105 protein-coding genes and 1 tRNA gene (1 of these 106 cut by a window edge) are annotated in these 115343 nt (G+C 67.2%); 66 read left to right on the top strand and 40 right to left on the bottom strand.

Going from position 1 to position 115343, the window contains the following annotated elements:
- The first annotated feature begins 183 nt into the window (after positions 1–183).
- Complete coding sequence (locus BM133_RS10605) at positions 184–1179, top strand: alpha/beta hydrolase (RefSeq protein ID WP_093433537.1); 996 nt, start codon at positions 184–186, stop codon at positions 1177–1179.
- A 2-nt stretch (positions 1180–1181) separates the two neighbouring features.
- Positions 1182–2153, top strand: coding sequence for an MBL fold metallo-hydrolase (locus BM133_RS10600; protein ID WP_256219133.1), 972 nt, complete (start codon positions 1182–1184; stop codon positions 2151–2153).
- Positions 2154–2221: 68 nt separating this feature from the next.
- On the opposite strand, the gene BM133_RS10595 is transcribed toward BM133_RS10600, so the two are convergent.
- Entirely contained in the window at positions 2222–4951 is a 2730-nt protein-coding gene (locus BM133_RS10595; RefSeq protein WP_143100112.1) for a CehA/McbA family metallohydrolase, read from the bottom strand.
- A gap of 196 nt (positions 4952–5147) precedes the next feature.
- Between BM133_RS10595 and BM133_RS10590 the strand changes: the two genes are divergently transcribed.
- From BM133_RS10590 to BM133_RS10570, 5 genes are all read left to right on the top strand, one after another.
- Complete coding sequence (locus BM133_RS10590; RefSeq protein WP_093433534.1) at positions 5148–6041, top strand: LysR family transcriptional regulator; 894 nt, start codon at positions 5148–5150, stop codon at positions 6039–6041.
- A 118-nt stretch (positions 6042–6159) separates the two neighbouring features.
- A complete protein-coding gene (locus BM133_RS10585; protein WP_256219132.1) occupies positions 6160–7164 on the top strand; it encodes a Bug family tripartite tricarboxylate transporter substrate binding protein in 1005 nt (334 codons plus the stop codon).
- Between the two features lie 53 nt (positions 7165–7217).
- On the top strand, positions 7218–8018 hold the full coding sequence (locus BM133_RS10580; protein WP_093433533.1) for an SDR family NAD(P)-dependent oxidoreductase: 801 nt from the start codon (positions 7218–7220) through the stop codon (positions 8016–8018).
- A gap of 5 nt (positions 8019–8023) precedes the next feature.
- Positions 8024–8806 (top strand): SDR family NAD(P)-dependent oxidoreductase, encoded by a 783-nt coding sequence (locus tag BM133_RS10575; RefSeq protein WP_093433531.1) that lies wholly within the window; start codon positions 8024–8026, stop codon positions 8804–8806.
- A gap of 111 nt (positions 8807–8917) precedes the next feature.
- Positions 8918–9433, top strand: a complete 516-nt coding sequence (locus BM133_RS10570) for a carboxymuconolactone decarboxylase family protein (RefSeq protein ID WP_093433529.1) — start codon at positions 8918–8920, stop codon at positions 9431–9433.
- 3 nt (positions 9434–9436) lie between these two features.
- Here the strand turns inward: BM133_RS10570 and BM133_RS10565 are convergent, their stop codons facing one another.
- The gene (locus BM133_RS10565) at positions 9437–10336 is read right to left on the bottom strand and encodes a LysR family transcriptional regulator (protein ID WP_093435246.1); all 900 of its coding nucleotides are present in this window, start codon (positions 10334–10336) and stop codon (positions 9437–9439) included.
- 88 nt (positions 10337–10424) lie between these two features.
- Here BM133_RS10565 and BM133_RS10560 point away from each other — a divergent pair, with 88 nt between their 5' ends.
- Genes BM133_RS10560 through BM133_RS10545 form a run of 4 tightly spaced genes read left to right on the top strand, consistent with a single transcriptional unit; the run spans position 10425 to position 13783 of the window.
- Positions 10425–11288, top strand: a complete 864-nt coding sequence (locus BM133_RS10560) for an amidohydrolase family protein (protein ID WP_093433528.1) — start codon at positions 10425–10427, stop codon at positions 11286–11288.
- Positions 11285–12127 (top strand): SDR family NAD(P)-dependent oxidoreductase, encoded by an 843-nt coding sequence (locus BM133_RS10555; RefSeq protein WP_093433526.1) that lies wholly within the window; start codon positions 11285–11287, stop codon positions 12125–12127. The genes BM133_RS10560 and BM133_RS10555 overlap by 4 nt, the downstream gene beginning before the upstream one ends.
- A gap of 31 nt (positions 12128–12158) precedes the next feature.
- A complete protein-coding gene (locus BM133_RS10550) occupies positions 12159–13142 on the top strand; it encodes a Bug family tripartite tricarboxylate transporter substrate binding protein (protein WP_177224779.1) in 984 nt (327 codons plus the stop codon).
- A gap of 5 nt (positions 13143–13147) precedes the next feature.
- Positions 13148–13783 (top strand): hypothetical protein, encoded by a 636-nt coding sequence (locus BM133_RS10545; protein WP_093435243.1) that lies wholly within the window; start codon positions 13148–13150, stop codon positions 13781–13783.
- A gap of 66 nt (positions 13784–13849) precedes the next feature.
- On the opposite strand, the gene BM133_RS10540 is transcribed toward BM133_RS10545, so the two are convergent.
- From BM133_RS10540 to BM133_RS10495, 10 genes are all read right to left on the bottom strand, one after another.
- The gene (locus tag BM133_RS10540; RefSeq protein WP_093433524.1) at positions 13850–15640 is read right to left on the bottom strand and encodes a carboxylesterase/lipase family protein; all 1791 of its coding nucleotides are present in this window, start codon (positions 15638–15640) and stop codon (positions 13850–13852) included.
- Between the two features lie 191 nt (positions 15641–15831).
- Positions 15832–16563, bottom strand: a complete 732-nt coding sequence (locus BM133_RS10535; protein WP_256219131.1) for an ABC transporter ATP-binding protein — start codon at positions 16561–16563, stop codon at positions 15832–15834.
- A complete protein-coding gene (locus BM133_RS10530) occupies positions 16563–17324 on the bottom strand; it encodes an ABC transporter ATP-binding protein (protein WP_093433523.1) in 762 nt (253 codons plus the stop codon). Before BM133_RS10530 ends, BM133_RS10535 begins: the two co-directional genes overlap by 1 nt.
- Positions 17321–18274: a branched-chain amino acid ABC transporter permease gene (locus tag BM133_RS10525; RefSeq protein ID WP_256219130.1), complete on the bottom strand. Its 954-nt coding sequence runs from the start codon at positions 18272–18274 to the stop codon at positions 17321–17323. Before BM133_RS10525 ends, BM133_RS10530 begins: the two co-directional genes overlap by 4 nt.
- The gene (locus tag BM133_RS10520; protein ID WP_093435240.1) at positions 18274–19137 is read right to left on the bottom strand and encodes a branched-chain amino acid ABC transporter permease; all 864 of its coding nucleotides are present in this window, start codon (positions 19135–19137) and stop codon (positions 18274–18276) included. Before BM133_RS10520 ends, BM133_RS10525 begins: the two co-directional genes overlap by 1 nt.
- Positions 19138–19180: 43 nt before the next feature.
- Complete coding sequence (locus tag BM133_RS10515) at positions 19181–20443, bottom strand: ABC transporter substrate-binding protein (RefSeq protein ID WP_093433520.1); 1263 nt, start codon at positions 20441–20443, stop codon at positions 19181–19183.
- A 50-nt stretch (positions 20444–20493) separates the two neighbouring features.
- Positions 20494–22881 (bottom strand): xanthine dehydrogenase family protein molybdopterin-binding subunit, encoded by a 2388-nt coding sequence (locus tag BM133_RS10510; protein ID WP_093433518.1) that lies wholly within the window; start codon positions 22879–22881, stop codon positions 20494–20496.
- Positions 22874–23371: a (2Fe-2S)-binding protein gene (locus BM133_RS10505; RefSeq protein WP_093433517.1), complete on the bottom strand. Its 498-nt coding sequence runs from the start codon at positions 23369–23371 to the stop codon at positions 22874–22876. The genes BM133_RS10510 and BM133_RS10505 overlap by 8 nt, the downstream gene beginning before the upstream one ends.
- A complete protein-coding gene (locus BM133_RS10500) occupies positions 23368–24237 on the bottom strand; it encodes an FAD binding domain-containing protein (RefSeq protein WP_093433515.1) in 870 nt (289 codons plus the stop codon). Before BM133_RS10500 ends, BM133_RS10505 begins: the two co-directional genes overlap by 4 nt.
- 16 nt (positions 24238–24253) lie before the next feature.
- Positions 24254–24883: an SRPBCC family protein gene (locus tag BM133_RS10495; protein ID WP_093433514.1), complete on the bottom strand. Its 630-nt coding sequence runs from the start codon at positions 24881–24883 to the stop codon at positions 24254–24256.
- A gap of 105 nt (positions 24884–24988) precedes the next feature.
- Between BM133_RS10495 and BM133_RS10490 the strand changes: the two genes are divergently transcribed.
- From BM133_RS10490 to BM133_RS10450, 9 genes are all read left to right on the top strand, one after another.
- Positions 24989–25741 (top strand): TetR/AcrR family transcriptional regulator, encoded by a 753-nt coding sequence (locus tag BM133_RS10490; protein ID WP_093433512.1) that lies wholly within the window; start codon positions 24989–24991, stop codon positions 25739–25741.
- A 138-nt stretch (positions 25742–25879) separates the two neighbouring features.
- The gene (locus BM133_RS10485; RefSeq protein ID WP_093433511.1) at positions 25880–27691 is read left to right on the top strand and encodes an FAD-dependent oxidoreductase; all 1812 of its coding nucleotides are present in this window, start codon (positions 25880–25882) and stop codon (positions 27689–27691) included.
- Complete coding sequence (locus BM133_RS10480) at positions 27688–29619, top strand: 2-oxoacid:acceptor oxidoreductase subunit alpha (protein ID WP_256219129.1); 1932 nt, start codon at positions 27688–27690, stop codon at positions 29617–29619. The genes BM133_RS10485 and BM133_RS10480 overlap by 4 nt, the downstream gene beginning before the upstream one ends.
- Positions 29616–30671, top strand: coding sequence for a 2-oxoacid:ferredoxin oxidoreductase subunit beta (locus BM133_RS10475; protein ID WP_093433509.1), 1056 nt, complete (start codon positions 29616–29618; stop codon positions 30669–30671). The genes BM133_RS10480 and BM133_RS10475 overlap by 4 nt, the downstream gene beginning before the upstream one ends.
- Positions 30672–30716: 45 nt before the next feature.
- The gene (locus tag BM133_RS10470; RefSeq protein WP_042579206.1) at positions 30717–31154 is read left to right on the top strand and encodes a CBS domain-containing protein; all 438 of its coding nucleotides are present in this window, start codon (positions 30717–30719) and stop codon (positions 31152–31154) included.
- Positions 31155–31556: 402 nt separating this feature from the next.
- Positions 31557–34085: a nitrite reductase large subunit NirB gene (nirB, locus tag BM133_RS10465; RefSeq protein ID WP_093433508.1), complete on the top strand. Its 2529-nt coding sequence runs from the start codon at positions 31557–31559 to the stop codon at positions 34083–34085.
- Positions 34086–34106: 21 nt separating this feature from the next.
- Complete coding sequence (gene nirD / locus BM133_RS10460; protein WP_093433506.1) at positions 34107–34448, top strand: nitrite reductase small subunit NirD; 342 nt, start codon at positions 34107–34109, stop codon at positions 34446–34448.
- 52 nt (positions 34449–34500) lie between these two features.
- Positions 34501–35313 (top strand): formate/nitrite transporter family protein, encoded by an 813-nt coding sequence (locus tag BM133_RS10455; RefSeq protein ID WP_093433505.1) that lies wholly within the window; start codon positions 34501–34503, stop codon positions 35311–35313.
- Positions 35314–35353: 40 nt separating this feature from the next.
- A complete protein-coding gene (locus BM133_RS10450) occupies positions 35354–37120 on the top strand; it encodes a bifunctional protein-serine/threonine kinase/phosphatase (protein ID WP_093433503.1) in 1767 nt (588 codons plus the stop codon).
- A gap of 54 nt (positions 37121–37174) precedes the next feature.
- On the opposite strand, the gene BM133_RS10445 is transcribed toward BM133_RS10450, so the two are convergent.
- The 14 genes from BM133_RS10445 to BM133_RS10395 all read right to left on the bottom strand — a co-directional run bounded on the left by BM133_RS10445 (position 37175) and on the right by BM133_RS10395 (position 51076).
- A complete protein-coding gene (locus BM133_RS10445) occupies positions 37175–37474 on the bottom strand; it encodes a hypothetical protein (protein ID WP_093433502.1) in 300 nt (99 codons plus the stop codon).
- Between the two features lie 525 nt (positions 37475–37999).
- On the bottom strand, positions 38000–38632 hold the full coding sequence (locus tag BM133_RS34575) for a hypothetical protein (RefSeq protein WP_143100111.1): 633 nt from the start codon (positions 38630–38632) through the stop codon (positions 38000–38002).
- Between the two features lie 21 nt (positions 38633–38653).
- Positions 38654–39139: a hypothetical protein gene (locus tag BM133_RS34570; RefSeq protein ID WP_143100110.1), complete on the bottom strand. Its 486-nt coding sequence runs from the start codon at positions 39137–39139 to the stop codon at positions 38654–38656.
- 145 nt (positions 39140–39284) lie between these two features.
- Positions 39285–39515, bottom strand: coding sequence for a hypothetical protein (locus BM133_RS34565; RefSeq protein ID WP_143100109.1), 231 nt, complete (start codon positions 39513–39515; stop codon positions 39285–39287).
- Between the two features lie 12 nt (positions 39516–39527).
- Complete coding sequence (locus BM133_RS10440) at positions 39528–42068, bottom strand: S8 family peptidase (RefSeq protein ID WP_093433500.1); 2541 nt, start codon at positions 42066–42068, stop codon at positions 39528–39530.
- A complete protein-coding gene (locus BM133_RS10435; protein ID WP_093433499.1) occupies positions 42046–43086 on the bottom strand; it encodes an AAA family ATPase in 1041 nt (346 codons plus the stop codon). Before BM133_RS10435 ends, BM133_RS10440 begins: the two co-directional genes overlap by 23 nt.
- A gap of 480 nt (positions 43087–43566) precedes the next feature.
- The gene (locus BM133_RS10430) at positions 43567–43887 is read right to left on the bottom strand and encodes a gamma-butyrobetaine hydroxylase-like domain-containing protein (RefSeq protein ID WP_093433497.1); all 321 of its coding nucleotides are present in this window, start codon (positions 43885–43887) and stop codon (positions 43567–43569) included.
- Positions 43877–44875 (bottom strand): HEAT repeat domain-containing protein, encoded by a 999-nt coding sequence (locus tag BM133_RS10425; protein ID WP_093433496.1) that lies wholly within the window; start codon positions 44873–44875, stop codon positions 43877–43879. Before BM133_RS10425 ends, BM133_RS10430 begins: the two co-directional genes overlap by 11 nt.
- Positions 44876–44882: 7 nt before the next feature.
- Positions 44883–45731 (bottom strand): ABC transporter ATP-binding protein, encoded by an 849-nt coding sequence (locus BM133_RS10420; protein ID WP_093435237.1) that lies wholly within the window; start codon positions 45729–45731, stop codon positions 44883–44885.
- On the bottom strand, positions 45728–46534 hold the full coding sequence (locus BM133_RS10415; RefSeq protein WP_093433494.1) for an ABC transporter permease: 807 nt from the start codon (positions 46532–46534) through the stop codon (positions 45728–45730). Before BM133_RS10415 ends, BM133_RS10420 begins: the two co-directional genes overlap by 4 nt.
- Positions 46535–46847: 313 nt before the next feature.
- Positions 46848–48269 (bottom strand): ABC transporter substrate-binding protein, encoded by a 1422-nt coding sequence (locus BM133_RS10410; protein ID WP_093433493.1) that lies wholly within the window; start codon positions 48267–48269, stop codon positions 46848–46850.
- A gap of 40 nt (positions 48270–48309) precedes the next feature.
- The gene (locus BM133_RS10405) at positions 48310–48543 is read right to left on the bottom strand and encodes a 4Fe-4S dicluster domain-containing protein (protein WP_093433491.1); all 234 of its coding nucleotides are present in this window, start codon (positions 48541–48543) and stop codon (positions 48310–48312) included.
- A 29-nt stretch (positions 48544–48572) separates the two neighbouring features.
- On the bottom strand, positions 48573–50309 hold the full coding sequence (locus BM133_RS10400) for a fumarate reductase/succinate dehydrogenase flavoprotein subunit (protein ID WP_093433490.1): 1737 nt from the start codon (positions 50307–50309) through the stop codon (positions 48573–48575).
- Positions 50306–51076, bottom strand: coding sequence for a GntR family transcriptional regulator (locus tag BM133_RS10395; protein WP_093433488.1), 771 nt, complete (start codon positions 51074–51076; stop codon positions 50306–50308). The genes BM133_RS10400 and BM133_RS10395 overlap by 4 nt, the downstream gene beginning before the upstream one ends.
- A 246-nt stretch (positions 51077–51322) precedes the next feature.
- Between BM133_RS10395 and BM133_RS10390 the strand changes: the two genes are divergently transcribed.
- From BM133_RS10390 to BM133_RS10375, 4 genes are all read left to right on the top strand, one after another.
- Positions 51323–51396: transfer RNA gene (locus tag BM133_RS10390), tRNA-Gly, on the top strand.
- A gap of 772 nt (positions 51397–52168) precedes the next feature.
- Positions 52169–52510 (top strand): hypothetical protein, encoded by a 342-nt coding sequence (locus BM133_RS10385; protein WP_256219125.1) that lies wholly within the window; start codon positions 52169–52171, stop codon positions 52508–52510.
- A gap of 498 nt (positions 52511–53008) precedes the next feature.
- Positions 53009–53293 carry a hypothetical protein gene (locus tag BM133_RS10380; RefSeq protein ID WP_093433487.1) on the top strand — a complete coding sequence of 95 codons (285 nt, stop codon included), beginning with the start codon at positions 53009–53011 and terminating at the stop codon, positions 53291–53293.
- Between the two features lie 670 nt (positions 53294–53963).
- On the top strand, positions 53964–54182 hold the full coding sequence (locus BM133_RS10375; RefSeq protein WP_093433486.1) for a hypothetical protein: 219 nt from the start codon (positions 53964–53966) through the stop codon (positions 54180–54182).
- A 13-nt stretch (positions 54183–54195) separates the two neighbouring features.
- Here BM133_RS10375 and BM133_RS10370 read toward each other — a convergent pair whose 3' ends face one another.
- The 3 genes from BM133_RS10370 to BM133_RS10360 all read right to left on the bottom strand — a co-directional run bounded on the left by BM133_RS10370 (position 54196) and on the right by BM133_RS10360 (position 58248).
- The gene (locus BM133_RS10370; protein WP_256219124.1) at positions 54196–55767 is read right to left on the bottom strand and encodes a hybrid sensor histidine kinase/response regulator; all 1572 of its coding nucleotides are present in this window, start codon (positions 55765–55767) and stop codon (positions 54196–54198) included.
- Complete coding sequence (locus BM133_RS10365) at positions 55764–57266, bottom strand: ATPase domain-containing protein (RefSeq protein ID WP_093433484.1); 1503 nt, start codon at positions 57264–57266, stop codon at positions 55764–55766. Before BM133_RS10365 ends, BM133_RS10370 begins: the two co-directional genes overlap by 4 nt.
- A gap of 160 nt (positions 57267–57426) precedes the next feature.
- Positions 57427–58248: a ferritin-like domain-containing protein gene (locus tag BM133_RS10360; RefSeq protein WP_093433483.1), complete on the bottom strand. Its 822-nt coding sequence runs from the start codon at positions 58246–58248 to the stop codon at positions 57427–57429.
- Between the two features lie 253 nt (positions 58249–58501).
- On the opposite strand from BM133_RS10360, the gene alaS reads away from it, so the two are divergent.
- The 22 genes from alaS (at position 58502) to BM133_RS10250 (ending at position 84045) form a co-directional block, all read left to right on the top strand.
- Positions 58502–61126, top strand: a complete 2625-nt coding sequence (alaS, locus tag BM133_RS10355) for an alanine--tRNA ligase (RefSeq protein WP_093433481.1) — start codon at positions 58502–58504, stop codon at positions 61124–61126.
- On the top strand, positions 61126–62190 hold the full coding sequence (locus BM133_RS10350) for a 2-dehydropantoate 2-reductase (protein WP_093433480.1): 1065 nt from the start codon (positions 61126–61128) through the stop codon (positions 62188–62190). Before alaS ends, BM133_RS10350 begins: the two co-directional genes overlap by 1 nt.
- Before the next feature lie 54 nt (positions 62191–62244).
- Positions 62245–63504 (top strand): D-amino acid dehydrogenase, encoded by a 1260-nt coding sequence (locus BM133_RS10345; protein ID WP_093433478.1) that lies wholly within the window; start codon positions 62245–62247, stop codon positions 63502–63504.
- Between the two features lie 178 nt (positions 63505–63682).
- A complete protein-coding gene (locus BM133_RS10340) occupies positions 63683–64669 on the top strand; it encodes a Bug family tripartite tricarboxylate transporter substrate binding protein (protein WP_093433477.1) in 987 nt (328 codons plus the stop codon).
- Positions 64670–64676: 7 nt separating this feature from the next.
- Entirely contained in the window at positions 64677–65492 is an 816-nt protein-coding gene (locus tag BM133_RS10335; protein WP_093433475.1) for an SDR family oxidoreductase, read from the top strand.
- Positions 65493–65516: 24 nt separating this feature from the next.
- A complete protein-coding gene (locus BM133_RS10330) occupies positions 65517–66065 on the top strand; it encodes a cupin domain-containing protein (protein ID WP_093433474.1) in 549 nt (182 codons plus the stop codon).
- A 7-nt stretch (positions 66066–66072) separates the two neighbouring features.
- A complete protein-coding gene (locus BM133_RS10325; protein WP_093433472.1) occupies positions 66073–66945 on the top strand; it encodes an alpha/beta fold hydrolase in 873 nt (290 codons plus the stop codon).
- A gap of 42 nt (positions 66946–66987) precedes the next feature.
- A complete protein-coding gene (locus BM133_RS10320) occupies positions 66988–67824 on the top strand; it encodes an IclR family transcriptional regulator (RefSeq protein ID WP_093433471.1) in 837 nt (278 codons plus the stop codon).
- A gap of 5 nt (positions 67825–67829) precedes the next feature.
- Entirely contained in the window at positions 67830–68669 is an 840-nt protein-coding gene (locus BM133_RS10315; RefSeq protein WP_371286315.1) for an SDR family oxidoreductase, read from the top strand.
- Complete coding sequence (locus tag BM133_RS10310) at positions 68662–70359, top strand: thiamine pyrophosphate-binding protein (RefSeq protein ID WP_093433470.1); 1698 nt, start codon at positions 68662–68664, stop codon at positions 70357–70359. Before BM133_RS10315 ends, BM133_RS10310 begins: the two co-directional genes overlap by 8 nt.
- 20 nt (positions 70360–70379) lie before the next feature.
- A complete protein-coding gene (locus BM133_RS10305; protein ID WP_093435231.1) occupies positions 70380–71177 on the top strand; it encodes an aspartate dehydrogenase in 798 nt (265 codons plus the stop codon).
- Between the two features lie 15 nt (positions 71178–71192).
- Positions 71193–72668, top strand: coding sequence for an aldehyde dehydrogenase (locus BM133_RS10300; protein ID WP_093433468.1), 1476 nt, complete (start codon positions 71193–71195; stop codon positions 72666–72668).
- A gap of 13 nt (positions 72669–72681) precedes the next feature.
- Positions 72682–73653 (top strand): VOC family protein, encoded by a 972-nt coding sequence (locus BM133_RS10295; protein ID WP_093433467.1) that lies wholly within the window; start codon positions 72682–72684, stop codon positions 73651–73653.
- 14 nt (positions 73654–73667) lie between these two features.
- Positions 73668–74654, top strand: coding sequence for a Bug family tripartite tricarboxylate transporter substrate binding protein (locus BM133_RS10290; RefSeq protein WP_093435229.1), 987 nt, complete (start codon positions 73668–73670; stop codon positions 74652–74654).
- A gap of 31 nt (positions 74655–74685) precedes the next feature.
- A complete protein-coding gene (locus tag BM133_RS10285; RefSeq protein WP_093433465.1) occupies positions 74686–75843 on the top strand; it encodes an FAD-dependent monooxygenase in 1158 nt (385 codons plus the stop codon).
- A gap of 31 nt (positions 75844–75874) precedes the next feature.
- On the top strand, positions 75875–76096 hold the full coding sequence (locus BM133_RS10280; protein WP_093433464.1) for a recombinase-like helix-turn-helix domain-containing protein: 222 nt from the start codon (positions 75875–75877) through the stop codon (positions 76094–76096).
- 12 nt (positions 76097–76108) lie between these two features.
- Positions 76109–77155 carry an aromatic ring-hydroxylating oxygenase subunit alpha gene (locus BM133_RS10275; RefSeq protein ID WP_093433462.1) on the top strand — a complete coding sequence of 349 codons (1047 nt, stop codon included), beginning with the start codon at positions 76109–76111 and terminating at the stop codon, positions 77153–77155.
- Positions 77156–77174: 19 nt separating this feature from the next.
- Complete coding sequence (locus tag BM133_RS10270) at positions 77175–78143, top strand: PDR/VanB family oxidoreductase (RefSeq protein ID WP_093433461.1); 969 nt, start codon at positions 77175–77177, stop codon at positions 78141–78143.
- A gap of 46 nt (positions 78144–78189) precedes the next feature.
- Positions 78190–79296, top strand: a complete 1107-nt coding sequence (locus BM133_RS10265; protein ID WP_093433459.1) for a porin — start codon at positions 78190–78192, stop codon at positions 79294–79296.
- 41 nt (positions 79297–79337) lie between these two features.
- Positions 79338–80654 (top strand): MFS transporter, encoded by a 1317-nt coding sequence (locus BM133_RS10260; RefSeq protein ID WP_093433457.1) that lies wholly within the window; start codon positions 79338–79340, stop codon positions 80652–80654.
- 683 nt (positions 80655–81337) lie between these two features.
- Complete coding sequence (locus BM133_RS10255; RefSeq protein WP_093433456.1) at positions 81338–83557, top strand: M1 family metallopeptidase; 2220 nt, start codon at positions 81338–81340, stop codon at positions 83555–83557.
- Between the two features lie 80 nt (positions 83558–83637).
- The gene (locus BM133_RS10250) at positions 83638–84045 is read left to right on the top strand and encodes a hypothetical protein (RefSeq protein WP_093435228.1); all 408 of its coding nucleotides are present in this window, start codon (positions 83638–83640) and stop codon (positions 84043–84045) included.
- 4 nt (positions 84046–84049) lie between these two features.
- On the opposite strand, the gene BM133_RS10245 is transcribed toward BM133_RS10250, so the two are convergent.
- Both BM133_RS10245 and BM133_RS10240 read right to left on the bottom strand, forming a co-directional pair.
- Complete coding sequence (locus BM133_RS10245; protein ID WP_093433454.1) at positions 84050–84781, bottom strand: ABC transporter substrate-binding protein; 732 nt, start codon at positions 84779–84781, stop codon at positions 84050–84052.
- A gap of 82 nt (positions 84782–84863) precedes the next feature.
- On the bottom strand, positions 84864–85688 hold the full coding sequence (locus BM133_RS10240) for a substrate-binding domain-containing protein (RefSeq protein ID WP_177224777.1): 825 nt from the start codon (positions 85686–85688) through the stop codon (positions 84864–84866).
- Between the two features lie 264 nt (positions 85689–85952).
- Between BM133_RS10240 and BM133_RS10235 the strand changes: the two genes are divergently transcribed.
- Genes BM133_RS10235 through BM133_RS10225 form a run of 3 tightly spaced genes read left to right on the top strand, consistent with a single transcriptional unit; the run spans position 85953 to position 89159 of the window.
- Complete coding sequence (locus tag BM133_RS10235; protein ID WP_093433451.1) at positions 85953–86657, top strand: CC0125/CC1285 family lipoprotein; 705 nt, start codon at positions 85953–85955, stop codon at positions 86655–86657.
- A 37-nt stretch (positions 86658–86694) separates the two neighbouring features.
- Positions 86695–87690 (top strand): S1C family serine protease, encoded by a 996-nt coding sequence (locus tag BM133_RS10230; RefSeq protein ID WP_177224776.1) that lies wholly within the window; start codon positions 86695–86697, stop codon positions 87688–87690.
- On the top strand, positions 87687–89159 hold the full coding sequence (locus tag BM133_RS10225; protein ID WP_143100108.1) for a TonB family protein: 1473 nt from the start codon (positions 87687–87689) through the stop codon (positions 89157–89159). The genes BM133_RS10230 and BM133_RS10225 overlap by 4 nt, the downstream gene beginning before the upstream one ends.
- A gap of 65 nt (positions 89160–89224) precedes the next feature.
- On the opposite strand, the gene BM133_RS10220 is transcribed toward BM133_RS10225, so the two are convergent.
- On the bottom strand, positions 89225–90121 hold the full coding sequence (locus tag BM133_RS10220; RefSeq protein WP_093433447.1) for a LysR family transcriptional regulator: 897 nt from the start codon (positions 90119–90121) through the stop codon (positions 89225–89227).
- Between the two features lie 112 nt (positions 90122–90233).
- On the opposite strand from BM133_RS10220, the gene BM133_RS10215 reads away from it, so the two are divergent.
- Entirely contained in the window at positions 90234–90665 is a 432-nt protein-coding gene (locus BM133_RS10215) for a VOC family protein (RefSeq protein ID WP_093433445.1), read from the top strand.
- A gap of 30 nt (positions 90666–90695) precedes the next feature.
- Here the strand turns inward: BM133_RS10215 and BM133_RS10210 are convergent, their stop codons facing one another.
- The 3 genes from BM133_RS10210 to BM133_RS10200 all read right to left on the bottom strand — a co-directional run bounded on the left by BM133_RS10210 (position 90696) and on the right by BM133_RS10200 (position 95851).
- Positions 90696–91487: a TIGR04325 family methyltransferase gene (locus BM133_RS10210; protein ID WP_256219122.1), complete on the bottom strand. Its 792-nt coding sequence runs from the start codon at positions 91485–91487 to the stop codon at positions 90696–90698.
- 64 nt (positions 91488–91551) lie between these two features.
- Positions 91552–92481: a response regulator gene (locus BM133_RS10205; protein WP_093433444.1), complete on the bottom strand. Its 930-nt coding sequence runs from the start codon at positions 92479–92481 to the stop codon at positions 91552–91554.
- Positions 92444–95851, bottom strand: a complete 3408-nt coding sequence (locus BM133_RS10200; RefSeq protein WP_256219121.1) for a hybrid sensor histidine kinase/response regulator — start codon at positions 95849–95851, stop codon at positions 92444–92446. The genes BM133_RS10205 and BM133_RS10200 overlap by 38 nt, the downstream gene beginning before the upstream one ends.
- Before the next feature lie 273 nt (positions 95852–96124).
- On the opposite strand from BM133_RS10200, the gene urtA reads away from it, so the two are divergent.
- The 8 genes from urtA to BM133_RS10160 all read left to right on the top strand — a co-directional run bounded on the left by urtA (position 96125) and on the right by BM133_RS10160 (position 103209).
- Positions 96125–97399 (top strand): urea ABC transporter substrate-binding protein, encoded by a 1275-nt coding sequence (urtA, locus tag BM133_RS10195; RefSeq protein ID WP_093433441.1) that lies wholly within the window; start codon positions 96125–96127, stop codon positions 97397–97399.
- Between the two features lie 78 nt (positions 97400–97477).
- Positions 97478–98392, top strand: coding sequence for an urea ABC transporter permease subunit UrtB (gene urtB / locus BM133_RS10190; protein ID WP_093433439.1), 915 nt, complete (start codon positions 97478–97480; stop codon positions 98390–98392).
- Positions 98393–98423: 31 nt separating this feature from the next.
- Entirely contained in the window at positions 98424–99626 is a 1203-nt protein-coding gene (gene urtC, locus BM133_RS10185) for an urea ABC transporter permease subunit UrtC (protein WP_093433438.1), read from the top strand.
- A gap of 17 nt (positions 99627–99643) precedes the next feature.
- Positions 99644–100387, top strand: coding sequence for an urea ABC transporter ATP-binding protein UrtD (urtD, locus tag BM133_RS10180; protein WP_093433436.1), 744 nt, complete (start codon positions 99644–99646; stop codon positions 100385–100387).
- 15 nt (positions 100388–100402) lie between these two features.
- Entirely contained in the window at positions 100403–101092 is a 690-nt protein-coding gene (gene urtE / locus BM133_RS10175; RefSeq protein WP_093435225.1) for an urea ABC transporter ATP-binding subunit UrtE, read from the top strand.
- A 27-nt stretch (positions 101093–101119) separates the two neighbouring features.
- Positions 101120–102352 carry a formamidase gene (gene fmdA / locus BM133_RS10170; protein WP_093433435.1) on the top strand — a complete coding sequence of 411 codons (1233 nt, stop codon included), beginning with the start codon at positions 101120–101122 and terminating at the stop codon, positions 102350–102352.
- A 10-nt stretch (positions 102353–102362) separates the two neighbouring features.
- Positions 102363–102707 (top strand): zinc ribbon domain-containing protein, encoded by a 345-nt coding sequence (locus tag BM133_RS10165; RefSeq protein ID WP_093433433.1) that lies wholly within the window; start codon positions 102363–102365, stop codon positions 102705–102707.
- Between the two features lie 151 nt (positions 102708–102858).
- Positions 102859–103209, top strand: coding sequence for an alpha/beta hydrolase (locus tag BM133_RS10160; RefSeq protein WP_093433432.1), 351 nt, complete (start codon positions 102859–102861; stop codon positions 103207–103209).
- A gap of 84 nt (positions 103210–103293) precedes the next feature.
- On the opposite strand, the gene BM133_RS10155 is transcribed toward BM133_RS10160, so the two are convergent.
- On the bottom strand, positions 103294–103578 hold the full coding sequence (locus BM133_RS10155) for a hypothetical protein (protein WP_093433430.1): 285 nt from the start codon (positions 103576–103578) through the stop codon (positions 103294–103296).
- 76 nt (positions 103579–103654) lie between these two features.
- Here BM133_RS10155 and BM133_RS10150 point away from each other — a divergent pair, with 76 nt between their 5' ends.
- A complete protein-coding gene (locus tag BM133_RS10150) occupies positions 103655–104515 on the top strand; it encodes a YdcF family protein (RefSeq protein ID WP_256219120.1) in 861 nt (286 codons plus the stop codon).
- On the opposite strand, the gene BM133_RS10145 is transcribed toward BM133_RS10150, so the two are convergent.
- From BM133_RS10145 to BM133_RS10135, 3 genes are all read right to left on the bottom strand, one after another.
- A complete protein-coding gene (locus BM133_RS10145) occupies positions 104512–105303 on the bottom strand; it encodes a response regulator transcription factor (RefSeq protein ID WP_177224774.1) in 792 nt (263 codons plus the stop codon). The genes BM133_RS10150 and BM133_RS10145 overlap by 4 nt on opposite strands.
- Before the next feature lie 410 nt (positions 105304–105713).
- Positions 105714–105896, bottom strand: coding sequence for an ATP-binding protein (locus tag BM133_RS35735; protein WP_371286333.1), 183 nt, complete (start codon positions 105894–105896; stop codon positions 105714–105716).
- 97 nt (positions 105897–105993) lie between these two features.
- On the bottom strand, positions 105994–106755 hold the full coding sequence (locus BM133_RS10135; protein WP_256219119.1) for a class I SAM-dependent methyltransferase: 762 nt from the start codon (positions 106753–106755) through the stop codon (positions 105994–105996).
- A gap of 142 nt (positions 106756–106897) precedes the next feature.
- Here BM133_RS10135 and BM133_RS10130 point away from each other — a divergent pair, with 142 nt between their 5' ends.
- Entirely contained in the window at positions 106898–107827 is a 930-nt protein-coding gene (locus BM133_RS10130; protein WP_256219118.1) for a MurR/RpiR family transcriptional regulator, read from the top strand.
- Here BM133_RS10130 and BM133_RS10125 read toward each other — a convergent pair.
- Positions 107764–108618, bottom strand: coding sequence for an HAD-IIA family hydrolase (locus tag BM133_RS10125; protein WP_177224773.1), 855 nt, complete (start codon positions 108616–108618; stop codon positions 107764–107766). The genes BM133_RS10130 and BM133_RS10125 overlap by 64 nt on opposite strands.
- A 224-nt stretch (positions 108619–108842) precedes the next feature.
- Here BM133_RS10125 and BM133_RS10120 point away from each other — a divergent pair, with 224 nt between their 5' ends.
- From BM133_RS10120 to BM133_RS10095, 6 genes are all read left to right on the top strand, one after another.
- Positions 108843–109778 (top strand): phosphate/phosphite/phosphonate ABC transporter substrate-binding protein, encoded by a 936-nt coding sequence (locus BM133_RS10120; RefSeq protein ID WP_093433424.1) that lies wholly within the window; start codon positions 108843–108845, stop codon positions 109776–109778.
- Positions 109779–109786: 8 nt separating this feature from the next.
- Positions 109787–110629 carry a phosphonate ABC transporter ATP-binding protein gene (gene phnC / locus BM133_RS10115; protein WP_143100106.1) on the top strand — a complete coding sequence of 281 codons (843 nt, stop codon included), beginning with the start codon at positions 109787–109789 and terminating at the stop codon, positions 110627–110629.
- Positions 110626–111624 carry a phosphonate ABC transporter, permease protein PhnE gene (gene phnE, locus BM133_RS10110; protein ID WP_093433423.1) on the top strand — a complete coding sequence of 333 codons (999 nt, stop codon included), beginning with the start codon at positions 110626–110628 and terminating at the stop codon, positions 111622–111624. Before phnC ends, phnE begins: the two co-directional genes overlap by 4 nt.
- A 132-nt stretch (positions 111625–111756) precedes the next feature.
- A complete protein-coding gene (locus BM133_RS10105; protein WP_093433421.1) occupies positions 111757–111972 on the top strand; it encodes a hypothetical protein in 216 nt (71 codons plus the stop codon).
- Positions 111973–112026: 54 nt separating this feature from the next.
- Positions 112027–114285 (top strand): phosphocholine-specific phospholipase C, encoded by a 2259-nt coding sequence (locus BM133_RS10100; protein WP_093433420.1) that lies wholly within the window; start codon positions 112027–112029, stop codon positions 114283–114285.
- A gap of 32 nt (positions 114286–114317) precedes the next feature.
- Positions 114318–115343, top strand: the 5' portion of a protein-coding gene (locus tag BM133_RS10095; protein ID WP_093433418.1) for a YadA family autotransporter adhesin. 864 nt of this gene lie beyond the right edge of the window; the window shows 1026 of its 1890 coding nt (coding positions 1–1026); the start codon lies at positions 114318–114320; its stop codon lies beyond the right edge, outside the window.

Raw genomic sequence — 115343 nt, 5'->3', positions numbered from 1 at the left:
GTGCCGTGGGCAGCACAATTTTTCCCGGAATGCAGGGCTTATCGCTTCAGGCTGCCGTCGATATCTTTGGATCGTGCCGCATCGAGCAACAGTCGCGGCGCAACCCGAGCACCTCGACCTACTGAAAGCGAGCACGTCGTGAATCACTTTTCCAAACTGGCATTCATTGCAGGAGCCCTCACCATGACCACCCTCACGCAGCCTGTCGTCGCGGCAACCGATGCAGCGACAGACCCCCGGATCGACCCGCCGATCCGGTCCTTCCTGGCCGACGTCAACAAGGACAGCAGTCCGTTCTGGACATTGCCCGGACCGCAGGTCCGCGCGGTGCTGACAGGCCTTCAGGCCAAGACGCCGGTCGACGTTTCCGGCGTCATCATTTCGGAGAAGACGATTTCCGCGAACGGAAAGAGCGTCAAGCTCTACGTGATGAAGCCGGAGAACGCGACGGGCAAGCCGCCGGTGCTGCTCTTCATCCACGGCGGCGTCTGGATCGCCGGCGACTTCGAGAACCACAAGCGGCTGGTGCGCGACCTGGTCGTCGGATCGGGCGCGGCGGCGGTGATCGTCGAGTACACGCCGATCCCCGACGCCGTGTTTCCCACGCAGATGGAGCAGAGCTACGCGGCTGCCCAATGGGTGGCCGGGCACGGCGCGGAAATCGGCGTCGATGGCAGCCGCATCGCGGTGGCCGGCAACTCGGTGGGCGGCAACATGTCGGCCGCGCTGACCCTGATGGCCAAGGACCGGGGCGGCCCGGACATCCGGCTGCAGGTGCTGCTGATTCCGGCCACGGACACGGATTTCGAAACGCAGTCGTACCGCGACTTCGATTCGGGCCGCTTCCTCTCGCGCGCCTTCATGCAGTTCGGCTGGAACATCTACGCGCCCGACCCGAAGACGCGGCAGAACCCTTATGCCGTGCCCATGCGCGCAACGACCGAGCAACTGCGTGGCCTGCCCAAGGCGCTGGTCATCACCGCCGAGAACGACCCGCTGCGCGACGAAGGCGAGGCCTATGCCCGCAAGCTCAAGGAGGCCGGCGTCGAGGTAACGGCGACGCGCTACAACGGCACGATCCACGACTTCGTGCTGCTGAACGGCATCCGCAACCAGGCGAGCACGCAAGCGGCGATCAGGCAGGCCAGCGAGGCCATTCGCGACGCGCTGAAGCAATGACCATGGCAACGACCAAGCACAAAGTCGCGGGCCTTGTTGCCGCACTGATGGTCGCCGTCGCGCCGATGGCATCGGCCGATCCCGTGGCGGCGCCGGCCGGATGGGTTGCGCAGCAGGCGCCGGGCTATTACCGCTTTCGCCTCGGCGACTTCAAGGTCACGGTGCTGTCGGACGGCACCGCGTCGCGCGACCTGCCGACGATCATGAGCAAGCCCGCCGAGGTCCGCAAGGCGTTCGGCGCATCGCACCAGGCGCTGCCGGTGGAGCTGTCGATCAACTGCTACCTGGTCGACACGGGCGCGCACCGCATCCTGGTCGACACAGGCGCCGGGGAACTCTTCGGCACCGCCGGCGGGCAACTGGTCGCGAACATGCGCGCAGCGGGCTACCAGCCCGAGGACATCGACACGATCCTGCTCACGCACATCCATGGCGACCATTCGGGCGGGCTGAGCATCGGCGGCCGGCGCGTGTTTCCGAACGCGGTCGTGCATGTCGACCAGCGCGATTCGAACTACTGGCTGAACCCGGCCGCCGAGGCGCGCGCGCCGGCGAACCGCAAGACGACGTTCAGGCAGTCGCACCAGACGGTCGACCCCTACGTCGATGCCGGAAAGCTGCAGGCCTTCGATGGCGCCACGGAATTGCTCCCGGGCGTGCGAAGCCTGCCGCTGCCGGGCCACACGCCGGGGCTGAGCGGCTACCTGGTCGAGAGCCGGGGAGAGCGGTTGCTGCTGTGGGGCGACATCGTGCATGCCGCCGAAGTGCAGTTTCGCGATCCGACGGTCTCGGTGGAATACGACGTCGCGCCGGCCGAAGCGATCGCATCGCGCCAGAAGATCCTGCGCGATGCCGCGCGGCAGGGTTACCTGATCGGGAGCGCGCACATCTCCTTTCCCGGGCTGGGCCATGTGAAGGCCGAGCGGGTGGGCTACAGCTGGGTGCCCGCGCCGTACAGCGTGACGTTGAAGTAGCGGCGAGCGGCAAAGCCGGACGAAAAAAATCCCCGCCATGGCGGGGATTTTTCATGCGCAATGGCAGGTCACTTCGCAGACAGAAGGAACACCTGCTGCGTCTGGTCGCGCTGCAGCCGCGTCGCATTGCGCGTGCTCGCGAACGCGATCACGCCGCCCGAAGTCACGGGCCACGTGTTGATGCCCGAGCCCTTCAGCAGCGTCCCCGCATCCCAGCCGCCGGACTTCTTGTAGACCGCCGTCATCACGCGCCAGCGCCAGTCGGCCGAGCGCGAGTCGAACCAGACCACGCGCACCGAGCCGTCGGTGTCCACGCCCAGGCGCGGACGCTGGCTCATGGTGGTCGGCTCCGCGGCCAGCACGGCCGGTGCCGAGAAGGTCGCGCCGCCATCGCCCGACACCGCCGCGAGCACCGCGAGGTTCTTGCCGGCGGGCTCCTGCTCCTTGCTTTCCCAGGCGACGACGAGATCGCCGTTGCCCGCGAAGGCCACGTCGGGGTGGCGATCGGCGCGGTCCGTGGCGCCGAGGCTCACGGGCGCGGCCCATGCGCCGGCCGCCGCGCGCACCGCGACCTGGATCTGCCAATCGTCGGGGTTGGAGCCGTCGCCATAGCCGGCCGCGCCGGTCCACAGCGGGTCCTGGTCGTTGCGGTTGTCCTGCCATGCCACGGCCACGCGGCCATCGGCCGCGACCGTCACGTTCGGCAGCACCGAGGCCGGATAGCGCGGCGAGCGCGTGTCGTCGGGCGTGCCGGCGTCGACCGACTTGCCGGCGCGCGAGAGGTTGCGCGGCTGCGCATCGGTGCCCACTTCCTGCACCATGATGTCGAAGGGCTGGCCGCCCTGGATTTCCTGCCACGCCACCACCGGCTTGCCGCTGGCTGCGATGGCGAGGTCCGGATGCTCGGCGCGGCCCTCCAGCGAGCGCACCGTTTCGGTCGATGCCCAGGTCATGCCGCCATCGGCGGAATGGCGCAGGTTGATGACGGGGCGATGCGGCACCTGCACGGTGTCTTCTTCCCACGCCACCCACACGTCGTTGCCGCGCACGGCCACGCGCGGAAAGCGCGCGATGCCCTTGCCGCTCAACGTGCGGCCGGCATCGTTCCAGACGCCCTTGGCATCGCGGCGGCGGTAGACGACGGTGCTGGTCGCATCGCCGTGCATCTCGGTCACGGCATGCAGCACGCCTTCGGCGGCCACGATGTCCGGAAAGCCCGCGAAATCGCCGCGCGCACCCGCCACGCGCAGGGCCCCGTCGGCCAGGCTGTCTTCCTTGGGCACGGCGACTTCCGCCTTCGCCTCGACCGGCGCCGGCGAAACGAAGATCGGCGACACGGCCGCCTTCAGCTCCATCGCCTGCGCGGCCGGCGGAATGGGCACGTTGAGGCCGCGCACTTCGACGCGGTACCAGTCGGGCTGCGAACCGGCGGTGACGTCCACGCTGTAGGTCTCGTCGTCGCGCGTCGGCTTGAAGGTCTTGAACGGGCCGGCGCTCTTGCCGGGCATGCGGAACACCAGCACGTCCATGCCCGCGGCGCGCTGCACGTTGATGCGCAGGTGCCCGGCGGTGCCCGCGGGAACGAAGACCTCGTCGCCGCTCATGGCCGTGTAGCCGCCGCCCTTGAGGTCGGAGGTCATCGCGACGGCGGGGCCGGTCGGGTTGATCGAGAGGCTGGTGTAGCCCGCGCGCAGGGCTTCCAGGATGCCGCGCTCGTTGTAGGCCTTGGCCAGCACCTTGGTCACGGGCATGCCGGGGCTGTTGAGATACGGCGCGCCCCAGTATTCGCGGAAGTGGTTGTCGCTCGCGCCGGCCACGCCGAAGCGAAAGCCCGCGTTCCAGCGGTTCTCGGCGTAGTCCATCTGCTTGTCGGGACTCTTGGAGCGGTTCCAGACTTCGACCAGGTTCACGCCCTGCACGCTGGCGTTGATGTTGGGCGAGCCGTCGGTATTCATCTCGCCGTCGTCGGCATGCGCGATCGACCAGATGGCGCCCTGCGCATGCGCATCCCAGATCGATTGCTGCACCAGCGCGAACTGCGCGCGGTCCGGATGCATCGCGCCTTGCACGACCGAGTCCACGCCGCCCAGAGAGATGGCGTGCGGCTTGCCGTTGGCCTCTTCGCCGCGCAGGAGCAGCAGCGACGACGATTCCCACAGCGGGTCGTAGTGCTGGTCGTAGGTGCGGTGGTCGGTGAAGGGCATGAAGTCCAGGCCCGTGCGCCCGGCCTGGCCGATCTGGTCGGCCAGCGAGAGGTTGCCCTTGGCCATGTCGTGGTTCAGCTGGCGCGGCGCGCTGCCGTCGTCGGAATGGTCATCGTGCACGTGCGTGTCGCCCTTGAACCAGGTGCCCGTGGGCGCGGCCTTTTCGGCGAGCGAGAACTTCGCGACGACATTGCGTGCCTCGCCCATCGTCAGCTCGCAGACATCGGTGGTGCCTTCGCAGGCGCCTTGCCAGCCGGCGAAGACGGAGCCGCGCGCGGCGGTCGCGATGAGCTTGACGGTCGCGCCTTCGGCGTAGTCGGCGCTGCACTGCGTGTCGCAGGCGATGGCGGTGTCCAGCGATTCCACGTCGCCGCTGCCGTCGCCTTGCACGCTCACGGACGCGGCATGCTTGGCACCGGCGTCGCCGGGAGGAGGCGGGTTGTCCGGGGTGCCGGGGCCGCCGGAATTCGGACCCTGCGGGAGCAGGGGAAAGAACGAGCCGCCGCCGTTGCCCGAGCCTCCCCCGCATGACGCGAGGAAGACCGCGCAGGCCACCACCAGGAAGCGTTTTGAGAATGTTTGAGTCGCCGTCACCGTGAACCTCTGGAATGAAGGCGGCACGCCGCGAGGCGCTGATCGCCCGGGAGATGCCGCCCGAAATGGGAACCAAAGGATGCTGTTTGCGCGTTACACGATTGTGAAAATTACTCAATGAATTCTCTGTTTTCGACTAAATAATGTTCAATTCAACACTGTCACCTCCGTCCGCCCGATGACTGAAAATCGCGCGATGGACATCGCCTCACTCGAAATCCTCGTGGCCGCCATCGAGGAGAAAAGCCTTTCGCGTGCAGCCGACCGGGTGCATGTCGTCACCTCCGCTGCGAGCAAGCGCATCACCGAACTCGAACGCCAGCTGGGCACGCGCCTCTTGCGCCGCCACGGTCGGGGCGTGGAGGCCACGCCAGCGGGCGCGATGCTTTATCAACAGGCCAAGGCGATCCTGCGCACGCTCGCGCAGGTGCAGACATCGCTGGGCGCGTACTCGGCCAGCGGCGTGCCCAAGATCCGGCTGGTCGCCAATTCGTCGGCCGTGCAGCAGTTCCTGCCGTCGGAGATCAGCAGCTTCTCGCGCAAGGCGCCGGACTCGCGGGTCGACCTGATGGAGGCCTTCAGCTACGACGTGCCGCGCATCGTGGCCGACGGCGAGGCGGACATCGGCGTCTATCACGCGGCGCATCCGGCGGCCGGCGTGGTGTCGATGCCCTACCGCACCGACCGCGTCGGGCTCGTCGTGCCGGTGGGCCACGCGCTTGCCCGGCGGGAAACGCTGCGGCTCGAAGACGCGCTCGACTACGACTTCCTCGGCTACTTCCCGCGCCACAGCGTGGAGGAGTTCATGCAGCTGATCGCGCCCGCGCTGACGCGTCCGCTGCGGGTGCGCGCGCAGGTGTCCAACCCCGAGGCCCGCTGCGAGCTGGTGCGGGAGGGCCTGGGCCTGGCGATCGTGCCGGTGGGCATTGCGCGCAACTACGAGGCGCGCATGGGCCTCGTGGTGCTGCCGCTGGAAGACGACTGGGCGCATCGGCAGCTGTGGGTGTGCGTCGGCGACCGCGCGGCACTGTCGCCGGCGGCGCAGGAGTTTCTCGCGCACCTGGTGTCCGGCGAAGGCCGGGGCGCATAGGCGCCGGAAAAGGAGCTTTGCCGAATCGTCAAAGCAGGGCGCTCGCGCGTTCCTAGACTTGCTGTTCGCCGCGATGCCTTTCATGAAGGGCATCGCCAGACAGAACAAGGAGACGATCTTGAAATTCCCCAGCCTGCAGCGCCGCGCCGTGCTGCGCATGGCCACGGCCGGCACGGCCCTCGTCGGCGCGCCGGCCCTCTTCATCGGCACCGCGGCACGCGCCGCCGATGCCTTTCCCTCGCGCCCGCTGCGCGTCGTGATTCCCTTCACCGCCGGCGGCGGCACCGACGTCGTCGGCCGCGTGCTCGGCCAGGCGCTCGCGGCCGAGCTGGGGCAGCCGGTCATCATCGACAACCGCGCGGGCGCCGGCACCGTGATCGGCTCGGACATCGTCTCCAAGGCAACCGCCGACGGCTACACGCTGCTCCTCACCACCTCGGCGATCGCGATCAACGCCTCGCTCGTGAAAAGCCTGCCCTACGACACCGAGAAGGGCTTCACCGAAGTGGGCCTCATCTGCCACGGCCCCAACGTGCTGGTCACGCGGCCCAACAGCCCCTACAAGACGATCGCCGATGTCGTCAAGGCGGCCAAGGCCAATCCGGGCAAGCTGAACTACGGCTCCTCGGGCAACGGCTCGGCCGTGCACCTGGCCGGTGAGCTCTTCAAGAACATGGCGCAGGTGAACATCACGCACGTGCCCTACCGCGGCGCGGGCCCGGCCTACACGGACCTGCTCGGCGGGCAGATCGACATGGTGTTCGGCACGGCCGGCGGGGTCGCCAAGTTCGTCGAGAGCGGAAAGATGCGGGCCGTCGCGGTGACCTCGCCGCAGCGCTCGGCCGCCTACAAGAACGTGCCGACCATCGCGGAGACGATTCCCGGCTACAGCGCGGAGGTCTGGTACGCGATCTTCGCGCCGGGCGGCACGCCGCCCGCGGTGCTCGATCGCCTGAACGCGGCGCTGCGCAAGGCGGCCGAGGCGCCGGCCTACCGCGAGCGGCTCGCGGGCGAGGGGCTGACCGTGGCGGTCAACTCGCCGCAGGAGATGACGAAGTTCATGCGCGCGGAAGAAGCGCGCTGGCGCAAGGTCGTCACCGACGGGCACATCACGATCGATTGAGCGCCGCCTCAAACACGACAACGAATCACACACACAGGAACAACGGAACCGACATGGGCACAGGAAGACTGGAAGGCAAGATCGCCATCATCGTGGGCGCGGGGCAGCAGCCCGGCGACACGGTGGGCAACGGCCGCGCGACCGCGGAGCGCTTTGCGCAAGAGGGCGCGACGCTGCTGCTGGTGGACATCAACGAAGAATGGGCCGCAAGCACCCGCGATGCCGTCGTCGCCCTGGGCGGCAGCGCCTCCGTGCTGCGCGCGGACATCACCCGCGAGGCGGACTGCGCGGCGATTGCGGCCACATGCATCGAGCGCCATGGCCGCATCGACATCCTGCACAACAACGTGGGCCGCTCCAAGGGCGACCGCAAGACGGTCGAGATGGACGCCGACGCGTGGGACGCCATCATGGCGATGAATCTCAAGGGCATGTTCATGACCTGCAAGCATGTGTTGCCGCACATGATCGAGCGACAGTCCGGCTGCATCGTCAACATCTCCTCGACCTCGTCGCTGGCGGCGCGGCCGAGCATCACCTACAAGACCAGCAAGGGCGCGGTCAACACGATGACCCAGCACATCGCGATGGAGAACGCGCGCCACGGCATCCGCGCCAACGTGATCCTGCCGGGCCTGATCGACACGCCGATGGCCATCGAACGCCGCGCGCAGGAGCGCGGCGTCTCGCGCGACGTGATCCGCGCCGAGCGCGAGGCGCTGGTGCCGATGGGCCGCATGGGCACGGCGTGGGACGTGGCGAATGCGGCGCTGTTCCTCGCCTCCGACGAGGCGCGCTACATCACGGGCGTGATCCTGCCGGTGGACGGCGGGCTGCTCGAGAAGCGGGGCTGAGCGCAGTGGACCTCGCACTTGCCGGGCGCCATGTGCTCGTGACGGGCGCGAGCCGCGGCATCGGCTTTGCGTGCGTGCAGGCCTTTCTCGCCGAAGGCGCGCGGGTGACGATGCTGTCGCGCGACGACACCGCCTTGCGCGCGGCCGCCCTGTCGCTGGAGACCGAAGGCCGCGTCGCATGGCATGCCGCCGATCTTCGCGACCCCGTATCGGCGCTCGCTGCATTAGATGAGATCGAGGCCGCGTCGGGCCCGCTCGACGTGCTGGTCAACTGCGCAGGCGCCGCCAAGCGCAGGCCCCCGGGCGAACTCGACGCCGCGGCCTGGAGCGACGCGATGCAGGCCAAGTTCTTCAGCTACATCCACGTCATGGCGCCGGCCGTGCAGCGCATGGCCGCGCGCGGCGCGGGCAGCGTGGTCAACATCGTCGGCGCGGGCGGCAAGGTCGCCAACCCGACGCACCTGGCCGGCGGCGCCGCCAATGCCGCGCTGCTGCTCGCGAGCGCCGGCATGGCCGCGGCGTATGCGCGGCAGGGCGTGCGCATCAACGCGCTCAATCCGGGCCAGGTGGCCACCGAGCGGTTGCGCCAGCGGCAGGAAGCGGAGACGCGGCTGGCTCTGCTCGAAGGCCGGCCAGCGCCCGCCGCACCGGGTGCCGCGCTGCCCATCGGCCGGCCCGCCGAGCCGCGGGAGATCGCCGACATGGTGGTCTTTCTCGCCTCGGACCGCGCAAGCTACGTGACCGGCGCCACCATCGCCATGGACGGCGCGGCGACGCCGATGATCTAAGAAGGTGCGAACGAACCCGCCATGCCCGCTGAGCCCGCCCAGGCACGCCGGATTCATTCGCACCTTCTGAGCGCAGACTTTTTTCCTTTTCATCCCTGAACCGAAACCATCATGCGAATCTCTCCCGTCGAACCCGGAAGCCGCCCCGAACTCGCCACGCTCGAAGCGGAAATCGCCAGGCAGCGCGGCCGCGTCTCGCCGCTCTACCAGGTGCTGCTCAACAGCCCGCCGATGGCGCATGGCTGGGAGCAACTGCTGACGGCCGTGCGCCGCCACAACAGCCTGCCCGAGGCGGCGCGCGAGCTGGTCATCCTGCGTGTGGCGGTGCTCAACCGGGCGCGCTACGAATACGACGCGCATGTGCCCATCGCGCTGCAGGCGGGCGCCTCGCAGGCGGCGGTCGATGCGCTGTCGGACCCGGCGGCCATCGGCCCGGGCCTGTCGGACGACGAGGCGCTGCTCATCGAGCTCACCGACGCCATGACGCGCAGCATCGAGGTGCCGGCCGCCCTCTACCAGCAGGTCAGCGCGCGCTTCTCGCCGCAGCAGGTGGTCGATGCGATGGTCACGGTCGGCGCCTACAACATGGTGTCGCGCTTCCTCGTGGCGCTGGAGATCGGGCACTGACCTTCATTCGGCCTTCGCGCTTGCGTAGTGCTCCAGCGCCAGTTCGCGCAGCACCTGCGCGGCCCAGCGGCTGGTGCGCGTCGCGGGCCGCGCTTTCGGAATGGCGAGCACGATGCGATTACGGATGGCCGGCGCATGGATGGCCGCGCGATGCAGCGGTTGGTCGTATGTCCACAGCCGCACGGCGCTCTGCGGCAGCACCGTGTACGAAACGCCGCGCGCCACCAGCGACAGCACGGTCTGCACCGAGTCGACCTCCGCGACGATCGACAGCGGCATGCCGCGCGGCTTGGTTTCGCGTTCGAGCAACTGGCGCAGCGCGTTCGGTCCGCTCGGCATCACCAGCGGCAGCGCCGCGACGTCGGCCAGCTTCATGCGGCGCGGCAATGGCTCGGGGCCGATCACGATCAGCGGCTCGCGCGCCAGCGTTTCCTCCTGCATCTGGGGCGAGGGCGGCGGATCGAACAGGATCGCCATGTCGAGCTTGCCCGCGACCAGCCATTCGCGCAGGCGAATGCTCAAGCCCTCGACCACGCTGATGACCGCATCGGGAAACTTCGCGCGAAAGCGCTCCACCAGGTCGGCCGCGAGCACGTGCGCGACGCGCGGCGGCAGGCCCACCACGACGCGGCCGTGCGGGCTGGCACGGCGCTCCTGCATGTCCGCGCGCGCCCGGTCGGCCATCTCCAGGATCGCCCGCGCATGCGCGAGCAGCGCGAGGCCCGACTCCGTGGCCTCGACCCCGCGGCCGGTGCGCACGAGCAGCGGCTGGCCGGCTTCTTCTTCGAGCAAAAGGATCTGCCGGCTCAGCGCGGGCTGCGACATGTGCAGCGACGCAGCGCCGCGGCTGAAGCTGCCCGCCTCGACGACGGCGACGAAATAGTTGAGGCGCGTGAGGTCCATGGCCATGCATTTTACGGATAGCTGATATCCGCAAAAAGTTGATATGGAGCCGCAGGCACCGCCAGACAATTCATCGAGAGACAACGACATGCCACCCACCCTGACCTACAACCCGCGGCCCTCGGCGCCGCATCTGCGGCTGCCGCCCGGTGCCTGCGACGCGCATGTGCACATCTTCGGACCGGCCGCGCAATTTCCCTTTTCCGAGACGCTGAACTGGACGCCCGCCGACGCACCGAAGGAGAAGCTCTTCGCGCTGCACGAGCACCTGGGCATCGACCGCTGCGTGATCGTGCAGTCGCTGGTGCACGGCTTCGACAACCGCGTGATCGAAGACGCGATCGCCGCGGGCGGCGGGCGCTACCTGGGCGTGGCGCTGGTGCCGCTGGGCGTGGCCGATGCCGAACTCGCGCGCCTGGCCGCGGCGGGATTCCGCGGCGTGCGCTTCAACTTCATGAAGCACCTGGGCGCCTCGGCCAGCGTGGACGACATCGTCGCCTTCACCCGCAGGCTCGCGCCGCTGGGCATGCACCTGCAGGTGCATTTCGAGAGCAGCCTGGTGCACGCGCTGGCCGCGCCGCTCGCGCGCAGCGCGGTGCCGGTGGTCATCGATCACATGGGGCGTGTCGATGCCTCGCTCGGCGCAGCGCATGCCGATTTCGCTGCGCTGTGCGCGCTGCTGCGCAACCCGCTCTTTCGCGTGAAGCTGAGCGGCATCGACCGCATCTCGGGCGGTGCGGACTACGCGGACGGCATCGCGCTCGCGCACCGGCTGGCCCACGAGTTCCCCGAGCGCTGCCTCTGGGGCAGCGACTGGCCGCACCCCAACCATCACCACGTGCCGGACGACGGCGTGCTCGTCGATGCGCTGGCGCAGATCGCGCCGGATGCGGCGCTGCGCGAGCAGATCCTGGTGCGCAACCCCCTCGACTTCTACCGGTTCGACGCATGACCATTACCGCAGCAACAGCAGCAGATTTCTTCCAACCCACCGCGCGCCGCCTCCAAGGCAAGGTCGCGCTCGTCACCGGCGCGGGCTCGGTCGGCCCCGGATGGGGCAATGGCCGCGCGATCGCGGTGCGCTTTGCGCAAGAGGGCGCGCAGGTGTTCGGCGTGGACCGCGATCTCGAACGGATGGGCGAGACCGCCGAACTCATCGCGCAGGCCGGCGGCGTGTTCGCGGCTGCCCCTTGCGACGTCACGCAGGCCGCATCGATCGAGGCGATGGTCGCGCAGTGCATCGCGCGCTTCGGCCGCATCGACGTGCTGGTCAACAACGTGGGCGGCTCGGCCAAGGGCGGACCGGTCGAGATGTCCGAAGCGGTGTGGGATGCGCAGGTCGATCACAACCTGAAAAGCGTGTTCCTCACCTGCAAGCACGTGCTGCCGCACATGCTGGCGCAGGGCGACGGCGCCATCGTCAACCTGGCCTCGACCTCGGCCACGCGCTGGACCGGTGCCGCACAGATCGCGTATGCCTCCACCAAGGCCGCGGTGATGCAGTTCACGCGCGTGCTCGCGGTGCAGTACGCGGGGCAGGGCATTCGCGTGAACACGGTCGTGCCGGGGCAGCTTCACACGCCGATGGTCGAGACACGCTTGGCCGGACAGCGCGCGGGCGGCGACGTCCAGGCGCTGCTGAAGGAACGCCAGGCGCGCATTCCGCTGCCCTTCATGGGCGACGGGCGCGACACCGCAGCGGCCGCGCTTTTTCTCGCATCTGACGAGGCGCGCTTCGTCACGGGCACCGAGATCGTGGTGGACGGCGGCATGTCCGTGCGCTGCGACTGACTTATCCCAAAAGAACATCAGGAGACACAGGATGAAGAAAGTGCTCGTTCACAGGCGCCAGTGCCTGCACGGCATGGCCGCCGCCGCGCTTGCGGCCGCGGGCCTTCCCGCGCGCGCGCAGCAGGAAAAGATCACGCGCATCGTGGTCGCATTTCCACCGGGCGGCCCCGTGGACTTCGTGGCCCGCGCGATCGCCGAGCAGCTCGGCAAGGAAACCGGCCATCAGGTCATCGTCGAGAACAAGGCGGGCGCCAACGGCGGCATCGCGGCGGAGTACGTGTCGCGCTCGGCGCCCGATGCGCAGACGCTGTGGCTCACCAGCGTGGGCGCGGTGGCGATCAATCCGTCGCTGTACGAAAAGCTCATGTACGACCCGGCGAAGGACTTGACGCCCATCTCGCTGGTGGTGCGCAACGTCGAGGTGCTGGTGGTCGGGGCGAACGCGCCCTACAACACCGGCGCCGAGTTCGTGGCCGCCGCAAAGAAAAGCAAGCAGCCGCTGACGCTGGCTTCGTCGGGCACCGGCAGCGTGCCGCACCTGGCGATGGAACTGCTCTCGGACGCCGCCAAGACGCCGCTGCTGCACGTGCCCTACAAGGGCGCCGCACCCGCCATCACCGACGTGCTCGCGGGCCATGTGGACGGCTTCTTCGGCGACATCCCGGGGCTGCTCCCGTTCATCACCAGCCGCAAGCTCAAGCCCATCGGCATCGCCGCATCGAAGCGCCATCCGCTGCTGCCCGAGGTCAGGACCTTCCTGGAGATGGGCATTCCCGGCGTCGATTCGGACAACTGGTATGCGCTGTTCGCGGCCAAGGGAACACCGGCCGGCGTGGCCGACGCGATGAACCAGGCGGTGCGCCGCGCGCTCGCCAACGAGGGCGTGAAAAGCCGGCTGATGGCGTCGGGCGCCGAGCCCGCGCCATCGAGCCCGGCCGAACTGAGCGCACTGCTGGCGCGCGACAGCGCCAAGTGGTCAGCGGTGGTTCGCGCCAAGAAGATCAAACCCGATTGATGGCGATGCAAGACAGCAAATCCCGTTTCGTTCTCCTGCAGATGCGCACCGCGTCCGCTGCGGCCTTGCGCATCGACGCGGATGTCCGCGCGTTCTGTGCCGGCAACGACGCCGCGCTCGCGCTGTATCGCGCGGCATTGAGCCTCGATGGATCGCAGGCCTACGTCTACCTGAAGTCGCACGCGGCCGAGGCGCCCGATGGCGATGCGATCGCCGCAGCATTCCAGGCGCAATGCGATTGGGCGAGCGAGGTGCGTGCATCGCCGCTCGAACCGATGCTCGATATCGCAGGCGCCTCCACCGGCGAGCGCTCGCGCTTTCACTACGTCGTCGAAACCGACCCCGAGACGGGCTGGCTCGACGAGATCTCGCGCTGGTATGACACCGAGCACATGCCCGGCCTCGCGGCGGTGCCCGGCTGCGTGCGGGCGATGCGCTTTCTCAACCGCGGTGCCGGCCCGCTGTCGCTGGCCTGCTACGACCTGCTGCGCGAAGACGTGCTGGGCTCACCGCCCTGGCTCGCGGTGCGCGCCACCGCGTGGAGCGGCATCGCGCGGCCGCACTTCACGAACACGAAGCGGACCATGTTCCGCGTGGTCGCCGAGGCGGACGAAGACGCACGGCACGGGCCCCCCTCATGAACGCCGCGCCCGCATCGGCCGGCCAGGATGCCGGCCGATGCGTGGCGGTCCTGGCGGTCGTATCGGTTATTGCACCGTGATCGCCTTGGCCGTCAGCGAGGCGTCGAAGTTCAGCATCGACGGGTACTGCGGCCAGTTGACGCCCAGCGCCGCGTTGTTGGGGTCACCACCGCGGGCGAACGCCGCGAGGCTCTTCATCATCGCGTCCGAGAGTTCCAGCCGGCCTGGCTCGTTCGCCTTCGAGTTCGCGAACTTCGAATAGAGCGACGGGCCGAAGTTGCCGAACACGAACGGCAGGTCGAAGGTGTGCGCGGCGCCGAAGATGTCGTTGAACGGCGCGGGCGACTTGTCCCAGTTGAACTGGTACCACCACAGCGGCACGTTCTGCGCCTGCAGCACCGGAAAGATCTGCTTGCGCAGCGCGATGAAGAAGTACTGGTTGTACAGGTCGGTCTTCGCGTTGAAGCCGGTCACCGGTGTCGTGACGGGCAGGTACTGGCCGGGGATCCATTGCGTGAGCGACGTGGCCGGCGCGGCGTTCGGGTCGTAGCTGTAGGCCATCGAGAACACGGTCGGGTCGTCGATGAGCCGGCCGCTGATGCCGCCGAATGCCGGCGAGGTGGCCAGGTTCTGCGGGAACAGCTTGGTCTCGTCGCGCGTGTAGCCGGCCAGCACCGGCACCTTCAGGAACTTCCCGGCGTTGATCGCCGCGATCGGATCGACCGGAACCACCGTGCCGTCGTTCAGCGGGTTGGAGGCCGAGAGGCCCAGCGGCACCAGCTTCGTCAGCACAGTCTGCAGCAGCGTGTCCGCGCTCTTGGATCGCAGGTACGCGGCCAGATCGGCATTGCTCTGGCCGGCGACGTAGGTCGCCGCGGCGGCGGTGTCCGCCACGGTGCCATCGGCCACCAGCAGGGCGCTCAGGAGCGCGTTGACCTGGTTCGGCTGGGTCGTGGCCGTGGCGACGCCGCCGCTCAGCGGAACCAGCCGCTGGAAGAGGGCCGGCTTGGCATTGGCCACCAGCGGCGAGACCATCAGCGCGTAGATGTTGACAGCACCGGCCGACTGGCCCATCAGCGTGACGTTGCCCGGGTCGCCACCGAAGGCCGCGATGTTCGCGTTGACGAACTTCATGCCCTTGATGAGGTCCAGGATCGCGTAGTTGCCCGAGTCGTCGTTCGCATCGACGCCGGCCTTGAGTTGCGGCGAGGCGAGGAAGCCCATGATCCCGAGGCGGTAGTTCACCGTGACGACGACCGCGTTGGCGGCCTTCGCGAGCGCCGCGCCGTCGTACACCGGGTCGCCCGTGTAGCCGGTGATGTTGCTGCCGCCGTAGACGAAGACGATGACGGGCAGCTTGTCGGTCGCCGCCGCCGTCGCAGGCGCCCAGATGTTGAGGTAGAGGCAATCCTCGGCGCCCGTGGTCTTGCCGATGGAGGTGCCGATGGTCGCGTCGTACTGGTTGTTCTGGCCCGGGCCGTAAAGGCGGCCGGTCTGCACGCAGGCATTGCCCAGCTTCTGGGTCGTCTTGACCGTTGTCCACGGCTGCGGATCGACAGGCGCCTTCCAGCGCAGGTCGCCGACCGGCGGCTTGGCGAAGGGCACGCCCTTCCAGCTGTAGGTGCCGGTCGCTGCGGCATCGTCGGTGCCCAGCACGCTGCCGTAGGCGGTGTCGCGCTGCAGGGGAGAGGTCACGACCGGGGGCGGTTCGCTGGGTGGCGGGGTGGTCGGAGGGGGCGTCGTGGCCGGCGGGATGGGCGTGAACACGGGGTTGTTGCTTCCCCCGCCGCCGCAGGCGCTCAGCTGCAGCAGGGCAAGGACGGCGCAGGCGGTGCCGGCGCGCAAGTGGCGAATCATGGTGATGTCTCCGTTTGTCTCTGTTGTCGTGGCCGTCAGCGCGGCTGCCGGCCGTCTTTGACCCGCCGACATGCGCACAGGCCGGCGGGCGACCACAGTCTGGACAGAGCGGCGCCCGAATCCAATGTGGCGCGCGCACATCGTTCGGGGAGGTTCTATGTGAGCGCTGCTGCCGCAGGCCCTCCGGGCCGTTACACGGAGCAGTACCGCTCCTGGATCTCCCGATCCGCCAGCAGCACGTCGGCTCGCGCGTGATGCACCACGCGCCCCTGGTCGACGATGTACGCGCGGTCCGCGATCGACAGTGCGAGCTCCACGTTCTGCTCGACCAGCAGCAGCGTCTTGCCCGCCCGCTTCAGGGACGCGAACAGCTCGAACATCTCGTCCACCAGCACCGGCATGATCCCTTCGCTGGGCTCGTCCAGCATGATGAGCTTGGGGTGCGCGACCATCGCCCGTGCGATGGCCAGCATCTGCTGCTCGCCGCCCGACATGGTGATGGCGATCTGCGAGAGCCGCTCCTTCAGGCGCGGAAAGGTCTCTGCAATCTCGTCGATCAGCTCGCGTTCGCGGTGCCGCTGGTCCGATGCGAGGATGCCCAGGCGGATGTTCTCCAGCACGGTCAGCCCGGGCACGATGCGGCGCTCCTCGAACACATAGGCCAGGCCCTGGCGAAAGCGCCGGTGCGGCGGCAGGCCCAGCAGCGAAAGCCCGTCGAACACCACGCTGCCGCGCGTCTTGTCCATGAGGCCCATGATGCTGCGCATGATCGTGGTCTTGCCCGCGCCGTTGCGGCCGACCAGGCACACGATCTCGCCCGGCATCACCTCGATGTCCACGCCCTGCAGGATGTGGCTGCGCCCATACCAGGCCTCCAGGTTCTTCACCGCGAGCAGGGGTTGCTTCTCGTCCTTCTTGTTCATCAGTGGGCTCCCTTGCCGAGGTAGACGCGCCGCACCTCTTCGTTGGCGCGGATGTCGTCGGGGCTGCCCTGGGCCAGCAGCCGGCCCTGGTGCAGCACGACGATGCGGTCGCTCACGCCCATGATGAGCTTCATCTTGTGCTCGACCAGCGCGACCGTGCGCTCCTGGGCGAGCGCAAGGATCAGGTCCATGATCGTGCGCGTCTCCTCGGGGCTCATGCCGGCGGTGGGCTCGTCCAGCAGCAGCAGCTTGGGGTCGGCGGCGAGCGCCACCGCCATCTCCAGCGCGCGCTGCTCGCCGTGCGAAAGACGCGCCGCGCGAAAGGCGCGCTTGTCCTGCAGCCCCACGCGCGCGAGCAGCCGCTCGGCCTTGTCGATCCAGTCGCGGCGCGAGGCGCGCGGCCGCCAGAAGTCGAAGCCCGATTCGAGCGCCTGCACCGCCACGCGCACGTTCTCCAGTACGCTGAGGTCCGGAAAGAGATTCGTCACCTGGAACGACTTGGCGATGCCCAGGTGCGCGAAGCGGTGCTGCGCGAGGCCGGTGATCTCGCGCCCGTCGAACCAGATCGCGCCCTCGGTGGGCGCGAAGGCGCCCGAGACCATGTTGAAGAAGGTCGACTTGCCCGCGCCGTTCGGGCCGATGATGGCCGTGAGCTGCCCGCGCGGAAAGACCACGCTGATGCCTTCGTTGGCGGTGAACTGGCCGAAGCGCTTGGTGACGCCGCGCGTCTCGAGGATGGCGTCTTGATCGGTGGTTTTCATCGTTCCATCCTCGCCAGCAGCGAACCCCAGATGCCCTTCGGGAAGAACAGCACCAGCCCGATGAACATCACCCCCACGATGAGCTGCCAGCGCTCGGTGACGGCCGTGAGCGCATGCTCCATCGCGAGGAAGGTGCCCGCGCCGATGAAGGGCCCGAAGAAGGTGCCCATGCCACCGAGCAGCGCGACCATCATCACCTGGCCCGAGGTATGGTACGAGAGCATGTCGATGCCGACGGTGGCCAGGTTGATCGCGGTGAGCGCACCGGCCAGCCCGCAGAACAGGCCCGAGATCACGAACGACAGCAGCTTGGTGCGCTCCACGTCGAAGCCCGAGGCGCGGGCGCGCTGCTCGTTCTCGCGGATCGCTTCGAGCACCGCGCCGAAGGGCGAGTTGAGGATGCGCGACAGCACCCAGATCGCGAGGGCCACGAACACCAGCATGAAGTAGTAGCGGTTCAACGGCTGCAGCAAATCGAGCTGCCAGCCGCCCAGTTGCAGTGCGGGCACGTTCACGCCGCGCAGGCCGTTGTCGCCGCCGGTCAACGACGTGGAATGGAACGCTGCGAAGTACACGCACTGCGCGAGCGCCAGCGTCACCATCGCGAAGTAGATGCCGCGCGTGCGGATGGCCAGCATGCCGATCAGCAACGCGACCAGGCCACCGAGCACGACCCCTGCCGCGACCGCGAGCGGCCAGGGCACGCCGTGGTTCGCGATCAGGATGCCGCAGCCGTAGGCGCCGGTGCCGTAGAAGGCCGCATGCCCGAACGAGAGCTTGCCGGTGTAGCCGAAGGTGAGGTTGTAGCCCGCGGCGAACAGGCCGAACAGCAGGATGTTGATGGCCAGCGCATGGAAGGGCATGACCAGCGGAAACAGCGCGAGCACCGCGATGCTCAGCAGCACGCGGTGGCGCGTCGCGGCGGGGGCGAGAGCGGAGAGTGTTTTCATCATGATTTTCCGAACAGCCCGTTCGGCCGCAGGATGAGCACCGCCGCCATCAGCGCGAAGATCGCGAGCTCGGCGAAATCGGGTTGGAAGAGGGTGGTCATCGCGACCACCACGCCCACCAGAAGGCCCGCGACGATCGCGCCGACCAGCGAGCCCATGCCGCCGATCACCGTGATGACGAAGGCCTCGATGAGCACCGAGCCGCCCATCTCGGGGTTCACGCCGCGCAGCGGTGCCGCGAGCAGCCCGGCCAGCCCCGCGAGCGCGGTGCCCAGCCCGAAGATCAGGAGCCACACGCGGCCCACGTCGATGCCCAGCACCTTGAGCACCAGCGGGTCTCGCGCGCCGGCGCGGATGACCAGGCCCAGGCGCGTCTTCTCGATGAAGAGCCACAGCGCCAGCAGCAGCACCGCGCACAGGCCGATCAGGAAGAGCCGGTAGAGCGGGAACACGCCGAAGCCCACGTCGACCGCGCCGCGCAACGCCTCGGGCGTGGCGAAGGCCTCGCCCTGCACGCCCCACACCATGCGCACGCTGTCGACCAGCACGTAGGCCAGGCCGAAGGTCAGCAGCAGCGGATAGTCCACGCCGCGCCCGTAGAGCGGCCGGATCAGCCAGCGCTCGGCCAGGAGGCCCAGCAGGCCCACCGCGAGCGGCACCAGCACCAGGCACCACCAGAAGCTGCCGGTGAGCCCGTACACGTACACGGCGACGTAGGCGCCCAGCATGTAGAAGGCGCCGTGCGCGAAGTTGACGACGCCCAGCAGCCCGAAGATCAGCGACAGGCCGACCGCCACGAGGACGTAGATGGCACCGAGCGCCAGTCCGACGAACAGTTGCTGGACGAGAAGGGAGGCGGAGATTTCCACGGCGGGTTCCGAAAAAGGGCGGACGCGTCGAAGCCGCTCAGGCGTGGCCGAGTTCGGCGCAGCTGCGCATGCGCGATTCGTCCGGCGCCTCGGTGGCGACGATGCGGAAGATGTCGTCCTTCCCCTTGGCCTGCGCTGGCGGTTTCGATTCGACGATCAGCACCGACTGCACCGACTGGTGATCGCACGCACGGTAGTAGGTGCTGCCCTTGTAGACATCGCCCTTGATGCCCTGCAGCGCCTCGGCCACGCGGTCGCTGTCGGTGCTGTTGGCCTGCCTGGCCGCAGCCAGCACATTGCGCACGCCCGCATAGCCGAGCCCGGCGTAGTCGGTGGGCGCCACGCCGCCGTTGGCCGCGCGGAACGCGGCGTTGAAGGCGCGCGCGGAGGGCGTGGTTTCTTCCATGCCCCAGTAGTAGCCGGTGCCGCCGATGACGTCGGCATACACGTCGTGCCCGTCCACCATGCGCCCCGAGTGCATGAGCAGCGGCGCGATGAGCTTGGCCTTCTGCTTCACGCCGAAGTCGCCGGCCTGGCGGAACGCGATCGACTGGTCGCGGCCGAAATTACACACTACCAGCACGTCGGGCTTGAGCGCGAGGATGCGCGGGAAGTAGCTGGAGAAATCGGTCTGCCCGAGCGGATGGCGGATGTCCGCCAGCACCTCGATGCCGAAGGCCTTGCCGGCAGTGACGAAGCCGCGCGCCATTTCCTGGCCGTAGGCGTAGTCGGCGGTGAGGAACACCACGCGCTTGCCCATCTTGGGGAAGGCGTAGCGCGCCACGGCGCCCGCGGTCATGTGCGGGTTCAGGCACTCGTGGAAGGTGTACTTGCTGAAGTCCTTCGCCTCGTTGATCGAGTCGGACTGGCTCACCGAGTTGTAGATGATCTTGCGCTGCTTGGTCGCGTTGTTGACCGACAGCTGCACCGCCGCGGAGACGGAGCCCACGATGAAGTGCGCACGGTCTTTCTCGATCAGCTCGACAGTGCGCGTCACGGCCTCCTGCGGGTTGAGCTTGTCGTCGCGCACCAGCAGCTCGGCCTTGCGGCCGCCCGCGCCGGCCGCGGCGTTGAATTCCTTGATGGCGAGTTCGGCGCCCTGCTGCACCGCGCGCGCCTCGTTGGCGAACGGGCCGGTCAGCGGAATGGGCAGGCCGACGCGGATCGTCTCGGTCTGCGCCCAGAGCGGCATGGACGCGGCGCCGCCCGAGGCGATCAGTGCGCCGCCGGCCGCCTTGAGCACGGAGCGCCGGCGCAACAGCAGGGGAGAGGGGGAAGGGATCAGAGGTGTGGAAGCCATGGTCGTCTCCTGTCGTTCGAGTGAAAGCAAAGGCAAAAACGAAAGCGCGCTCAGATGCGCCCGAGCGCGCGCAGCAACTTGTCGGGCGTCACGGGCTGGTCCGAGACGTGTGCGCCGAAGGGCTGCAGCGCGTCGTTGATGGCGTTCAGCACCGCCGCCGGCGCGCCGGCGGTGCCGGCCTCGCCCGCGCCCTTGGCGCCCAGCTGCGAGGTGCGGGTGGGCGTCTCGATGTGGGCCACCTCGATGTCGGGCATCTCGCAGGCCATCGGCACCAGGTAGTCGGCCATGCTGCCGTTGCGCATGAGGCCGTTGTCGTCGTAGAGGCACTCCTCGTACAGCACGCCGCCGATGCCCTGCACCACGGCGCCGCGGATCTGCTCGTCGACCAGCATCGGGTTGAGCACGCGGCCGCAGTCCTCCACCACCCAGTGGCGCAGCAGCTTGACGAAGCCGGTCTCCACGTCGACCTCCACATACGACGCCTGCACGCCGTTGGTGAAGACGAAGGGGTAGTCGCGCTGCGCGTAGTGGCGCGTCACCACCAGCTCGGGCTGGAAGCCCGGCGGCAGCAGGTCGGGGCGGAAGTACGCGATGCGGCCGAGCTCGGCGAGCGAGACGAGCACCTCGCCCGTCGCCAGGCACGACACCTCGCCCCGCGCGATCTGCATGCCCTCGGCCGGACGCTTCAGGTGCGCGGCGGCCAACTCGAGGATGTTCTGCCGCAGCTGCCGGCTCGCCAGCAGCACGGCCTCGCCGCCGATGCCCGCGCCGCGCGAGGCCCAGGTGCCGCCGCCGTAGGGCGTGGCTGCCGTGTCGCCGGTGAGCACGCGCACCGAGGCCATCGGCACGCCGAGCGTGTCGGCCGCGATCTGCGCGAAGATGGTCTCGGTGCCCTGGCCCTGTTCGCCCACGCCGGTGGCGCAATGCACGATGCCCGTGGGGTCGAGCCGCAGCGTCGCGCCGTCCTGCGCCGCGATGCGCGCGCCGCCCACGCCGTAGAACGCCGGGCCCGGGTTGGTCAGCTCGATCAGCGCCGCGATGCCGATGCCGCGATGGATGCCTTGCGCGCGCAGCTCGGCCTGTTCCCGGCGCAGCGCCTGGTAGTCCATCATCGTCTCGATCCTGTCGAGGCAGGCCTGGTGCGAGAGCCCTTCGAGCAGGATGCCGGAGGCGCCCTTGCGCGGATAGCTGTCGTCTTCCATCACGTTGCGCCGGCGCAGCTCCAGCGGGTCGATGCCCAGCTTGGCCGCGGCCAGGTCGACCAGGCCTTCGGTGACCGCGCAGGCGATCGGATGGCCCACGCCCCGGTACTGGCTGGTCTGCACCTTGTTGAGGAACACCACGTCGAGCGCGGCCTTGTAGTGGTCGTGCTTGTACGGGCCGCCGGTGATGTTGAGCACCTGGTTGCCCTCGATCGCGCTGGTGCGCGGAAACATCGAGTACGGCCCGATGCCGGTGAGGTCGTCGATCTGGAAGGCCAGCATGCGGCCGTCCCTGGCGAGCGCGAGCCGGGCCTTCACGCGGTGTTCGCGCGCATGCACGTCGGTCACGAACGATTCGAGCCGGTCTGCGATGAACTTGACCGGGCGCGCGAGCATCACCGACAGCGCGACCGTCGCGAAGTCGTCCGCATAGGCATGCACCTTGATGCCGAAGGAGCCGCCCACGTCGCGGCAGATCACGCGCACGTCGGCCTCGTGCAGGCCGAGCTGGCGCGCGTACAGGTCGGCCATCATGTGCGGCGCCTGGTGCGAGTGGTGCACCGTCAGGCGCCGGTCGGTGGGCGCGAAATCGGCCAGCACCGCGCGCGGCTCCAGCGTCACGCCGGTGTGGCGGCCGAAGCGGAAGACGTCTTCCACCACCACGTCGGCCTGCTCGAACATCGCGTCGACGCCGCCGGTGTCGATCTCGCGGTGAAAGCAGAGGTTGCTGCCCAGCGCGGGGTGGATCACGGGCGTGGCGGCGTCCAGCGCGGTGTCCATGTGCACGGCGGCGGGCAGGGGCTCCCACTCGACCGTGACGGCATCGAGCGCGTCCTCGGCCAGCGCGCGGGTCTGGCCGACGATGGCGAGCACCGCCTCGCCTTGCCAGGTGGCGCGGTCGATGGCCAGCGCATGCTGCGGTGGCGAGCGCATGCCGGTGAGGTGCTTGAGCGTGGCCTCCCACGGCGCACACACGGCGGCCATCTCGCGGCCGTCGACGATCGCGGCGATGCCCGGCATGCGGCGCGCCGCCTCGGCATCGATGCGCACGATGCGCGCATGGGCATGCGGGCTGCGCAGGTAGACCACGTGCAGCATGCGCGGCAGCACCAGGTCGTCGACGTACTGGCCGCGGCCTTGCGCGAGGCGATGGATGTTGGCGCGCGTGACCGGCTTGCCGATGTAGCGCTCGGCCTCGGTGTCGATCACCGGCGCGGGGGCGGTCACGTCATTCATGCGCGCCTCCACCTCGAAGCCGCTGGTCGCGCGCGAGAACGATGGCGTCGACGATCGCGTGGTAGCCGGTACATCGGCAATAGTTGCCCGAGATCTGCTCGCGGATCTCGGCGCGGCCCGCGTTCGGTTCGTGCCGCAGCAGTGCATGCGCCGTGAGCAACATGCCCGGCGTGCACGCGCCGCACTGCGCCGCATTGCGCGCGACGAAGGCCTGCTGCAGGTCGGCGATGGCGCCCGCATCCGAGACGCCCTCGATGGTCTGTACTTCGTGGCCGTCGGCCTGCACGGCGAGGACGAGGCAGCCGCGCGCGATCTCGCCGTCGAGCATCACGGTGCAGGCGCCGCACACGCCGTGCTCGCAGCCCACGCGCGTGCCCTTGAGCCCGATCTCGTCGCGCAGGTAGTCCACGAGGTGCTGGCGCGGCTCGACCCAGTGCGCGTGCAGTTCGCCGTTCACGCGAATGCGGGTGAGGATCTTCGATTCGTTCATGGCGCCGCTTCGGGGTTCAGGATGGCGCGCACCGCGCGCTGCAGCAGCACGCCCGCCATGTGGCGCTTGGCGGCGGCGCTGCTGTGCAGGTCGGCATCGGGGCGCATGTCTTCGTCCAGGCTTTCGATGGCCGTGTACATGGCGCTCGGGTCGGCCGCGGTGCCCGCCAGGCAGGTCTCGGCGCCGAGCGCACGCATCGGCGTGTTGCCCATGCCGAAGAACGCGATGCGCAGGTCCGACAGCACGCCGGCCGTCACGTCGGCGGCCACGGCGATGCCGACGATCGCGTAGTCGCCGTGGCGCCGTGCGAGTTCGGAGAACGCGAAGCGTCGCGCCGGGCCGGGCAGCGGGAATTCGAGTGCGACCAGCACCTCGTGCGGGCGCAGGTCGGTCTCGTAGAGGTCGATGAAGAAGTCGCCGGCCATCACGCGGCGCTCGCGCTGGCCATCGCTGAGGATGAGCTCCGCATCGGCCGCCAGCGCGCACGCGGGCCACTCGGCGGCGGGGTCGGCGAAGGCGATCGAGCCGCCGATCGTGCCGCGGTTGCGGATGGCCGCGTGCGCCACGTGCGGCGCGGCCTGCGTGAGCAGCGGCAGGTGCTTGGCCACGACCTCGGAGCATTCGATGTCCACATGCCGCGCGAGTGCGCCGATGCGCAGGTACTCGCCGCGCAGGCCGATGCCGCGCAGCTCGACCAGCGAACTGATGTCGATCAGCAGCTGCGGCTTCGACAGCCGCATGTTCAGCGTCGCGAGCAGCGTCTGGCCGCCGGCCAGGAGGCGCGCCGAATCGCCGTGCTCGCGCAGCAGCGCCGAGGTGTGCGAGAGGCTCTCTGCGCGCAGGTAGGAAAAAGCGGGGGCCTTCATGGCGTTGGTCCGTCGCTCAGAAGGAGAAGGCGCGGCAGGCGAGCCAGCCGACGCCGATGCCGATCGCGAGCCAGAGGATGCGCTGGAACTCGTTGGCCCAGACCGGGCCGCCCGTCGAGGGGGCTGCGATGGCGGGCGCTGCCACGCGTGCCGGTGCGGTGCTCGCGGTCGCATCGGTCGCTGGGGAGACGGAGGCGGGCGGTGCGTTCGGCGCGAGCTGCTCGTTGAGCGCCTGGAAGAACTCGTCGGCCATCTTCCGTGCCGATGCATTGATCAGCCGGCCGCCGATCTGCCCGAGTTTGCCGCCGACCGCGGCTTCCACCGTGTACGAGAGGCGCGTGCCGCCGTTGTCTTCGGCGAGCGTGACCTTCGACTCGCCCTTGGCCATGCCGGCCGCGCCGCCGCTGCCCTCGAAGGCGATGCGGCAGCTTTGGGGCGGCACCACGTCGTGCATCAGGATGCGGCCGCTGAAATGCGCGCGCACCGGGCCGATCTTGGCGAGCAGGCGCGCCTGGATTTCGGTCTCGCTCACGCGCCGCATTTCCTCGCACCCGGGAACGCATTTCGCGAGCACGAGGGGATCGTTGAGCGCGCGCCAGACCGCTTCGCGAGAAGCCTGCACCCACTGTTCGCCTTGCAGTTCCATCCGTGTCTCCGTCTTAGTTGGCGCTAGTGTTTAACAGATGGTCAATAAGATCATCGGTACTTACCATGAGGTAAATTAGCGCCTGCTCAAACCAACAAGGCATCCATGAAAGAACTGCCACCAGAAGACGACACCGGCCCGCGCACGGCCGGGGGCCGTCGCAAGAGAGCCGGGGACAAGGAGATCGCGGTGGCCGCCAAGCCGCTGCGCCAGCGGCTGTCCACCGAGAACCGGGAGCGCCAGATCCTGGACGGCGCGATCGCGTTCTTCTCGGAGCGCGGCCTCGATGGCCAGACGCGCGAGCTCGCCCAGCAGATCGGCATCACGCACCCCTTGCTCTATCACTACTTTCCGAACAAGCGCGCGCTCATCGAGCGGGTGTACGAGGAGGTCTACCTCGGCCGCTGGCGCAGCGAATGGGAAGAGTGGATCGAAGACCGGTCGCAGCCGCTGGAAGACCGGCTCGTGCGCTTCTATATCGACTACGCGCATGCGATCCTCACCAAGGAGTGGGTGCGCATCCTGGTTTTCTCGGGCCTCTCGGACGGCTACGTGCCCGACCAGTACATGGAGCTCCTCAAGGAGCGGCTCTTTCCGCACATCTGGCGCGAGGTGCGCCACGAGCTGGGCATCTCCAACCGCGACAAGCCCACCGAGCGCGAGCTGGAGCTGATGTGGGGCATGCACGGCGGCATCTTCTACATCGGCCTCCGGCGCTGGATCTACGGGCAGCCGATGCCCGCGGACCTGGACGCGGTGCTGGCCGACCGGGTGCGCGCGTTCCTGCTGGCGGCGCCGTCGGTCTTCGAACGGGCAGGTGCGAAAAAGCGTTCATCCAAGGCTGCAAAACCGGGCTGAAGCTGACTTGAGGTTCACCTGGGGGTCTGGCTGCTGCGGGATTTCACCAAGGTGGTGCAACGGCCAGTGCGGCGCATACTGCGCCAAACCCACATGACGGCCCCTTTCGGGGCCAGGGCGACTGTCAGGAGACACGCATTGCAGCGAACCGACATTGCCAACCCGACCTATTTCCACAAGGTCGTCGATTGCCAGTACGCCTGTCCGGCGCACACCCCCGTCCCCGAGTACATCCGCATGATCGCGCAGCGCCGCTACGGCGACGCGTACATGATCAACTGGGCCTCCAACGTCTTCCCGGGCATCCTGGGGCGCACCTGCGACCGGCCCTGCGAGCCGGCCTGCCGGCGCGGTCGGGTGGAGGAGAGCAACGCGAAGATGCCCGAGCCGGTGGCCATCTGCCGCCTCAAGCGCGTGGCCGCCGACATGAAGGAGGACGTGCGCTCGCGCATGCCCAAGAGCGCGCCGAAGAACGGCAAGCGCGTCGCCTGCGTCGGCGCGGGACCGGCCTCGCTCACCGTCGCGCGTGACCTCGCGCCGCTGGGCTACGAGGTGACGGTGTTCGACGGCGAGGCCAAGGCGGGCGGTTTCATCCGCACGCAGATCCCGCGCTTCCGGCTGCCTGAATCGGTGATCGACGAGGAGACCGGCTACGTGCTGGACCTGGGCGTCGAGTTCCGCGGCGGCGAGCGCATCGATTCGATGAAGGCGCTGATCGCGCAAGGGTGGGACGCGATCTTCATCGGCTGCGGCGCACCGCGCGGGCGCGACCTCGACGTGCCCGGCCGCAAGGAAGCGGCGGCCAGCATCCACATCGGCATCGACTGGCTCAACTCCGTGTCCTTCGGCCACGTGAGCAGCATCGGCCGGCGCGTGATCGTGCTGGGCGGGGGCAACACGGCCATGGACTGCTGCCGCTCGGCCCGGCGCCTGGGCGGCACCGACGTGAAGGTGATCGTGCGCAGCGGCTTCGACGAAATGAAGGCCTCGCCCTGGGAGAAGGAAGACGCGCAGCACGAGGGCATTCCGATCATCAACTTCCATGTGCCCAAGGCCTTCGTGCACGAGCAGGGCCAACTGAAGGGCATGAGCTTCGAGGTGGTCCGCGCCGAGTACGACGACAAGGGCCATCGCACGCTGGTGCCCACCGGCGAACCCGATGCCTTCTTCGAATGCGACGAAGTGCTGGTCGCGGTGGGCCAGGAAAACGCCTTTCCGTGGATCGAGCGCGACAGCGGCATCGCCTTCGACAAGTGGGGCCTGCCGGCGCTGGACAAGAACACCTTCCAGTCCACCGTGCCCCACGTGTTCTTCGGCGGCGATGCGGCCTTCGGCCCGAAGAACATCATCACGGCGGTGGCCGACGGCCATGAGGCCGCTGTGTCGATCGACAAGCTGCTGCGCGCGGAGCCCGTGTACGTGCGCCCCGCGCCCATGACCAACCTGGTGTCGCAGAAGATGGGCATCCACGAGTGGAGCTACGACAACGACACCTCCAACGACCTGCGCTACAAGGTGCCGTGGGCGAAGGCCGAGACGGCGCTCGCAAGCATCCGCGTGGAGGTGGAACTGGGCTTCGACGCCGCCACCGCGTTCAAGGAGGCCGAGCGGTGCCTCAACTGCGATGTGCAGACCGTGTTCAACGAACCCGCGTGCATCGAATGCGATGCCTGCGTGGACATCTGCCCGATGGACTGCATCAGCTTCACCGCCAACGGCGAGGAGGCAGAGCTGCGCACCCGCCTGAAGGCGCCGGCGCTGAACCTGGCGCAAGACCTGTACGTGTCCGGCGGCCTCAAGACGGGCCGCGTGATGGTCAAGGACGAAGACGTCTGCCTGCACTGCGGCCTGTGCGCCGAGCGCTGCCCGACGGGCGCGTGGGACATGCAGAAGTTCCTGCTGAAGATGACACCGGCGGGGCAGGCGCAGGCGCAGGAGGTGGCGGCATGAGCGCCGTGCGACCGCCCGAAGGCGTGAAGGCCTCCCCCGCGAGCGGCGAAGCACGCGAAGTGGCGAGCGTGGGGGCCACCGTTCCGCAGATCGAAGGCATCAACGACTTCGTCATCAAGTTCGCCAACGTCAACGGCTCGGGTTCGGCCTCGGCCAACGAGCTGTTCGCCAAGGCGATCCTGCGCATGGGCGTGCCGGTGAGCCCGCGCAACATCTTTCCGAGCAACATCCAGGGCCTGCCGACCTGGTACGAGGTGCGCGTGACCGAGGCGGGCCACCTCGGGCGCCGCGGCGGCACCGACATGATGGTGGCGATGAACCCGCAGACGTGGGACGCCGATGTGGCCGAGCTCGAACCCGGCGGCTACCTCTTCTACGACAGCACGCGGCCGCTGCCGCCCTCGAAATTCCGCACCGACATCCGCGTGATCGGCATGCCGCTTACCGAGATCTGCAACGCGGTCTATCAAGACCCACGCCAGCGGCAGCTCTTCAAGAACATCGTGTACGTGGGCGCGCTGGCCATCCTCTTGGGCATCGAGCCCGAGGTGGTCGAAAAGCTGTTCGGCGAGCAGTACAAGGGCAAGGAAAAGCTGCTGGCCTCCAACGTGCAGGCGCTGCACCTGGGCTGCGACTTCGCGCGCGAGAACCTGCGCGAACCCCTGGGCATCAAGGTGCGGCGCGCCGACCGGGTCGGCAACCGCATCTTCGTGGACGGCAACAGTGCCGCGGCGCTGGGCTGCGTGTACGGTGGCGCGACGGTCGCGGCCTGGTACCCGATCACGCCCTCGTCCTCGGTGGCCGAGGCGTTCCAGAAGTACTGCACCAAGTTCCGCGTGGACCCGGCCACCGGCCAGCACCGCTTCGCCATCGTGCAGGCCGAAGACGAGCTCGCCTCCATCGGCATGGTGGTGGGCGCCGGATGGAACGGCGCACGGGCCTTCACGCCGACCTCGGGGCCGGGCATCTCGCTCATGACCGAGTTCATAGGCCTCGCGTACTTCGCGGAGATCCCGGTCACGCTCATCAACGTGCAGCGCGGCGGACCCTCGACGGGCATGCCCACGCGCACGCAGCAGGCCGACATCCTCTCCTGCGCCTATGCCTCGCACGGCGACACCAAGCACGTGCTGCTGTTTCCCGAAGACCCGTACGAGTGCTTCGAGCATGCGGCAGCGGCACTGGACCTGGCCGACCGGCTGCAGACGCCGGTGTTCCTCATGACCGACCTGGACATCGGCATGAACCAGCGCCTGTGCGAGCCTTTCGTGTGGGACGACGCCAAGGCCTACGACCGCGGCAAGGTCATGACCGCCGAAGAGCTCGAGGCGGGCCGCGACTTCGGCCGCTACAAGGACGTGGACGGCGACGGCATTCCCTGGCGCACGCTGCCGGGCACGCACCCGACCAAGGGCAGCTACTTCACGCGCGGCACCACGCGCGATGCCTACGCGCGGTATTCGGAGCGCGGGCCGGACTACATCTATAACGTCGAGCGGCTCCTGAAGAAGTTCGCCACCGCGGCCACGATGGTGCCGCAGCCGGTGCTGCGGCCCGCGGCGGAGAAGACCGACCTGGGCGTGATCTATTTCGGCTCGACCAGCCCCTCGATGCACGAGGCGCTCGATGCGCTGGAAGAAGAGGGCATCCACCTCGATGCGCTGCGGCTGCGCGCCTTTCCGTTCCCCGACAGCGTGGCGCAGTTCCTGGCCGACCACCGGCAGGTGTTCGTGGTCGAGCAGAACCGCGATGCGCAGATGCGCAGCCTCCTGGTCAATGAGTTGGAGTTCGATCCGGCCCGGCTGGTGCGCGTGCTGCACTTCGACGGCACGCCGATCACCGCGCGCTTCATCGGCCAGGCCATCGCCGCGCATGTGCACAAGACGCAGGCCTTGCGCGTCGTCACAGACACGAAGGAATCCGCATGACCTACCTTGCCAAGCCACGGCTGCACCACCCGACGCTGGCCACCAACAAGGTCGGCTACAAGCGGCGCGACTACGAGGGCAAGATCTCCACGCTGTGCGCCGGCTGCGGCCACGACTCGATTTCCGCCGCCATCATCGAGGCCTGCTGGGAGCTGGACATCGAGCCGCACCGCGTGGCCAAGCTCTCGGGCATCGGCTGCAGCTCGAAAACGCCGGACTATTTTCTTGGTGCCTCGCACGGCTTCAACACCGTGCACGGCCGCATGCCCAGCGTGCTGACCGGCGCCAACCTGGCCAACCGCGACCTGCTGTACCTGGGCGTCTCGGGCGACGGCGATTCGGCCTCCATCGGCCTCGGCCAGTTCGCGCACGCCATGCGCCGCGGCGTGCGCATGGCCTACATCGTGGAGAACAACGGCGTCTACGGCCTCACCAAGGGGCAGTTCTCGGCCACGGCCGACCAGGGCTCCAAGAGCAAGAAGGGCGTGCTCAACACCGACAGCCCGGTGGACCTGGTGGCGCTGGCGCTGCAGCTGGGCGCCAGCTACGTGGGGCGCGGCTTCTCGGGCAACAAGGCGCAGCTGGTGCCGCTCATCAAGGGCGCGATCAGCCACGGCGGCGCGGCCTTCATCGACGTGATCAGCCCCTGCGTGGCCTTCAACAACCACCCCGGCAGCACCAAGAGCTACGACTACGTGCGCGAGCACAACGAGGCGGTGAGCCGCATCGACTTCATCAGCGGGCGCGAGGAAATCACCGTCGACATCAACCCCGGCGAGGTGATGGACGTGCGCCAGCACGACGGCACGCTGCTGCGGCTGCGGAGCCTGCACCCCGGCTACAACCCCGGCGACCGCTACGCCGCGATGGCCTACATGCAGCGCCACCACGCGATGGGGGAGGTGGTGACGGGGCTGCTCTACGTCGATCCGCTGGCCACCGACCTGCACACGGCGCTCAACACCTGCGACCGGCCGCTCAATGCGCTGGAAACGGACGCGCTGTGCCCGGGCGCCCAGGCGCTCGAAAAGCTGAACGCCTCCTTGCGCTGAGCCGGCGCCGGCGGCACCATTGACGTCACTTCCGGAGGGCGCACCATGGCCGAGCGCACCGTTTTCCAATCCGTCTCGCGCAAGCACGTGATCAGCCTGGGCCCCCAGGCCAGCGTGCGCGACGCCGCCTGCGTGATGACGCGCGCCAACTGCGGCAGCGTGCTTGTCATGGAGTTGCCCGACACGCTGCTGGGCATCCTCACCGAGCGCGACCTCATGACCCGGGTGCTGGCCAAGGGGCTGGACCCCGACCGCACGCCGGTGCGCGAAGTGATGACGCCCAACCCGATCTGCGTGCCGCCGGAGACGCTGGTGTCCGACGCCGTGGTGCTGATGCTGGAGCGCGGCTTTCGCCACCTGCCGCTGGTGTCGGGGGCGAAGATCCTCGGGGTGTTCTCGGTGCGCGATGCGCTGCCGCGGGAGATCGGCACGGCGCTCAGCCAGACGGAATTCAACGAGCAGGTGAACGACGCCCTGGGTTGAGGGTAAGGGGGAGGGTGAGGGGAGGGCCTGGGCACCTTCCCCGCACCAAACGAGGCAATGCATGCGCCATAACGGCGCATGCCGCCGCCCGCCATGGCCATGGGGCGCCGGATTTGGTGCCGCATTTGGTGCCACGCGGTCCCGCAGGCAGCCCGATCGCCTGGCACGGATGTTGCGCAGGGTCTTGCACTGTTCCGCGGCAACGCCGCCGCGGCTCTCACAGTGCCTCCGCTAACGACGGCGGACCCGAGCGCACTGCAAGCCTTTACCCAATCAAGGCCGGCAGTACGTCCGTTCCAACCCGATTCGCATCCGTCCCTTGCGGGGGCTCGCCCTGACTGCCGTCTTTCCGACGGGGTCTGCGGCGGACTGACGCATGGCCGGCTGCACGCAGGATCCGACATGAAAATCGCAGTCATTGGCCACGGCATGGTGGGCCACAAGTTTCTAGAGCAACTCCACGAACTCGGCGTCGCGGACGCAGAGGTCACGGTGTTCTGCGAAGAGCCCCGCGCGGCCTACGACCGGGTGCACCTGTCCGAGTTCTTCGCCGGCAAGACCGCCGAAGACCTCTCGCTCGTGGAGCCCGGCTTCTTCGAGCGCAGCGGCTTCACGCTGCGCCTGGCGGCGAAGGCCGTGGCCATCGAGCGCCGCAACAACACGCTCACCACGGCCGACGGCGAAGTGGTGGCCTACGACAAGCTCGTGCTGGCCACGGGTTCGTCGCCCTTCGTGCCTGCGGTGCCCGGACGCGACCGCGCCAACTGCTTCGTCTACCGCACCATCGAAGACCTGGAGGCCATGAAGGAATGCGGCGCGCGCTCCAAGAGCGGCGTGGTCGTCGGCGGCGGCCTGCTGGGCCTGGAATGCGCCAAGGCGCTGCGCGACATGGGCCTGGAGACGCACGTGGTCGAGTTCGCCCCGCGCCTCATGGCCGTGCAGGTCGACGAGGGCGGCGGCCGCGCGCTGCGCAGCAGCATCGAGGCGCTGGGCCTGCATGTGCACACCGGCCGCAACACGGTGGAGATCACCGACGGCGCCGCCGCGCGGCACCGCATGGTGTTCGCCGACGGCACGTACCTGGAGACCGACATGATCGTGTTCTCCGCCGGCATCCGCCCGCGCGACGAACTGGCGCGCCAGTCGGTGCTGGCCATCGGCCCGCGCGGCGGCGTGGCGATCGACAGCCACTGCCGCACGAGCGACCACGATGTGTACGCCATCGGCGAGTGCGCCTCGTGGAACGAACAGACCTTCGGCCTCGTGGCGCCCGGCTACGACATGGCGCGCGTTGCCGCGAAACACATCGCCGGCCAGCAGGACGCCGCCTTCATCGGCGCGGACATGAGCACCAAGCTCAAGCTGATGGGCGTGGATGTCGCCAGCATCGGCGATGCGCACGGCAAGACGCCGCACTCGCGCGCCTACCAGTACATCAACGAGCACAAGCAGATCTACAAGAAGATCGTGGTGAGCGAAGACGGCAAGCAGCTGCTGGGCGCGGTGCTGGTCGGCGATGCGGCCGAGTACGGCACGCTGCTGCAACTGGCGCTCAACGGCATCGCGCTGCCGGCGGACCCGGAGTTCCTGATCTTGCCTTCGAGCGACGGCAAGGCGCGCCCCGGCCTCGGCGTCGATGCACTGCCCGACACGGCGCAGATCTGCTCCTGCAACAACGTGACCAAGGGCCAGATCTGCGCGGCCGTGGGCGAGGGCGCCTGCACCGTCGCCGAGATGAAGGCCTGCACCAAGGCCGGCGCCACCTGCGGCGGTTGCGCGGCACTGGTCGGGCAGGTCATGAAGGCGGAGATGGCCAAGCGCGGCATGGCCGTGAACAACCACCTGTGCGAGCACTTCGCGTACTCGCGCCAGGAGCTGTATCACCTGATTCGCGTGGGCGAGATCCGCAGCTTCGACGACCTGCTGGCCAGGCACGGCAAGGGCCTGGGCTGCGACATCTGCAAGCCCACGGCGGCGAGCATCTTCGCTTCGTGCTGGAACGAGTTCGTGCTCAAGAAAAACCTCGCGAGCCTGCAGGACAGCAACGACTACTTCCTCGGCAACATCCAGAAGGACGGCACGTACTCGGTCGTGCCGCGCATGCCGGGCGGCGAGGTCACGCCCGACGGGCTCATCGCCGTGGGGCAGGTCGCCAAGAAGTACGGCCTCTACACCAAGGTGACCGGCGGCGCCCGCGTGGACATGTTCGGCGCGCGCGTCGAGCAACTGCCCTCGATCTGGGAAGAACTGATCGCGGCCGGCTTCGAATCGGGCCATGCCTACGGCAAGTCGCTGCGCACCGTGAAGAGCTGCGTGGGCTCGACCTGGTGCCGCTACGGCGTGGACGACAGCGTGGGCCTGGCCGTGGAGCTGGAGAACCGCTACAAGGGCCTGCGCGCACCGCACAAGATCAAGTTCGGCGTGTCGGGCTGCACCCGCGAATGCGCCGAGGCACAGGGCAAGGACGTGGGCATCATCGCCACCGAGAAGGGCTGGAACCTCTACGTCTGCGGCAACGGCGGCATGAAGCCGCGCCACGCGGAGCTCTTCGCCTCCGACCTCACCAAGGCGCAGCTCATCCAGCTGATCGACCGCTTCCTGATGTTCTACGTGCGCACGGCCGACCGCCTGCAGCGCACCAGCACCTGGCGCGAGAACCTCGAAGGCGGCCTGGACTACCTGAAGGGCGTGCTGCTGCAGGACACCCTGGGCATCGCCGGCGAACTCGAAGCGCAAATGCAGGGCGTGGTCGACACCTACCAGTGCGAGTGGAAGACCGCGGTGAACGACCCGGCCACGCGCCAGCGCTTCCGCTCTTTCGTCAACAGCGAGAAGCCCGACGAGCACATCGTGTTCGTGAAGGAGCGCGGCCAGATCCGCCCGGCCCGCGCGGAAGAGCGCAGCACCGAAGCCGATGCCGAAACCGTCTGACGAAAACCGAGGATCTCCACGATGACCACCGACACCCTCCAATGGACCGCCGTGTGCGCGGCCACCGACATCCTCCCCGACACCGGCGTCTGCGCGCTGGTGGAGGGCGTGCATGTCGCGATCTTCAGCGTGGGCCGCGAGCAGGCCCTGTACGCCATCGACAACGTGGACCCCAAGGCCAACGCCAGCGTGCTCTCGCGCGGCCTCGTGGGAAGCCTGGGCGACCGCATCGTCGTCGCCTCGCCGCTCTACAAGAACCACTTCGACCTGCGCAGCGGCGAGTGCCTGGAGGCACCCGAGTACTCGGTGCGCGCCCATGCGGTGCGCGTGGATGAGGGCCGCGTGCTCGTCGCGCTGGGCTGAGCCGCGCACCTTCGACGCTTCAATCTTTTCTCTGCTTTCTCAAGGAATCCCGATGGCCTATCTAGCCCCCGCCGAGTTCGTGACCAAGATGGTCGATGCCGGCGAATCCAAGCTGCTGATGTCCGCCCGCGACACGCTCATCCGCTCCTACATGGCCGGCGCCATCCTGGCGCTCGCCGCGGCCTTTGCCGTGTCCATCACCGTGAACACCGGCAATGCGCTGGTGGGCGCGATGCTGTTCCCGGTCGGCTTCATCATGCTGTACCTGCTGGGCTTCGACCTGCTGACGGGCGTGTTCACGCTCGCGCCGCTCGCGGTGCTCGACAAGCGCCCCGGCGCCACCTGGGGCGGCGTCATGCGCAACTGGAGCCTGGTGTTCGTGGGCAACTTCGCGGGCGCGCTCACGGTGGCGGTGTTCATGGCGATCATCTTCACCTTCGGTTTCAGCGAGGCGCCCAACGCCATCGGCGAGAAGCTCGGCCACATCGGCGAAGGCCGCACCGTGGGCTATGCAGCGCACGGCGCCGCCGGCATGCTGACGCTGTTCATCCGCGGCGTGATGTGCAACTGGATGGTCTCCACCGGCGTGGTCGCGGCCATGATGTCCACCACCGTGTCGGGCAAGGCCATCGGCATGTGGATGCCGGTGATGGTGTTCTTCTACATGGGCTTCGAACACTCGATCGTCAACATGTTCCTGTTTCCCACCGGCCTCTTGCTGGGCGGCAAGTTCACGCTGATGGACTACCTGATCTGGAACGAGATTCCCACCGTCATCGGCAACCTCGTCGGCGGCCTGACCTTCGTGGGGCTGACGCTGTACTCGACGCACTACAAGACGGCGCCCAAGCGCAAGACCAGCTGATCAGCGGTCGCGGCCACTCGCACGCACACGCATCGCTTCGATGCTGATGCCCACGCAGAAGGCACTGCGCGTGACGCTCGGCCAGCACTCGCTGGCCAAGCCCGGCGCGCCGAACCAGGTCAACCAGGTCAATCAGGACTTTCACGGCGCGATGCTCCCCGAGGGAACGCTGCGCATGTCCAAGGGCATCGCGGTCGCGCTCGCCGATGGCATCGGCTCCAGCCGCGTGAGCCAGGTGGCGAGCGCGGCGGCGGTGCGGGGCTTTCTGGACGACTACTACGCCACCTCCGATGCGTGGTCGGTGCGCCGCGCGGCCCAGCGCGTGCTGAGTGCCACCAACTCGTGGCTGCACGCGCAGACGATGCGCAGCGATGCGCGCTTCGACAAGGACAGCGGCTACGTCTGCACCTTCAGCGCGCTCATCTTCAAGGGCCGCGACGTGCACATGCTGCACGTGGGCGACGCGCGCATCCATCGCCTGCATCCGAACGGGCTGGAGCAGCTCACCGAAGACCACCGCGTGCACCTGTCGTCGGTGGAGTCGTACCTCGGGCGCGCGCTGGGCGCGGGGCCGAACGTGGAGATCGACTACCGCTGCTGGGAGGCGGAGGTGGGCGAGGTCTACTTGCTGGCCACCGACGGCGCCTATGGGCACCTCGATGTCGCCGCGGTGCACGATGCGATCGCGCGCTGCGGCGATGACTTCGACATCGCCGCGCGGCTGCTCACGGAGGCCGCGCGGGCCCGCGGCAGCGACGACGACTGCACGGTGCAGCTCGTGCGCATCGACGAACTGCCGGCGGCCGACGCCGCGCCGCTCCCATTGCAGCGCGAGGGCCTCGCCATCGCGCCGCCGCTCGCGCCCCGCGCGCGCTTCGAAGGCTTCACGCTCGTGCGCGAACTCCATGTGAGTTCGCGCAGCCACGTGCACCTGGCCGTGGACGATGCGAGCGGGCAGCAGGTGGTGCTCAAGCTGCCGTCGGTCGATTTACGCGACGACCCCGAGTACCTCGACCGCTTCGTGCTCGAGGAGTGGGTGGCGCGGCGCATCGACAGCGTGCATGTGCTGAAGGCCAGCGCGATCGAGCGTGCGCGCGGCCATCTGTACGTCGCCATGGAATACGTCGATGGCCAGACGCTCGCGCAATGGATGGTCGATAACCCCCGGCCGTCGCTCGACAGCGTGCGCCGCATCGCCGAGCAGCTCGCGAGCGGGCTGCAGGCGCTGCACGGCAAGGAGATGCTGCACCAGGACGTGCGCCCCGAGAACGTGATGATCGACCGCACCGGCACCGTGCGGATCATCGACCTCGCGACGACCCATGTGGCGGGGCTCGCCGATGGGGCGGGCGAGGGCAGGCCGCTCGCGATCACCGGCACGCTGCAGTACACGGCGCCCGAATACTTCACCGGCCATGGCGGCAGCGCGCGGTCTGATCTGTTCTCGATGGCGGTGATCGTCTACCAGATGCTCACGGGCCAGTTGCCGTATGGGCTGCATGTGTCGCGGGTGCGGTCGCCCGCCGACGTGAGCCGGCTGCGCTATGTGCCGGCGCGCCATCTGCGGCCCGACCTGCCCGAGTGGGTCGATGCGGTGCTGCAGAAGGCGCTGAATCCGAATCCGCTGAAACGGCAGGAGGCTGTGTCTGAACTCGCGCACGACCTGCGGGCACCAGGCCAGGCGTTTCTTCGCCCACGCCTGCCACCGCTGATCGAGCGGCACCCCGTGCGTTTCTGGCAGACGACCACGGCGTTGCTGGCCATCGTGTCTGCGGTGCTGCTCGGGGTGCTGGTCCTGGGGCGTTGAGGCCCCGGGTTCAGTGCGCGGATCGCGGCGGCGCCCAGCCGGCAATCGAAGACCTCAGCACGGCGCCGCGCTGACCTTGTCCACCGCCAGACGCAGCGACTGCATCGTGGCCTCGGCCGTCTCGATGCGGCGCTGCAACTCCTCGTTCACCAGCCGCATCAGCGCGCTCAGTTCGGTGCGGATGGGGTGGGCATCTTCCGAGTCGCTCGCGTGCTGCGGAACGACGAGTTGCTCGATGCACGCGTAGGCGAGTCGCACGTCGTGCAGGCTGTCGATGTTGTCGGAGACCTGAAGCGCGAGCGATGCGGCGCTGTGGGTGTCGAAGGGTGCGGGGGACGGGGGAACGTGAGCCATGTATGGCCTCCAAGGGTTTCGGTTTACTGAAACCACCGCACCCGAGGCCAATCGGAGGCGGCGGCTCGACGGGTTGGCCTACCGGGAAACCACTTGCGTGAAACCGGCCGGGCTTGCGCCCGCCCATCGAGCCGCCTAAAAAAGGTTGCACGAATGAGAAAGCCGCAGTCCCTGCGGGGTAACTGCGGCTTTCGTCGCAGTGATTTCAATGGGAGGCCAATCCCGGTCACGCCTGTTTTTGACGTGACGGGGCGCAGTATAGCTACACGGATGTGTTGGCTTTTGGAGCCCGCGTGACCTCCGCCACGAACGGCCATTGCGATCAAGATGAACCCGCAGTCCGTTCACGCTGAGCTCGTCGAAGCGCCGCGCGAGCATTCGGCAATGCCGGTGAAGGGCGTGCGGCGCCAGGTCAATCATCGAGATGAGCTATTTCCGCGAGGCTGGCAGTGCAGGTCAGAGGCAGCTTGGTGTTGCAAAGCTGACGTTGGAACGTACGTTGCGAGCGGCCGCTTTGTACTCGCCTTAGAGACCAAGTCGATCCCTTACGTATTTCCCGGCTTTCTTAGGGGAGGGTACTTTCACAGGGGGCAGTCTAAGGTTAACTTTAGGCCCATCAATAAACATTCCAATTGTTTTGTCGAGCAGTTTTCCGCCATCTCCACCGATTCCGGCCCTGTCTTTCAAATATTTGCTTAGCTCACGATATTTCGGCGCCATCGGGTTCTCTATGTTCCCTTTGATTTGGATACCCTTTTTCCACTTGCTCCGATGTTTAAGCCCCAGTTCAAATTTTCCGGCTAAAGCCTCAAAGGCGGGCTTTGCCGCTGCGCACGCTTTAAGGGCTACCTTGAAGGCAGCTACCGCGGATGCTAGTTTTGTGGCTGGTTCTGGGGACGGATTGGCGTGGTATGCAAGTGTCCCACTGCCTAAAGAAGTAGTGACACACGTTTTGGCGTAGCGCTCCAACTCCTTCTTCACGTTGTCCGGCCCCGTCACGGCAAGGTAGTATGTTCCGATCAAAGTGCGTTGCCTTTTGATATCGATACTCTGCGTGGCTGAGGCAAGCTTCGTTTCGGCCCAAATCCTTGCTGCGAAGGACTCGCCACAAACCAGAGGCAGCAACAGTGCAACAAGGGCGCGCGCCAGGGACAGCATGTTGGCTCCTTCTTCGTGATTTCAGTTCGCGTCGATCAAACGCCGCAAGTAAGGCAATGGCAGTTCTGTTTCACCCCGAATCGGCACCTTCAGCGGATTAACTTTGCGAGCCACGTCACTAATAAAAGTCATGCAGTCGTTCTGCGCCAAGGTGTATGCAGCAGTCCATCGAAGTTGCTGAAGTCCCGGCACCGATGCGAATGGGTTCACTAGGGCGTAAGCGTTATCGAACACCTTTTTGTCAACGTCTACCACGAGGCATTGTTCATTAATGCTTGTGTAACGTTCCTCGCCTAGGTACCCGCCTGCTTTGGTGAGCCAACCTTTGTAGCTAAGGGCAGCCTGCGCCACGCCGCTCGAAGTCGTAAATCCGACCGCTAGAACCTTGCGCTGCTCTTTTGGAGGCTTGTGAGCGAATACGACGAATGCATGACCGGGGATATCCCCTTGAGGCGAGGGACGTGCACAGAACGAGAGAGTGTGCTGGCCGTCGGACATGTCGGACATCGTGCGAAGGTCAAGGTGCTTATGCGGCCCCGCATGCACCCAGGGTGGCAGAAGGATCGCGTTTAGCGCAGCGGCGGTCACGATTCCTCTTCGCATCGACGTCCTTTGCTGTGCAGTCTTGACAGAACTTCGCGCAGTCTTGCGATCACACGCTTGAATTAACGCGCAGTATTTGATCGCTGGCGTAGTAGCTGTCGCTCGCCATCGCATTGGGTTCTAAACCCTCAGTCTCCACAATAGACCATTCGGCATAATGCTCGCCTCTGGGCTCGTAGTGCACAGCTGCGCCGCCATCATTCTGGAAAGCCCTGCTGTAGCGCAGCAGTTCGCGAAGTGGGTTTAAGGCCGTTGCCTGCGGAGCGTGAGCACGTGACACGCGGCAGTGTCTTTAGGTATCGATGACGATGGGCGTATTGACCTGCGCGACGACCATGTCAGCGATCGGCGTGTAGAGGTCGACGTCCGTTGCAGGCGTACGGATGGAGATAATCAGGCTGTACCGGGCGGGAAGGTTGTAGCGCTCCAGAGCGGGGCGTGTGCGCCACCAACCCTTCGAGGGGTAGACCGCAACAAAACCGCGATTTGCAAGCTCGGCAGCGGTTCCGCGCCAGACGTCCTTGTGCAGCGAACCACGATGCCGCTGCCTGTCGCCAAGAATCCAGTTCGGGTCCTTGGGATCGATAGAGATGCCGTCGTCTTCCAACTCCGCTGCAGCGTTGATCCGAGCGACGAAATCCGCTGTCGTCGCGTCGAGCGAACGTTGCACATCGAAGCGCAGCCGATGCGACGGGTAGTGGAACTTCGAAGAGGTCCCCCGTGCAGATGGGTTAGGCTCGATAAAGTACGACAACGTAATGCACAACTCAACCCGGGTGTCTGGCGGCAATGCCAGTAGCTGTTCCTTCGGCCAAGGCAGCGAATGCAAGTTCATGTCGCGGGTGACGACCCCTCGATTCTTCACCTTCTCGAATGGTTGCACCTCGTCTTCGACGATCAAGGTCAAAGAATTGCCCGCGCTCCAGAGTGCTTGGTCTAAATTCGGTACACCCCAACCGCAATGGCGGATCAGGTTCACGTAGTCGGACTTGGTCGGCATGCCATGGGCTGGCAAATATCCTGCGCGCATTGCCTCTGTCCACTCTGCTGAGTGCACCATAAGCGCTCGAATAGTTTCGGGTCGGAGTGCGGGATATGCAGCCATCAACTGCGCGGCCATACGCGCGCCAAGCGCCGATGCAGCGCTTGTGGCGTTGGTCGTTGTAAAGAGGCGTTCTTGGGGCGAGTTATGCGTGGTCAACAGGTGGAGGCTTCTGATTCCAACGGAGCCAAGCGCGTTTCTTCCCGCATTGCCGCCCTCAAAGACAACGTCGGGCTTCAGCGGCCACGCCGAATTCCAGCCGTTCGAAGTACGGGAGTAGGGGCTGACCCCGCCTTCTTGAGCAACAGGAGCATAGCCCTGGGCATCAGCTTCGGTGATGTTGACCTTTTCCGTATACGCTCCTACCGTCAACGCATTCCACGCTTGACCGGGATCGCGAATCCCGCGCGTGCCCAAGCCCCCAGGATATGCGTCCCAGGTCTGAGCGTCTTCTGTGTTGCCGGTACAAAGAACGAAAAGGCGCGGAAACTGCCCATTGCCATCGTAGTCACTGGCGAGGCGATCAACGGTAGCAGACCAGGCCGACGGCCGTCCCTTGTCGCGATCATCGCTAGAGGTAACCGCCGACGTGAACACGCGCGGGCGCACGGGCGCCGCGACCTCAGGGCGCGCCACAGCTTCGGCGAACAGATAGCCGTGTTGGCGTGAATCGCCGGCATTTGCACCCTGATGCGGCGTGAGCTTGACCGATTCCAGTCTATGTGCCACCTGCAATGGACCGTCCGATGCCAGGACCGTCGTCATGTCCCCCAAGGCGACGAGTCCGGCGAGGCCGGTTCCATGATTCGCCGTATCGTCAACGCCCCAGGCAGGTTGGACCGCGTGCAAGTCGGCAGCGGCAATGAACGGCGAGAGCAACGGGTGCCCTCGATTCACACCAGAATCGAGGAGACAGACGCGAGGGACGGAGTCGTCCTCCCCCGCGACGGTCAGCCGGGCGAGCGTCTCGGCCGACCACTCCTGCTGTTCAGCTGGCGTCATGCCATCAAAGAATTCAGCTGTTTCCTTTGCGCGGCGAAGTTCAGCGACGCAGTTGATCGTCAGAACCGACGTCGCGAACTGTTGCTGAGATCCGTACATTAGAACGATGGACCGTTCCGGGAAGCTGATGTGGTGCTCGCTGACCTGACAACTAGCCAGAGCTGCGAGCTTGCGGAAGTCCATAAGCACCGCGTGTCGGTCGCCGCGAACGGGGAGCCAAACCTCCCACCAAATTGACTCCGCCGCGTCCTGCGGCAGAAGGGCCAGGTCGTCTGTCCACAGCGCGCGGATCTCAGCGGTCCGGATGGCCAGGATCGTGTCAAGCAATGCGCGGTGGTCCAGCGCGTGGCCATTGCTCTTCTTACGCTGTGCAAGATAGTCCGCTACGTACTTCTCAAAATGGGCTAACTTCCCATCGGGGACGAACACGTTGGCGTAGGTCGTGTTGCCTTCCGTACGAACGCTAAGCACTTCAATCTTCTTGCGTGGGTCTTTCCCAAGCTCCGAGCCGAGGCTCTCGAATGCAAGCGCAACGTCGGGTTGCCCGACAAATTGGACTTGTAGCCCCAGCCCACTTTCCAGCCCCTGCTCCTGCTGGATCTGACGCGCATGTTGGGCGACAGGCTTCAGTGCGTTCAGCTGAGCGCTGAGAGACGCCGAGTGTTGTACTCTGTTCTGTTGAGGAACATCATCATTTGACCCGCCGCCACCAGGTGCCGTAAACGCTTGAGGGGCTGAGGTATTCGCAAGAACAAGGTGGGGGTGCTTATCGTGAGTGTGATCCGGCATGGTTGTACGAATGCTTCGAGTTATTTACCAGCTTTGCGTTGACTAATCGGCGCTCCTCTAACGCCTTCCCCAGCTCACGTGGTTGCACCTTCTCTTGGTCATGCAGAATCGCGTCCTTGATAGCCGCATCGACTGCACGGCAAATCTCAGCATGGCTTAGCCCTTCGGCTTGCCCACGAATCGCTTCTTTTCGAAAGGGCTTGGGAGCAAAGCGGCCAAGACGCGACCGAATGAGTTCGCCGGCCTGCGTGGGCGACGGTAAGTGGTATTCCACGACGTCGTCAAACCGACGGAACAATGCGTAGTCCAAGATTTCAGCGTGATTCGTCGCCGCGACGATCAGGCTGTTGGACATATCTTGCTCGATCATCTGCAAGAAGCTGTTCAACACTCGACGAATCTCACCGACATCATTTGCCATGCCACGCTGAGAGCCAATGGCATCAAACTCGTCGAAGAAGTAGACGCCACGGATATCAGTCACGGCGTCGAAGACCTGCCGAAGCTTGGCAGCCGTCTCGCCCAGGAACTTCGTAATGAGCGAATCCAGTCGGACCAGAAACAACGGAATACCCAACTCCCCAGCCAGCGCAGCGGCCGTCATCGTCTTGCCCGTACCGGGCGGTCCCACGAGCAGCAACTTCCGGCGAGGCGAGAGCCCATGCTCCTTGATGCGAGCAAGCTGTCGCTGTTCCTTGATCACTCGGTGCAGCTGAGTCGAAGCCACATCCTCCAAAACCATATCCCCCAACCGGTTCGCCGGATGCGACACGGTGAGCAGATTGGCCAGCTCACTCTTCGGCTTGGCAACACTGCCTATTGCAACCAGTTTGCCCGATGGGTCTTGACTGACACGCGCCTTAGCCGCGTCAATCAAATCTCGCAGTTCTTCGGCCAACTTGACGTGGCCGAGTTTCGCCTCATGCGCAGCTACTTGCATAGCAACCGACAAGAACTGCCCATCGTTGCGACTGATGTGAGACTTGATGAGCGCCTTGAGTTGGTCAGAGCTAGCCACGGGAAGAGGTCCGATTGCGAGTGAGAGTACAGTTTGGTCGATGCCATTGAGATTGTGCATCTTGGGAGCCGCTGACATGTGCACTCTGTCTACTAGACGTGTGAGTCCGGGCGCATTCTGACGACCGGCAACAAAAGGCCTGCCTCAGCGCCTACCCAATACCGCCATTTTCAGCGATATGCATGAAAACTGCTAGCCATCTGCGGTAAACCGAGCCTGCGGGCCGGCTGCATGTTTCGCGCCCGATGGCACAACGCGGTCCACTCCAAGGACGCCGGCGAACTTGGCTCTGGGGCGGCCAATCGTCACGCTTAGTGAAGGTCAGATGTACGCACGAATCCAGCCTGCGTCGATCTTGATGTGTAGTACGCCGGTCCCCGTTTGCGAATAACTGTGGTCAGTCTGAAGCTGGCGGTAAGCGTAGCGCGCGAGTGTCGGCTTTTGATCGACCTCTGAGATACAGACCTTGGAGCGAAAAGACTATGGGGGCGGACAGGGTGTCATGGCAGATCGCACACCTTCCCCCAGCAGCCTCTTTAAAAAACCCCAAGGAAAAATCCCCCGGTCGTGCCCATCGCTGAACACGAACTGCACGCCATAGGTCCCAACTGGCTGTATGTCCGCGAGTTGCACGTCATCACCCGCATTGCCATCGCCCCCAGCCGCCCGCAGCACCTTGCAATCCGCACAAGGGCAACTGTCCCGCAGCAGCTGGTACGTGGCCAGATACCGCTCCCCGTCGCCCCAGCAAAACTCCAGCGCACCGCGCGCGCGGTGATCGACGATGGACTCAGGCGCCATGGGCCGCCTTGCCGATCTGCACGATGGCCAGCCGGGCCGATTTGCGCACTTCGGGGTCCGGGTCGTCCGCGGCAAGTTCGAGTGCGGGCAGCGCCCCTGCATCGCCGATGTCGCCCAGCGCCAGCGCGGCTTCCTTGCGCAGGTTGCTGATGCTGTGGCCCAGCGCCCTGAGCAGCGGCGTGACGCTCTCGGCACTGCGCAGCCGCCCCAGGCTGCGGGCCGCACGCAGGCGCACCTGCCAGTAGTCGTCGTTCAGCGCCACCAGCAGCGCGGCGGTCGCGGCGGGCTGCTGCAGTTTGCCGAGCGCGGTGGCGGCTTCTTCGCGCACCTGCCAGCTCGCGTCGCGCAGCGCGGTTTCCAGTGCGATGCGCGCATCTACATCGCCCGCCGCGAAGGCCAGCGCGCCCACGGCCGCGCGGCGCACTTCGTCCACCGGGTCGGAGGCGGCGAGGCCGGCCAAGGCGGGCAGGGCGGGCGCGTGCTTCAGGTAGCCGAGCACGCCGATGGCTTCTCGGCGCAGGGCGATGGCGTCGGCGGAGTCCTGCGCGGCGCGCGGCTCCTGCAGCACCGCCAGCGCGGGGCCGGCGCTGGCAGGCACACGCAGTTCGCGCAGCGCGCGCAGCACGGCGGCGCGCACCCGCGCGGGGCCGGTGCCCGCATGCGGCAGCAGCCAGGCGGCCGATGCGGGCTCCTTCAGTTCGGCCAGGCTGTGGGCGGCGGCTTCGCGCACTTGCGCATCGGGGTCGTCGAGCGCATCCGCCAGCCCTTCGACGGCGGACTGGTTCTCCATGGTTTCGAGCGCCAGCGCGGCGGCGGCGCGCACGGCCGGCGTGTCGTCGCGCAGGGCCGCGACCAGCAGCGGCGTGTGCGCCTCGTCGGACAGGTCGCCCAGGTCCATCACGGCGATGCGGCGCACTTCGGCGTCGGGCGAGGCCAGGCGTTCGGCGATGGCCTGCAGTTCGGGGTCGTCGAGAGTCGAGGGGTTCATTCTTTTTCTAGATGGCAAAGCGCAGTTGCGCAGCGGTGGGCGCACCCAGCGGCGTGAGGCGTTCGAGCGGCGCGCTGGCAGCCGCGTGCGGATGCAGCAGTTGCAGGCAGTGCCGCTTGAGCGCGGTGAATTCAGGCGAGGTGACCAGCGAGGGATCGCGCGGCCGCGCGAAGTCGAGCGCGAACTCGGCCACGATGCGGCCCGGCCGCGGCCCCATCACGAGCACCCGGTCGCCGAGGAACAGCGCCTCGTCGATGTCGTGCGTGATGAAGACGATGGTGGTGCGCACGCGCGCCCAGGCGTCGAGCAGCTGGCGCTGCATCATCAGCCGCGTCTGCGCATCGAGCGCGCCGAAGGGCTCGTCCATCAGCATCACGCGCGGGTGGTTGATGAGCACCCGCGCGATCTCCGCGCGTTGCTGCATGCCGCCCGAGAGCTGCGAGGGGTAGAAGCCCGCGAAGTCGTCCAGGCCCACGAGCCGCAGCATGTCGTGCGCGCGCGCATGGCGCTCACGGCGGCCGACGCCTTGCATCTTCAGGCCGAAGGCGACGTTGTCGAGCACCTTCTTCCAGGGGAAGAGCGTGTGGTGCTGGAAGACGAGGCCGCGGTCCGGGTGCGGTCCGCGCACCGGCTCGCCATCTACGCGGATCGCGCCGCTCGCGGGCGTCAGGTGGCCGGCCAGTGCGCCGAGCAACGTCGACTTGCCGCAGCCCGAAGGGCCGAGCAGGCAGACGAACTCGCCGGGCTCCACGTGGAGCGTGATGTCCTGCACCGCGTCGAAGGCCTGCGCGCCCGGGCCGAGGCGCACGCGCAAATCGTCGATGGCGATGCGGCCGGTCTGCACATCGGCCTTCATGCGCGTTTCTCCTGCACCGCGCGCCATGGCATCAGCGACTGGCCGATCCATCGCACCAGCGCGCTGCTGCCCATGCCGAGCACGCCGATGAGGAGCATGCCCACCACGATGTCGGCGTAGTTCTGGATCGTGTACGACATCCACGTGTAGTAGCCGATGCCGAACTGGCCCGAGATCATTTCGGCCGTGACCAGGCAGAACCACGCGGTGCCCATGCCGATGGCAAGGCCCGTGACGACGCTCGGCAGCGCGCCCGGCAGGATCACCTCGCGGAACACCGCGAGGCGGCCCGCGCCCAGGCTGCGCGCCGAGGCGACGAGGCGCGCATCCACCGCCTCCACGCCGTGCACGGTGTTGAGCAGCACCGGGAACAGCGCGCCGACGAAAGTGATGAAGACCATCGACGCCTCCGACGACGGAAACATCAGGATGGCCAGCGGAATCCACGCCACGGCGGGGATGGGACGCAGCACTTCGAGCGGCGGCAGCAGCGTGTCTTCGGCCCAGCGGGCGCGGCCGATCGCGAGGCCCAGCGCCACGCCAGCGACAGCGGCAAGCCCGAAGCCGATGAACACGCGGCGAAGGCTTGCCGACAGGTGCTGCAGCACCAGCGGCGACTGCACCAGCGCCCACGCGGACTCGGCCACCTCGCGCGGCGGTGGCACGTTCTGGAAGGTGATGAAGCCCAGGTTCATGCGCTGCCGCGTGGCAAGGTGCCATGCGAGCACGCACAGGAGCAGCGCGGCGATGCGCCACGTGGCGCGGGGTAGGGCGCGCAGGCTGCTATGGAGGGAGCTGGTCATTGGTGACCTTTTGAGCTTTGGTATGTTTTGCGACCAGCCAACACAAACCGTTCGGGCTGAGCCTGTCGAAGCCTCGCGCAGCGCTTCGACAAGCTCAGCGTGAACGGATTGTTTGTTCTCGGCGGATTGTTTGTTCTCGGACGCAACTTGCAGGGAGGGCGAACGTCACGGTATGTTTTGCGACCAGGCAACACAAACCGTTCGGACTGAGCTTGTCGAAGCCGCGCGCAGCGCTTCGACAAGCTCAGCGTGAACGGATGGCTTTTTGCGGACGCAACTTGTGTGGATGTGAACATCGCGAACGGATGAGGCGTCAGCCGGCCAGCGCGGCGCGCACGCCGGCGAAGTCCTGCACCTTGCCGCCGTGCTTCGCGGCCCAGCCCTCGGCCTGGTCCTTGAGCAGGAAGGCATCGACCTCGCCCTTGGCGCCGAGCACGAACCACGCATCGGACGCCAGCAGCTTGTTGCCGCTGTTGCGGTCCTGCGCATAGACCACGCGCGCCTTCTTGCCAGCCTTCTCGATCTTCTGCAGGTCGCCCAGCGCGTTCTCGGGCGAGGCGTAGTGGCGCACGAGCGGCTCGCCGGCCACCCAGACCTGGGCCACGCGGCTCACGTCGGTGATCGGCTTGCCCGTCGATGCGTCCTTCGCCACCAGCGGGGCGCGGGCGTAGTTCTTCAGTTGCTTGTCGTAGTCCAGGCCCGCTTCCTGGAAGGCGATGCGGATGTAGCCGTCCTGCACGAAGGCATTGGCGTCGATGTCGTTGTCGGTGCGCTTCAAGAGGCGCAGCGTGTCGAGCGATGTCTTCACCGCCTGGCGGTACTCGGGCTTCCAGCTCAGGTCGCGCGTCTGCAGGCCGAGCGGGCCGTGAAAGAGGTAGTTGACCTCCGCCTCGATGCCCGTGACCTTGGCGATCAACTCGCTGTACTTCTCGGGCTCGGCGGCCACGAGGCGGTCGGCTTCCAGCGCGGCGCGCAGGTACGCGGTGACGACCTCGGGGTACTTCTTCGCGTACTCCTCATCGACCAGGCTGCCGTGGAAGGTGGGCGCATTGGCCTGCGAGCCGTCGTAGATCTTGCGGGCGAAGCCGCGGTATGGAAAGAGTTCGGCGAAGGGCACGAAGTCCGCATGCGCCTCGACCTTGCCGGCCTGCAGCGCGGGGCCGGCCACCTCGGGCGCCTGCGTGGTGATGTTCACGTCCTTCAACGGGTCCCAGCCCTGCGCCTGCACGGCGCGCAGCAGCATGCCGTGCGAGGTCGAGGCGAAGGGCACCGAGATGGTCTTGCCCTTGAGTTCGGCGAGCGACTGCACCTTCGAATCCTTCGGCACGACGATGCCGTTGCCGCTGCCGGTCGTGCTGCCCGAAAGCACGGTGATGAAGAGGCTCTTGCGCCCCGCCTTCTGGAACGCCGCGCCGTTGAAGCTGCCCGGAAAGTCGGCCATCGAGCCGAGGTCCAGCTTGCCCGCGACCATTTCGTTGGTCAGCGGCGCGCCGGAGGTGAAGTTCTTCCACTCGATCTGGTACTGCGCGTCCTTGTACTTGCCGGTGCGCGGGAGGTACTTGTCGAGCAGCTTCAGCTCGCGGATGAGGAGGCCGCCGGTGGCGCAGTTGATGGTGGTGTCCTGCGTGCCGATGGCGATGCGGATGGTCTCGGCCTGCGCGGCCGAAACCGCCGACAGGGCCAGCATCAGGCCGAGGGTTGCGCCCCACAGGGACAGTGTTCTCTGGGTCTTCATCGTGGTTGCTCCGGGTTGAAATGCGGGGAGGGCGCGCGGCTCAGCGCAGCAGGTAGGGGATGTCGACGGTGACTGCGCCGGTGGGGCAGTCTTTCTCGCAGGGCATGCAGTACCAGCACTCGTCGAACTTCATGTAGGCCTTGCCCTTGCTGAGGTCGATGGCGAGCACGTCGAGCGGGCACACGTCCACGCAGACGGTGCAGCCCTTGTGGGCGATGCACTTGTCGTCGTCGATGCGCACGGGCACGCTGGTGGGGTTGAAGGCGAGGGGCATGTGGGGTTCTCTTTTTTTATGGGGCGGTGTCAGGCCGCGACCGGATCGCGCACCGTGGCGGGCACGCGCAGGTGCTGATAGGCCGACATCTCATGCGCATCGAGCGGCACGATGTACGGATCGACGGGGCGCTTGAAGCTCACCATCGCATCGCCCTGTTTTTGCAGCTGCGTGTGGCAGAACCAGTCGCGGTCGTTGCGCTCGGGAAAGTCCACGCGGTGGTGGTACAGGCCCCAGCGGCTCTCGGTGCGGTAGAGCGAGGCGCGCGCGGCCATCTCGGCGCAGTCGCGGATGGCGTGCACTTCCATCGCGCGCATCAGCTCGTGCGGGCCGGGGGCGGCGAGCTGTTCGAGGTCTTCGTGGATCTGCTCGAAGCGCGAGAGGCCGATCTCCATCTTGCGCGTGACCTTGGGCGGCTGCAGGTAGTCGTTGACCATGCGGCGCAGCTTGTATTCGACCTGCGCGGGTGGCAGGCCTCCGCTGCGAAGGAGCGGGGCGCTGACGCGGGCGTGCTCGCGCGCGACCTGTTCTTCGTCGAGCGCGGGCAGCTCGGTCTCCGCGCAATGCCGCGCCGCGCTTTCACCGGCGAGGCGGCCGTAGACGAAGGCGCCGAGCATGTAGTTGTGCGGCACGCAGGCCAGGTCGCCGGCCGCGTGCAGGCCCGGCACGGTCGTGCGCGCGTGCTCGTCCACCCACACGCCCGAGGCCGAGTGGCCGCTGCACAGGCCGATCTCGGAGATGTGCATCTCCACCATCTGCTCGCGGTAGTCGGTGCCGCGCCCTGCATGAAAGCGCCCGCGGCTGGGGCGCTCGTTGGTGTGCAGGATCTGCTCGATGGTGGCGATGGTCTCCTCGGCCAGGTGGCTCAGCTTGAGGAACACCGGGCCATTGCCGCCCTGCAGTTCGTTGTAGAACTCCATCATCATCTGGCCGCTCCAGTAGTCGCACTCGATAAAGCGCTCGCCCTTGTTGTTGGTGGTGTGGCCGCCGAAGGGGCCGGTCACGTAGGCGCAGGCGGGGCCGTTGTAGTCCTTGATGAGCGGGTTGATCTGGAAGCACTCGATGCCCGAGAGCTCCGCGCCCGCGTGGTAGGCCATGCTGTAGCCGTCGCCCGCGTTGGTCGGGTTCTCGTAGGTGCCGAAGAGGTAGCCCGACGCAGGCAGGCCCAGCCGGCCGGCCGCGCCCGTGGCCAGCACCACCGACTTCGCGCGGATCACGTGGAACTCGGCGGTGCGGCAATCGAAGGCCATCGCGCCCGCGATGTTGCCATCGGGTGCCGTGAGCAGGCGCGTGACCACCAGGCGCTGCGACATCTCCACGCGCGTGCGCTTCAGGCGCCTGTACAGCACGTTCTTGATGTTGTGGCCCTCGGGCATCGGCAGCACGTAGGTGCCCATGTGGTGGACCTTGCGCATCGCGTAGTCGCCGGTCTCGTCCTTCTCGAACTTGACGCCCCAGCGGTCCAGCTCCTCGATCATCGAATAGCTGTTGCGCGCATAGGCCATCACCGTCTTCTGGTTGACGATGCCGTCGTTGGCGGTGGTGATCTCTTTCACGTACTGCTCGGGCGTGGCGAAGCCGGGCACGACCGCGTTGTTCAGGCCGTCCATCCCCATCGAGATGGCGCCGCTGCGCTTGACGTTGGCCTTTTCGAGCAGCAGTACTTCGAGCTTGGGGTTGGCTTCTTTCGCCTTGACGGCTGCCATCGGGCCGGCCGTGCCGCCGCCGATGACCAGCACGTCGACGGTGCGGGTGAGGATGTTCATGGGGTGGCCTTCGTGGGGTGGCTGCGCGCGATGCGGAGGCGATGCTGGAAGGCATCGCCGCGGAAATAGAGGTCTTCGAAATCCAGCGGCGCGCCCTCGGCCGTGTGCGTGAGGCGCTCGACGCGCAGTACGGCGGTGCCTTCGGGCACGCTCAATGCGCGGGAGAGCACTTCGTCGGCGAGCATCGCGTCGATCTGCAAATCGGCGTGGCCGAGCGCGATGCCGTAGTCGTTCTCCAGGATCAGGAAGATGTCGCGGCCCGCGAGATCCGCCTGCCGCAGCCGCTCGCCGATGGCGTGCGGGAGATAGGTCACTTCGTAGGACACCGGGGCGCGGTTGAGGTGCCGCACGCGCTTGATCTGCGCGACCGGCGTGCCCTCGGCCAGGCCCAGTTGCTTGGCGACGCGGGGCGATGCAGGCACGGTCTTGTGGCTGGTGACCTGGTTGCGGATCTCGTAGCCCATGCGGCCCATCGATTCGGCAAAACCTTCGAGCTGGCCAAGCTGCTGGAACGCCTTGGGCTTGGCGACGAAGGTGCCCTTGCCAGGAATCTTGAAGATCAGGTTCTCGCGTTGCAGGTCGCTGAGCGCCTGGCGCACCGTGATGCGGCTGACCTTGAAGAGCGCGACCATCTCGCTTTCGGAGGGCAGCTGCGCGTGCGGTGCGTAGGTGCCATCGAGGATGCGCTCGCGCAGCGTTTCACGCACCTGCGTGTAGAGCGGAACGGGAGAAAAGGCGATGGGCTCTAGCGCCTTGGTGGAAGACATGCGGCTGACCTGTTATGACCGGTTGAGTGAGGCCGGATGCTAGGCAGGGGCGCATCTTTCGTTAACGAACGAAAACGTGCTTCGATATGCGGAAAGTGATGTGGGGTGTAGAGACGGCGGAATGGCAGAGCGTCATTGGCTGCACGCATCTCATCCGACAGGGGGCTCGGGGTCGAGCGCCCTTCGTTCCTCTGTAGAATCGCGCGCTTGGGTCGACAACGCGTTTGAAATCAACGGGTTGCAAATGCGGGTGTAGTTCAATGGCAGAACGGCAGCTTCCCAAGCTTCATACGAGGGTTCGATTCCCTTCACCCGCTCCATCTCCATCGATCCCCGGAAGCATTCCCCCCTTTTTTCAGACGTGACACGGCACAAGCCGTGTGCGGGGCTTGGCTACGTCGAGGTGCCCCTGCCGCGCAAAAAAGAAGCCCGCACGCGGCGGGCTGAATGGCCCGTACTTGCGCGGGGGCCGGAGGGAGGAGCCCGCCGCAGGACGCGACGGGCGGAACAATGATGTGCCCCGAAATGGGAGATTTCTGGGAGGAATCGTCAGGGCAAAAAAATACCCGCCGAAGCGGGTTCGAGGAGCCCTTGCAGGGCGCTCTAAGGACGAAACAGAGAGCTCTTCTTTTAATGCGGCCCTGTTGCGTGACAGCCCCTCGATCGTCGATGGGGTGGCTGCAATCGGCTGTAAGCCAAAATTAGGCTGTCGGCGTAGGACACACTTAAAAACGTGAAGTATTTGGCAGCCCGCGAACGTTGCTGCCTGGCAATGGCGCTTGAAGTGTCGGTCTCGTCTTACAGGACAGGCCTGCGCGAAGCCCTAGATTTTGCGGACTCGCTTCGAAGTGCGAGTTCTCTGTGTGTGACAGCACTGAAAGAGATTCAACCCAGCCTGGTGCTGGGTTTTTTTTGCCAGCGCCGTTCTTGGGCTGTGAATTAATGCCACTTCATGCCATGAAGTTTGTGTAATTGTGTCTTGTTGTGCCTTATGTCGCAGGCCAACCATTCCCAATGTACGGATCGCTGCAGCACACTCTTCGCAACAAAAAGAGGTGTCTCATGGGAGCTATGGCTGAACTGTCACCTGAGGTGGACACATTCCTGTGCCGCTTCAGTATTCCAATCCGGCTCGACGAAGAGCGATTCCAGTACTTCCCCGTGGTGGGGGTTTTTCGCAGCATGCCGTTCGATCAGGTCGATCGATGGGTGATGCGGCCCGACGGCCGGCCGCGCACCGATCGCGATCTGGCTGCCGAAGTTCTTGTCGAGTTGCGCCGGCCGCTCGGCTCCACGGGCAAGACGGCCTTGCTCCAGTTCGGTATCACCGAAGTGCTCGAAGTGGATCGGGCCGCGGCCATCATCGTGGCGACGTTCCTGTCCGAGCTTCCGCGTGGGGCGGAGCGGGAACTCGCAAGCGAACTCGCGGGCTAGGACCGTTCGGCCAATGAAAAAGCCCGCACGAGGCGGGCTTTGGAATGTGGTCGTGAACTCTCACGCGGTTCACGTTACGGCAAATGTTCAATTGCGGAAGCCACCTGTTGTTTTTCTCGTCGTAGTGACTTCGACGCGCCGGTGTGAGATTCGGCTTGCCTGGCCAGGCAACACCCAGAGCAAATCTGAGTGAGGCGCGATTGTACCAGACGACGTTTTTGTGCCCGGCAAGGAACGGAATTCGGGACAAATCCAAATATTTTTCATCGGGTGCCGCTTTTGCAGGCACCGTGTTGCAGGCCACGCCAGGCAACGATCCTGAACTCTTCACACATGGTTTTCCACAACATTGTCCCCATTGAAAATGGAAAACCTGACATGGCCATGTGCTAGGTAAAGCAGTTGTTGCACAAACCGGGGTAGGCGCGCGCTGACAGACTTCAAGGGGCTCGCAGGAGGAACATCTCCAGACCGCACTCTTGCGGCAAGGAGCATGAAATGACCTTCGACTTCTTGTTTCGTCCCAGCCATACCGCCTACCTCAAAAGGGCTTCGGCATTGCTGGAGGAAGCGCAGATGGCGCGCATCGAGCACCAGGCAGCCGCGGAGCATCACAGCGCATTGGCGCGGATGTATGCCGAGCGCGTCCGGCGGCTCGAGAGCGAGCTCTACCGGCAACCGCGTGGCGCGGAGCACGGGCCTGCCGATGTCCTTGCCGAGGATCGGCCGCAGTTGTATTCGCTGGACGGCACCCGCAAGCCGGGTTTGACGTCGGCGACTTGAGCGCCTGCTGAGGCACGCAAGTCGGCTGTCTCTATCCCGGACATGAATATTGCCAAACCTATGGCATGGGCAAACACGGCACCATCAGGATTCACTGTTGGAGAGCCGTATGAAGATGTTGAGAAAAGTCGTTGGCGGAGCCATTTCGTTGGCGGGCGCCGTGGTGATCGTTGTGCAGCACCTTTGAAGGAAGGCGCGAGCGGCAAAAAAAGAACCCGCCGAAGCGGGTCAATGATCGGTTCGATCAGGAAGACTGTCGGTTTTACGACAGTCCTTTGGTTATGCCACGCACCTTTCCGCACCGGGGAGGACCGCAGGCGATCAACTCGGCGAAATGTGACGTAGTGCCCATGCGGGCAAGCCAGAACGAATGCAGATGTGTTTGCAGCGTCGGTTGGACATCGCGAATGACTTTTGGCACTGGTGAGTGGTCCGGCATCGCACTAGCCTTGTTACCCGGATTACAGGGGACAGGCGACTGGTTTTCAGTTCGGCTTAAGGTTGGAGAACGATACTGAATCTTGACGGTCTTCCGGCGTTGGTAGAGGTTGCTTCTGCACCCGCATTTGCACCCGCTCTTTGCAGCGGTTCCTCGAGGCTGAAGGTCGTCAAGATTTCTTTCTCCGTGCCTGACGCGACACCTGTTGTTCGTCCAGGACCCTCAAGAAGCATGCGCCACTCGCTGTTGCACTACCTCTCCACGCAGCAATTGCCCGCCACCGTCGCAGGTGCCCAGGGCATTGCCGCCGTCCAGGCCCTGCTGCTGGAAGGCTGCGTGAAGGCCATTCTTCCGCAGTTCCGTTCCCCCGAGACCGACGTACCTGTAGCAACGGTGACCGAGCTCACCCGGCTCGGCCACCGCGCGCTGCGCCGGTTCAGCGGCGCCTGAAATTCCCCTTCGGCTAGCGTTGCGCCAGCCGCCGCAACGCCATCGACAGTTCCTCCATATCGACGGGTTTCAGCAAGTGATGGTCGAATCCGGCCTGGGCAATGCGCACCCTGTCGTCCGGTTGGCCCCAGCCCGTCAGTGCGATCAGCGTCATCCCGCTGTGCGCCGGGTCGGCCCGAAGCCTGCGGGCAAGTTCGCAGCCATCCATTCCGGGCATGCCGATGTCCAGGATCGCCAACGAAGGACGAAAACCGTCTGCCGTCTTCAGCGCTTCGGTGCCGCTGAACGCCACGGCGGTGCGTGCCCCGAGGAGGCCCAGCAGCGCCGCCAGCGACTCTGCCGCGTCGCGGTTGTCGTCGACGACCAGGATGCTGTGCCGCGCGATGGCTGCTTCGGTGGAGGGTGCGGCGCGCTTCTCGCTCCCTGCCTCGTGCGCGATCGACAACGGCAGCCTCACCACGAATTCGCTGCCCTGGCCGAGCCCGCCGCTCTTCGCGGTGACCGTGCCGCGGTGCAGTTCCACCAGGCTCTTCACCAGCGTGAGCCCGATGCCCAGGCCCCCCTGGGCCGCCCGGGCGGTACCGCTCACCTGCACGAACATGTCGAAGATCGACGCCAGCATGTCCGGCGGGAGGCCGGCGCCGTTGTCGCGGATGCGGACCACTGCATTCGTGCCCTCGCGCTCGACGAACACGTCGATCCGGCCGCCCTCGGGCGTGTACTTGGCCGCGTTGTTCAGGAGGTTCGAGAACACCTGCGTGAGCCGCACGCCATCGCCTTCCACGGCCAGGGAAGCATCGGGTGCATGCACCTGCAGCCGATGCCGGCCCGCGTCCATCAGCGGCCGGCTGAGTTCCATGGCATCGCGGATCACCTGATCGACCATCAGCTCGCCGAGCTGGAGTTCGATCTTCCCGCGGGTGATGCGCGACACCTCCATCAGGTCGTTCACGAGCCGCACCATGTGCTCGAGCTGGCGGCCCATGAGCTGGTAGTAAGGCAGTGCGGCTTCGGGCGTGAGCGTCTTGCGCGTGAGGATGGCGAGCGCCGTGCTCAGCGGTGCCATCGGGTTGCGAAGCTCGTGTGCCAGCGTGGCGAGGAACTCGGTCTTGCGCTTGTCGGCCTCGCCCAGGTCGTCCAGGATGCGGCGCAGTTCGTACTGCCGCCGCCGGGCCCGCAAGGCGCTTCGCAATGCGCTGACCAGCGCCGCCACGCGGATCGGCCGCTCCAGCACCGTGACATTGGCCATGCCCTCCATGGCCACGGCGACGGCGCGCGAATCGGCCCCTTGCTTGGCCAGCACCAGCACCGGCAGGTCCGACCAGGGCGGCTGCATCGACACTGCGCCGGACAGGTCGGCGGTATCGTTGCCCGAGAGCATTTCCTCGGACACCAGCACGGCGCCCGCGCCCTGGCCGATCTCGAGCACCAACTCGTGCAGCGTGGCGCAGACCCGGGTGGCGATGCCGGCGCGTTCGAGCACGGCCGTCGCCATCACGGCGTCCTTCGAGGTTGCCGTCCTGAGCAGGACGCGCAATTGCGGGTCTTCGTGCGTGATCGTGGTGGTGATCGTGTTCGTCGTCACGGCGGGGTGGCGGTGACGCCATCGATGGGCACCGGAATGCCGCTCAGGATGCCCCGGAAGCGGCGCAGGGGCTCACCCACGTGCAGCCCGCTGCCGTCCATCGAGAAGTCGCGGATGGTCCGCTCGTGCGCGCTGCCGCGTTTCTTGAGCACCGAGATGGCTTGCCGGACCTCGCCCTCGAATTCGAAGTAGCGCAGCAGAACTACCGCGTCCGCGAGATAGCTGGCATCGACCGGCGTCTGCATCTGCATGCCGATCAGCCCGTGCTGCGCGCCGACCAGCAGCGTGGCCACGCCGGCCTGCCCGAGGTAGGTCAGCAGTTCGTGCAGCTGGACGATGAGAAAGCGCTCGTCAGGCATGGCGTTGAGATAGCCGTTCAGGCTGTCGATGACGACGATCTTCGCGGCATGCTCGGTCACGGCCAGGCGGATCTCGTGGACCAGTTCGCCCGGCGAGAGCTCGGCGGGGTCGACCTGCTTGATGCGCAGGTGTCCCGACGCGAGGTACGGTTCCAGGTCCATCCCCAAGCCGGCGCAGCGCGTGCGCAGCGTGTTGACGCTCTCGTCGAAGATGAAAAGCGCGGCGCATTCGCCCCGCCGGGCAGCGGCAACGGCGAACTGCACGGCCACCGACGATTTGCCGGTGCCCGGTGCGCCCACGAAGAGGGTGCTCGTTCCCTTCTCCAGGCCGCCCCCGAGCAGGTCGTCCAGTTCCGCGATGCCGCTGGGCATCTTGATCAGCGGTCCGCTGGTCGCGTGTTCGGAGGCCACCAGCCGCGGAAACACCTGCAGGCCCCCGCGATGGATCTTGTAGTCGTGAAAGCCCCCGCGATACGGCTGGCCGCGGTACTTGACGACCAGGAGGCGCCGCCGCGCCGAGCCGTAGTCGGAATTGAGCTGTTCGAGCCGCAACACGGCGTGCGCGATGCTCTGCACCTGCAGGTCGTGCTGCGTGGCGGTCATGTCGTCCAGCAGCAGCACGGTGCATTGCCGGCCCGCGAAGAATTGCTTCAACGCCAGGATCTGCCGGCGGTACCGCAGCGACGTGCCCGACAGCAGCCGCAACTCGGACAGCGAGTCGAAGACGATGCGGGACGGCTTGAGCGCATCCACGTCGCTGAGGATGCGCAGCGTGGTTTCGCTCAACTCCACCTCCGAGGGATGGAACATCGTGTACTGCTCTTCGGGCTGGAGGCTGTCCTGCGCGGGGAGCATCTCGCGCACGTGGATGCCCGAGAGGTCCCAGCCGTGGGAGTTGGCGACGCCTCGCAATTCGTTCTCGGTTTCCGAGAGCGTGACGTACAGGACCGATTCGCCCCGCTGCGCGCCCTCGAGCAGGAACTGCAGCGCGATGGTCGTCTTGCCGGCGCCCGGCGTTCCCTCCACCAGGTAGAGGCGGTTGGGTTCCAGGCCCCCGCCCAGCACATCGTCCAGCCCCGGGACGCCGATGCCCAACAGCTTGCCTTGCCGTCCCCCGAGGCGTGATGCCTTGGCCTCCATCGTTGTTGCTCCATGAAAAATTCGGATACCAAATTCAATCATGCGAGCGCGAAAAACCCATGCAGGACAAGGCCGGAAAAATGGCCCATCCCTTGTCGGCGGGAACCGATTTTTCCCGTGATGCCCAGGGGAAGGAAGACGGTGCGACGCCCCGAGGCGCCTAACGCAGGAACACGTGCTGCATGAACTGCTTGATCGGGTACTGGATCACCGTCTGCACCCGGGCCGGCAGTTCCAGCGGCCGCATCAGCATCTTGAGCGTGCTGCCGGCACTCAGGTTGGTGCGGATGGTGCTGTTCATGCGCGCGCTCAGCTGCTGCACATAGGCCGTGTCGTGGGCGCGATGGGGCGACCGGGCCTTCACGACGTGGCGGATCGCGCAGTCCGCGTCCTCGCTCTTGAGCTCCAGCGTGCGCCGGCCGAGGGTGCCGATCACGCGGAAGCGGCTGAGCTTTTCCTGCTCGCGGTAACGGCGGAAAAAACGGTAGAAGTGCTTGTAGTGGTTGACCTCGTCCGTCGCGATGCGGGTGGCCAGGTCGTGCAGCACGGGCTCGTCGGTGGCGCGGGCCATGGCACGGTAGTAGGTGGCGGTGCCGGTCTCGACCACGCAGCGCGCGGTCATCTCCAGGGCGCGGGTGGGGGCGAGCAGCTCGACCTTGCAGTAGGTCGCGTACTCCTCCAGAAATCCGCGGTAGGCCGCGTCCCACTCGAATTCGGGCCACACGTGGCGCACGTAGGCGCGCAGGGCCTGGCCGTGCTGCAGTTCCTCGGGCTCCCAGTAGTTGGAGAGCCACTCGGTGACTTCGTCGTCGCCGCGGAAGAAATCCACCAGGTTGTGCGTGTACAGGTCCGAGCCGCTTTCGATGAACGAGGCGGAGGTCACGAGGTAGAAAAGATTCTCGTCCGGGCGCACCTTGTCGAGCGCGATGCGCGAGAAATCGAGGTCCTCGATCTTCCAGTGTTCGGCCTCAAGACCTGCCATGCGGACTCCTTGATTCATGTTGTGCATATGAATAGGACGGAGCCCGCTGCGTTTGGTTCGGCCGCGCGGGCTCCAGGCGCATATTAGCCGCGGCGTCCCGATCATGCAGTTTGCCCTGGGGGCCGGCCGGGCTCCATGGGCAAACCTATAATCGTTTGTTCAAGCAAATCAAGCAGTTAGGCCGGCTCAACGCAGTGGTTTCGACACGAGGTCGCCATCGCCGGGCCACCTCGACAGAAGACGAAATCCAAAGATGAGCCAGCCCACATTCACGGTCGCGGACATCCGCAAGACCTTTCTCGATTTCTTCGCCTCCAAGGGCCACACGGTGGTGCCCTCCAGTTCGCTGGTGCCGGGCAACGACCCGACGCTCATGTTCACCAACTCGGGCATGGTCCAGTTCAAGGACGTGTTCCTTGGCGAAGACAAGCGCAACTACGTGCGCGCCGCCTCGGTCCAGGCGTGCCTTCGCGCCGGCGGCAAGCACAACGACCTGGAGAACGTGGGCTACACCGCGCGTCACCACACCTTCTTCGAGATGCTGGGCAACTGGAGCTTCGGCGACTACTTCAAGCGCGAATCGCTCACCTGGGCCTTCGAGCTGCTCACCAAGGTCTACAAGCTGCCGGCCGAGAAGCTCTGGGCCACCGTCTACATCGAGGACGACGAGGCCTACGACATCTGGACGAAAGAGATCGGCCTGCCGCCCGAGCGCGTCGTGCGCATCGGCGACAACAAGGGCGGCCGCTACATGTCCGATAACTTCTGGATGATGGCCGACACGGGCCCCTGCGGCCCGTGCTCCGAAATCTTCTTCGACCACGGCCCCGAGATCCCCGGCGGCCCGCCCGGCAGCCCCGATGAAGACGGCGACCGCTACATCGAGATCTGGAACAACGTGTTCATGCAGTTCGACATGCAGCCCGACGGTTCGGTCAAGAAGCTGCCCGCGCCCTGCGTGGACACCGGCATGGGCCTGGAGCGCCTGGCCGCGATCCTGCAGCACGTGCACAGCAACTACGAGATCGACATCTTCGACGCGCTCATCAAGGCCGCCGGCCGCGAGACCGGCACGCAAGACCTGTCGAACAACTCGCTGCGCGTGATCGCCGACCACATCCGCGCCACCTCGTTCCTGGTGGCCGATGGCGTGATTCCCTCGAACGAAGGCCGCGGCTACGTGCAGCGCCGCATCATCCGCCGCGCGATTCGCCACGGCTACAAGCTGGGCCAGAAGAAGCCGTTCTTCCACAAGATGGTGCCCGACCTCGTGAAGCTGATGGGCGATGCGTATCCCAAGCTCAAGGCAGACGAGAAGCGGATTATCGACACGCTCAAGACCGAGGAAGAGCGCTTCTTCGAGACGCTCGCCAACGGCATGGAAATCCTCGATGCGGCCCTGGCCGGCGGCGCCAAGACGCTGCCGGGCGAAGTCGCCTTCAAGCTGCACGACACCTTCGGCTTCCCGCTCGACCTGTCGGCCGACGTGTGCCGCGAGCGTGGCGTGAGCGTGGACGAGGCCGGCTTCAACGTCGCCATGGAAAAGCAGAAGGCCGCGGGCCGCGCGGGCGGCAAGTTCAAGATGGACCGCAACGTCGAATACACGGGCGCGGGCAACACCTTCACCGGCTATGAGCACCTGGAGGAGAGCGCCAAAGTGGTGGCGTTGTACTTCGAAGGCGCCGCGGTGAACGAACTGAAAGAAGGCCAGCCGGGCATCGTGGTGCTCGACACCACGCCTTTCTATGCCGAGAGCGGCGGCCAGGTTGGCGACCAGGGCGTGCTGGCCGCCGAAGGCGTGCAGTTCGGCGTGGACGATACGCAGAAGATCAAGGCCGACGTGTTCGGCCACCACGGCGCGCAGACGCAAGGCACCCTCAAGGTCGGCGATGCGGTCAAGGCCGCGGTCGATGGCGAGCGCCGCAACGCGACCATGCGCAACCACTCGGTCACCCACCTGATGCACAAGGCCCTGCGCGAAGTGCTCGGCGACCACGTGCAGCAGAAGGGCTCGCTGGTCGATGCCGACAAGACGCGCTTCGACTTCGCGCACAACGCGCCCGTGACGCACGACCAGATCCTGGAGATCGAGAAGCGCGTGAACGCCGAAGTCCTCGCCAACGTCGCCACGCAGGCGCGCGTGATGGACATGGAATCGGCCCAGAAGACCGGCGCGATGATGCTGTTCGGCGAGAAGTACGGCGAGACCGTGCGCGTGCTGGACATCGGCACCAGCCGCGAACTGTGCGGCGGCACCCACGTGGGCCGCACCGGCGACATCGGCCTCTTCAAGATCGTGAGCGAAGGCGGCGTGGCCGCCGGCGTGCGCCGCATCGAGGCGGTCACGGGCGCCAACGCGCTCTCGTACCTGCAAGACCTCGAAGCTACCGTGCAGAGCGTGGCCGCCACGCTCAAGGCGCCGACTGCCGAACTGCAGGGCCGCCTCACGCAGGTGCTGGAGCAGGTGAGGGCGCTGGAGCGCGAGGTGGGTTCGCTCAAGGGCAAGCTCGCGTCGTCCAAGGGCGACGAGCTCATCGCAGAGGCGGTGGACGTCAACGGCATCAAGGTGCTCGCGGCCAAGCTCGACGGCGCCGATGCCAAGACGCTGCGCGACACCATGGACAAGCTGAAAGACAAGCTCAAGACCGCCATCATCGTGCTGGCCGCCGTCGATGGCGACAAGGTGCAGATCGCGGCCGGCGTCACCGCCGACACCGTGGGCAAGGCCAAGGCCGGCGAGCTGGTCAACTTCGTGGCGCAGCAAGTGGGCGGCAAGGGCGGCGGCAAGGCCGACATGGCCATGGCCGGCGGCACCGATGCGGCGGGCGTGCCCGCCGCGCTGAAGTCGGTTCAGGGCTGGGTCGCGGAACGCGTCTGATGACGCAAGCGCTGCCCGGCGAAAAGTCTGGCGCGCCTCCGGGCGAAAAGCCTGGCGCGCCTCCCGGCGAGGTGCTCGTGATGGGCGCGGGCACCATCGGCTGCTACATCGGCGGCCGGCTCGCCGCCGCGGGCGTGCCCGTCACTTTCGTCGGACGCTCGCGCGTGCTGCAGAAGCTCGCGAAGCACGGCCTCACGCTCAGCGACCTGGACGGCGCGAAGCACCACATCCTGCCTTCGGCGCTGCGCCTGTGCGAGCAGGTGCCTGCCGGCGCCCGGCCCGCGCTGGTGCTCCTTTGCGTGAAGAGCGGCGCCACCGCCCAGGCGGCGGGCGAGGTGGCTTTCTCGCTGCCCGCGGGCACCACCGTCGTCTCGTTGCAGAACGGCATCTCCAACAGCGCCGCTGCGTCGCAGGCCGGCCCGTCGCTCAACGTGCTGCCGGGCATGGTGCCGTACAACGTGGCCGAGATCGGCGAGGGCGTCTTCCATCGCGGCACGCCCGGCCGGCTCGCCGCGAAGGACGACGCGGCGCTGCGCCCGTGGCTGCCCGTGTTCGAGCGCGCCGGCGTGCCGCTGGACCTGCATCAAGACCTGCTGCCGGTGCAGTGGGGCAAGCTGCTGCTGAACCTCAACAACCCGGTCAACGCGCTGTCGGGATTGCCGCTGCGCGAGGAGCTGATGCATCGCGGCTACCGCCAATGCTTCGCGGCGCTCATCGACGAGACGCTGGGGGTGCTGGGCGTGAGCGGCATCGTGCCGGCGCAGGTGGCCGCTGTGCCGGCGCAGCGGTTGTCCAGCCTGCTGCGGCTGCCCGACTGGCTCTTTCGCATCGTCGCGGCGCGCATGCTGCGCATCGATGCCAAGGCGCGCTCCAGCATGGCCGACGACCTCGCACTGGGCCGCCGCACGGAGATCGATGCGCTCAGCGGCGAGGTCGTGCGCCTCGCGCAGGAGCACGGCCTGAGCGCGCCGCGCAATGCGCGCATGGTCGCGCTGCTCGAGGCCTGGCCGCAACGGCCGGAGCGCTGGCCGGCACGCCAATTGCAGGACGCTCTCGGCCTGTAGCGCTTAGCCTGTACCCTCGGGCCCGTTGCGGCCCACAAGAAAGAGGGAGTTCTCATGCAGGTCCTGATTCTCGGCAGCGGTGTCATCGGCACCTCGGTGGCGTACTACCTGGCACGCGCCGGCCATGAGGTGACGGTGCTGGAGCGGCAGCCCGCACCCGCGCTCGAAACCAGCTTCGGCAACGCGGGCGAGGTGTCGCCCGGCTACTCGGCGCCCTGGGCCGGGCCCGGCGTGCCGGTGAAGGCCATCAAGTGGATGCTGATGCAGCACAGCCCGCTGGTCGTCAAGCCCATGCTCGATCCGGCGATGTGGCGCTGGGGCCTCTCGATGCTGCGCAACTGCACGCAGGCGCGCTACGAACTCAACAAGGGCCGCATGGTGCGGCTGGCCGAATACAGCCGCGATTGCTTGAAGGCCCTGCGCGCCGACACGGGCATCCAGTACGACGAGCGCATGCAGGGCACGCTGCAGCTCTTTCGCACGCAGCAGCAGCTGGACGGCACCGCGAAGGACGTCGAGGTGCTCAAGGCCTCCGGCGTGCCCTACCAGGTGCTCGACCGCGAAGGCTGCCTGCCCTACGAGCCCGCGCTCGCGGCGGTGAAGGAGAAGTTCGTCGGCGGCCTGCGCCTGCCGGGCGACGAGACGGGCGACTGCTTTAAGTTCACGCAGGCACTGGCCAGGCTGGCGGAGGCCGCGGGCGTGACCTTTCGCTTCGGCGTGAACATCCAGGCCATCGAGCACGACGCCGCGAAGGGCGTGACCGCGGTGCGCACCGACAAGGGCAAATTCACCGCCGATCGCTACGTGGTCGCGCTCGGCAGCTACTCGCCCGCGCTGGTCAGGCCGCTGGGCATCGACCTGCCGGTGTACCCGGTCAAGGGCTTCTCGATCACCGTGCCGATCACCGACGCGGACGGCGCGCCCGAATCCACCGTGATGGACGAGACCTTCAAGGTCGCGGTCACCCGCCTGGGCGACCGCATCCGGGTGGGCGGCACGGCACAGCTCTCGGGCTTCGACCTCGCGCTCAATCCGCGCCGGCGCGACACGCTCGAACACGTCGTGACCGATCTCTTCCCCAAGGGTGGCAACGTGCGCGACGCCTCTTTCTGGACCGGCCTGCGCCCGATGACGCCCGACGGCACGCCGGTCGTCGGCGCCACGCGCATCCCCAACCTGATGCTGAGCACCGGCCACGGCACGCTCGGCTGGACCATGGCTGCCGGCACCGGCCGCGTGATGGCCGACCTCATCGCCGGAAAGGCGCCGGAGATCGACATGGAAGGCCTGACCGTGGCGCGCTACGGCGGATAGCAGGCACGACACCCATCCCCGAGCAGGGCGGTCCGAAAGGGCCGCCCTGTTTTACGTTGGGTTGCGACATCTAGGGTTTCTACTTAGTCCCGAAGTTGTCTTCGTGATTATCCTTCGTGCGTTCCATTAATAAATCGTTGTTTCTTTAGTGAAACAAAACGCCGACCACGACGGACCCATGAAACACACTCGCCGCCTTGCCATCGCCGCCGCCATGTCCCTGGCCGCCGCCTGCGCCACCGGGCTCGCCTGGGCGCAGAGCTACCCTGCCAAGCCGATCACGCTGGTCGTCGCCTATCCGGCGGGTGGCGACACCGATGCGCTGGCGCGGCTCTTCGCCGAGAAGCTCTCGGCGCGGGTGGGGCAGCCGGTGGTGGTCGACAACCGCCCGGGCGCCAGCGGCATCATCGGCAGCGGCTTCGTCTCGAAGGCGGCGCCCGACGGCTACACGCTGCTGCTCGCACCCAGCACCTTCTCGATCGCGCAACTGGTTCTGAAGACCAACGGCGCTTCCGGCTACGACGTGCTCGCCGGCTTCACGCCGATCGTGCAGACCGGCAGCCAGCCGCTCTTCCTGGTGGCGAGCGGTGGCAGCGGCATCGCCACCGCGAAGGACGCGGTCGCCGCCGCGAAGGGCGCCGGCAAATCGCTCTCGTACGCGAGCCCGGGCAGCGGCTCGCCGATGCACATCCTGGGCGAGATGTTCGCCCGCGCCTCGGGCGCCAACCTCGCGCACGTGCCCTACAAGGGTGTGGCCCCGGCGGTCAACGACGTGCTGGGCGGCCATGTGCCCGTCACCTTCATCACGCTCGGCCCGGTGGCGCCGTACTTCGCCAACGGCAAGCTCAAGCCGCTGGCCGTGGCTTCGAGCCAGCGCTCGCCGCTCGCGCCCAATGTGCCCACGCTCGCCGAGCTGGGCTACAAGGACGTCGAGGTGGTCGCCTGGAACGGCCTCTGGGGTCCGCGCAACCTCTCGCCCGAGATCGTGAAGACGCTCAATGGCCACTTCAACGAGATCCTCAAGATGCCCGACATCGTCGCCCGCATGGCCGTGCTGGGCACCACGCCGGTGGGCGGCGATGCCGACGTGCTCGGCAAGACCAATGCCGCCGACTACGTGCGCTTCGGCAAGGTCATCAAGGAGCTCGGCATCCAGGCCGACTGAACACGACATGACCGAACTCAAAGCCACTCCCGATCCATCGAGCCTGCAGTCGCTGCTGGCCGAGCTGCCCGCCAACCTGCTGGCGGGACGCCGCGTGCTCGTGACCGGCGGCGCGCGGGGCCTGGGCCTCGCGTTCGCGCAGTGCATCGCCGCGGCAGGCGCGAGCGTGGTGCTGGCCGACATCCTCGGCGAACTGGCCGAAACCGAAGCGAAGGCGCTGCGCGATGCGGGCCACAAGGCGCATGCGCTCACCGTCGACCTGTCGGACCCGGCCTCCATCGATGCCTGTGCCGGCGAAGCGATCCATTTGCTCGGCGGCCTCGACGGCCTGGTCAACAACGCCGCCATCACCAACTCGGGCGGCCGCGATGCGCACCAGCTCGAGATCGACATGTGGGACCGCGTCATGAACGTCAACGTGCGCGGCACCTGGCTCATGGGCCGCGCCTGCCGCGGCGCGCTGGCCGAGAGCGGCCGCGGCGCGGTCGTCAACCTCGCCTCCGACACCGCCCTCTGGGGCGCGCCCAACCTGCTGGCCTACGCCTCGAGCAAGGGCGCGGTCATCTCCATGACGCGCTCGCTGGCGCGCGAATGGGGCGGCGACAACATCACCGTCAACGCCGTGGCGCCGGGCCTCACGCTGGTCGAGGCGACCGAGTACGTGCCGATGGCGCGCCACCAGAAATACCTCGAAGGCCGCGCCATCCCGCGGGAGCAGCAGGCGGCCGATGTCTGCGGCGCCACGCTGTACCTGCTTTCCGGCCTCTCGCGCTTCGTGACGGGCCAGTTGCTGGCCGTCAACGGCGGCTTTGCGATGCACTAACTTTTCCTACGAAGGAGTTTCCCGATGAGCGATTTGTCCGAACAGCAAAAGATCGACCCCGCCGCCGGCACCAGCCTGGCGCGCCCCGAAGGCACCAGCCTCGAAGCGTGGATGACCAGCCGCGTCGCGCGCTACGAAACGCGCAAGTACGACTGGGACGCGCTGAAGTTCCAGGCCGATCTGGACCCCAAGTTCCGCCGCGCGCAGATGCGCTACGTGGGCACGGGCGGCACCGGCGTCGCGAGCGATTCGAACACCGTGGCCGCCGAGCACTTCACCTTCTCGACCATGGTCATCCCGGCCGGCCACGAAGGCCCGCCGCACCTGCACACCGACGTGGAAGAAGTGTTCTTCCTGATCCGCGGCAAGCTCAAGGTGGTGATCGAGCAGAACGGCGAGCGCTACGAAACCATCCTCACCGACCGCGACCTGATCTCGGTGCCGCCCGGCGTGTACCGTGAAGAAATCAACATCGGCGACGAAGACGCGCTGATGTGCGTGATGCTGGGCTCCAAGACGCCCGTGCGCCCGACGTACCCCGCGGACCATCCGCTCGCCAAGATCAAGCGCTGAGCAAGCCATGAGCGACGCCATCGCCACCGACGCACTGACCCTGCCGGCTTCCGAGCTGGCGCTGCTGGACGACCGTTTTCCGGCACGCGACGTGCCGGTCGGCGGCGGCGCGGTGGTGTCGGTGCGCGAATGCGGCGCGGGGCCCGCCATCGTGTGTCTGCATGGCATCGGTTCGGGCGCGGCCTCGTGGCTCAACGCCGCGATGCTGCTTGCGCCGCAGGCCCGCGTGATCGCCTGGGATGCGCCGGGCTACGGTGCATCGACGCCGCTCGCGCCCGCCGCGCCACGGGCTGCGGACTATGCCGGCCGCCTGCACGCCTTGCTCGATGCGCTCGACATCCAGTCGTGCGTGCTCGTGGGCCATTCGCTCGGCGCGCTCACTGCGGGCGCGGCCGCGCGCAAGGATTCGGTCCTGGCCTCGCGCATCCGCCGCCTCGTGCTGATCAGCCCGGCCGCCGGCTATGGCGCACCGTCGCGTACGGAAGCCCGCGCCAAGGTGCGCACCGAACGTCTGGCCGTGCTCGACGAACTCGGCATCGCCGGCATGGCCGCGAAGCGCTCGGGCCGCCTGGTCTCTGACAACGCCAGCGAACTCGCGCGCCGGTGGGTGCGCTGGAACATGGCGCGCCTGAACGACGGCGGTTACCGCCAGGCCGTCGAATTACTGTGCAACGGCGATCTCATCGCCGACCTGCCGCCCGCGATGCCGGTGCGCGTGGCCTGTGGCACGCTCGATGTCGTCACCACGCCCGAGGCCTGCGCCGAAGTCGCGCGCGGCTGCGGGGTGACGCTGGAACCCATCGAAGGCGCCGGGCACGCCAGCTACGTGGAGCGGCCCGAGGCCGTCGCCGCGCTGCTGCGCGAAGCACTCGCTGCCTGAGCAGGCCACCGCAAAACATCCAACGGAAAACAACGAATCACCATGGCAACGAACGACAACGAAGTGATGGAAGAGGGCGCCGACCGCTACAACGTGCCCGCGCTGGAGCGCGGCCTGCGCGTGCTGTGCGAGTTCAGCCGCGAGAACCGCACGCTCTCCGCGCCCGAGCTGGCGCGCCGCTTCGACCTGCCGCGCTCGACCGTCTTCCGCCTGCTCACCACGCTGGAGAACATGGGCTTCCTGGAGCGCGCCGAGGGCGGCCGCGACTACCGCCTGGGCCTCGCGGTGCTGCGCCTGGGCTTCGAATACCTCGCCTCGCTGGAGCTCACGCAGCTGGGCACGCCGCTGCTCAATCGCCTGTGCGACGAGCTGCGCACGCCCTGCAACCTGGTGGTGCGCGACGGCCGCTCGATCGTCTACGTCGCCAAGGTCGCGCCGCCCACACCGTTCGCGAGCTCGGTCACCGTGGGCACGCGCCTGCCGGCCCATGCCACGGTGCTGGGCCGCGTGCTGCTGGAAGACCTCACGCTGCCGCAGCTGCGCGCGCTGTACCCCGAAGACAAGCTGGAGACCTTCTCGCCGAGCACGCCCAAGACGGTGAACGAACTCTTCGACATGGTGCAGGCCGACCGCTCGCGCGGCTACGTGCTGGGCGAAGGCTTCTTCGAATCGAACATCTCCAGCATCGCAGCGCCGGTGCGCGACCACAGCGGCCACATCGTGGCGGCGCTGGGCGCGACCATCACCTCGGACCACATCGAGGAAAGCCGCATGGACGAGATGGTGCTGCGCGTGCGCGGCGTCGCCGACGAGATCTCGGGCCTCCTGAACTACTCGCCTGCGCGCGGCAACAAGGTGGTGCCGCTTCGCAGCGCGTAAAGGACATGACGATGACGATGCAGTCTTCTCATTTCTTTGCCGCCGACGCGCTGGCGGGCCGCGTGGCCGTGGTCACCGGCGGGTCCTCGGGCATCGGCCTCGCGACGGTCGAGTTGCTGCTTGCCAGCGGCGCCGCGGTGGCGCTGTGCGGCCGCAACGCCGAGCGCCTGGACCGTGCGGTGGCCGGCCTCCGCGATCAGTTCCCCCACGCGAAGCTCTTCGCGCAGCCTTGCGACGTGCTCGACGGCGCTGCGGTCAAGGCCTTCGCCGCCGCGAGCGAAGCCGCGCTCGGCCAGGCCTCGATGCTCGTCAACAACGCGGGGCAGGGCCGCGTCTCCACCTTCGCCGACACCGAGGACGCAGCCTGGATGGACGAGCTGCACCTGAAGTTCTTCTCCGTCATCCACCCGACGCGCGCCTTCCTGCCGCAGCTCGCGGCGCAGCGCGCGGTGCTGGGCGATGCCGCCATCGTCTGCGCCAACTCGCTGCTGGCGCGCCAGCCCGAGCCGCACATGGTCGCCACTTCGGCCGCGCGCGCGGGCCTGCTGAACCTCGTGCGCTCGATGGCCACCGAGTTCGCGCCGCAGGGCGTGCGCGTCAACGGCATCCTGATCGGCCTGGTCGAGTCGGGCCAGTGGCGCCGCCGCTTCGAGGCGCGCGAAGACAAGTCGCAAGACTGGGCCGCCTGGAGCAGCCAGCTCGCGAAGACCAAACACATCCCGCTGGGTCGCCTGGGGCTTCCGATCGAAGCCGCACGCGCGATCCTTTTTCTCGCTTCGCCCCTCGCGTCGTACACGACGGGCAGCCACATCGACATTTCCGGAGGCCATTCCCGCCATGCATAACCCCCATAACACCGTCACTGTCGGCGCTGTCGTCGCCGCCTTTCTCGAACAGTGCGGCGTCAAGGCAGCCTTCGGCGTGATCTCGATCCACAACATGCCGATCCTCGATGCGTTCGCGCAGCGCGGCACGATCCGCTTCATCTCCGCACGCGGGGAGGCGGGCGCGGGCAACATGGCCGACGCCTATGCGCGCTCCACCGCCAGCCTGGGCGTGTGCATCACCAGCACCGGCCCGGCCGCGGGCAACATCGCGGGCAGCATGGTCGAGGCGCTGACCGCCGGTGCGCCGCTCTTGCACATCACGGGGCAGATCGAGACGCCGTACCTGGATAAGGGCATGTCGTACATCCACGAGGCACCCGACCAGCTCGCCATGCTCAAAGCGGTGTCGAAGGCGGCCCTGCGCGTGCGCAGCGTGGGGACGGTGCTCGGCACGCTCAAGCGCGCGGTACAGCTCGCGCTGACCGCGCCGACCGGCCCCGTGAGCGTGGAGATTCCGATCGACATCCAATCGGCGCTGACGACCATGCCGGCCGACCTGTCGCCGCTGCCCATCGAGCGCCCCGTGCCCTCGGCCGCCGGTCTCGATGCGCTGGCCGCGCGCCTCGCATCCGCCAAGCGCCCGCTGCTGTGGGTCGGCGGCGGTGCGCGCCACGCCCGCGCCGCGATCGAACGCCTGCAGAAGCTGGGCTTCGGCGTGGTCACCACCACGCAGGGCCGCGGCACCGTGCCCGAGGACGACGCCGGCTCGCTGGGCGCCTACAACATCCAGAAGCCGGTCGAGGCCCTCTACCAGACCTGCGACGCGATGCTCGTGGTCGGCTCGCGCCTGCGCGGCAACGAGACGCTCAAGTACGAGCTGAAGCTGCCGCGCCCGCTGTACCGCATCGACGCCGATGCCGCCGCCGAAGGCCGCTGCTATGCCTCCGAGGCCTTCGTCTGCGGCGATTCGGCACTCGCGCTCGAAGGCCTGGCAGATCGCCTCGAGGCGAAGGGTTACCGGGCCGATGCCCAACTGCTGGTCGACCTGCGCGCCGCGCACGACCAGGCGGTGGCCACGCTGCGCGACGGCCTCGGCCCGTATGCCGAACTCGTGCGCCGCATCCAGTCGGTGGCGGGCCGCAAGTTCAACTGGGTGCGCGACGTGACCGTCTCCAACAGCACCTGGGGCAACCGCGAACTGCGCATCTTCGAGCCGAGCGCCGGCGTGCATGCCACGGGCGGCGGCATCGGGCAGGGCATGCCGATGGCGATTGGCGCGGCCATCGGTGCGGCCGTGACCGGCTCGGGCCGCAAGACCTTCTGCCTGGCCGGCGACGGCGGCTTCATCCTGAACCTGGGCGAGCTCGCCTGCATGGTGCAGGAGAAGGCGCCGATGGTGATCGTGCTCATGAACGACAAGAGCTACGGCGTCATCAAGAACATCCAGGACGCGCAGTACGGCGGCCGCCAGTGCTATGCCGAGCTGCACACGCCCGACTACGACCTGCTGTGCAAGTCGATCGCGCTGCCGCACGCCCGCGTGAAGGACCTGGCCGACCTGCCGGCACGGCTGGACGAGGCGCTGTCCACCGACGGCCCCTTCCTGCTGGAGATCGACATGCTCTCCATCGGCGGCTTCAAGACCAGCTTCGCCGGCCCGCCGACCAACACGGTCACGCAGATTCCCGCGCTCGGTACGGCCCGGTGAAAGCAAACGCAGCCAAGCCCATGACCGCCCTCACACGCATCGCACTCATCGGCTGCGGAGCCATCGGCACCGCGGTGCTGGAACTGCTGCGCGGCGATCCGGCCCTGCGGGTGACGGTCATCGTCGTGCCCGTCGAGGGCATGGCGGCCGCGCAGAAGGCCGTGCCGGGTGCAGAGGTGCTGAGCATGGTGCCCGTCGCCGGCATCGACCTCGTGGTCGAGACGGCGGGCCACGCCGCCATCGAGGAGCATGTGCTGCCGGCGCTCGCGCGCGGCACGCCTTGCGTGGTGGCTTCGGTCGGCGCGCTGTCGGCGCCGGGTCTCGCTGAAAAGCTCGAAGCCGCCGCCGTCGCAGGCCGCACGCAGGTGCAGCTGATTCCCGGCGCCATCGGCGGAATCGATGCGCTCGCCGCGGCCCGCATCGGCGGCCTGGACAGCGTGCGCTACACCGGCCGGAAGCCCCCGCAGGCCTGGAAGGGCACGCCGGCCGAACAGGGCCGCGACCTCGAGGCGCTGGCAGAGGCCACCGTGATCTTCGAAGGCAACGCGCGCGAAGCGGCCTTGCTCTATCCGAAGAACGCCAACGTCGCGGCCACCGTCTCGCTCGCGGGGCTGGGGCTCGACAAGACACTGGTCCGCCTGATCGCCGACCCCGCCACCGCCGAGAACGTGCACACCGTCGAGGCCGAAGGCGCTTTCGGCAGCTTCGAGCTGACCATGCGCAACAAGCCGCTCGCGGCCAACCCCAAGACCTCGGCGCTGACCGTGTACAGCGCGGTGCGGGCGCTGCGCAACCGCGTCGCGCCGCTGTCCATCTGACCTCCGAGCCATCCCATGATTTCTTCCGAACTTCTCCCGATCTGCATTGCCGGCGAATGGCGCCTGGGCGGTGGCGATGTGTATGAAAGCCTGTATCCCGCCACGGGCGAGCCGATCGCGCGCCTGAAGGCCGCGAGCCTGGCTGACGTCGAGGAGGCGATCACCCGCGCCGACCACGCCTTCCGCACCAGCGGCTGGGCCCAGCGCCTGCCGCACGAGCGCGCGGCCGTGCTGCACCGCGTGGCGCAGCTGATCCGCGACGAAAGCGAATCGCTCGCGCAGAAGCAGCGGCTGGACAACGGCAAGCCGATCACCGAAACCCGCAACCTCGTGGCGAGCGCCGCGGGCACCTTCCAGTTCTTCGCCGCCGCGCTGGAGACGCTCGAAGAAACCATCACCCCGTCGCGCGGCGCCTTCGTCACGATGAGCGTGCACGAGCCCATGGGCGTGGTCGCGGCCATCACGCCGTGGAACTCGCCGATCGCGAGCGAAGCGCAGAAGCTCGCGCCCGCGCTCGCGGCCGGCAATGCGGTGGTCGTGAAGCCCGCCGAAGTCACGCCGCTCATGGCGCTGGAACTGGCGCGCATCTGCGAGCAGGCCGGCGTGCCCAAGGGCATCGTGAGCGTGCTGCCGGGCAAGGGCTCGGTGATCGGCGATGCGATCACCAAGCATCCGCTGGTCAAGCGCGTGTCGTTCACGGGCGGCACCACCACCGGCAAGCACATCGCCCACATCGCGGCCGACAAGATGATGCCGGTGTCGCTGGAGCTGGGCGGCAAGTCGCCCACCATGGTGCTGGACGACGCGGACCTGGACCATGCGGTGAACGGCGTGCTGTACGGCATCTTCAGTTCGTCGGGCGAATCGTGCATCGCGGGCTCGCGCCTTTTTGTCGCGCGCAGCATCTACGACGAGTTCCTCACGCGGCTGGCCGAAGGCGCCAATGCACTGCGCGTGGGCGATCCGGCATCGGAGCAGACGCAGATGGGGCCGCTCATCACGGCGAAGCACCGTGAAGGCATCGAGCGCTATGTGGACCTGGGCGTATCCGAAGGCGGCCGCATCCGCACCGGTGGCGTGCGTCCGCACGGCGCCGGCTACGACAACGGCTACTTCTACAAGCCGACCATCATCGAAGGCCTGGACAACAGCGCGCGCATCAGCCAGGAAGAGATCTTCGGCCCGGTGCTCGTGGCGATGCCTTTCGACGACGAGGAATCGCTGATCGCACAGGCCAACGACAGCGTCTACGCACTGGCCGCGGGCGTGTGGAGCCGCGATTTCAAGCGCGCCTGGAAGCTCGGCCGTGCGGTGCAGGCCGGCACGGTCTGGGTCAACACCTACAAGCAGTTCTCCGTCTCGACGCCGTTCGGCGGCTGGCGCGACAGTGGCCTCGGCCGCGAGAAGGGCCGCGAAGGCATCTTCCAGTACATGGAGCAAAAGAGCATGTACTGGGGCACGAACGATCAACCGCTCCCGTGGGCGAACTGAAGAGGACACCACCATGAGCGTTCTAGGCATCGACCAGATCACCTACGGGGCAGACGACCTGCCCGCCTGCCGCCAGTTCTTCGAGGACTGGGGCCTCGCGCTGAAGTCGGAAGCGGCCGACGAACTCGTCTTCGAGTGCCTCAACGGCTGCAAGGTCGTCGTCGCGGCGTTGGACAAGGCGGGCCTGCCGCCCGCGATGGAAGAGGGCCCGACACTGCGCGAAGTGGTGTGGGGCGTGCAAGGCGATGCGGACCTCGACCGCTACGCCGCCGCCATCGCGCAGGACCCGGCATTCTTCGACCGCACCGTCGATGGCGCACGCCGCATCGGCTGCATCGACCCCAACGGCCTCGCCGTGCGCCTGCAGGTCAGCCGCAAGCACGCGGTCGAGGTCGACTGCGGTGCGATGAACACCTGGAACGCCAAGCCGCGTGTCAACCAGGCCGCACCGATCTACGACCGTGCAACGCCCATCGAAGTCGGCCACGTGGTGTTCTTCGTCAACGACGTGGTGGGCACCAGCGCGTTCTACGCAGATCGCTTCGGCTTCGTTTCGTCCGACAGCTATCCGAACCGCGGCGCCTTCATGCGCTGTGCGGCGGAGGGCGGCCACCACGACCTGTTCCTGCTGCAGATTCCCTCGGGCAAGCGCGGGCTCAACCACGTGGCCTTCACCGTGCGCGACATCCACGAAGTGTTCGGCGGCGGCCTGCATTTCTCGCGCCGCGGCTGGGAGACGCAGCTCGGCCCGGGCCGGCATCCGGTGTCTTCGGCGTACTTCTGGTACTTCAAGAACCCGGCAGGCGGCCTGATCGAGTACTACGCCGACGAAGACCAGCTCACGGCCGAATGGCAGCCGCGCGAATTTGAACCCGGTCCGACAGTGTTCGCCGAATGGGCGGTCGATGGCGGGCTCGATGGCAACACGCGTCGCCAGAAGAACGCGGAGGGCCCGAAAGGTGCTTTCCTCACAGAGAAGAAATGACTTCCTCGATCACCATGCAACGACGCTTTTCCTTCTCCCTTCTGATCGCGGCACTGGCAGCGGTCGCATTGCCTGCGCACGCGCAGAGCGATGCGCAGAAGCAGCTGGCCAGCGACCGCTTCACCATCGTCTCGCCGTTCCCGCCCGGCGGCCCGGTCGACACGCTGGCCCGTGTGCTTTCCGATGGGCTCGCCAAGCGCTACGGCCAGGCGGCCGTGGTCGAGAACCTCGTGGGCGCGGCCGGCAACATCGGCATCGACAAGGTCAAGCGCGCGAAGGGCGATGGCCACACGCTGCTCGTGGTGCCTGCGGGCAACCTCACGATCAACCCGACGCTGATGCCGAACTTTCCGTTCGACATCGCGAAGGACTTCGTGCCCGTCACCATGCTGGCCAAGGCCCCCAACGTGCTGGTGGCCGCGCCGTCGTCGGGCATCAAGAGCGCCAAGGAGCTGGTGGCGATGGCCAAGGCCAAGCCCAACACGCTCTCGTACGCCTCTCCGGGCGTGGGCAGCGGCCTGCACCTGGCGGGCGAACTGTTCAAGCAGCAGGCCGGCATCGACCTGCTGCACGTGCCCTACAAGGGCACGGCCCCGGCGCTCAACGACGTGCTCGGCGGCTCGGTGCCGCTGATGTTCAGCAACCTGCCTGCGACCATGCCCTTCATCAAGAACGGCAAGCTCATCGCGCTGGGCGTGACCGAGGCCACGCGCAGCGCGGCGGCGCCCGATATCCCGACGCTGGCGGAGCAGGGCATCCAGGGCGTGACCGTGACCTCGTGGTACGGCTTGCTGGCGCCCAGGGGCACGCCGCCTGCCGTGGTCGAGCAACTCGCAAAAGATGCGGCGCAGATGCTGGCCCAGCCCGACGTGCGCGAGCGCCTGAAGGTGCAGGGCATGACCGATGCGGCGATGAAGCCTTCGGAATTCGCCGCGCACATCCGCGAAGAAACAGCCGTGTGGGCCCGGATCATCAAGGCCCGCAACATCGTGGCCGAGTGAGCCGCATGCAGGAAAGAGCAGAGAGACACTCATGAAGACAAGCGAATCCACCATCGGCATCGTCGGTGCCGGCATCGGCGGCCTGGTGGCTGCGATCGCGCTGCGGCGCGCGGGCCACGACGTGGTCGTGTTCGAGCAGGCGAAGCAGTTCGCCCGCGTCGGCGCCGACATCAACCTGACGCCCAACGCGGTGCGTGCGCTCGATGGCCTGGGCGTCGGCGAAGCGGCCCGCGTGACGGCGGCGCGCCCGTCGCACCGCATCAGCCGCACCTACGACACCGGCGAGGAAACCTCGCGCCTGGAAATGGCCGACTCGGCGGAGGAGCGCTACGGTGCGCCGCAGCTCACCATCCACCGCGCCGACCTGCTGGCCGCATTGGCCGAGATGTTCCCGGCCGAGCGCGTCGCCCTGGGCAAGCGTGCAGAAAAGATCGAGGCGGACGAAGAGGGCGTGACCCTCTCGTTCACCGACGGCACCAGCGCACGCGTCGGCGCGCTGCTGGGCGCCGACGGCATCCACTCGTGCGTGCGCACCGCGATGTTCGGCGCCGAGAGCCCGCGCTTCACCGGCATCGTCGCCTACCGCGCCGTGGTGCCCGCCGAGCGCGTGGCCGGCGTGCCGAACCTCGGCGCCTTCACCAAGTGGTGGGGGCCGAACCCGCAAAGCCAGATCGTCACATTCCCGCTGAACCGCGGCAAGGACATCTTCATCTTCGCGACCACGCCGCAGGACACCTGGCACCTCGAATCGTGGACCGCGCCCGGCAGCGTCGACGAGCTGCGGGAGCAGTACGTGGCCTACCACCCCGAGGCGCGCGCCTTGCTCGACGCCTGCGATACGGTGCTGAAGACCGCGCTGTACGAACGCGACCCGATGCCCGCCTGGACCGCAGGCCGCATGGCGCTGCTCGGCGACGCCGCGCACCCGATGCTGCCGTTCATGGCGCAGGGCGCGGGCATGGCGATCGAAGACGCGGTCGTGCTGTCGCGCCACCTCGAAGGCGTCGCGATGGCCGATGCGGCCGATGCGCTGAAGAGTTACGAGAAAGCCCGCATCGAGCGCGCCAGCCAGGTGCAGCTCGGCTCGCGCGGCAACAACTGGCTGCGCGAAGGCGGCAATGCGGACTGGGTCTACGGCTACGACGCCTGGGCCGTGCCGCTAGGCGCACCTGTCGCAGCCGTCGCCTGATTTCATTTCACCTCACCCCCGGAGGCCCACGATGCAACAAGACCGCTATCTCCAACCGCACCAGGCGCGCCAGCGCCCCGCGACCACCTACGAAGACCTGCTGGGCGACGTGATCGAACGCGCCTTCGCCGATGGCATCCACGACCTCGGCGGATTGGTGCAGCGCCTGAACGACAGCGGCCTCGCCACCCCCGGCGGCCAGCCCTGGACCGAAGCGCTGTACCGCAAGGAAATGGCCGTGCTCGGCGCCTGAGAGGAATCCATCATGAACATCGCCATTCAACCCATCGCTGCGGACCCGGTCGACCACTTGCTGGAGGTCGGCCTGAAAGACCTCTGGTATCCGATCTGCCCCTCGCACTTCATCAAGGAGAACCCCATCTCGCTGCGCCGCCTGGGCCGCAAGCTCGCGCTCTGGCGCGACGGCGAAGGCGTGCTGCATGCGCTGGAAGACCGCTGCCCGCACCGCGGCGCGCCGCTGTCGCAGGGCGTGATCCTGGGCGACCGCCTCTCGTGCCCGTACCACGGCGTCGAGGTGCGCCATGACGGCGTGGTCACGCGCGTGCCCGGCAGCCCCGGCTGCAAGCTGGAAGGCTCGCAGGCCACGCGGCACTTCCATGTGCAGGAGCGCGCGGGTGCGGTGTTCCTCTACAACTCGAAGGAATCGGTCGACATTCCGCCGCCGCTGGTGCTGCCCGAGCAGCTGACCGACGACGCCGAGTACGGCAGCTTCCTCTGCTACACCGAGTGGAAGGGCGACTACCGCTACGTGCTGGACAACGTGATGGACCCGATGCACGGCACGTACCTGCACAAGCAGTCGCACTCGATGGCCGAAGGCGATTCGAGCGCCAAGTTCGGCATCCGCGCGACCGACATCGGCTTCGTGTTCGAGAAGGAAGGCCAGCGCAACGTCAACTTCGACTGGACCGAGTGGGCCGACACCGGCATCCACTGGATGCGGCTGGAAATTCCGTACCCCAAGACCGGCGGCCCCGGCGGCAACTTCATCATCGTCGGTGCCTTCTCGCCGATCGCCAAGGGCATGACGGCCACCTTTTTCTGGCGCGTGCGCAAACTCCCGAAGGGCTGGGAGCGCGACACCTGGCGCTTCCTCTACAAGAACCGCCTGGAGGCGCGCCACTGGCACGTGCTGGAGCAGGACCGCGTGATGCTCGAGGAGATGGAGGCCGACGCCAACCAGCACGAGAACCTGTACCAGCACGACCTGGGCATCGTCCGCCTGCGCCGCCACATGCGCAACCTCGCGGTCGCGCAACTGGCGGAAGCGGCCGAAGCCGCGACGGCCTGACAGGGAAGCGAGCGCAGCCATGTCTTCTCCCACGCTGAACGCCCTCGTGCACACGATGCGCTACGAGGCCGACGGCATCGTGAGCGTCGAGTTCCGGCCGGCCACGCCTGCCGTGGACTTTCCTGCCTTCGAGGCCGGCTCCCATATCGACCTGCACTTGCCCAACGGGCTGGTGCGCAGCTACTCGCTGTGCAATCCGTCCAGCGACCGGCAGCGCTACGTGGTGGGCGTGCTCAACGACCGCAAGAGCCGCGGCGGTTCGCGCTACGTGCACCAGCAACTGCGCGTGGGCATGACGCTGCCGATCTCGGCACCACGCAACAACTTCAAGCTGCAAGAAAGTGCCGAGCGTTCGGTGCTCGTGGCCGGCGGCATCGGCGTGACGCCCATCTGGTGCATGCTGCAACGGCTCGTGGCCATCGGCCAGCCGGTGGAACTCCTGTACTGCGCGCGCACCCGCAAGGAGGCCGCGTTCTGCGAGGCCATCGAGGCGCTCGCGAAGGAGAAGTCGATCCAGCTCACCTGGCACTTCGACGAAGAGAAGGGCGCACCGCCGGACCTCGCGGCGCTGCTGGCCGGCAAGGGCGCGACCAGCCACTACTACTGCTGCGGCCCGACGCCGATGCTCGATGCGTTCGAGAAGAACTGCGAGCAGCTCGGCTACGCCAACGCGCACATCGAGCGTTTCGCCGCGGTGCATGTGGAGGCACCTAGCGCCACGCAAAGCTATGTAGTGCAGTGTGCGAAGAGCGGCAAGAGCGTCGAGGTGCCGGCCGGCAAGTCGATCCTGGACAGCCTCATCGACGCCGGCCTCAACCCCGACCACAGCTGCAAGGAAGGCGTCTGCGGCGCCTGCGAAACAGCGGTGCTCGAAGGCGAGGTCGAGCACCACGACGGCATCCTCACCAAGATCGAACGTGCGTCCAACAAGACCATGATGATCTGCGTCTCTCGCTGCAAGGGCGAGCGGCTGGTGCTGGACATCTGAGGCCATTCACACCCGACGGCCAGAGAAAAACCAACCGAGACATCCATTGAAAAAGTACTTGATCGCGCTGGCTTCGGCCAGCGTGGCTGGCGGAGCGCTGGCCCAATCTTCCCTCACGCTCTTCGGCGTGGTCGACGCGGCCGTCACCTACACGCGCGGCAGCGGCGACGGCTCGGCCCACAAGACGCAGCTGTCCAACAGCGGCAACATGTTCAGCCGCCTCGGCTTTCGCGGCACCGAAGACCTGGGTGGCGGCTACTCGGCCAACTTCTGGCTCGAGATGGGCTTGCAGAACGACAGCGCGATGGGCTTCCCATCGAACTCGAACAACCAGGCCAGCGGCAACGGCACCGCGGGCGTGCTGAGCTTCAACCGCCGCTCGACCGTGAGCCTGGCCGGCCCGTTCGGCGAGCTGCGCATGGGCCGCGACTACGTGCCCGCGTTCTGGAACACTGCCATCTTCGACCCCTTCGGCACGGGCAGCGGCATCGGCGCCAACCAGATCTATTTCTCGGGTCTGGGCGGCCTCGTTGCGCCCACGGGCACGCGCGCATCGAACAGCGTTGGCTACCTGCTGCCGGCCTCGCTCGGCGGTTTCTACGGGCAGGTGATGTACGCGATGGGCGAGAACGATTCGACCTCGGTGCTGCCGGGTACGCTGGTGTCGAACCAGCGCGATGGCAACCACACGGGCCTGCGCTTGGGTTACCAGAGCGGCGGCCTCAACATCGCCATTGCCACCGGCAAGACGCGCTATGCGAGTGGCGACCTGCGCGTGACAAATCTCGGCGCCGCGTACACCTTCGGTCCGTCGCTCATGAACCTGAAGCTCACGAGCGAGCTGTACACGGAGTCGAAGGGCACGACCGACGCCAAGGGCGCGCTCATCGGCTTCCAGCTGCCCATCGGCGTGGGCGAGATCAAGGGCTCGTATGCGCGCTACCGGCTGGAGCCAGCGGGCGCGGCGCTGAAGCCCACCTCGTCGAAGCTGGCCATCGGCTATGTGCACAACCTCTCCAAGCGCACCGCGCTGTACGCGACCATCGCGCGCATCAGCAACAGCCACGGTGCCGCGCAGGCGCTCTCGGGTGCGATCACCGCGCCGAACCGTGCCTCCAGCGGCACCGAGTTCGGCATGCGCCACATGTTCTAGGACCGGGCGCACGCGCCACCGCAGCAGCAGAAAGCAATCCCATGCAGAGCAAACACCTTCGTTGGTACGGCGTCGTCACGCTGTTCGTGATCGTCGCGATCTCCTACGTGGACCGCATCAACATCGCGGTGCTGATCACCGATGCCGCGTTCCTGAATCACGTGGGCCTCGCGGCGAACGACCGCGTGGGCCAGGGCCTGCTGGCGACGGCGTTCATGCTCGGCTATGGCGTGTCGGCCTTCGTGCTCACGCCATTCTGCTCGGCACTCTTCGGCGTGCGGCGCAGCCTGGTCTACGGGCTGGTGCTGTGGGGCGTGGTGACGTGGGCCTCGCCGATGTTCAACAGCTACGGCCTGCTGCTGGCCTCGCGCATTCTCCTGGGCGTGTCGGAAGGGCCGCTGTTCTCGCTGGCCTCGTCGTACATCAAGGCGCACTTCCAGAGCCACGAGAACGGCAAGCCCAATGCGCTCGTGAACATGGGCACGGGCCTGGGCCTGGCCATCGGCTATCCGCTGGTGGGCTACCTGCTCGCGCAGTTCCAGTGGGACACCTCGTTCCATGTGCTGGGCGTCATGAACATCGCGCTCGGCATTCCGCTCGTACTGGCGTTCGTGCGCATGCCGCCCGGCAAGGAAGACGCGGTGCGGCCTTCGTCGCTCGGCGAAGCGATGGCGCGCGTGGGCGCGATCGTGAAGGGCGCGCTGCAGACGCGGCACCTGTTCCTCATCACCTTGCTCACTTCTGCGGCGCTGGCCTATCTCTGGGGCAGCAGCAACTGGCTGCCCACGTACCTGCACGAGGCACGCGGCTTCTCGTTGCGCGAGATGGGCTGGCTCGCTTCGTTGCCGCAGTACGCCACGGTGCTCGCCGTGCTCGTGAGCGGCGTCGTCATCGACAGGATCGAACGCGCGCACGTGCCCTTCATCTTCATGGGGGCGAGCGTGGGCGTGGCGCTGTCGGTGCTGATGGCGATCAACGCGCACGATCCGTATGCCGCGGCGTGCTGCCTGGTCGCGGCCAACTTCTTCTGGGGACTGCAGAGCCCCGCGATCCCGAGCACGATCCAGTATTGCTCCCGGCCCGAGCACACGGCGAGCGCGTTCGGCGTGACCAACGGGGCAGGGAGCCTCGTGGCGGGCTTCATGCCGGCGTTGATGGGCGGCGTGATCAGCGCGGTGTCGCATGGCTCGTCGGCATCGGGCGCGGCCAGTGCATCGGCCGCTTCCGCATCGGGCTTCTTCGCGGGCTTCGCGCTGCTGATCGGCACGCAGGTCGTGGTGTTCGGCTGCGGCTTCGTGCTGTGGCTGCGCGAACGCACGCGCACGGCTCCGCGCGTTGCGCATTCACAGGTTTTGTAGCGCCTGTATCGCTTTGAGGCGCGGAGTGTGGCTGCATCGTCACACCCGATGACTACGAGTTTTCGTGTCGACGCAGCACGTGCGCCGCATCCGCAGAACCATCTTCGTATCGCACGACATGCATCGAATGCAGTGACTCCATTCGTCCTATCGCGCGCGAACATTTTGAGAGCGAAAAGTTCCGCGAGTCGTTGAGAGATCGCAGTCGATCAGCTACAACTGAGCGCATTCAACGGACGAGGGAATGCGCGTGATATCAACGACAAGAGCCGCAAGAATTCTGATCCTGACGAGCACAGCGCGTGTCGTTCATGCGATGCATGAACGACCGGCGCCGATGCGCGGGCGCTAAGGCCGCACCCGCCTCGAGGCCCGATCCCCCGCATCCCCATCCACCCGCGCATCGACGGGAATGGAAGCCATCACCCCCCGCATCCTGGGGCCGCCTGCATAGCTTGCAGCGTGGCCTGGCGTCGCACGTTCATCGCTTGTTCGTGATGCGCCGGCCGAAGAAAAATTCCGGTGGTTCCATGTCGTCCTGACGAACGTCTCGTTCGCCGGGAGGGTGCGGTGCTGCCTGTTCGCAGCGTCAGTTGTTCTTCCATCACCGCGCGTGTCCGCGCATCGCCGGCTACCCGCCGGTGCATGCAAGGCCAGCGCAATGTCCTTACCAGAAGGCGATCATGAAAAAACTCAATTACTCCCTCGTGAATCATCTTGCCATCACCGCAGTGACCCTTGCCGTCATCACGGCTTGCGGCGGCGGCGGAGACAGCGCCCCTTCGTTCGGCGGTGGCGCGGGTGTCGGCCTTTCGGGCCCGATCACGTCCGGCCCCGCATCCGACAGCGCGGCCAAGACACCGGACGACGGCGTGCCCGCACCCGCTGCCGTGGCCGCGGTGGACAAGTCCGCCAAGCCGATGGAACTGCCCGACACCGTCTGGCCGAGCAACTACAAGCTGTGGTTCCGCCCCGATGCGGCGCTCAAGACTTTCGTGGGCCGCGGCGACGTGGAGATCGAGGTGCTCAAGCCGGTCGATGCGATCGTCGTGGCCGCGCACAACCTGAACTTCGCCAAGGGCCGCACCACGCTGCGCAAGGTGTCGAATCCGGGCGAGGCGATACCGCTGATCCCGACACCGCAGACGCTCGGTGACTTCGTGCAGCTGCGCCTGAACGACGGCCAGATCGCCAAGGGCAAGTACCTGCTGCACATGGAGTGGGACGGCAAGATCCAGTTCTCCGATGCGGAGTACTGCCCGCCCGCCGAAGTGGCGCGCAACCCGTTCTGCTCGGCCGCCACCGGCATCTTCAAGGTGGGTCTGTCCACGCCCGAAGGCGTGAGCAGCGATGCCATCGTGACGCAAGGCGAAACCAACTACGCGCGGCAATGGTTCCCCGGTTGGGACGAGCCGGCCTTCCGCCACACCTTCGAGATTTCGGCCGAGGTGCCGGGCGACTGGAAGACGGTGTCCAACGGCGCGCAGAAGTCGGCGGTGAAGCTGCCCGACGGCTACCAGCAGGTGGCGTTCGAGAAGACGCCCTCGATGCCGATGTACCTCACCTTCTTCGGCGGCGGCAAGTTCGACATCCTGGCCGACACCTTCAAGAACCCGCTGGACGGCAGCGACATGCCGCTGCGCTGGTTCACGCCGCCGGGCCGCTCGGACTGGGCCAAGTTCGCGATGGAGTGGACCAAGGTGTCGATGGACTACTACTACAAGTACACCGGCATCCCGCTGCCCTTCAAGAAGTTCGACACCGTCGCGGCCAACGACAGCTACAACAACAAGCCCAACACCGGCTTCGGCGGCATGGAGAACTGGGGCTCGATCTTCGAGTTCGCCGACGCGGTGCTGACCAAGCCCGGCGACACGCCCACGCTGTACTCGGTGACGGTGGTGACGCACGAGGTGGCGCACCAGTGGTTCGGTGACCTGGTCACGCTCGACTGGTGGGACAACGTGTGGCTCAACGAGTCGTTCGCGCGCTGGTTCGAGCGGCGCACCACGATCAAATTCCACCCCGAGTACTACAGCTTCTCGGACTACGTGCTGGACAAGCACAACGTGATCGTGGCGGACCTGAAGAACACGGCGGTGCCGGTGCAGCGCAACCTGAACGACGCGGGTTCGTTCGGCTTCATCAGCCCGTCGATCTTCGTCTACAACAAGGGCAGCCACGTGCTGGAGACGATCCAGAACTACATCGGCGAGGAGGCGATGCAAAAGGGCCTGCAGATCTACCTGAAGGACTATGCGTACGGCAACGTCACGCCGTCGCGGCTGTGGAGTTCGCTGGAGAAGGTGACCGACAAGAAGGTGAGCGACATCGGCGACAGCCTCATCCGCCAGACGGGCATTCCGCTCCTGACGGTGGATGCGCAATGCGCCGGCGACCGCACCTACGTGAACATCTCGCAGGAGGCGTTCCCCAACCAGAACCAGTTCCCGGCCTCGACGTGGACCATCCCCGTCACGCTGGCGTACGGCAATTCGATGGAGCAACGCAAGACCTTCGTGATGTCGAACAACGCGGTGCAGCTGGAGCTGCCGGGGTGCACGGCGGTGCTGGCCGGGCCGACCGGACAGGACTACTACGTGAGCAACTACAGCGCGCAGTCGTGGAGCGACCTGCTGGCCAAGGTGCAGAACCTGGCGGCCAACAAGCCCTTGTTGCTGAACATCGAGCGCGACGCGTTCCGCCTTCTCGGCGTGGGCCGCATCACGCAGGCGCAGTACGACCAGATCAAGGGCGTGCTGAACCTGCCGGCGCCGGTGCTCGCCAAGACGCAGCTGAGCCAGCAGAAGATGGCGGCGGTGGACGCAGGCGAGAAGGAAGAGTACCCGCACGCACTGCGCTTCCAGGGCAGCCTGAAGCTGCGCGAGAACGACAAGCGCTGACCTTCGTGACCTGTGCGTGATGCCGGCCGGGCGTGCCTTCGCGGGGCGTCCGGCGGCTCGCGCCTCACACCATGACCCTCATGAAAAATCTATTCAAGTACATCGTGGCGGGCGCTTGCGCCTCGCTGCTGGCGGGCTGCGGCGCGGGTGGCGGACCCGAGGCCGAACTGGTCGGCGTCTATGCCATCAAGAAGGACGGCGCGCTCAAGGAGGTCGTGAAGATCGAGCGCCAGGGCGACCGCTACATCATGCGCGACAAGGTGCGCACGCCTGAGTGGAGCGAACCCAAGATGCAGATGCAGCCGGTGACGCGCGAGCGCTGGAACAAGATCACCACGGACGGCGAGAACACGCAGTTCGTCGGCGTCTCCAGCGACCAGCTGGCGATCTTCAAGGTGCCGCCGGGCTGGCAGAAGAACAGCTTCAAGACGGAGACCGGCTACTTCCTCTTCTATTCGCAGGGGCCGGTGGAGGCCTACAAGCTCTGACGGACTAAGGCGCGACGATCGCGCCTTCGATGCGGTGGCGTTTCAGCGCATCGGCGACGAAGCCGCTCGCCTTCATCTCCTCGACGAAGGCGGCGAGCAGCGCCTGCGCTTGCGCGCCGCGGCTGGCCGGTGTGCCCATGGCCTGCTGGATCACCATGAAGCGGCCCGGCAGCACGCGCACGCCCGGCGCGCGCTGTGCTTCGCCTTCGAGCAGCTGGCGAATGCCGGCCGCCACTTCGACATTCCCCGATCGCAGCGCGGCCAGCGCGGGGCCGGCGCCTTGCAGGCGGACGATCTCGGCGTGCTTGATCTCGCGCGTGAGGAACAGGTCGTAAGCACTGCCCGACCCGACCGAGATGCGATGGCCCTGCGCATCGACCTGCGCGTTGTCGGCGAGCGCCGACGATTCCGGCACAAGGTAGCTGCCCTCGATCAGCACGTAGGGCGCGGTGAAGCGCAGGCCTTCGCTGCGCGCGGGATCGATGGCGAAGAAGCCGATGTCGGCCTTCTCGCTCTTCACCGCATCGACCGAGGTGGCGGCCTTCTCGAACACGACGAGCTCGATGCCCACGCCCAGGCGCCGCGCGAACTCGTGCGCGAGGTCGATCGACACGCCCACGGGCTCGCCGCTCGCGGCGTCCTTGTTGGCAAGGATCGGGTTGCCGAGGTTGATCGAGGCGCGCAGCGTGCCGTTGGGCGCGAAGGCGGAAACGAGGGCGGGGGAGGGCTGGGTCATGGCGTCCGTTCGTCGGGAAGCAGGGAGGTGCGTCAGTTTAAGAGTGAGGGCATGCGGCGAGTTCGGCCGGTCGATGCCGTGATCAACGCGCAGTCAGCGGCTCCAGCCCGGTCTTCGCGATGGTGGGCGCGGCGGCCGGCGAGTTGAGGTAGCGGATCAGCTGCCGCGCCGCATCGGGTTGCTTGGACGCGGTGGCGATGCCGGCCGAGAACACGGTGTTCTGCTGCACCTCGGCGGGCAGCGGACCGATGTAGTCGATGCCCGCGACGGGCAGCAGCTCGCTCACCTGCTGCAGGCCCAGCGCCGCGTCGCCGCGCGCGACGACAGTACCCACGCGTTCGCTCAGGATGCGCTTGCTCTTGGGCTTCACCTGGTCTTCGATGCCGAGCTTCTTGAGCAGCTCGGTCTCGTAGTAGGTGCCGCTCGCGCTGGCCGAGTAGGCGATCGACGGCGCCGCGATCAGCGTGCGCTTGAGCGCATCGACGCTGCCGATGTCCAGCCGGGGCGCGCCCTTGCGCACCGCGAGTCCGATGGCCGAGCGCACGAGGTCGACCTGGCTGCCCGCGACCACCTTGCCCTTCGCGACGAGGTCGTCGAGCGCCGGACGCGCGAGGATCACCACGTCGGCGGGCTCGTTGCGCCCGAGGCGGCTCGGAATCGAGTCCTGCGCGTTGCCCATCGAGGCGCCATAGGCCGTCTTGACCGTGCGGCCGCTGCTGCGTTCGAACTCGGGGCGCAGGTCGTTGTAGGCGGCGGTGAAGCCGCCCGAGGTCATGACGTGGATGTCGTCGCCACCGGCCGGCTTGGTGTCGTTGCCGAAGCTGCCGCAGCCGGCGAGCGCGAGGGCCGCGACGAGCGGGAGTGCGGCGCGGCGGGTGAGAGAGGAAAAGGAAAGAAGGGGCTTCACGATGTCTCCTGGAGAAAGGGGGGGCGGCAGCGTGGGCGCTGCCTGCCGCCGTCATCGTAGAGGCCGGGGCTGTCAATCCGCCTTCATCGATTCAGGGGTTACTACCGAAGCGCGTGGGCGGTAATGCGGTGTGACGGATTTCGGCAGTTTTGCAACGACGGCCGAGGTTTGCGTCACGGCATTCGAAGGCGTTTGAAGCTTTCGTTGTGCTTTCACGTCGAAGTTTGTATCGTCGTGTTCGGTTTCTTACCCAACAAAAAGACGATGAAGCTGCACGTACGAACCTCCCTCAGGACCCTGGCCGCGCTCGCGGCCGTCGCGGCCGCCAGCCTCCTGGCCGCCTGCACGACGGTGTACCAGCCCAAGGGCGCCACCGGCGGCTACACCGACACCCGCCTGACCGACAACAGCTACATCGTCGAGTTCTCCGGCAACGGCAACACCTCCAAGGACGCCGTCTGGAACTACTGGCTCTACCGGTGCGCGGACCTGACGGTGCAAAAGGGGTACGCCTACTTCGTCGCGCTTCCCAAGGCGAGCGCATCCGCACCCGATGAACAGGCGGACTTTCGCCTCGCCCAGGACGAGACGGACGCGCCCGAGTGGGTCGAGCTCAAGGGCGGCAGCGGGGGAGGCAGCGGTGGCTACCGGGCGCCGACCTACATCTATGTGCCCGGCGGCGGCGGAACCATCACCACCTGGCACAGCAAGGCCACGATCCTGATGTTCAAGACATCGACGGAGCCCGGCGCGCGGTACTCGCTGCGGGCCAGCGCGGTGATGGAAGCGCTCAAGCCCTTCGTCACCAGCCAGGGGCGCAGCGGCACGCTGACCTCGGAAGAAATCGCCAGGCGCGCGATGACCTTTCCCGATCCGGTGACCGAAGTCCAGCCCGCCTCGGTGCCGTGGTCGGGCGGCAGCGGAGGGCGCGTCGAGATGAGGGACCTCGGCGGGTTGCTGCCGAAGTAGCCACGCAGTGCGTTCATTTTTCTCGTGGGAGTCTCCATTGAAAACGACAACGACACGCCTGGCTGCGGCCGTGGCCTTCTGCACCCTGTTGCCCGGCCTTGCGAACGCGCTGACACCCGAGGAGATCTTCCGGAAGGTCTCGCCCGCCGTGTGGGTCGTGGTGCCGCGCGACGACCAGGGGCGCGCGCTGGGCAGCGGCAGCGCCGTCGTCGTGGGCCCCGGCCGCCTGGTAACCAACTGCCATGTGCTTCGCAGGGCCGTGTCGGTCACGCTGCGGCGCGAGCGCGAGGAACTGCCCGCCAGCCTCGAGTTTCCGGACCCCGAGCGCGACCTCTGCCAGCTCAAGGCGGACAACCTGCCGTCGTCCGCAACGGCGGCGGCCGTCGTGCCCACGGCCGCCTTGCAGGTCGGGCAGAAGGCCTACGCGATCGGCGCGCCCCGCGGGCTGGAGCAGACCTTGAGCGACGGCCTGGTTTCCGCGCTGCGGCGCAATGCCGCGGGCGAGGTGGAGTACATCCAGGTCACGGCGCCGATTTCTCCCGGCTCCAGCGGCGGCGGACTCTTCGACGACCAGGCGCGGCTGATCGGCATCACCACCGCCGCCATCGGCGGCAGCGCACAGAACCTGAACTTCGCGCGGCCCGCCCAGTGGATCGGCGAAGTGCCCGCGCGCGGTCGGCTGGCCATGGCCGAGTACCGGCGCACCGAGAAGCCCGCCGCATCGTCGACGCCGACGCTGGCCGCGGTGGTGGTTCAGACGAACGAGCCAGCGCGGCCTGTCGTTCCGGCCGCAGCGGCAGCGGCACCGGTGGCTGTAGCGATACCCGTACCGCCGCCGGCCGAGGTGCACCCGACAGGGCAGAACGCGATCGATGCCGAACGGCTGGCCAAGGCGCAGCGCTGCGCCACGGAGCCGCGCGCTGCGCTGGTCGGCAAGGGCGCGGGCGTCGAGACCTACACCGTCGCCTGCACGGACGGCTATGCCCTTCTCGTGAAGTGCGAAGCCGGCCGTTGCGAGGAACTCAAGCAGTGACCGCGCCGGGCCGTCGCACCTCCCGCATGGGGAGGCTCACGCGCAGCGTGCTCCTCGCAACCGGCCTTTCAACCGGCCTGGCGCTGCGGATGGCACCCCTCGGCGTGCTGTCGCTGGGCGCGGGCATGGCGCTGGCGCAGACCCCGGCGCAGAGCGTCGATTGGGAGCGTCTGGACCAGGCCTTCGAGACCTACGTCATGGCCGGCAAGATCGGCGAAGCCACCGACATGGGCCGGCGGCTGGTCGACCTCTCGGGCAAGACGCTGCCGCCGTTCCATCCGCGGCAGGCGGTGAGTCTCTGGAAGCTCGGCCAGCTGTACCTGGACACGCGTCAGCCCAGGTTGGCGGAGCCGCTGCTGCGGCGCGCGCTGGCGATCACCGAGCACCTATCGGCACCGCCGGCCGGCGCGCTGGCCTCGCTGCTCGCGTCCCTGGCCAGGCTGTGCGCGGGCGATGGCCGCACCGACGAGGCCGAGCGGCTCTACGCGCGGGCCACCGCGCTGCTGACCCCGCCGACCGAGAAAGACATGCCCCTCCTGGCCCAGCTGCAGTACGGGCAGGGCGTGATGTACGCCGTGCTGGACCAGCCGGTGCGCGCCGAGCCCTTGCTGCAGAAGTCGCTGGCAACGCGCGAGGCGCTCGCCGGGCCGCAAGGCTCGTTCGAGGTCGCGCACACGCTGCGGGTGCTGGGCATCTCGCGCCGCGCCGCCAGGGACTACGAAGGCGCCGTCGCCTACCTGGAGCGCGCGCTCGAAGTGGGGGAGCGGCAGAAGCCGCCCAGCGATGCGCTCATCGCGCTGACGCTGGACGAGCTGGCCGCCACCTGGGTGGCCCGCGGGCAGCCGGCCAGCGGCGAGGCTGCCGCGAGGCGGGCGATCCTGATCTTCAATGCGCCGACGTCCTCCAACAATGCCGAACTGGCGCGCGGGCTCTTCACGCTGGGGCAGATCCTGAGCGCCACCGGCGACCTGGACGGTGCCGAGGCCGCCGCGAACCGTTCGCTCGAACTGCGGCAGCTGCTGTACTGGCGCAACGACCCCGCCATCGCGGAGACGCTCGAGCTGTTGAGCGGCATCGAGGCGCGGCGCGGACGCACGGAGCGTGCGGCCACGCTGCGTGCGCGCCTGCAGCAGGTCAACGACGCCATCGCGCAGGAGCGGCAGGACCCGGTGGACAAGGCGCCGGGCTATGCGAGCGCGCCCCAGGTCACCTATCCCGAGGCCGCGCGCCGCTGGGGCTACGAGGGCAAGGTGGTGCTGCGCGCGCTCGTGGGCACCGAAGGCATCGCATCGACCGCCACCGTGGTCGAGAGTTCCGGCTACGCCGTGCTCGACGAGGCGGCAACCGAGGCGGTGTTCCGGATGAAGTTCAGCCCTGCGCAAACGCGCAGCGGGCGCGCCGTGATGGCACCGATCCAGGTGCCGGTCGATTTCCGGCTGGGGCCGGCGGCTGCGGCCGCGGGCGGCTAGCGCGACGCTCTGCAAGCGCGCCTGTTTTGCGGGGGCGCTCCCGATGGTCGTCCTTCTGGAGACGGTCAAGGTTTTTTCGATCGCCTCGCGCGTGAGCTTCGAGCCGCTTCCTGCAGGCACAGCGCTAACTGCGCAACCACGGGCGAGCCGGCGCGCGGCTTGCGCTGCAGCAGTCCGACCTCGCGGTGGAAGGTGTGCTCGCCCAGCGACAGCGTGCGAACGCCCGGCGGCAGTGGAAGATGGGCCTCGACCAGCGGGACGAGGCCCACGCCCAGTCCCTTGGCGGCCATGTGGATGAGGCCGGATATCTCGTCCACCTCGATGGAGTCGCTGACCTGCAGCCCCTCGCGCCGGAGGAACCGCTCGACCATCCGCCCGCCGAACGAGGCGCGGTCGTAGCGAAGGAACGGCTGCTCCTGCAGGAGGCTGCGCCAGTTCTTTCCAGGCACATCGGCCGGCACGATCAGCACATAGGGCTCCTGCACCAGCGGCTGCCACGCCAGGTCGGGAAGGAGGCCGAAGGGCGGCCGGATCATCACCGCCGCATCGATGCTGCCCGCGTCCAGGTCGTCCATGAGCCGCATCGATACACCCGGCGACACATGCACGCGCAGCAGAGGCTGGCTCTGGCGCAGCCGCGCAAGCGCCCGCGCAACCAGCGTCGGCTGCGCCGAGGCGATGGCGCCGATGCGCAGCAGACCGCGGTTCGTGGCGTCCTCGGGCAGGTCGCCGAGCCTGGCGTAGAGGGCGCAGATTTCCTCGGCGCGTGCCAGCGTCGTTTCGCCTGCCGCGTTCAGCGTGGCGGAGCGCCCCGTCCGGTCGAAGAGCACGAAGCCCAGGCTCTCCTCGAGGCGCTTGATCTGGCTGCTGACCGCCGATTGCGTGAGGCCGATGCGCTCGCCCGCCGCGGCGAACGTGCCGTGGCGGCAGACGGTGATGAAGGTCTTGAGTTCGTCGATCATGGAGGAATCATCGAAATTATTGGGGCTCAGAGAAGAAATATATCGTTTTCGGTGATGGAGATGATTGCTTAAAGTTCGGGCAAGCCAGATTCACCTCCGCACCACGACACCCATGAGCACCCAAGAAACACGGATTCCCTTCCACCTCGCATTCCCCGTGCGCGATATCGCCGAAGCCCGCGCGTTCTACGGCGAACTGCTGGGATGTCCCGAGGGCCGCAGCGCACCCCAGTGGGTCGATTTCGATTTTTATGGCCACCAGATCGTGGCCCACCTCGCGCCCGACGAGTGCGGCCACAAGGCCTTGAGTGCGGTGGACGGCCACGACGTGCCCGTGCGCCACTTCGGCGCCATTCTTCCCATGGACAAGTGGCAGGCCATGGCCGACAAGCTCGTCGCGCGCCAGACGAAGTTCGTGATCGAGCCCTACATCCGCTTCAAGGGCGAGCCGGGCGAGCAGGCGACGATGTTCTTCCTCGACCCCTCGGGCAATGCGATCGAGATGAAGTCGTTCGCGAACCTGGATTCGCTGTTCGCGGTCTGAAGCGGACAGCGTCCGGTTGCCGTAAGCGCTTCAGATCAGGTCGAAGCACCCGCCCGCGTAGTAGGTCTTGTCGCCGCCTTCGACAAAGGGCACTTCGATCGGCTTGCCTTCGTTGCGCCAGGCGTCGCGCTTGCGGTAGCCCGAGCGGGTGAGCATGGCCAGCAACTCGTCGTAGTGCTCGATGCGGTAGGGGCACACCGCCACCCCGATGCTGTTGAGCGTGAAGAGCGTGCGCTCGGGGTGCACGGCCGTCGTGTTCAGCACGATGCGCCTGGGCTTGGCGGCCAGCGACGACAGGATCTCGTCGATGCGCACCGGCAGGTACTGCAGGCTGCCCGAGGCATACAGCACGTCGCAGCCGCTGGCGTCGCGGTAGTCGGTGGTGAAGGCGAGCTGTTCGGTGGCCTCGCGCTGCACGGCCAGCGCGCGGCCGCTGTCGACCACGCTGGGCACGTCGCACACGGTCCAGCGCAGGTTGCCGGGGTAGCTCAGCACGCGGCGGAACGCGTAGTACTTGATGCCGATGTGGCCGCCGAGATCGAAGATGCGCGCAAGGCCCGCGTCGATCGAGCGGCCCAGCCAGAACAGGCCCGGGTAGTCGTAGAAATAGATCTGCGGGCTGTAGAGGCTGGCGGCCTCGGCATGGTCGTAGCCCACGGCCTTGGAGGGCGGCGCGCCGGCCTCGGCCGCGGCGAAGCTCTCGAACGATCCCATGAACAGGTTCTCGTCCTGGTTGTTCAGGAACTTGTGCCGGTAGGCGCTTTCGGGGGAAGAGAACGGGAGCAGTTTCGAGAGCATCTTGATCTCCGGTGATGCGGTCATTCTGCAGACCAACGCCTCTGCATTCAATGACCGGAAAACCCGGGGGGTGGGTACCTACCCCCCTTCAGGCCAGTTGCCCGCTCGCCAGTGCCGCGGCCGCCGCGCGCGTCTCCACGCCCAGCTTCTCGAAGATGTGCTCCAGGTGCTTGTTCACCGTGCGCGGGCTGGTGCCCAGGATCTCGCCGATGTCGCGGTTGGTCTTGCCCTTGGCGAGCCACGACAGCACCTCGGTCTCGCGCGGCGTAAGGGCCGCTTCGGCGAGCCGTGCCGACGAAGCGCCCGCCGCGCCCCCGGCGCCATCGCGCTGCATGGCGAACAGCAGCATCGTCTCGCCGAGCGCCGCCGCACCCAGGTTGCGCACCGACAGCCGCATGCCCGTCGCCGTGCCGACGGCGATCGCGGCACCGGGCACGAGCGCCGGTGCGAGCGACTGCGGCAGCAGCCCCGGCGACACCGGATCTTCGAGCGCATGCAGCCACAGCGCAGCCTGCGGCGAGCGCCACGCGATGCGCCCGCGCGTGTCCACGAACACCACGCCCATGCCGGCCACGTCGACCGCATCGCGCGCCATGCGGGTGATGCGGGCGTTGCGTGCATGCGTGTGCAGGCGCGCCAGAACCTCCTGCGCGCGGATGGGCTTGACCACGTAGTCGACGCCGCCGCACTCGAAGCCTTCGACCACGTGCGCGGTTTCCGACAGGCCCGTCATGAACAGCACCGGAATGTGCGCGAGCGCCGGGTTGGCCTTGATGCGCCGGCAGGTCTCGAAGCCCGAGAGGCCGGGCATCAGGCCGTCGAGCAATATTGCGTCGGGCACCACCAGTTCGAGCCGCTGCAGCGCGGCCTCGCCGTCGGCCGCCACCAGCACGGTGTAGCCGCTGGCCTCCAGCGTGTCGCACAGCATGCCCAGGCTGCTGGGGGCGTCGTCCACCACCAGCACCACGGGGCGTTCGGATTCAGGACGAAAGGACGGGGCCGAGAGGAGTGTCTGCATCTTCTGCCAGTGCGTTGCGGAGGTTGTCCAGGTCGAAGCGCGTGACCATGCCGCGCAGCCACGTGCAGGTGGCCGCCGCCGCGGGCGATGCCGCGGCCAGCCGGTCGAGCGCCGTCTGCAGGCCGCGCACGTGGCCCATCTGCACGAGGCGCATCAGTTCGGCGCGGTCGTCTTCCGACAGAACGAGCTGCGGCGGGCGCACCGCGCTTTCTTCGTCGCCCGCGGGCGGCATCGCGTCGCTCGCCGACAGCCATTCGAGGCCCAGGTGCTGCTCCAGCGTGGCGATGAGCACCGACTCGATCACCGGCTTGCCGACGAAGGCCTGGCAGCCCGCCGCGCGAAGCCGCTCGGTCTGGTTCTCGAACATGTTGGCCGAGACGATGATGATCGGGATGCTCTCGAAGCCCGAGGCGCGCACCGAGGTGGCGGTCTGCCAGCCGTCCATGTCGTCCATCGTGAGGTCCAGCAGGATCGCCGAGGGCAGCTCTTCGCGCAGGCTGTCCAGGCACTCGGTGCCGCTCGCGGCCTCGCGCACCTCGAAGCCCAGCGGCATGAGCATGCCGGCGAGCATCTGGCGCTGCACGGGCTGGTCGTCCACCACGAGCAGCGTGCGGCGCGCGCCGATGTAGCCTGTCACCGGCTGCCGCAAGGCACCGCCCTTGGCCTGCGGGCCGGGGTCGGCCACTTCGCGCAGGTACACGCGCACGCTGAAGGTGCTGCCCGCGGGCGAGGTCTGCGCCAGGACAAGCTCGCCGCCCATGAGCGAAGTCAGCAGCGCGGTGATCGTGAGGCCCAGTCCCGTGCCCGGCTCGCCGCGGCGGCGCCCCGCGGCCCCGCGCTCGAAGGGCTCGAAGATGCGCAGGTGGTCCTGCGGCGCGACGCCGATGCCGGTGTCGACCACGTCGAAGCGCAGCACCTCGCGCCGCGCGTCCACATGCAGCGTGACGGTGCCGCTGTCGGTGAAGCGCACCGCGTTCGTCAGCAGGTTGATGAGGATCTGCCGCAGCCACTTGGCATCGGCATGCACCCAGGCCGGCAACTGCCCCGCGTGCGTGTAGACGAAAGCCAGGCCCTTGCTCTCGGCCTGCGGCCGCACCATGTGCACGAGCTGGTCGAGAAAGGCCGGCAGCGCGAGCGGCGCCGGCTCCAGCTGCAGGCGGCCGGCCTCGATGCGCGCCAGGTCGAGCAGGCCGTCGATGAGGCCCAGCATGTGCTCGCCGCTGCGGTGGATGGTCTGCACGGCCTCGCGCGGCGGTGCGACGGCATCGCCCTTGAGCAGGATCTGCGAGTAGCCCAGGATGCTGTTGAGCGGCGTGCGCAGCTCGTGCGTCATGCCCGCGACGTAGCGCGTCTTGGCCTGGTTGGCGGCCTCGGCGGCTTCCTTGGCGGTCTGCAGCGCGGCGTCGGTGCGGCGGTGGGCTTCGATCTCCAGCGCGAGCAGGTTGTTGTGGCGGTTCGATTCCTCCTGCGCCATCTGCCGGCTCTCGCTGCCCAGCACCACCCACCATGCGGCCACCGCGGCCACCACCGAGAGCAGCGCGAACACTTTCAGAAATGCCGTGGACAAGGTCGGGTCGCTGGTGCCCGCGATCGCCTCCTGCGCATAGACCACGCCCACCACCGTGGCCAGCAGCGCGATCAGCGAGGTGGCGATCAAGAGGTAGTGCGCCACGCGGAAATTGAGCCGCGCCGACAGCGCCGGCGGCAGCAGCGCCTGCAGCCAGCCGCTCATCTGCTCGGCGGCGCGCGAGTCGGTCTTGCAGCGGTCGTGGCAGCGCGATTCGAGCGTGCAGCACAGCGAGCAGATCGGCGCGCTGTAGGCGGGGCAGTGCGCCATGTCTTCCGACTCGAAGCTGTTGTCGCACACCGAGCACTTCACGCTCTCGCCCGGCGCCCACCGGTCGATGTCGGTGCGCGCGAGGTAGTAGCGGCCGCGCGTCTTCCAGGCCAGCAGCGGAGAGACGGCCATCGCGGTGGCCAGCGCGATGAAAGGCGAGAAGGCCTTCGCCCATTGGCCCAATGCGCCGGAGTAGGCCAGCATCGCGAGCGCCGCCGCGACCAGCATCGCGACCAGGCCCACGGGATTGATGTCGTACAGGTGCGCCCGCTTGAACTCGATGGTCTTCGGGCTCCAGCCCAGCGGCTTGTTGATGACCAGGTCGGCCACCAGCGCACCCACCCATGCAATGGCGATGTTGCTGTAGAAGCCCAGTACGTGCTCCAGCGCGGCGAACACGCCCAGCGCCATCAGCAATATCGCGATGACCACGTTGAACACCAGCCACACCACGCGCCCCGGGTGGCTGTGCGTGAGGCGCGCGAAGAAGTTCGACCACGCCAGCGAGCCCGCATAGGCGTTGGTGAGGTTGATCTTCATCTGCGACACCACCACGAAGAGCACCGTGATGCCCAGCACCCAGGCCGGGTCGCGCAGCACGTACGAAAAGCCCGTGAGGTACATCTGCGTCGGCTCGATCGCATGCGCGGCCGGTATCTCGTGCTGCAGCGCGAGGAAGGCGAGGAAGGCGCCGCCCATCATCTTCAGCATGCCCGGCACGATCCAGCCCGGCCCCGCGATCAGCACGGCGGCCCACCAGCGGCCGCGGTTGGCGGCGGTCTTCTCGGGCAGGAAGCGCAGGTAGTCGACCTGCTCGCCGATCTGCACCACGAGCGAGAAGGCCACCGTGGCCGCCGCGCCGAACATCAGCGGGTCGAAGCCGCTGCTGTCAGAGGTGCGGCCCACGAGGCCGGTGAAGTCGGCGTAGAGCTCGGGCTTGTTCACCATCACCGCGATGAAGGGGCAGACGAACAGCACGATCCAGATCGGCTGCGTCCACAGCTGCAGCCCCGAGATGAGCGTGATGCCGCGCGCCACGAGCGGAATGATCACGATGGACGACACCAGGTAGAGCAGCCACAGCGGCCAGTCCAGGTACATCTGCAGCGCCAGCGCGAGGATGGCCGCCTCCAGCGCGAAGAAGATGAAGGTGAAGCTCGCGTAGATGAGCGAGGTGAGCGTGGAGCCCAGGTAGCCGAAGCCCGCGCCGCGTGTGAGCAGGTCCATGTCCACGCCGTGCCGGGCTGCGTAGTACGAGATCGGCAGGCCCGTGAGGAAGGTGATGAGCCCCACCACCAGGATGGCCCACAGCGCGTTCGAGAACCCGTAGCTCAGCGCGATGGCCCCGCCGATGGCCTCCAGCGCGAGGAACGAGGTGGCGCCGAACGCCGCGTTGGCCACCCGGAACTCCGACCATTTGCGAAAGCTGCGCGGCGTGTAGCGCAGCGCGTAGTCCTCCAGCGTTTCGTTCGCGACCCAGGCGTTGTAGTCGCGGCGGATGCGAAAGATCTTCTGTCCGGAGACGGATGTCATGGCGGGTTCTCGCGGCGGCGGTGGCATGGGGCAGGTACAGCAAGAAGCGCTCCCTGTGCCGCTTGCCACTGACGGACCACCGTTGTCTGGATCGCGAGTCTGCGGGCAGGACGCGGGACGGCCGCTACGTTGAATGACGTATTCGCCTGCGGCCAACTGATTTCTAAAGTACCAGCCATGGTGCTCGGGGCACCGTCCGATGCACTGCGATGGTGCGCGGCTCACCCTTCTCAGCTTTTCTCAACCTGCTTCTCAACCTGCCTGGAGTTCCTGATGCCGCGTGATTCCGATCCCTCCCTCGATACGCTCGATGCCCTGGCCATGCGCCGCCGCCGCCTTCTGCAGGGCGCCGCCGCCTTGCCCGTCATGGGCCTGAGCGGCCTGAGCTTCGGCCAGTCGCAGTTCCCCACCGCCAAGGTCAACACCACCAAGCTCGCGGTGACCGACACCGAAGTCACGGTGGGACAGCTGCATTCGTCCACCGGCACCATGGCCATTTCGGAGACCGGCTCCATCCAGGCCGAGCAGCTGGCCATCGACCAGATCAACGCCATGGGCGGCATCCTGGGCCGCAAGATCAAGGTCATCAAGGAAGACGGCGCCTCCGACTGGCCCACCTTCGCCGAGAAGTCGAAGAAGCTCCTGGTCAACGACCATTGCGCCGCGGTGTTCGGCTGCTGGACCAGCGCCTCGCGCAAGGCCGTGCTGCCGGTGTTCGAAAAGGAAAACGGCCTCCTGTACTACCCGACCTTCTACGAAGGCCTGGAGCAGAGCAAGAACGTGATCTACACGGGCCAAGAGGCCACGCAGCAGATCATCTGGGGCCTGGACTGGGGCGCGAAGGAGAAGAAGGCCAAGACCTTCTTCCTCGTCGGCTCCGACTACATCTGGCCGCGCACGTCGATGAAGATCGCGCGCAAGCACATCGAGAACTTCCAGAAGGGTTCGGTCAAGGGCGAGGAGTACTACCCGCTGGGCCACACCAACTTCAACTCGCTGATCAACAAGATCAAGGTGGCCAAGCCCGACTGCATCTTCGCGGCGGTGGTGGGCGGCTCCAATGTGGCCTTCTACAAGCAGCTGAAGGCCGCGGGCATCACCGGCGACAAGCAGTTCCTGCTGACGCTGGCCGTGACCGAAGACGAAATGACCGGCGTGGGCGGCGAGAACTTCGCGGGCTTCTACTCGTCGATGAAGTACTTCCAGTCGCTGGACAACGAGAACAACAAGAAGTTCGTGGCCGCGTTCAAGGCGAAGTACGGCAAGGACGCGGTGATCGGCGACGTGACGCAGGCCGGCTACCTCGGGCCGTGGCTGTGGAAGGCCGCTGTGGAGAAGGCCGGCAGCTTCGACGTGGACAAGGTCGTGGCGGGCTCGCCGGGCATCGAGCTGAAGACGGCGCCCGAAGGCTACGTGAAGCTGGATGCGAACCACCACCTGTGGAGCAAGGCGCGCATCGGGCAAGGGCAGCTGGACGGCACGTTCAAGGTGGTTGCCGAATCGGCTGAATTGATCAAACCCGATCCGTTCCCCAAGGGCTACCAGTAAGCAGGGCGTCGGCCCTCACCCGAACCCTCTCCCGCTTGCGGGAGGGGGCGCAACCCCCAACACTCCGGACTTCCCGCCATGACTCTGTCGGACATGATGAACATCGGCCTCATGCAGGGCTTCGCGGGGCTGAGCCTCTTCGCGGTGCTGCTGCTCATGGGCCTGGGCCTGGCGATCATCTTCGGCCAGATGGGCGTCATCAACATGGCGCATGGCGAGTTCATGACCATCGGCGCCTATTCGATCTACCTGGCTGCGCGCGTCACCGAAACGATGGCGCCCGCGTTCATGCCGTATTACTTTCCGATCGCCATCGGCCTGGCCTTCGTGTTCGCCTTCATCGTCGGCTGGATCGTGGAGTGGGTGCTGATCCGCCACCTCTACAAGCGCCCGCTCGACACGCTGCTCGCCACCTGGGGCGTGAGCCTGGGCCTGCAGCAGATCTTTCGCACCTTCATCGGCCCGAAGGAAGTGAGCCCCACGCTGCCCGAATGGATCATGGGCTCGTGGACGCCGCATGAAGGCCTGGACATTCCGATCAACGGGCTCTTCGTGCTCGCGCTCACCGCGCTGGTCACGGCCGGCGTGCTGATCGCGCTGCACAAGAGCCGCTGGGGCCTCAGGGTGCGTGCCACCGTGGCCAACCGCACGATGGCCAACGCCACCGGCATCGACACCATGAAGACCGACCGCCTGACCTTCGCCATCGGCTGCGGCATCGCAGGCATGGCCGGCGCGGCCTTCACCACCATCGGCTCGACCGGGCCGACCTCGGGCTCGCTCTACATCGTCGATGCCTTCCTGGTCGTCACCTTCGGCGGCGCGGCGAGCTTGCTGGGCACGGTGGTCTCGGCCTTCGGCATTGCGCAGACGCAGTCGATCTCGGAGTTCTTCATGACCGGCTCGATGGCCAAGGTGCTGACGCTCTCGCTGATCGTGCTGATCTTGATGATGCGACCCCAAGGCCTCTTTGCCGTCAAGGTGCGCCGCTGATGAACCCGATTCCTTCCTGGAGAACGTTCCGATGAATTTCATCAAGGCCTCGATCCTGCGCTACCAGCTGGGCAGCCTCTTGCTGCTGGTGCTGCTGCTGGCGGTCGTGCTGCCGCTCTCGCTCGACATCTTTCGCCTCAACCTCGTGGGCAAATACCTCACCTACGCTTTCGTGGCCGTGGGGCTCGTGATGGTGTGGGGCTACGGCGGCGTGCTGAGCCTGGGGCAGGGGGTTTTCTTCGGCATCGGCGGCTACGCGATGGCGATGTTCCTGAAGCTCGAAGCCTCCGACCCGATCACGACAAAGATCCAGTCCACGCCCGGCATCCCGGACTTCATGGACTGGAACCAGATCACCGAACTGCCCGCGCTGTGGCTCCCGTTCAAGAGCCTGCCGCTGAGCCTCGCGCTGGTGGTGCTGGCACCGATGGCGCTGGCCTGGCTCGTGAGCTTCGCGATGTTCAAGCGCCGCGTGGGCGGCGTGTACTTTGCGATCATCACGCAGGCGGTGGCGCTCATCTGCACCGTGCTCATCATCGGCCAGCAGGGCTACACGGGCGGTGTCAACGGCATGACCGACCTGAAGACCATGCTGGGCTGGGACACGCGCACCGACAGCGCCAAGTACATCCTGTATTACGTCTGCGTGGGCCTGCTGGTGCTGAGCATCCTCTTGTGCCGATGGGTGCAGACCAGCAAGCTCGGGACGCTGCTGCTGGCCATGCGCGACAAGGAAGACCGCGTGCGCTTCTCGGGCTACGACGTGTCGAACTTCAAGGTCTTCACCTTCTGCCTGGCGGCCGGGCTCTCGGGCATCGGTGGCGCGATGTTCGCGCTGCAGGTGGGCTTCATGTCGCCGAGCTTCGTGGGCATCGTGCCGTCCATCGAGATGGTGATCTTCTGCGCGGTCGGCGGACGCATGAGCCTGGTGGGCGCGGTGTATGGCGCGCTGCTGGTGAATGCGGGAAAGACGCTGTTCTCGGAGAGCTTTCCGGACCTGTGGCTGTTCCTGATGGCCGGTCTCTTCATCGGCGTGACCATGGCTTTCCCGATGGGGCTCGCGGGCCTCTGGGATGAAAAGATCAAGCCCTGGTGGAAGGGCCGCCGCCAGGCGCTGCGCGAGGCCGCGGTGCAGCCACCGCCCGCCATGCCGATGACGCCGCCGGCCTCGGCCGCACCTGCCGCAGCGCCCGAACCCCACCTGCCCGAAGGCGTCGGCAGCCAGCGCGCCTGAAGAACACCGGAACACCCATGAGCAACACCGACTTCGCACTCGCCGTGGAAGACCTCACCGTCTCCTTCGACGGCTTCAAGGCCATCGACGACCTGACGCTCTACATCGACAAGAACGAGCTGCGCGTGATCATCGGCCCCAACGGCGCCGGCAAGACCACGCTGCTCGACCTGATCTGCGGCAAGACCCGCGCCAGCGCCGGCAGCATCAAGTTCAAGAACACCGAGCTCACCAGGATGGCCGAGCACAAGCGCGTGCGGCTGGGCATCGGCCGCAAGTTCCAGACGCCGTCGATCTACGAGAACCTGAGCGTGTTCCAGAACCTGGAAGTGTCCTTCCCCAAGGGCCGCTCGGTGTTCGGCGCGCTGGCCTTCAAATGCGACGACGAGGTCAAGTCGAAGGTGCAGGCCGTGGCCGAAGACATCGGCCTCGCGGACAAGCTGCGCACCGAGGCCGGATTGCTGAGCCACGGCCAGAAGCAGTGGCTGGAGATCGGCATGCTGCTGATGCAGGAGCCCGAGTTGCTGATGCTCGACGAGCCCATCGCCGGCATGAGCGCGCGCGAGCGCGAACTCACGGCCGACCTGCTCAAGCGCATCTGCCAGAACCGCGCGGTGATCGTCATCGAGCACGACATGGCGTTCGTCAAGCAGATTGCGCACAAGGTCACCGTGATGCACCAGGGAAAGATCCTGGCCGAAGGGCCGATGGAGAAGGTGCAGGCGGACCCGAAGGTCATCGACGTCTACCTGGGGCACTGAACCATGAGCAACATCATGCTGAAGGTCGACGACCTGCACACCGCCTATGGCCAGAGCGAGGCGCTGCACGGCATTTCGTTCGTGGGCCATGCCAACGAAACGGTCGCCATCATGGGCCGCAACGGCATGGGCAAGACCACGCTGTTCAAGAGCTTGATGGGCGTGCTGCCGATCAAGAGCGGGCGCATCGAGGTGGCGGGCCAGGACGTGTCGCGCGACGAGAGCTTCAGGCGCGTGGCCAAGGGCATTGCCTACGTGCCGCAGGGCCGGATGATCTTCCCGACGCTGACGGTGGAAGAGAACATCCAGACGGGCCTGGAGAACTCGAAGACGCGGCGAATTCCCGAGGAAATCTATGCGCTGTTCCCCGTGCTGTGGGACATGAAGAGCCGCAAGGGCGGCAACCTCTCGGGCGGCCAGCAGCAGCAACTGGCGATTGCGCGCGCGCTCGTCACGGACCCCAAGGTGCTGCTGCTCGACGAGCCCACCGAAGGCATCCAGCCTTCGATCATCAAGGACATCGCCAAGGCGCTCAACGAGGTCCGCAAGTTGCGCGGCATCACCATCATCGTGTCCGAGCAGGTGCTCAGTTTCGCGATGGACGTGGCCGACCGGCTCTTCGTCATCGAAGGCGGACGGCTCGTGCACGAGACGGCGCGCGACAAGACCGATGTCGATCACATCAAGGCCTATCTCTCCGTTTAACCACAACCCAACCAGGAGCCACTGCAAATGACGGACACGCTGATCAAGGTCGATCTGACCCAATCGCCCACGGAGAACGAGAACATCCACAACCGCTGGCATCCGGACATTCCGATGGCCTGCTGGGTCAATCCGGGCGATGACTTCATTCTGGAGACCTTCGACTGGACCGGCGGTTTCATCAAGAACAACGACAGCGCCGACGACGTGCGCGACATCGACCTGAGCACGGTCCACTATCTCTCGGGCCCGGTGGGCGTGAAGGGCGCCGAACCGGGCGACCTGCTGGTGGTCGACCTGCTGGACATCGGCGCCAAGCAGGACAGCCTCTGGGGTTTCAACGGTTTCTTCTCGAAGAAGAACGGCGGCGGTTTCCTCACCGATCACTTTCCCGAAGCGCAGAAATCGATCTGGGACTTCAAGGGCATGTTCACGAGCTCGCGCCACATTCCGGGCGTCAACTTCGCGGGACTGATCCACCCGGGCCTGATCGGCTGCCTGCCCGACAAGCCCATGCTCGACATGTGGAACGAGCGCGAAGGCAAGCTCATCGCCACCGACCCGGACCGTGTGCCCGGCCTTGCGAATCCGCCGTTCGCCGGCACCGCGCACATGGGCAAGATGACCGGCGAGGCCCGCGCCAAGGCCGCTGCCGAGGGCGCGCGCACCGTGCCGCCGCGCGAGCACGGCGGCAACTGCGACATCAAGGACCTGTCGCGTGGCTCGAAGGTGTTCTTCCCTGTTTATGTCGATGGCGCGGGCCTGAGCGTGGGCGACCTGCACTTCAGCCAGGGCGACGGCGAAATCACCTTCTGCGGCGCCATCGAGATGGCGGGCTGGGTCCACATGAAGGTCACGCTCATCAAGGGCGGCATGGCCAAGTACGGCATCAAGAACCCGATCTTCAAGCCTAGCCCGATCACGCCGCAGTACAACGACTACCTGATCTTCGAAGGCATCTCGGTCGACGAGAGCGGAAAGCAGCATTACCTGGACGTGAACGTGGCCTATCGCCAAGCCTGCCTGAACGCGATCGAGTATCTGAAGAAGTTCGGCTACTCGGGCGCGCAGGCCTATTCGATTCTCGGTACGGCGCCGGTGCAGGGCCACATCAGCGGCATCGTGGACGTGCCCAACTCCTGCGCCACGCTGTGGTTGCCCACGGGCATCTTCGACTTCGACATCAACCCGAACGCCTCGGGCCCGACGAAGATGATCGACGGCAGCATCGACATGCCGCTGTCGCACGACCTGCGCTGAAGAAACGGACATGCCGACCTACGACTACGCCTGCGGGCAGTGTGGTGGCTTCGATGCGCTGCGGCCTTCGGGCCAGCGCGACGAGCCGGCCGCGTGCCCGGACTGCGGCTGCGCATCGCCGCGTGTACTTTCGGCCGCACCGCGGCTGTCGCTGATGGCCTCCGGCACGCGCAGCGCCATGGACACCAACGAGCGCGCGCGGCACGAGCCCGGGAGCTCCCGCGACTACGCGCGCTTCAAGCATCCGGCGGGTTGCGGCTGCTGCTCGGGGTCGCCCCGCCGCAGCGCGACGGTGACCGCGCCGAGCGGTGCGAAGTCGGCGCCGTCGAAGCGGCCGTGGATGATTTCGCACTAGTGTTGCGCTAGCAAATCGGGGCGCACCGCGGTTCGGTGCAAACCCCGATTGTTTCAATCCTGTGAACGCCGCGATTCTTTTTGCCGCGGTTTTTTGAAGGGCTTCAGGATCAAACTTCTCCTCACCAACCAACCGATTGAAGGAGATTGAAATGAATGCCTCGAAGATCCTCGCTGCTGCTGCTCTCTCGCTCCTGGCTGCCGCCGGTGCGCAAGCAGAAACCTATGACGGCGTGCACACCGTGAACTCGTCGGTGTCGCGTGCAGAAGTCGCTCCGCAAGCTGTTGCCGCCGCACGCGCCGGCAACGAATACGGCGACGGTGCCACCGCCGGCGCACAAGCGTTCACCTCGACCGCCGACCGCGCAACCATCCAGGCCGAAGCCGTTGCCAAGGCGCACGATCCGTTCGCCAGTCTCGACCGCCGCGCCTTCTACCGCGACGAAGTGCCGCAAGCCTACAAGAAGCCCAGCGTGTCGTTCACGCGCCAGGCTACGCGCTGAGTCGATCGTCAACTGACGCAATGAAGAACGGGCCAACTGGCCCGTTTTTTCGTTGGTGCTCCTGCTGTTTCGGCGGCTGCCGCGTCACTCGATCGTGAAGGTCTTGATCCGGCCCTCGCATTCGGCGCGCAGGACGTCGCGCTCGATCTCGATGTTCGTCCAGGTGATGGCCACCCCGTCGCTATGGACCAGGCGGATGCTGTCAGCCGAGAGCACGCTGTAGACGAGGAGCGGGGCGCACACCGGCCCATTCCTGGTGCCCAGCGTTGCGGCGACATGGCCTGCCGGTTGGAACCGGTAGATCTCGATGTCCGTCTCCGAGACAAGGGCCAGGCGTCGCCCGATGGGGACGGGGGTGGGGATGGTCATGTCACTCCTGCCAGTTGAAGGTGAACCGCGATTCCGGGAGCGGCAAGCGCCGCAGCCCAGCGTGAATGCGTGACACATGACGCCCATGCCCTCTTTCTTCCGCCCGGACGCCACGAATGCGCCGATGGCAGGGATAGAGTTCGGGCCGATGAATTTCCTTGCGATGCATAACGTGAAACGTGCGGTGGCCAGTGTCCTGGGGCTCTTGCTGCTGCTGGACGGAGGGGTCCTGATAGCGACCGGGTACTTTAATCTCGGCGTCGTCTTGCCACTGGTGATGGGGCTCGGCCTTTGCAGCCTCGGTCTCTGGTGGGTGCCGATGAAACGCTGGCTGGGCGCCACCCCGAGGCGCGCAACCCTCTGGCGCTGGTTCTGGTACGGCGTATTCCTCTGGCTCGCAACGGTGGCCGTCTTCTGGAGCGTCCTGGCAACCAGGGCATCGACGCAGCTCCCCACGACTGCGCCGGCCGCGATCGTGGTCCTGGGATCGGGATCGCCTGGTGCCGCGGCGTCGCCCACGCTCGTCGCCCGGCTGGACCTCGCCTTGCGCGATGCGCTCCGCCACCCGGACGCCCTGGTCGTGGTGAGCGGGGGCATCAGCTTCAGAACGCAGAGCGAAGGCGAGGTGATGGCGGCATACCTCCAGGAACGCGGACTTTCGGCGCATCGCATCGTCAAGGAGGAGCTCAGCACAAGCACGCAGGAGAACCTGGTCTTCAGCCGCCGTCTGCTTGCGGCCGCGGGGGTGCCCGACGATGCGCCCATCCATCTCGTGACGAGCGATTTCCACACGCTGCGCGCAGGCCTGATCGCCCGGCGCGCCGGCTATCCGGCCGTCACCACGCTCGGGGCGGATACGCCCCTGTACCTGCGCTACAACATCTGGCTGCGCGAGTACTTCGCCCTGGTCAGCAGTTGGGCCTTGCGGGAGTACTAGTGCGTGGGCGAGGCCGGCGCCGCGGCTTGCTCCGCGGCGATGCCGGCCGGCAAAGCGCCGTGTGCGTGCACCTCGATGAGCTGGTAGCCCTGTCCGTACACGGCGCGCAGCAGGAACCCGTGCTCGCCGTTCAGCTCGAGGCGCTTTCGCACGTTGGAGACACAGGCGTCCAGGGCCCGCTTGCCTTCGACCAGGACGGGAACCCGCCACAGGACCTTCCACAGCCACTCCCGCTCCACCACGCGGCCGACGTGCCGGAACAGCTGCAAGGCAAGGACGAACTGGCGCGGCTGAAGCCTCATCTCCTGTCCGTTGAATTGCACATGGCGGCTGCCTTCGTAGAAATGGTAGTTGCCCCATACGGTCGCCCCGTGGGGGCGGGCCATGCCGGCCGCAGTGTTCTTGCGCTGGACCAGCGCACGGACCAGCCAATCGAGCTCCGCATCCGCCATCCGGGACACGTCGGCACCGAGCGTGCCGCTCGATTCGAAACCCTTGCCCTGCAGTGAAAGATGCCGCCACTGGCCGTCCGGGACGACCACGAGAACCGGCATTCCAAGCACCTGGCATGCAGCGGGCAGGCCACCGAGCGACGCTTCGTCCGACGGCACCGCCAGCAGCAATTGAAATCGCTGCCCGCCGCTCAGCGCCAGGATCAGTTCGCTGGCGCTGGAGAACACGCTGCACGCGTGCCCCAGCTGCCGAAGCCTTGTGCGAAGCACTGTTCTCTGCGGTTCCTCTCCATCGAGAAGAGCCAGGGACAACGTGTCCCCGGGATGGGTCTTCATACGCGTTTCTTCAGAGGTGAAAATCACGAGCCGGAGCCGGCGGGGCCTTCGAATCCTTTGCATCGAAGCGCCCCGCGTGCACCGTGCTGCACGGGCCCAGGGCCCTGTACCGTAGACCGGCTGTGCTTTTTTTCTTCTTCATCCCGACTTCCTCCCCCCTCATGGGCGACTGCATTGCGCTGGCTGCGTTGATGCGCGAATGCCCGGTGGCATCCGGTCCCTTTCGAGACCACACAGTCATCTGGCCGTCCGAAGAGCGACCACCCAAGTGCGACAACAATGACATGGAGCGGATCGTCTCCGAGCACAGGCGTCGACGGAAGCCGAATGCGAGATTTCGTCAACATTCATTCGCGTTGCATGCCCGATTCGTGCGAATGCCGTGAAGGTGTTCACACTTTCCCGCAGTGTCATCGCGCGCGCGGCAAAGAGATGCAGAAAGTGGCTCCGGCGCCGGGCGCCGCATGGCCATCGATCGTGCCGCCATGGCGGGCAACCACGGTGCGAACGAACTCCAGGCCCAGGCCGTGGGAGTGGATCGTGACCGGTTTTCTCGCACTGGTTTTCGGGGTGCTGTCGTTCAACGCGTTCATCGCCAACGACCTGGGCCGGCAAGAGAGCGGCAACCGGGTCATCGCCATGCTGACCGACCTGTACGGCTGGCTGCTGTCGACCATCGGCGCGGTGCCGTCAGGAGTCCTGTTCGCGGTCTGCGCGGTGGGCATCGTGGTGCTGGCCGCGAGGGACGGCCGGCAGTCGTCCTGAGCCGGTGCGCCGGTAGGTCAGCAGCCGGCCCCGATACGCCACGCGGCCCAGCGCCGCGCGTTGATCGAGCCGCTCCTCGCACATGCCGAAGCCTTCGTCGGCCATCTGCCGGTTGAAGGCGGGGCGGTTGCCGCGGTCGGGATCGACGATCCACACCTCGCCGGCCGGGCCCGCATGCCGGCCGATGAAGGCGGCCAGCAAGCCGTGCGCATCGCGCTCGTACAGCAGGTCGCTGCCGATGATGAGGTCGAAGGCGCCGTGCACATCGCCCTCGGCGCCCTCGGGGCTCGTCTCGCGCATGCCCCAGTGGCCGCGCCGGTACTTCATCGGCGGCAGCGCGTTCAAGCGCAGGTTCTCCAGCAGGAAGCCCGCCGCGAGCGGATGGCAGTCGCTCGCGGTCATGTCGTTGCCGCGGCGGTGGCCGACCAGGCTCGCGAGCGCGAGACCGCAGCCGATTTCCAGCACGCGGGCGCCGAGCACGACGGGGTGCATCGCCATCCGCGCGGCCAGTTGCGCGCCCGAGGGCCACAGGAGGCCGAACATCGGCCACGCCGCCGACGAGATGCCTTGCGCGGCCGCGGCACCCTGCGGGTCGGCGTACTGCCGGCGGTCGAGCAGCGACCGGATGACCAGGTCATCCGCACCCGCGATGGCGATGCGCTCCAGCTTGATTTCGTAGTCCGGCATCGGAAGGGATGCGGGGCCTCGCGGGCGAGGCCTCGAAGCAGCAAAGGAGAACCCAGTATGCGCGCCGCCCGCTCCGCAGCCTGCGTGCGCCGGCCGAACAGTCGCATCAAACCGCCATCCCGGGCGGGTAAGCTCGCGGCCCATGAAGCGCAACAGCAGCCACAGCACCCCCCGATCCGCCAGCCCCAAGGCCACCGGCATGCCGCCGCCCGAGTTGCCCGACGGCCAGGTGTCGGCGGTGCTGGCGCGCATCGAAACGCTGTGGTCGTCGCTGGGCCCCGTGGGCCAGCGCATCGCCGACTTCATCGTGAAGAACCCGCGCGAGGTGGTCCACATGTCGGTGAGCGAGGTGGCCGAGCGCACCGGCTCCAGCGAAGGCAGCATCGTGGGCCTGTGCAAGAACCTGGGCGCCACCGGCTTCCAGCAGATCAAGATCGCGCTCGCGCAGGAGATCGTGCGGCCGGTGCAGTTCATCCACGAAGACCTGGACCCCCAGGACAAGGCCGACGCGGTGATCCGCAAGATCTTCCAGAGCAACGTGCAGACGCTGCACGACACGCAGGCCACGCTCGATGCGAAGTCGATGGAGCGCGCGGTCAAGCTCTTTCGCCGCGCGGAGCGCATCGAGATCTACGGCATCGGCAGCTCCGCCACCATCGCCGAAGACGCCCACTACCGCATGCTGCGCATCGGCCTCAATGCCAAGGTGGTGGTCGACTCGCACGTGCAGGCCATCAGCGCCTCGCTCACCGATCCGAAGGTGGCGGTGCTCACCATCTCGCACTCGGGCAGCACGCACGAGACGGTGACGGCCACGCGCCTCGCAAAGGAAGCGGGCGCTTCGACGGTGTGCATCACCAACTTCGGCAAGTCGCCGATCCAGGCCTTCGCCGACGTGGTGCTGTTCACCATGGCGCGCGAGACCAGCTTTCGCACCGAGGCGATGACCAGCCGCCTCGCGCAGCTGGCGATCATCGACGTGCTGATCGCCTGCCTCGCGCTCTCGGACTACGACACCTCGGTGCGCACGTTGCGCCAGACCTTCGACGTGCTCTCGCTCAAGAGGTATTGAGGCGATTCTTCAGGCGAAGCGACCGGAGAAGAGGGCCTGAACAACCCGGCCACGGTGGGCGCGACCGCCCCCGGTGCCTGCCCCACCAGGAGGCACGCCATGCCCAGCCGCGCGGCGCCTTCGGCGTCGGTGAGCGGGTTGTCGCCGATGACCACGGTGGTCTCCGGCTCTGCGCCCAGGCGGCGCAAGCCTTCCTCGAACAGCAGCGGCGCGGGCTTGCCGATCACGCGCCAGGGCTGCACGCCGCTCGCGGCGACCAAGGCCGCGAGCAGCGCGCCCGTCTCGGGCACCACGCGGCCTTGCGGGCCGGGGTGCGTGGCGTCGGCGTTGGTCACCATCAGCCTGGCGCCGCGCAGCAGTTCGTTGGCGGCGAGCGCGAGCCGCGCGTGGCTGAAGTGCATGTCCAGCGCGAGCAGCACGAAGTCGGCATTCGCCTGCACCAGGTCGCAGCCTTCGGCGCGCGCAAAGCGCTGCAGGGCCTGGCTGCCGATCAGCAGCACGCGCGCGCCGGGGTGCTGCTGCGCCAGCTGGCGCACCGCCAGTTCGCCGGCCAGCACGATGCGCCCGGGCGGCACGCGCAGCCCCAGCCGGCGCAGCCGCAGCGCGAGGCCCTGCGCCGTGTGCGTGGAATTGTTGGAAACGATGGCGTAGCGGTCGTGAAAGTGCGCGAGCAGTTCGGCCGCGCCGTCGATCGCTTCCTGCTGGCGCACCAGCGTGCCGTCCAGGTCGACGAGCAGGTGGCGGGCCTGGGTGAGCCATTCGCCGTTCGCTGATGCAGTTGCTGTTGCCATTGCTGTCTTGAAATTCGTTCTCATGGATCTCCGGTATCGGCCGACCGGTAACTCGGCCATGGCGCCGGATTGTATTGAACATTGCTCAATTGATTTATGGTTTTGTACTGAGCTAATTTCATTTTCCTGTCATCTTTCGTTTCTAAGCTCACCGGCATCCCAGCGATGAACCCGCTCTCCAGTTCTCCCGCTCTGCCCACCCGATCCGAAACGAAGGAACGATCATGAACAAGCTCCTGGCCGTCGCGGCCGCCGCACTCTCGCTGTCCGCAGCACTTTCCCTCCCGGCCCATGCGCAATCCGTGGCCGACGGCTCGCGCGAGCACCCGCTGCGCGTGCTGCTGATTCCCGCCGACGGCGGCACCGAGTCGGGCACCAAGGCCGACTACGCGCCGGTCTTCAACGCCATCACGCGCACCACGGGCCTGAACTTCGACCTGAAGGTCGGCCAGTCGTACGGCGCCGTGGTCGAGGGCATGTGCAACCAGCTCGCCGACATCGCCTTCTTCGGCCCCGTGTCCTATGTGCAGGCCCACAAGCGCGGCTGCGCGCAGCTGCTGGCCGTGGGCGTGGAGAAGGGCGCCTCGGTGTACTACGCCGGCATGTTCGCCAAGGCCAATGCGCCCATCGCCACCATCAAGGACGTCAAGGGCAAGCGCGTGGCCTTCGGCGACGTCAACTCGGCTTCCAGCTTCACCTTCCAGGTCGCGATGCTCATGGACGCGGGCATGGACCCGGCCAAGGACCTCTCGGCCATCCGCATGACCGGCAGCCACGCAAGCAGCCTGGCCGCGCTGGTGCAGGACCAGGTCGACGTGGCTTCGCTCTCGTTCGACTCGTACGAGAAGGCCGTGAAGCAAGGCGCGGTCGATCCGAAGACCATGAAGGTCATCGCCAAGAGCATCGCCATTCCGTACCCGCCGCTCGCGCTGAACTCCAAGCTGCCCGAGCCGCTGAAGACCAGGCTGAAGGACGCGTTCCAGACGGTCAACAAGGCGCCCGGCATCACGCCCGACATGATCCGCGGCTACGGCGGCGGCAAGATCGACGGCTACGACACCAAGTTCTCGGAGGACGAGTTCAACGTCGCCGCCGAGAAGCTGGGCCTGCTGACCGACGAGCTCAAGGGCCGCATCCTCTCCAAGGCCGCGGAGCGTTGAGCACGGCCATGCTGAACTTCGATTCGGTCGCCATGCGCTATGCCGACGGCACGCGCGCGCTCGACGGCGTCTCGCTGCAGGTGCCGGCCGGCCAGTTCTGCGTGGTGCTGGGCTCTTCCGGCGCGGGCAAGTCGACGCTGCTGCGCATGGCCAACGGGCTGGTCAGGCCCACGCAGGGGGCGGTGCAGGTCGAGGGCGTACCGATCGTGGCCGCTGCGCTGGCCCGTATCCGCCCGCGCATCGGCATGATCCACCAGCAGTTCAACCTCGTGCTGCGCTCTACCGTCGCCGAGAACGTGCTGGCCGGTGCGCTGCCCGCGATGCCGACGTGGCGCGCGCTGCTGGGCCTGTTCACCGACGCGCAGCGCGCCAAGGCCTGCGCGCTGATCGAATCCGTGGGGCTGCAGGAGCCGCACCTGCTGCGCCGCGTGAGCGAACTCTCGGGCGGCCAGCAGCAACGCGTGGGCATCGCGCGCGCCTTCATGCTCGATCCGCCGCTGGTGCTCGCCGACGAGCCCGTGGCGAGCCTCGATCCGCAGACCAGCCACGACGTGCTCTCGCTGCTGCGGCGCGAGGCACGCGAGCGCGGCACCACGGTGCTGTGCAGCCTGCACCAGATCGAGCTGGCCTGCGAATTCGCCGACCGCATCGTGGCGCTGCGCCACGGCGCGGTGGTGTTCGACGGGGCGCCCGAAGCGTTCGATCCCAAGGTCTTCGATGCGATCTACGGCCGTCCCGCGACCGCGGCGCATCCGCAGGCGGTGCCGACGGAACCCGAGGCCGTGCTGCCGCTGCACGACGGCCATCCCGGCCATACGAGCCATGCCGGCCTGCTGGAGATGGCGCAATGACCCGCCCCGCATCCGCCTGGGAGCTGCCGCGCCCCTTCGGCACCCGCAGCCTCGTCGTGCTGTTCCTCGTCATCGTCGTCGGCTGCTTCGCCGGCCAGCGCGTGGAGATGGGCCGCATGCTCTCGCTCACCGGCGAGGGCGTGCTCGCCGCCGTGGGCCTGCGCGACCAGTCGCAGGTGCTCTCGGGCCTGGGCACCATCGCGCGCTCGCTCTTTCCGCCGCAGGTGTCCGAGCGCACCGAGGTCGCGCGCATCGAGGGCTTCGACCGCAACCGGCTGCCGTGGTTCTCGCACGTGGAGTCTGAGGAATCGCGCCAGCCCAAGCTCAATCCGCAGACGCTGCAGATGGAGGAGGAGGTCGACCAGCGCGAGGTGCTGGTGGAGCCCTTCGGCTATCTCTGGCATGTGGCGGTGAAGATGCTGGAGACCTTCGAGATCGCCATCTGGGCCACGCTGCTGGCCATCGTGCTGAGCGCGCCGCTGGCCTGGTGCAGCGCGAAGAACTACACGCCCAACCGCGCGGTCTACACGCTGGCGCGCAGCGTGGTGGGCATGTTCCGCGCGGTGCCCGAACTGGTGAGCGCGCTGTTCCTGGTGCTGGCCTACGGCTTCGGTCCCATTGCCGGCGTGCTGGCCCTTGCGCTGCACTCGGCGGGCTTTCTCGGCAAGTTCTACGCGGAAGACATCGAGACCGCCGACGACAAGCCGCAGGAGGCGCTGCGCGCCATCGGCGCGAACAAGCTGAAGGTGATGCGCTTCGCGGTGCTGCCGCAGGTGATGCCGCAGTTCATCGCCTACACGCTGTACGTGCTGGACCGCAACGTGCGCATGGCCACCGTGGTGGGCCTGGTGGGCGCGGGCGGCATCGGGCAGGAATTGAAGGGCCGCTACGACATGTACAACTACGCGCATGTCGGAACGATCCTGATCGCGATCTTCCTCACGGTCCTCGTGCTCGACAGGGTCGCAGCCCGCCTGCGCAGCCGCTATGCCTGAGCGCTAGCCCCACCCATTCCCGACTTTCTTCCGATGCCGGTGCGAGCCCTTCGCGGGCCCGCAGGGGACCGGCTTCGCCCTCGTTTTCTGCTTTTCGCTTTCCCACGCCCAACCGACTCCAAAGGACACCTCATGAAATCAGCTTCTTCCCGGTACGGCCTCGCTGCGGCGGGCCTCGTCTTGTGCCTTGGCCTCGCCGCCTGCGGCGGTGGTGGTGGCGGCGGCGGTGGTGGTGGCCTGCCCATCCTTCCGCCGGGCCAGACGCCGCCCGCCGGCGGCAGCGGTCCGCAGCAGCCCGGCGGCGACCAGCCCCAGCAGCCCGCGCCGGCCCTCAAGTGCGCGCCCTGACGCCGCCATCGCTACCCGATCCGCTCTTCATTTCCCCGCGTTGAAAGACCACCCATGAACACCCCCAACCGTCGCGATTTCTTCCGCAAGTCGGCCGGCGCCATCGGCGCCGCCTCGGCCCTGACGATGCTGCCGCCCGTGATCCGCAAGGCGCTGGCCATCGAGGCCGCCGTCGACACCGGCACCATCAACGACATCAAGCACATCGTGATCCTGATGCAGGAGAACCGCAGCTTCGACCACTACTTCGGCACCCTGCGCGGCGTGCGTGGTTTCGGCGACCGCTTCCCGATTCCGCTGGCCAACGGCAAGCCGGTGTTCTTCCAGCCCAACACCGTCGTTGGCGGCCCGGAGATCCAGCCCTTCCGCCGCGACTCCACGATCGCCAATGCGCTGATCGGCTCGGGCGCGCCGCACAGCTTCCCCGACATGCAAGGCGCATGGAACCAGGGAAAGATGGACCGCTGGATCCAGTTCAAGAACCAGGTGACGATGGGCTACTACCTGCGCGAGGACATCCCGTTCCAGTTCGCGCTGGCCGATGCCTTCACGCTCTGCGACGGCTACCACTGCTCCATCCTCACCGGCACCGATCCGAACCGCGTCGTGTTCTGGTCGGGCTCCAGCTTCAACCCCGAGCTGCGCAAGAAGGGCATCAACAGCACGGACACCGATTCCGAGCCGGTGAACTCGCGCTGCTGGCCCAGCCCCTCCAACTGGGTCGCGGGCCGGGCGCAGAAGACCGACGGCACGGGCCAGACCGACCCGACCTCGGGTGCCTACAACTACAAGTACGTCAACAACTCCTTCAAGTGGGACACGCTGCCGGACGTGCTGCAGAAGGCGGGCATCACCTGGCACATCTACCAGAACATGAACAACAACTGGACGGGCGCCATGAACGGGTGCCTGGCCTTCGAGAGCTTCCGCACCGCGCAGCCGGGCTCGCCGATCTATGAACATGGCTTGACGGGCGGCCCCGCGGCGGCCGACGGCGCGGTCAACTTCCTCGCCCAGCTCAAGCAGGACGTGATGAACGACACCCTGCCGCAGGTCTCGTGGGTGCTGCCCACGCAGGCGCTGGCCGAGCACCCGGGTAGCAGCGAAGGCACGGCCGGCGCGGCCGACTTCGTCTCGGACGTGCTGGCCGCGCTGACCTCCAACCCCGCGGTCTGGAGCAAGACGGCGCTGTTCGTCACCTTCGACGAGAACGACGGCTTCTTCGACCACATGGCGATGCCGTCGGTGCCCTCGTACAGCGCGAGCGGCGAGCTGATGGGCAAGTCCACCGTGCCGCTCGATGGCGAATATTTCGACGCCTCGGTGGGCAGCTACCTGAACGCCGCCGACACCACCAGCGGCAAGACGCGCCCCTGGGGCCTGAGCGCGCGCGTGCCGATGTACGTGGTGTCGCCGTGGAGCAAGGGCGGCTGGGTCGATTCGCAGGTGTTCGACCACACCTCGATGGGCCGCTTCCTGGAGAAGCGCTTCGGCATCACGATCGATGCCATCAGCCCGTGGCACCGCGCGGTCTGCGGCGATCTCACCTCGTGCTTCGACTTCGTGAGCCCCAACGATCCGGTCGTGCCCAAGCTGCCCGACACGAGCGGCTATCCCGCGATCAACCTGGCGCAGAAGGCGCTGGCCAACACGGGCGTCATCACCAAGGCGCCCGTCACGCCGCAGCCGCTGTTCCAGGAGACCGGCACGCGCTTCTCGCGCGCGCTGCCCTACGAGCTGCACACCAGCGCGCGCATCGAGACGCGCGGCCTCGTGTCGCTGATCTTCAGCAACACCGGCGACCAGGGCGCGGTGTTCCACGTCTACGACAAGCTGCACCTGGACAGCATTCCGCGCCGCTACACCGTGGAAGCCGGCAAGCAGCTCACCGACTACTGGAACGCCGGCGCCACCGACAGCGGCAAGTACGAGCTGTGGGTGTACAGCAGCAACGGCTTCGTGCGCACCTTCAAGGGCGATGCGCTGGCCACCGACGCCGCGGCCTTCAAGCCCGAGGTGCAGGTCTGCTACGACCCGGCCGCGGGCCAGGTCTACGTGAAGGTGCACAACACCGGCACGGGCAGCGGCACGGTGTCGGTCAAGGCCAACGCCTACCGCGCCGACGGCCCCTGGTCGCTCGACGTGGCCGCAGGCGCCACCGGCCTGCTGCACTGGAACCTGGAAGACAGCGGCCACTGGTACGACTTCACCGTGACCGCCGACAACTTCGAGCGCCGCTTCTCGGGCCGCGTGGAAACCGGCAAGCCCAGCGTGAGCGATCCGGCGATGGCGCTGCATCTCACGGCCGTCTGAACGCGCCCGCAACGACAACACAGAGGAGAAGCATGAAACACAAGCGCGCAACGCGCGGCGCAGCCCTGGTCGGGCTGGCCGTCGCGCTCGGCTCCGCAGCCAGTCTCGGCCATGCCCAGACGATCACCTGGGACCCGGCCAAGTCCAACCTGGGCATCGGCACCGGCACGGGCATCACCGGCGTCACCGGCACCAACAACCAGGCGATGGGCACCGGCACCGGCAACAACGTCAGCACCAAGTACAACCTGGCCATCGGCGACGGTGCCGGCGTGAACGTGAGCGGCGACAACGCCAACCAGGCCATCGGCTACCAGGCGGGAAACAACGTGGTGGGCGGCTGGAACCAGTCCTTCGGCCGCAGTGCGGGCGACAACGTCACGGGCAACCACAACAACGCGACGGGCTTTCACGCGGGCAGCGGCGTGACCGGCTCCGACAACAACTCGACCGGCACCAACGCCGGCATGGCCGTCGCGGGCAGCAACAACAACGCGATAGGCAACGGCGCCGGCAACGCCGTCACGGGCAGCGAGAACACGGGCATCGGCACCAATGCCGGCAGCCACGTGACCGGCAGCAGCGACATTTCGCTGGGCAACGGCGCGGGCAACAACGTCAGCACCAACTGGAACCTGGCCATCGGCGAGGGCGCGGGCACCAATGTGTCGGGCAAGAACGCCAACCAGGCGATCGGCTACTACGCGGGCACCGACGTGGTCGGTGGCTGGAACCAGACCATGGGCCGCAGCGCAGGCGAGAACGTCACCGGCGACTACAACAACTCGACCGGCTACGCCGCGGGCCAGTTCGTCACCGGCAACCGCAACGACGCCACCGGCTCCAACGCCGGCCAGCACGTCACCGGCTCCGACAACGAGGCCTACGGCACCAGCGCCGGCGGCAACGTCACGGGCAACGGCAACCAGGCCTACGGCAACGGCGCGGGCCGCGACGTGAGCGGCAGCAACAACATCTCCACCGGCGAAGGCGCGGGCGGCGGCGTCAAGGGCTCGGGCAACCAGGCCTCGGGCCAGATGGCCGGCGCGCAGGTCTCG

Source organism: Variovorax sp. 770b2 (genome assembly GCF_900115685.1).
Lineage (GTDB): Bacteria > Pseudomonadota > Gammaproteobacteria > Burkholderiales > Burkholderiaceae_C > Variovorax.
This window is presented reverse-complemented; position numbering and strand designations above follow the sequence as displayed.

Bases quoted from the DNA above. Each gene is read 5' to 3' on its own strand.
- BM133_RS10605 (WP_093433537.1), top strand. From the start codon at position 184: ATGACCACCCTCACGCAGCCTGTCGTCGCGGCAACCGATGCAGCGACA.
- BM133_RS10600 (WP_256219133.1), top strand. From the start codon at position 1,182: ATGGCAACGACCAAGCACAAAGTCGCGGGCCTTGTTGCCGCACTGATG.
- BM133_RS10590 (WP_093433534.1), top strand. From the start codon at position 5,148: ATGGACATCGCCTCACTCGAAATCCTCGTGGCCGCCATCGAGGAGAAA.
- BM133_RS10580 (WP_093433533.1), top strand. From the start codon at position 7,218: ATGGGCACAGGAAGACTGGAAGGCAAGATCGCCATCATCGTGGGCGCG.
- BM133_RS10570 (WP_093433529.1), top strand. From the start codon at position 8,918: ATGCGAATCTCTCCCGTCGAACCCGGAAGCCGCCCCGAACTCGCCACG.
- BM133_RS10565 (WP_093435246.1), bottom strand. From the start codon at position 10,336: ATGGACCTCACGCGCCTCAACTATTTCGTCGCCGTCGTCGAGGCGGGC.
- BM133_RS10560 (WP_093433528.1), top strand. From the start codon at position 10,425: ATGCCACCCACCCTGACCTACAACCCGCGGCCCTCGGCGCCGCATCTG.
- BM133_RS10555 (WP_093433526.1), top strand. From the start codon at position 11,285: ATGACCATTACCGCAGCAACAGCAGCAGATTTCTTCCAACCCACCGCG.
- BM133_RS10550 (WP_177224779.1), top strand. From the start codon at position 12,159: ATGAAGAAAGTGCTCGTTCACAGGCGCCAGTGCCTGCACGGCATGGCC.
- BM133_RS10545 (WP_093435243.1), top strand. From the start codon at position 13,148: ATGCAAGACAGCAAATCCCGTTTCGTTCTCCTGCAGATGCGCACCGCG.
- BM133_RS10540 (WP_093433524.1), bottom strand. From the start codon at position 15,640: ATGATTCGCCACTTGCGCGCCGGCACCGCCTGCGCCGTCCTTGCCCTG.
- BM133_RS10535 (WP_256219131.1), bottom strand. From the start codon at position 16,563: ATGAACAAGAAGGACGAGAAGCAACCCCTGCTCGCGGTGAAGAACCTG.
- BM133_RS10530 (WP_093433523.1), bottom strand. From the start codon at position 17,324: ATGAAAACCACCGATCAAGACGCCATCCTCGAGACGCGCGGCGTCACC.
- BM133_RS10525 (WP_256219130.1), bottom strand. From the start codon at position 18,274: ATGAAAACACTCTCCGCTCTCGCCCCCGCCGCGACGCGCCACCGCGTG.
- BM133_RS10515 (WP_093433520.1), bottom strand. From the start codon at position 20,443: ATGGCTTCCACACCTCTGATCCCTTCCCCCTCTCCCCTGCTGTTGCGC.
- BM133_RS10510 (WP_093433518.1), bottom strand. From the start codon at position 22,881: ATGAATGACGTGACCGCCCCCGCGCCGGTGATCGACACCGAGGCCGAG.
- BM133_RS10505 (WP_093433517.1), bottom strand. From the start codon at position 23,371: ATGAACGAATCGAAGATCCTCACCCGCATTCGCGTGAACGGCGAACTG.
- BM133_RS10500 (WP_093433515.1), bottom strand. From the start codon at position 24,237: ATGAAGGCCCCCGCTTTTTCCTACCTGCGCGCAGAGAGCCTCTCGCAC.
- BM133_RS10495 (WP_093433514.1), bottom strand. From the start codon at position 24,883: ATGGAACTGCAAGGCGAACAGTGGGTGCAGGCTTCTCGCGAAGCGGTC.
- BM133_RS10490 (WP_093433512.1), top strand. From the start codon at position 24,989: ATGAAAGAACTGCCACCAGAAGACGACACCGGCCCGCGCACGGCCGGG.
- BM133_RS10480 (WP_256219129.1), top strand. From the start codon at position 27,688: ATGAGCGCCGTGCGACCGCCCGAAGGCGTGAAGGCCTCCCCCGCGAGC.
- BM133_RS10475 (WP_093433509.1), top strand. From the start codon at position 29,616: ATGACCTACCTTGCCAAGCCACGGCTGCACCACCCGACGCTGGCCACC.
- BM133_RS10470 (WP_042579206.1), top strand. From the start codon at position 30,717: ATGGCCGAGCGCACCGTTTTCCAATCCGTCTCGCGCAAGCACGTGATC.
- nirB (WP_093433508.1), top strand. From the start codon at position 31,557: ATGAAAATCGCAGTCATTGGCCACGGCATGGTGGGCCACAAGTTTCTA.
- nirD (WP_093433506.1), top strand. From the start codon at position 34,107: ATGACCACCGACACCCTCCAATGGACCGCCGTGTGCGCGGCCACCGAC.
- BM133_RS10455 (WP_093433505.1), top strand. From the start codon at position 34,501: ATGGCCTATCTAGCCCCCGCCGAGTTCGTGACCAAGATGGTCGATGCC.
- BM133_RS10450 (WP_093433503.1), top strand. From the start codon at position 35,354: ATGCTGATGCCCACGCAGAAGGCACTGCGCGTGACGCTCGGCCAGCAC.
- BM133_RS10445 (WP_093433502.1), bottom strand. From the start codon at position 37,474: ATGGCTCACGTTCCCCCGTCCCCCGCACCCTTCGACACCCACAGCGCC.
- BM133_RS34575 (WP_143100111.1), bottom strand. From the start codon at position 38,632: ATGCTGTCCCTGGCGCGCGCCCTTGTTGCACTGTTGCTGCCTCTGGTT.
- BM133_RS34570 (WP_143100110.1), bottom strand. From the start codon at position 39,139: ATGTCCGACATGTCCGACGGCCAGCACACTCTCTCGTTCTGTGCACGT.
- BM133_RS10440 (WP_093433500.1), bottom strand. From the start codon at position 42,068: ATGCCGGATCACACTCACGATAAGCACCCCCACCTTGTTCTTGCGAAT.
- BM133_RS10430 (WP_093433497.1), bottom strand. From the start codon at position 43,887: ATGGCGCCTGAGTCCATCGTCGATCACCGCGCGCGCGGTGCGCTGGAG.
- BM133_RS10425 (WP_093433496.1), bottom strand. From the start codon at position 44,875: ATGAACCCCTCGACTCTCGACGACCCCGAACTGCAGGCCATCGCCGAA.
- BM133_RS10420 (WP_093435237.1), bottom strand. From the start codon at position 45,731: ATGAAGGCCGATGTGCAGACCGGCCGCATCGCCATCGACGATTTGCGC.
- BM133_RS10415 (WP_093433494.1), bottom strand. From the start codon at position 46,534: ATGACCAGCTCCCTCCATAGCAGCCTGCGCGCCCTACCCCGCGCCACG.
- BM133_RS10410 (WP_093433493.1), bottom strand. From the start codon at position 48,269: ATGAAGACCCAGAGAACACTGTCCCTGTGGGGCGCAACCCTCGGCCTG.
- BM133_RS10405 (WP_093433491.1), bottom strand. From the start codon at position 48,543: ATGCCCCTCGCCTTCAACCCCACCAGCGTGCCCGTGCGCATCGACGAC.
- BM133_RS10400 (WP_093433490.1), bottom strand. From the start codon at position 50,309: ATGAACATCCTCACCCGCACCGTCGACGTGCTGGTCATCGGCGGCGGC.
- BM133_RS10395 (WP_093433488.1), bottom strand. From the start codon at position 51,076: ATGTCTTCCACCAAGGCGCTAGAGCCCATCGCCTTTTCTCCCGTTCCG.
- BM133_RS10380 (WP_093433487.1), top strand. From the start codon at position 53,009: ATGACCTTCGACTTCTTGTTTCGTCCCAGCCATACCGCCTACCTCAAA.
- BM133_RS10375 (WP_093433486.1), top strand. From the start codon at position 53,964: ATGCGCCACTCGCTGTTGCACTACCTCTCCACGCAGCAATTGCCCGCC.
- BM133_RS10365 (WP_093433484.1), bottom strand. From the start codon at position 57,266: ATGGAGGCCAAGGCATCACGCCTCGGGGGACGGCAAGGCAAGCTGTTG.
- BM133_RS10360 (WP_093433483.1), bottom strand. From the start codon at position 58,248: ATGGCAGGTCTTGAGGCCGAACACTGGAAGATCGAGGACCTCGATTTC.
- alaS (WP_093433481.1), top strand. From the start codon at position 58,502: ATGAGCCAGCCCACATTCACGGTCGCGGACATCCGCAAGACCTTTCTC.
- BM133_RS10350 (WP_093433480.1), top strand. From the start codon at position 61,126: ATGACGCAAGCGCTGCCCGGCGAAAAGTCTGGCGCGCCTCCGGGCGAA.
- BM133_RS10345 (WP_093433478.1), top strand. From the start codon at position 62,245: ATGCAGGTCCTGATTCTCGGCAGCGGTGTCATCGGCACCTCGGTGGCG.
- BM133_RS10340 (WP_093433477.1), top strand. From the start codon at position 63,683: ATGAAACACACTCGCCGCCTTGCCATCGCCGCCGCCATGTCCCTGGCC.
- BM133_RS10335 (WP_093433475.1), top strand. From the start codon at position 64,677: ATGACCGAACTCAAAGCCACTCCCGATCCATCGAGCCTGCAGTCGCTG.
- BM133_RS10330 (WP_093433474.1), top strand. From the start codon at position 65,517: ATGAGCGATTTGTCCGAACAGCAAAAGATCGACCCCGCCGCCGGCACC.
- BM133_RS10325 (WP_093433472.1), top strand. From the start codon at position 66,073: ATGAGCGACGCCATCGCCACCGACGCACTGACCCTGCCGGCTTCCGAG.
- BM133_RS10320 (WP_093433471.1), top strand. From the start codon at position 66,988: ATGGCAACGAACGACAACGAAGTGATGGAAGAGGGCGCCGACCGCTAC.
- BM133_RS10315 (WP_371286315.1), top strand. From the start codon at position 67,830: ATGACGATGACGATGCAGTCTTCTCATTTCTTTGCCGCCGACGCGCTG.
- BM133_RS10310 (WP_093433470.1), top strand. From the start codon at position 68,662: ATGCATAACCCCCATAACACCGTCACTGTCGGCGCTGTCGTCGCCGCC.
- BM133_RS10305 (WP_093435231.1), top strand. From the start codon at position 70,380: ATGACCGCCCTCACACGCATCGCACTCATCGGCTGCGGAGCCATCGGC.
- BM133_RS10300 (WP_093433468.1), top strand. From the start codon at position 71,193: ATGATTTCTTCCGAACTTCTCCCGATCTGCATTGCCGGCGAATGGCGC.
- BM133_RS10295 (WP_093433467.1), top strand. From the start codon at position 72,682: ATGAGCGTTCTAGGCATCGACCAGATCACCTACGGGGCAGACGACCTG.
- BM133_RS10290 (WP_093435229.1), top strand. From the start codon at position 73,668: ATGCAACGACGCTTTTCCTTCTCCCTTCTGATCGCGGCACTGGCAGCG.
- BM133_RS10285 (WP_093433465.1), top strand. From the start codon at position 74,686: ATGAAGACAAGCGAATCCACCATCGGCATCGTCGGTGCCGGCATCGGC.
- BM133_RS10280 (WP_093433464.1), top strand. From the start codon at position 75,875: ATGCAACAAGACCGCTATCTCCAACCGCACCAGGCGCGCCAGCGCCCC.
- BM133_RS10275 (WP_093433462.1), top strand. From the start codon at position 76,109: ATGAACATCGCCATTCAACCCATCGCTGCGGACCCGGTCGACCACTTG.
- BM133_RS10270 (WP_093433461.1), top strand. From the start codon at position 77,175: ATGTCTTCTCCCACGCTGAACGCCCTCGTGCACACGATGCGCTACGAG.
- BM133_RS10260 (WP_093433457.1), top strand. From the start codon at position 79,338: ATGCAGAGCAAACACCTTCGTTGGTACGGCGTCGTCACGCTGTTCGTG.
- BM133_RS10255 (WP_093433456.1), top strand. From the start codon at position 81,338: ATGAAAAAACTCAATTACTCCCTCGTGAATCATCTTGCCATCACCGCA.
- BM133_RS10250 (WP_093435228.1), top strand. From the start codon at position 83,638: ATGAAAAATCTATTCAAGTACATCGTGGCGGGCGCTTGCGCCTCGCTG.
- BM133_RS10245 (WP_093433454.1), bottom strand. From the start codon at position 84,781: ATGACCCAGCCCTCCCCCGCCCTCGTTTCCGCCTTCGCGCCCAACGGC.
- BM133_RS10235 (WP_093433451.1), top strand. From the start codon at position 85,953: ATGAAGCTGCACGTACGAACCTCCCTCAGGACCCTGGCCGCGCTCGCG.
- BM133_RS10220 (WP_093433447.1), bottom strand. From the start codon at position 90,121: ATGATCGACGAACTCAAGACCTTCATCACCGTCTGCCGCCACGGCACG.
- BM133_RS10215 (WP_093433445.1), top strand. From the start codon at position 90,234: ATGAGCACCCAAGAAACACGGATTCCCTTCCACCTCGCATTCCCCGTG.
- BM133_RS10210 (WP_256219122.1), bottom strand. From the start codon at position 91,487: ATGACCGCATCACCGGAGATCAAGATGCTCTCGAAACTGCTCCCGTTC.
- BM133_RS10205 (WP_093433444.1), bottom strand. From the start codon at position 92,481: ATGCAGACACTCCTCTCGGCCCCGTCCTTTCGTCCTGAATCCGAACGC.
- BM133_RS10200 (WP_256219121.1), bottom strand. From the start codon at position 95,851: ATGACATCCGTCTCCGGACAGAAGATCTTTCGCATCCGCCGCGACTAC.
- urtA (WP_093433441.1), top strand. From the start codon at position 96,125: ATGCCGCGTGATTCCGATCCCTCCCTCGATACGCTCGATGCCCTGGCC.
- urtB (WP_093433439.1), top strand. From the start codon at position 97,478: ATGACTCTGTCGGACATGATGAACATCGGCCTCATGCAGGGCTTCGCG.
- urtC (WP_093433438.1), top strand. From the start codon at position 98,424: ATGAATTTCATCAAGGCCTCGATCCTGCGCTACCAGCTGGGCAGCCTC.
- urtD (WP_093433436.1), top strand. From the start codon at position 99,644: ATGAGCAACACCGACTTCGCACTCGCCGTGGAAGACCTCACCGTCTCC.
- urtE (WP_093435225.1), top strand. From the start codon at position 100,403: ATGCTGAAGGTCGACGACCTGCACACCGCCTATGGCCAGAGCGAGGCG.
- fmdA (WP_093433435.1), top strand. From the start codon at position 101,120: ATGACGGACACGCTGATCAAGGTCGATCTGACCCAATCGCCCACGGAG.
- BM133_RS10165 (WP_093433433.1), top strand. From the start codon at position 102,363: ATGCCGACCTACGACTACGCCTGCGGGCAGTGTGGTGGCTTCGATGCG.
- BM133_RS10160 (WP_093433432.1), top strand. From the start codon at position 102,859: ATGAATGCCTCGAAGATCCTCGCTGCTGCTGCTCTCTCGCTCCTGGCT.
- BM133_RS10155 (WP_093433430.1), bottom strand. From the start codon at position 103,578: ATGACCATCCCCACCCCCGTCCCCATCGGGCGACGCCTGGCCCTTGTC.
- BM133_RS10150 (WP_256219120.1), top strand. From the start codon at position 103,655: ATGACGCCCATGCCCTCTTTCTTCCGCCCGGACGCCACGAATGCGCCG.
- BM133_RS10145 (WP_177224774.1), bottom strand. From the start codon at position 105,303: ATGAAGACCCATCCCGGGGACACGTTGTCCCTGGCTCTTCTCGATGGA.
- BM133_RS35735 (WP_371286333.1), bottom strand. From the start codon at position 105,896: ATGAACGCGTTGAACGACAGCACCCCGAAAACCAGTGCGAGAAAACCG.
- BM133_RS10135 (WP_256219119.1), bottom strand. From the start codon at position 106,755: ATGCCGGACTACGAAATCAAGCTGGAGCGCATCGCCATCGCGGGTGCG.
- BM133_RS10130 (WP_256219118.1), top strand. From the start codon at position 106,898: ATGAAGCGCAACAGCAGCCACAGCACCCCCCGATCCGCCAGCCCCAAG.
- BM133_RS10125 (WP_177224773.1), bottom strand. From the start codon at position 108,618: ATGGCAACAGCAACTGCATCAGCGAACGGCGAATGGCTCACCCAGGCC.
- BM133_RS10120 (WP_093433424.1), top strand. From the start codon at position 108,843: ATGAACAAGCTCCTGGCCGTCGCGGCCGCCGCACTCTCGCTGTCCGCA.
- phnC (WP_143100106.1), top strand. From the start codon at position 109,787: ATGCTGAACTTCGATTCGGTCGCCATGCGCTATGCCGACGGCACGCGC.
- phnE (WP_093433423.1), top strand. From the start codon at position 110,626: ATGACCCGCCCCGCATCCGCCTGGGAGCTGCCGCGCCCCTTCGGCACC.
- BM133_RS10105 (WP_093433421.1), top strand. From the start codon at position 111,757: ATGAAATCAGCTTCTTCCCGGTACGGCCTCGCTGCGGCGGGCCTCGTC.
- BM133_RS10100 (WP_093433420.1), top strand. From the start codon at position 112,027: ATGAACACCCCCAACCGTCGCGATTTCTTCCGCAAGTCGGCCGGCGCC.